Annotated in this window: 91 protein-coding genes and 12 pseudogenes (1 of these 103 running past the window's edge); 70 read left to right on the top strand and 33 right to left on the bottom strand. The window is 60.3% G+C overall.

The window, feature by feature from the left end; all coding sequences use genetic code 11:
* From CTP10_RS34985 to CTP10_RS41455, 7 genes and pseudogenes are all read left to right on the top strand, one after another.
* Window positions 1-248: the end of an LLM class flavin-dependent oxidoreductase gene (locus CTP10_RS34985; protein WP_116322758.1), read on the top strand. Its footprint begins 1,114 nt before the window's first position; the window shows 248 of its 1,362 coding nt (coding positions 1,115-1,362); its start codon lies beyond the left edge, outside the window; the stop codon is at window positions 246-248.
* 85 nt (window positions 249-333) lie between these two features.
* The gene (locus tag CTP10_RS34980) at window positions 334-1,671 is read left to right on the top strand and encodes an MFS transporter (RefSeq protein ID WP_116322793.1); all 1,338 of its coding nucleotides are present in this window, start codon (window positions 334-336) and stop codon (window positions 1,669-1,671) included.
* A 77-nt stretch (window positions 1,672-1,748) separates the two neighbouring features.
* Complete coding sequence (locus tag CTP10_RS34975; protein ID WP_116322759.1) at window positions 1,749-3,221, top strand: NAD-dependent succinate-semialdehyde dehydrogenase; 1,473 nt, start codon at window positions 1,749-1,751, stop codon at window positions 3,219-3,221.
* A gap of 195 nt (window positions 3,222-3,416) precedes the next feature.
* Window positions 3,417-4,022: pseudogene (gene ribB, locus CTP10_RS34970) on the top strand (3,4-dihydroxy-2-butanone-4-phosphate synthase); the annotation flags it as partial.
* A gap of 68 nt (window positions 4,023-4,090) precedes the next feature.
* The gene (locus CTP10_RS34965; protein ID WP_116322761.1) at window positions 4,091-5,302 is read left to right on the top strand and encodes an MFS transporter; all 1,212 of its coding nucleotides are present in this window, start codon (window positions 4,091-4,093) and stop codon (window positions 5,300-5,302) included.
* 294 nt (window positions 5,303-5,596) lie between these two features.
* Complete coding sequence (locus CTP10_RS34960; RefSeq protein ID WP_116322762.1) at window positions 5,597-6,211, top strand: plasmid pRiA4b ORF-3 family protein; 615 nt, start codon at window positions 5,597-5,599, stop codon at window positions 6,209-6,211.
* 389 nt (window positions 6,212-6,600) lie between these two features.
* Window positions 6,601-6,906: a hypothetical protein gene (locus tag CTP10_RS41455; RefSeq protein ID WP_442875268.1), complete on the top strand. Its 306-nt coding sequence runs from the start codon at window positions 6,601-6,603 to the stop codon at window positions 6,904-6,906.
* Here the strand turns inward: CTP10_RS41455 and CTP10_RS41450 are convergent.
* Window positions 6,882-7,064 (bottom strand): annotated as a pseudogene (locus CTP10_RS41450) (Tn3 family transposase); the annotation flags it as partial. The gene CTP10_RS41455 and the pseudogene CTP10_RS41450 sit on opposite strands and share 25 nt — an antisense overlap.
* On the opposite strand from CTP10_RS41450, the pseudogene CTP10_RS34945 reads away from it, so the two are divergent.
* The 3 genes and pseudogenes from CTP10_RS34945 to CTP10_RS41440 all read left to right on the top strand — a co-directional run.
* Window positions 7,064-7,282, top strand: a pseudogene (locus CTP10_RS34945) (ISKra4-like element ISBte1 family transposase); the annotation flags it as partial. The pseudogenes CTP10_RS41450 and CTP10_RS34945 overlap by 1 nt on opposite strands.
* A 269-nt stretch (window positions 7,283-7,551) precedes the next feature.
* Window positions 7,552-7,877 (top strand): annotated as a pseudogene (locus CTP10_RS41445) (Tn3 family transposase); the annotation flags it as partial.
* Between the two features lie 85 nt (window positions 7,878-7,962).
* On the top strand, window positions 7,963-8,145 hold the full coding sequence (locus tag CTP10_RS41440; RefSeq protein WP_442875249.1) for a hypothetical protein: 183 nt from the start codon (window positions 7,963-7,965) through the stop codon (window positions 8,143-8,145).
* A gap of 181 nt (window positions 8,146-8,326) precedes the next feature.
* Here CTP10_RS41440 and CTP10_RS34935 read toward each other — a convergent pair whose 3' ends face one another.
* On the bottom strand, window positions 8,327-9,352 hold the full coding sequence (locus tag CTP10_RS34935) for an AraC family transcriptional regulator ligand-binding domain-containing protein (protein ID WP_116322794.1): 1,026 nt from the start codon (window positions 9,350-9,352) through the stop codon (window positions 8,327-8,329).
* A 771-nt stretch (window positions 9,353-10,123) separates the two neighbouring features.
* Between CTP10_RS34935 and CTP10_RS34930 the strand changes: the two genes are divergently transcribed.
* The 14 genes and pseudogenes from CTP10_RS34930 (at window position 10,124) to CTP10_RS34865 (ending at window position 30,730) form a co-directional block, all read left to right on the top strand.
* Complete coding sequence (locus CTP10_RS34930; protein ID WP_116322763.1) at window positions 10,124-11,125, top strand: MDR family oxidoreductase; 1,002 nt, start codon at window positions 10,124-10,126, stop codon at window positions 11,123-11,125.
* A 43-nt stretch (window positions 11,126-11,168) separates the two neighbouring features.
* Window positions 11,169-11,999 (top strand): enoyl-CoA hydratase/isomerase family protein, encoded by an 831-nt coding sequence (locus CTP10_RS34925; RefSeq protein WP_116322764.1) that lies wholly within the window; start codon window positions 11,169-11,171, stop codon window positions 11,997-11,999.
* A 41-nt stretch (window positions 12,000-12,040) separates the two neighbouring features.
* Window positions 12,041-13,654, top strand: coding sequence for a long-chain-fatty-acid--CoA ligase (locus CTP10_RS34920; protein WP_116322765.1), 1,614 nt, complete (start codon window positions 12,041-12,043; stop codon window positions 13,652-13,654).
* A 76-nt stretch (window positions 13,655-13,730) separates the two neighbouring features.
* Window positions 13,731-14,282, top strand: a complete 552-nt coding sequence (locus CTP10_RS34915; protein WP_116322766.1) for an OsmC family protein — start codon at window positions 13,731-13,733, stop codon at window positions 14,280-14,282.
* A 502-nt stretch (window positions 14,283-14,784) separates the two neighbouring features.
* Window positions 14,785-16,080 carry a TIGR00366 family protein gene (locus CTP10_RS34910; RefSeq protein WP_233528362.1) on the top strand — a complete coding sequence of 432 codons (1,296 nt, stop codon included), beginning with the start codon at window positions 14,785-14,787 and terminating at the stop codon, window positions 16,078-16,080.
* 130 nt (window positions 16,081-16,210) lie between these two features.
* Window positions 16,211-17,713 carry a class I adenylate-forming enzyme family protein gene (locus CTP10_RS34905; protein ID WP_158577734.1) on the top strand — a complete coding sequence of 501 codons (1,503 nt, stop codon included), beginning with the start codon at window positions 16,211-16,213 and terminating at the stop codon, window positions 17,711-17,713.
* Between the two features lie 29 nt (window positions 17,714-17,742).
* Window positions 17,743-18,573 carry an enoyl-CoA hydratase/isomerase family protein gene (locus CTP10_RS34900; protein ID WP_116322769.1) on the top strand — a complete coding sequence of 277 codons (831 nt, stop codon included), beginning with the start codon at window positions 17,743-17,745 and terminating at the stop codon, window positions 18,571-18,573.
* Entirely contained in the window at window positions 18,570-19,763 is a 1,194-nt protein-coding gene (locus tag CTP10_RS34895; protein ID WP_116322770.1) for an MFS transporter, read from the top strand. Before CTP10_RS34900 ends, CTP10_RS34895 begins: the two co-directional genes overlap by 4 nt.
* Before the next feature lie 162 nt (window positions 19,764-19,925).
* Complete coding sequence (locus CTP10_RS34890) at window positions 19,926-20,639, top strand: TetR/AcrR family transcriptional regulator (RefSeq protein WP_233528363.1); 714 nt, start codon at window positions 19,926-19,928, stop codon at window positions 20,637-20,639.
* A 97-nt stretch (window positions 20,640-20,736) separates the two neighbouring features.
* Window positions 20,737-21,405: an adenylate kinase gene (gene adk, locus CTP10_RS34885; protein ID WP_116322772.1), complete on the top strand. Its 669-nt coding sequence runs from the start codon at window positions 20,737-20,739 to the stop codon at window positions 21,403-21,405.
* 326 nt (window positions 21,406-21,731) lie between these two features.
* A complete protein-coding gene (locus tag CTP10_RS34880; protein WP_116322773.1) occupies window positions 21,732-22,412 on the top strand; it encodes a DsbA family oxidoreductase in 681 nt (226 codons plus the stop codon).
* Window positions 22,413-22,943: 531 nt separating this feature from the next.
* Window positions 22,944-23,171, top strand: a pseudogene (locus tag CTP10_RS34875) (transposase); the annotation flags it as partial.
* A gap of 564 nt (window positions 23,172-23,735) precedes the next feature.
* A complete protein-coding gene (locus tag CTP10_RS34870) occupies window positions 23,736-26,861 on the top strand; it encodes a hypothetical protein (protein WP_147316289.1) in 3,126 nt (1,041 codons plus the stop codon).
* The gene (locus tag CTP10_RS34865; protein ID WP_116322776.1) at window positions 26,858-30,730 is read left to right on the top strand and encodes a helicase; all 3,873 of its coding nucleotides are present in this window, start codon (window positions 26,858-26,860) and stop codon (window positions 30,728-30,730) included. The genes CTP10_RS34870 and CTP10_RS34865 overlap by 4 nt, the downstream gene beginning before the upstream one ends.
* Window positions 30,731-30,961: 231 nt before the next feature.
* Here CTP10_RS34865 and CTP10_RS34860 read toward each other — a convergent pair whose 3' ends face one another.
* Both CTP10_RS34860 and CTP10_RS34855 read right to left on the bottom strand, forming a co-directional pair.
* On the bottom strand, window positions 30,962-31,528 hold the full coding sequence (locus CTP10_RS34860; protein ID WP_147316290.1) for a hypothetical protein: 567 nt from the start codon (window positions 31,526-31,528) through the stop codon (window positions 30,962-30,964).
* Between the two features lie 489 nt (window positions 31,529-32,017).
* The gene (locus tag CTP10_RS34855; protein WP_116322778.1) at window positions 32,018-33,079 is read right to left on the bottom strand and encodes a hypothetical protein; all 1,062 of its coding nucleotides are present in this window, start codon (window positions 33,077-33,079) and stop codon (window positions 32,018-32,020) included.
* Between the two features lie 472 nt (window positions 33,080-33,551).
* On the opposite strand from CTP10_RS34855, the gene CTP10_RS34850 reads away from it, so the two are divergent.
* The 13 genes and pseudogenes from CTP10_RS34850 to pycC all read left to right on the top strand — a co-directional run bounded on the left by CTP10_RS34850 (window position 33,552) and on the right by pycC (window position 48,499).
* Complete coding sequence (locus CTP10_RS34850; RefSeq protein WP_116322779.1) at window positions 33,552-35,807, top strand: McrB family protein; 2,256 nt, start codon at window positions 33,552-33,554, stop codon at window positions 35,805-35,807.
* A 222-nt stretch (window positions 35,808-36,029) separates the two neighbouring features.
* Window positions 36,030-37,367 (top strand): DUF2357 domain-containing protein, encoded by a 1,338-nt coding sequence (locus CTP10_RS41435; protein WP_116322780.1) that lies wholly within the window; start codon window positions 36,030-36,032, stop codon window positions 37,365-37,367.
* 256 nt (window positions 37,368-37,623) lie between these two features.
* Window positions 37,624-39,021 (top strand): annotated as a pseudogene (locus tag CTP10_RS34845) (ISKra4 family transposase).
* Window positions 39,022-39,080: 59 nt separating this feature from the next.
* Window positions 39,081-40,646, top strand: coding sequence for an H-NS histone family protein (locus CTP10_RS34840; RefSeq protein WP_233528364.1), 1,566 nt, complete (start codon window positions 39,081-39,083; stop codon window positions 40,644-40,646).
* A gap of 175 nt (window positions 40,647-40,821) precedes the next feature.
* On the top strand, window positions 40,822-41,082 hold the full coding sequence (locus tag CTP10_RS34835; protein ID WP_116322781.1) for an H-NS histone family protein: 261 nt from the start codon (window positions 40,822-40,824) through the stop codon (window positions 41,080-41,082).
* Between the two features lie 78 nt (window positions 41,083-41,160).
* Window positions 41,161-41,397 (top strand): annotated as a pseudogene (locus CTP10_RS34830) (tol-pal system protein YbgF); the annotation flags it as partial.
* Window positions 41,398-41,634, top strand: a pseudogene (locus tag CTP10_RS34825) (H-NS histone family protein); the annotation flags it as partial. It abuts the pseudogene before it with no gap.
* Window positions 41,635-41,992: 358 nt separating this feature from the next.
* Window positions 41,993-43,573 (top strand): adenylate/guanylate cyclase domain-containing protein, encoded by a 1,581-nt coding sequence (locus tag CTP10_RS34820; RefSeq protein ID WP_233528365.1) that lies wholly within the window; start codon window positions 41,993-41,995, stop codon window positions 43,571-43,573.
* 77 nt (window positions 43,574-43,650) lie between these two features.
* Entirely contained in the window at window positions 43,651-45,264 is a 1,614-nt protein-coding gene (locus tag CTP10_RS34815) for a ThiF family adenylyltransferase (RefSeq protein ID WP_158577735.1), read from the top strand.
* Window positions 45,261-45,770: a Mov34/MPN/PAD-1 family protein gene (locus CTP10_RS34810; RefSeq protein ID WP_116322784.1), complete on the top strand. Its 510-nt coding sequence runs from the start codon at window positions 45,261-45,263 to the stop codon at window positions 45,768-45,770. Before CTP10_RS34815 ends, CTP10_RS34810 begins: the two co-directional genes overlap by 4 nt.
* A 437-nt stretch (window positions 45,771-46,207) precedes the next feature.
* A complete protein-coding gene (locus tag CTP10_RS34805) occupies window positions 46,208-46,669 on the top strand; it encodes a hypothetical protein (RefSeq protein ID WP_147316292.1) in 462 nt (153 codons plus the stop codon).
* A gap of 160 nt (window positions 46,670-46,829) precedes the next feature.
* The gene (gene pycTIR, locus CTP10_RS34800) at window positions 46,830-47,741 is read left to right on the top strand and encodes a Pycsar phage resistance system effector protein PycTIR (RefSeq protein WP_116322785.1); all 912 of its coding nucleotides are present in this window, start codon (window positions 46,830-46,832) and stop codon (window positions 47,739-47,741) included.
* Between the two features lie 68 nt (window positions 47,742-47,809).
* Complete coding sequence (gene pycC / locus CTP10_RS34795) at window positions 47,810-48,499, top strand: Pycsar phage resistance system uridylate cyclase PycC (protein WP_116322786.1); 690 nt, start codon at window positions 47,810-47,812, stop codon at window positions 48,497-48,499.
* A gap of 247 nt (window positions 48,500-48,746) precedes the next feature.
* Here the strand turns inward: pycC and CTP10_RS34790 are convergent.
* Window positions 48,747-48,944: pseudogene (locus CTP10_RS34790) on the bottom strand (Tn3 family transposase); the annotation flags it as partial.
* Window positions 48,945-49,367: 423 nt separating this feature from the next.
* Between CTP10_RS34790 and CTP10_RS34785 the strand changes: the two are divergent.
* The 4 genes and pseudogenes from CTP10_RS34785 to CTP10_RS34770 all read left to right on the top strand — a co-directional run.
* Complete coding sequence (locus tag CTP10_RS34785; protein ID WP_116322787.1) at window positions 49,368-50,330, top strand: glyoxalase superfamily protein; 963 nt, start codon at window positions 49,368-49,370, stop codon at window positions 50,328-50,330.
* A 91-nt stretch (window positions 50,331-50,421) separates the two neighbouring features.
* Window positions 50,422-50,568, top strand: coding sequence for a hypothetical protein (locus tag CTP10_RS34780; protein WP_199414701.1), 147 nt, complete (start codon window positions 50,422-50,424; stop codon window positions 50,566-50,568).
* Window positions 50,569-50,623: 55 nt separating this feature from the next.
* Window positions 50,624-50,944, top strand: coding sequence for a hypothetical protein (locus tag CTP10_RS34775; RefSeq protein ID WP_147316293.1), 321 nt, complete (start codon window positions 50,624-50,626; stop codon window positions 50,942-50,944).
* Window positions 50,945-51,042: 98 nt separating this feature from the next.
* Window positions 51,043-51,229: pseudogene (locus CTP10_RS34770) on the top strand (IS21 family transposase); the annotation flags it as partial.
* Here the strand turns inward: CTP10_RS34770 and CTP10_RS34765 are convergent.
* The 3 genes from CTP10_RS34765 to CTP10_RS34755 all read right to left on the bottom strand — a co-directional run bounded on the left by CTP10_RS34765 (window position 51,227) and on the right by CTP10_RS34755 (window position 56,899).
* On the bottom strand, window positions 51,227-52,936 hold the full coding sequence (locus CTP10_RS34765; RefSeq protein ID WP_116322788.1) for an ATP-dependent nuclease: 1,710 nt from the start codon (window positions 52,934-52,936) through the stop codon (window positions 51,227-51,229). The pseudogene CTP10_RS34770 and the gene CTP10_RS34765 overlap by 3 nt on opposite strands.
* A gap of 626 nt (window positions 52,937-53,562) precedes the next feature.
* Window positions 53,563-53,907, bottom strand: a complete 345-nt coding sequence (gene tnpC / locus CTP10_RS34760) for a Tn3 family transposase post-transcriptional regulator TnpC (protein WP_116322789.1) — start codon at window positions 53,905-53,907, stop codon at window positions 53,563-53,565.
* Window positions 53,900-56,899: a Tn3 family transposase gene (locus CTP10_RS34755; RefSeq protein ID WP_116322790.1), complete on the bottom strand. Its 3,000-nt coding sequence runs from the start codon at window positions 56,897-56,899 to the stop codon at window positions 53,900-53,902. Before CTP10_RS34755 ends, tnpC begins: the two co-directional genes overlap by 8 nt.
* A gap of 122 nt (window positions 56,900-57,021) precedes the next feature.
* On the opposite strand from CTP10_RS34755, the gene CTP10_RS34750 reads away from it, so the two are divergent.
* From CTP10_RS34750 to CTP10_RS34720, 7 genes are all read left to right on the top strand, one after another.
* Entirely contained in the window at window positions 57,022-58,152 is a 1,131-nt protein-coding gene (locus CTP10_RS34750; RefSeq protein ID WP_116322791.1) for a DNA-binding protein, read from the top strand.
* Between the two features lie 217 nt (window positions 58,153-58,369).
* Window positions 58,370-59,404: an H-NS histone family protein gene (locus CTP10_RS34745; protein WP_271815954.1), complete on the top strand. Its 1,035-nt coding sequence runs from the start codon at window positions 58,370-58,372 to the stop codon at window positions 59,402-59,404.
* Between the two features lie 175 nt (window positions 59,405-59,579).
* The gene (locus CTP10_RS34740; RefSeq protein ID WP_116324074.1) at window positions 59,580-59,846 is read left to right on the top strand and encodes an H-NS histone family protein; all 267 of its coding nucleotides are present in this window, start codon (window positions 59,580-59,582) and stop codon (window positions 59,844-59,846) included.
* A gap of 76 nt (window positions 59,847-59,922) precedes the next feature.
* Window positions 59,923-60,681: a tol-pal system protein YbgF gene (gene ybgF / locus CTP10_RS34735; RefSeq protein WP_271815953.1), complete on the top strand. Its 759-nt coding sequence runs from the start codon at window positions 59,923-59,925 to the stop codon at window positions 60,679-60,681.
* 437 nt (window positions 60,682-61,118) lie between these two features.
* Window positions 61,119-61,946, top strand: coding sequence for a hypothetical protein (locus tag CTP10_RS34730; protein WP_116324028.1), 828 nt, complete (start codon window positions 61,119-61,121; stop codon window positions 61,944-61,946).
* Window positions 61,946-62,785, top strand: a complete 840-nt coding sequence (locus CTP10_RS34725; protein WP_116324030.1) for a hypothetical protein — start codon at window positions 61,946-61,948, stop codon at window positions 62,783-62,785. Before CTP10_RS34730 ends, CTP10_RS34725 begins: the two co-directional genes overlap by 1 nt.
* A gap of 104 nt (window positions 62,786-62,889) precedes the next feature.
* On the top strand, window positions 62,890-63,267 hold the full coding sequence (locus CTP10_RS34720) for a DUF3168 domain-containing protein (RefSeq protein WP_147316360.1): 378 nt from the start codon (window positions 62,890-62,892) through the stop codon (window positions 63,265-63,267).
* A 57-nt stretch (window positions 63,268-63,324) separates the two neighbouring features.
* Here CTP10_RS34720 and CTP10_RS34715 read toward each other — a convergent pair whose 3' ends face one another.
* The gene (locus CTP10_RS34715) at window positions 63,325-63,834 is read right to left on the bottom strand and encodes a hypothetical protein (protein ID WP_147316359.1); all 510 of its coding nucleotides are present in this window, start codon (window positions 63,832-63,834) and stop codon (window positions 63,325-63,327) included.
* Between CTP10_RS34715 and CTP10_RS34710 the strand changes: the two are divergent.
* The 4 genes and pseudogenes from CTP10_RS34710 to CTP10_RS34695 all read left to right on the top strand — a co-directional run.
* Window positions 63,779-64,063: pseudogene (locus tag CTP10_RS34710) on the top strand (transposase); the annotation flags it as partial. The gene CTP10_RS34715 and the pseudogene CTP10_RS34710 sit on opposite strands and share 56 nt — an antisense overlap.
* Before the next feature lie 128 nt (window positions 64,064-64,191).
* The gene (locus CTP10_RS34705; RefSeq protein WP_334223328.1) at window positions 64,192-64,545 is read left to right on the top strand and encodes an H-NS family nucleoid-associated regulatory protein; all 354 of its coding nucleotides are present in this window, start codon (window positions 64,192-64,194) and stop codon (window positions 64,543-64,545) included.
* Between the two features lie 255 nt (window positions 64,546-64,800).
* Complete coding sequence (locus CTP10_RS34700; protein WP_147316358.1) at window positions 64,801-66,045, top strand: FRG domain-containing protein; 1,245 nt, start codon at window positions 64,801-64,803, stop codon at window positions 66,043-66,045.
* 268 nt (window positions 66,046-66,313) lie between these two features.
* Window positions 66,314-67,887 (top strand): IS3 family transposase gene (locus tag CTP10_RS34695; protein WP_271815432.1). Its coding sequence is split into 2 segments (ribosomal slippage): window positions 66,314-66,743 and window positions 66,743-67,887, totalling 1,575 coding nucleotides; the frame shifts between segments, so codons are not numbered across the junction.
* A 105-nt stretch (window positions 67,888-67,992) separates the two neighbouring features.
* Here CTP10_RS34695 and CTP10_RS41430 read toward each other — a convergent pair.
* From CTP10_RS41430 to CTP10_RS34680, 3 genes are all read right to left on the bottom strand, one after another.
* Window positions 67,993-68,136, bottom strand: coding sequence for a hypothetical protein (locus CTP10_RS41430; protein WP_442875265.1), 144 nt, complete (start codon window positions 68,134-68,136; stop codon window positions 67,993-67,995).
* Between the two features lie 114 nt (window positions 68,137-68,250).
* Window positions 68,251-68,580: an SOS response-associated peptidase family protein gene (locus tag CTP10_RS34685; RefSeq protein WP_158577740.1), complete on the bottom strand. Its 330-nt coding sequence runs from the start codon at window positions 68,578-68,580 to the stop codon at window positions 68,251-68,253.
* A 68-nt stretch (window positions 68,581-68,648) separates the two neighbouring features.
* Window positions 68,649-68,834 carry a hypothetical protein gene (locus tag CTP10_RS34680; protein ID WP_158577739.1) on the bottom strand — a complete coding sequence of 62 codons (186 nt, stop codon included), beginning with the start codon at window positions 68,832-68,834 and terminating at the stop codon, window positions 68,649-68,651.
* 257 nt (window positions 68,835-69,091) lie between these two features.
* Here CTP10_RS34680 and CTP10_RS34675 point away from each other — a divergent pair, with 257 nt between their 5' ends.
* The gene (locus tag CTP10_RS34675) at window positions 69,092-69,319 is read left to right on the top strand and encodes a DUF2188 domain-containing protein (protein ID WP_116323005.1); all 228 of its coding nucleotides are present in this window, start codon (window positions 69,092-69,094) and stop codon (window positions 69,317-69,319) included.
* A 250-nt stretch (window positions 69,320-69,569) separates the two neighbouring features.
* On the opposite strand, the gene CTP10_RS34670 is transcribed toward CTP10_RS34675, so the two are convergent.
* Window positions 69,570-69,878 (bottom strand): hypothetical protein, encoded by a 309-nt coding sequence (locus tag CTP10_RS34670; RefSeq protein ID WP_147316302.1) that lies wholly within the window; start codon window positions 69,876-69,878, stop codon window positions 69,570-69,572.
* A 310-nt stretch (window positions 69,879-70,188) separates the two neighbouring features.
* Here CTP10_RS34670 and CTP10_RS34665 point away from each other — a divergent pair, with 310 nt between their 5' ends.
* From CTP10_RS34665 to CTP10_RS34635, 7 genes and pseudogenes are all read left to right on the top strand, one after another.
* Window positions 70,189-70,905, top strand: a complete 717-nt coding sequence (locus tag CTP10_RS34665) for a Crp/Fnr family transcriptional regulator (protein ID WP_116323003.1) — start codon at window positions 70,189-70,191, stop codon at window positions 70,903-70,905.
* Window positions 70,906-71,138: 233 nt separating this feature from the next.
* Window positions 71,139-71,828: pseudogene (locus tag CTP10_RS34660) on the top strand (DNA-binding protein); the annotation flags it as partial.
* A 48-nt stretch (window positions 71,829-71,876) separates the two neighbouring features.
* Entirely contained in the window at window positions 71,877-72,092 is a 216-nt protein-coding gene (locus CTP10_RS34655; RefSeq protein WP_199414711.1) for an H-NS family nucleoid-associated regulatory protein, read from the top strand.
* Window positions 72,093-72,367: 275 nt separating this feature from the next.
* Window positions 72,368-72,577 carry a HEAT repeat domain-containing protein gene (locus CTP10_RS34650; RefSeq protein ID WP_116323000.1) on the top strand — a complete coding sequence of 70 codons (210 nt, stop codon included), beginning with the start codon at window positions 72,368-72,370 and terminating at the stop codon, window positions 72,575-72,577.
* A gap of 379 nt (window positions 72,578-72,956) precedes the next feature.
* The gene (locus tag CTP10_RS34645; protein ID WP_116322999.1) at window positions 72,957-75,176 is read left to right on the top strand and encodes an AAA family ATPase; all 2,220 of its coding nucleotides are present in this window, start codon (window positions 72,957-72,959) and stop codon (window positions 75,174-75,176) included.
* Window positions 75,176-76,345, top strand: a complete 1,170-nt coding sequence (mcrC, locus tag CTP10_RS34640) for a 5-methylcytosine-specific restriction endonuclease system specificity protein McrC (RefSeq protein WP_116322998.1) — start codon at window positions 75,176-75,178, stop codon at window positions 76,343-76,345. Before CTP10_RS34645 ends, mcrC begins: the two co-directional genes overlap by 1 nt.
* Window positions 76,346-77,008: 663 nt before the next feature.
* The gene (locus CTP10_RS34635) at window positions 77,009-77,554 is read left to right on the top strand and encodes a hypothetical protein (protein ID WP_147316301.1); all 546 of its coding nucleotides are present in this window, start codon (window positions 77,009-77,011) and stop codon (window positions 77,552-77,554) included.
* 1,524 nt (window positions 77,555-79,078) lie between these two features.
* On the opposite strand, the gene CTP10_RS34630 is transcribed toward CTP10_RS34635, so the two are convergent.
* The 6 genes from CTP10_RS34630 to CTP10_RS34605 are packed head-to-tail and all read right to left on the bottom strand — an operon-like array spanning window position 79,079 to window position 86,269.
* Complete coding sequence (locus CTP10_RS34630) at window positions 79,079-80,734, bottom strand: acyl-CoA synthetase (RefSeq protein WP_116322995.1); 1,656 nt, start codon at window positions 80,732-80,734, stop codon at window positions 79,079-79,081.
* A gap of 28 nt (window positions 80,735-80,762) precedes the next feature.
* A complete protein-coding gene (locus CTP10_RS34625; protein ID WP_116322994.1) occupies window positions 80,763-81,905 on the bottom strand; it encodes an acyl-CoA dehydrogenase family protein in 1,143 nt (380 codons plus the stop codon).
* Between the two features lie 11 nt (window positions 81,906-81,916).
* Window positions 81,917-83,047: an iron-containing alcohol dehydrogenase gene (locus CTP10_RS34620; RefSeq protein ID WP_116322993.1), complete on the bottom strand. Its 1,131-nt coding sequence runs from the start codon at window positions 83,045-83,047 to the stop codon at window positions 81,917-81,919.
* 26 nt (window positions 83,048-83,073) lie between these two features.
* On the bottom strand, window positions 83,074-84,642 hold the full coding sequence (locus tag CTP10_RS34615) for an acyl CoA:acetate/3-ketoacid CoA transferase (RefSeq protein WP_116322992.1): 1,569 nt from the start codon (window positions 84,640-84,642) through the stop codon (window positions 83,074-83,076).
* A gap of 37 nt (window positions 84,643-84,679) precedes the next feature.
* Window positions 84,680-85,120: a MaoC family dehydratase gene (locus tag CTP10_RS34610; protein WP_022538176.1), complete on the bottom strand. Its 441-nt coding sequence runs from the start codon at window positions 85,118-85,120 to the stop codon at window positions 84,680-84,682.
* A gap of 27 nt (window positions 85,121-85,147) precedes the next feature.
* Window positions 85,148-86,269, bottom strand: coding sequence for a glycoside hydrolase family 88 protein (locus tag CTP10_RS34605; protein WP_116322991.1), 1,122 nt, complete (start codon window positions 86,267-86,269; stop codon window positions 85,148-85,150).
* A gap of 164 nt (window positions 86,270-86,433) precedes the next feature.
* On the opposite strand from CTP10_RS34605, the gene CTP10_RS34600 reads away from it, so the two are divergent.
* A complete protein-coding gene (locus CTP10_RS34600; protein ID WP_022538178.1) occupies window positions 86,434-87,312 on the top strand; it encodes a LysR family transcriptional regulator in 879 nt (292 codons plus the stop codon).
* 428 nt (window positions 87,313-87,740) lie between these two features.
* On the opposite strand, the gene CTP10_RS34595 is transcribed toward CTP10_RS34600, so the two are convergent.
* The 6 genes from CTP10_RS34595 to CTP10_RS34570 all read right to left on the bottom strand — a co-directional run bounded on the left by CTP10_RS34595 (window position 87,741) and on the right by CTP10_RS34570 (window position 93,234).
* Window positions 87,741-88,961 carry an ABC transporter substrate-binding protein gene (locus CTP10_RS34595; protein WP_116322990.1) on the bottom strand — a complete coding sequence of 407 codons (1,221 nt, stop codon included), beginning with the start codon at window positions 88,959-88,961 and terminating at the stop codon, window positions 87,741-87,743.
* 56 nt (window positions 88,962-89,017) lie between these two features.
* Window positions 89,018-90,046: a branched-chain amino acid ABC transporter permease gene (locus tag CTP10_RS34590; RefSeq protein WP_116322989.1), complete on the bottom strand. Its 1,029-nt coding sequence runs from the start codon at window positions 90,044-90,046 to the stop codon at window positions 89,018-89,020.
* 14 nt (window positions 90,047-90,060) lie between these two features.
* Window positions 90,061-90,948 carry a branched-chain amino acid ABC transporter permease gene (locus CTP10_RS34585; RefSeq protein ID WP_022538181.1) on the bottom strand — a complete coding sequence of 296 codons (888 nt, stop codon included), beginning with the start codon at window positions 90,946-90,948 and terminating at the stop codon, window positions 90,061-90,063.
* A gap of 21 nt (window positions 90,949-90,969) precedes the next feature.
* A complete protein-coding gene (locus CTP10_RS34580) occupies window positions 90,970-91,674 on the bottom strand; it encodes an ABC transporter ATP-binding protein (RefSeq protein WP_029043246.1) in 705 nt (234 codons plus the stop codon).
* Between the two features lie 2 nt (window positions 91,675-91,676).
* The gene (locus tag CTP10_RS34575) at window positions 91,677-92,456 is read right to left on the bottom strand and encodes an ABC transporter ATP-binding protein (RefSeq protein WP_442875248.1); all 780 of its coding nucleotides are present in this window, start codon (window positions 92,454-92,456) and stop codon (window positions 91,677-91,679) included.
* Window positions 92,457-92,991: 535 nt separating this feature from the next.
* Window positions 92,992-93,234, bottom strand: a complete 243-nt coding sequence (locus tag CTP10_RS34570) for a hypothetical protein (protein ID WP_233528385.1) — start codon at window positions 93,232-93,234, stop codon at window positions 92,992-92,994.
* An 876-nt stretch (window positions 93,235-94,110) separates the two neighbouring features.
* Between CTP10_RS34570 and CTP10_RS34565 the strand changes: the two genes are divergently transcribed.
* The 4 genes from CTP10_RS34565 (at window position 94,111) to CTP10_RS34550 (ending at window position 99,240) form a co-directional block, all read left to right on the top strand.
* Window positions 94,111-95,118 carry a LacI family DNA-binding transcriptional regulator gene (locus CTP10_RS34565; RefSeq protein WP_116322985.1) on the top strand — a complete coding sequence of 336 codons (1,008 nt, stop codon included), beginning with the start codon at window positions 94,111-94,113 and terminating at the stop codon, window positions 95,116-95,118.
* 108 nt (window positions 95,119-95,226) lie between these two features.
* A complete protein-coding gene (locus CTP10_RS34560) occupies window positions 95,227-96,561 on the top strand; it encodes an FAD-dependent oxidoreductase (protein ID WP_116322984.1) in 1,335 nt (444 codons plus the stop codon).
* Window positions 96,558-98,243, top strand: a complete 1,686-nt coding sequence (ilvD, locus tag CTP10_RS34555) for a dihydroxy-acid dehydratase (RefSeq protein WP_116322983.1) — start codon at window positions 96,558-96,560, stop codon at window positions 98,241-98,243. The genes CTP10_RS34560 and ilvD overlap by 4 nt, the downstream gene beginning before the upstream one ends.
* Before the next feature lie 22 nt (window positions 98,244-98,265).
* On the top strand, window positions 98,266-99,240 hold the full coding sequence (locus CTP10_RS34550) for a Bug family tripartite tricarboxylate transporter substrate binding protein (RefSeq protein ID WP_116322982.1): 975 nt from the start codon (window positions 98,266-98,268) through the stop codon (window positions 99,238-99,240).
* A gap of 385 nt (window positions 99,241-99,625) precedes the next feature.
* Here the strand turns inward: CTP10_RS34550 and CTP10_RS34545 are convergent, their stop codons facing one another.
* The 7 genes from CTP10_RS34545 to CTP10_RS34515 are packed head-to-tail and all read right to left on the bottom strand — an operon-like array spanning window position 99,626 to window position 107,331.
* Window positions 99,626-100,624 carry a tripartite tricarboxylate transporter substrate binding protein gene (locus CTP10_RS34545; protein ID WP_233528384.1) on the bottom strand — a complete coding sequence of 333 codons (999 nt, stop codon included), beginning with the start codon at window positions 100,622-100,624 and terminating at the stop codon, window positions 99,626-99,628.
* A 59-nt stretch (window positions 100,625-100,683) separates the two neighbouring features.
* Entirely contained in the window at window positions 100,684-101,832 is a 1,149-nt protein-coding gene (locus CTP10_RS34540; protein WP_116322981.1) for a mandelate racemase/muconate lactonizing enzyme family protein, read from the bottom strand.
* Window positions 101,829-102,842: a hydroxyacid dehydrogenase gene (locus CTP10_RS34535; protein WP_116322980.1), complete on the bottom strand. Its 1,014-nt coding sequence runs from the start codon at window positions 102,840-102,842 to the stop codon at window positions 101,829-101,831. The genes CTP10_RS34540 and CTP10_RS34535 overlap by 4 nt, the downstream gene beginning before the upstream one ends.
* Complete coding sequence (locus CTP10_RS34530; protein ID WP_116322979.1) at window positions 102,839-103,915, bottom strand: tartrate dehydrogenase; 1,077 nt, start codon at window positions 103,913-103,915, stop codon at window positions 102,839-102,841. Before CTP10_RS34530 ends, CTP10_RS34535 begins: the two co-directional genes overlap by 4 nt.
* 21 nt (window positions 103,916-103,936) lie before the next feature.
* The gene (locus CTP10_RS34525; RefSeq protein ID WP_233528383.1) at window positions 103,937-104,821 is read right to left on the bottom strand and encodes an NAD(P)-dependent oxidoreductase; all 885 of its coding nucleotides are present in this window, start codon (window positions 104,819-104,821) and stop codon (window positions 103,937-103,939) included.
* 29 nt (window positions 104,822-104,850) lie between these two features.
* On the bottom strand, window positions 104,851-106,311 hold the full coding sequence (locus tag CTP10_RS34520; protein ID WP_116322978.1) for an NAD-dependent succinate-semialdehyde dehydrogenase: 1,461 nt from the start codon (window positions 106,309-106,311) through the stop codon (window positions 104,851-104,853).
* A gap of 36 nt (window positions 106,312-106,347) precedes the next feature.
* The gene (locus CTP10_RS34515) at window positions 106,348-107,331 is read right to left on the bottom strand and encodes a 2-hydroxyacid dehydrogenase (protein ID WP_116322977.1); all 984 of its coding nucleotides are present in this window, start codon (window positions 107,329-107,331) and stop codon (window positions 106,348-106,350) included.
* Window positions 107,332-107,506: 175 nt separating this feature from the next.
* Between CTP10_RS34515 and CTP10_RS34510 the strand changes: the two genes are divergently transcribed.
* Entirely contained in the window at window positions 107,507-108,358 is an 852-nt protein-coding gene (locus tag CTP10_RS34510) for a FadR/GntR family transcriptional regulator (RefSeq protein ID WP_317923269.1), read from the top strand.
* Window positions 108,359-108,728: 370 nt separating this feature from the next.
* On the opposite strand, the gene CTP10_RS34505 is transcribed toward CTP10_RS34510, so the two are convergent.
* Window positions 108,729-110,432, bottom strand: coding sequence for a phage integrase family protein (locus tag CTP10_RS34505; RefSeq protein WP_116322975.1), 1,704 nt, complete (start codon window positions 110,430-110,432; stop codon window positions 108,729-108,731).
* Window positions 110,433-110,585: 153 nt separating this feature from the next.
* Between CTP10_RS34505 and CTP10_RS34500 the strand changes: the two genes are divergently transcribed.
* The 4 genes from CTP10_RS34500 to CTP10_RS34485 all read left to right on the top strand — a co-directional run bounded on the left by CTP10_RS34500 (window position 110,586) and on the right by CTP10_RS34485 (window position 115,263).
* Complete coding sequence (locus CTP10_RS34500) at window positions 110,586-113,549, top strand: Tn3 family transposase (protein WP_116322974.1); 2,964 nt, start codon at window positions 110,586-110,588, stop codon at window positions 113,547-113,549.
* Window positions 113,550-114,080: 531 nt separating this feature from the next.
* Window positions 114,081-114,368, top strand: coding sequence for a hypothetical protein (locus CTP10_RS34495; RefSeq protein WP_116322973.1), 288 nt, complete (start codon window positions 114,081-114,083; stop codon window positions 114,366-114,368).
* 100 nt (window positions 114,369-114,468) lie between these two features.
* Window positions 114,469-114,732 carry a hypothetical protein gene (locus CTP10_RS34490; protein WP_116322972.1) on the top strand — a complete coding sequence of 88 codons (264 nt, stop codon included), beginning with the start codon at window positions 114,469-114,471 and terminating at the stop codon, window positions 114,730-114,732.
* A 252-nt stretch (window positions 114,733-114,984) separates the two neighbouring features.
* Window positions 114,985-115,263, top strand: a complete 279-nt coding sequence (locus CTP10_RS34485) for a DUF1488 domain-containing protein (RefSeq protein ID WP_116322971.1) — start codon at window positions 114,985-114,987, stop codon at window positions 115,261-115,263.
* Window positions 115,264-115,343: the final 80 nt, after the last annotated feature.

The raw sequence follows: 115,343 nt of genomic DNA, 5'->3' as shown, positions 1-115,343 counted from the left end.
TGGGGTCCGTCAAGAAGGTAGCGGACGAACTCCAGCAGTGGATGGAGGAGACCGACATCGACGGATTCAACCTGGCCTACACAGTTGCTCCGGAAAGCATCAATGACTTCGTAGAGCTGGTCGTGCCGGAACTGCAGGCGCGGGGCGTCTACAAAACCGAATATACGCAGGGAACACTGCGAGAAAAGCTCTTCAAGGGCTCACCTCGTTTGGTCAGTCCACATCCCGGGGCTGAATACCAACGCTAAAAAATGGTCGTTGCGTAAGAGAAGGACGTGACGAGCGTCCTTCTCATGGATTTCGATTATTGCCGAACATTATAAAGAGATGATCATGGAGACAATCAATATTTCTACCGCCCCCGGTGCAGTGGATTTGTCAGCCCCTAGAGTCGATGACAGCAAACATACACTCGCGGATCGAAAGCGGTCCCTCAAGGCCGCCGCAGTTGGCAATATTCTCGAATGGTACGACTGGACTATCTACGGCACGTTCTCTGTCTATTTGGCAGCGAATTTCTTCAGTAAGTCGGATCCCACTTCTGCACTGCTGTCGACGCTTGCGATCTTCGCGGGTGGCTTCCTCGCGCGGCCCATCGGCGGCTTTGTTTTCGGCCGACTAGCGGATGGTAAAGGCAGGCGTCTTGCGCTGGTCACTACGATGGTGCTGCTTGCCGCGGCAAGCTTGGGCATTGCTTTGCTACCGAGTTATGCCGAGATTGGATCTTGGGCGTCGTTGGCCCTGTTTCTAATGCGCGTAATTCAGGGCTTTGCGCATGGCGGCGAATCCGGTGTGTCGTACGTGTATGTGGCCGAAATCGCGCCGAAAGAGAAGCGTGGTCTGTGGGCGAGTTCCGTCTACGTGAGCGTCATCCTCGGAGTGATGCTGGCGACCGGCGTCGCTGCCGCTCTCAGCGCCAATCTTTCGAGCGAGGAGATGAACTCCTGGGGGTGGAGAGTGGGATTTGGGATTGGCGCGGTCCTCGGCATCTATGCGTTGTTCATGCGGCGCAAGGCGGTTGAGACTGAGGCCTTCTCCGCGCTGCATAAGAAGCAAGCGAAAGGCGAGCAGAGCAAACCGCTGTCGAAAGGCGAAATCGCGAAGTTCACCATTCGCGTCATTGCGCTGAACGCGGCAATGAATGTTTGGTACTACATCTGGGTGGCCTTCGCTCCTGCGATGGCAATTGCAATCCATAAGATGGATGCAAAAGGTGCCTACGTGGCAAGTCTTTGCGCCCAGGCACTCACATTGCTTTTTCTGCCGATCTTCGGCGCGATGTCGGACCGCATTGGTCGTCGTCGGACGATGCTGATCTTCGCTTCGCTCATTGCTGTGATGGTGATCCCGATCCAGATGTTCCTGACCAATCAACCTTGGACGCTCTTCGTGGCGCAAGCCCTCGGGCTTGTCATATGGACTATCGGCGTCGCCCACTATCCGGCTTTGATGGCTGAGCTTGTTCCCGGGCGAGTGCGTGGAGTGGGTGTCGGCATTCTCACGTCGCTGGCAGTCGGTCTCTTTGGCGGCACAGCCCCCTATCTCAACACCTGGACACAGTCCATTGGGGCGAGCTGGCTGTTCCAAGCGTACATCATTGTGCTGGCGATCATTACGATCATTGCAGCGGTGTCCATGAAGGAAACGGCTGGTAGCGAGCTTAAGAGCTAATTTTTGCGTGGATGCACATGCCGCCCAGTCAAACGCAGCGACGGCATGTGCCACGTTTTCAAAGTCAGAGACAAGACATGAACAACTCGATTGCAAGCTTGCTGAAGTGCCCCGACCTCGTGCGTACGCAAGCATTTATCAATGGCGAGTGGACCGATGAAGCAGGCGGTGCCAAGATCAATATTGAGAATCCGGCCACCGGGGAGATAATCGCCACCGTTCCGAATCTTGGTGCCGACGCAGCAGAGCGCGCTGTAGAGGCTGCGCATGCGGCCTTGGCGAGATGGCGCTCCCTGCCCGCGAAAGAGCGAGCCCTTCGGCTCAAAGCATGGCACATGCTCGTGCTTCAGCACGAGGAAGATCTCGCCACGCTCCTTACCGCAGAGCAGGGCAAGCCGGCTGCCGAGGCTCTCAATGAAATTCGCTATGCGGCCTCGTTCATCGAGTGGTTTGCCGAGGAGGGCAAGCGAGTTTACGGAGACACTATTCCGAGTCACTCTCAGGACACCCGTTTCTTGGTTTTCCGGGAACCAGTTGGCGTGGTAGCGGCAATTACGCCATGGAACTTCCCTTCCGCGATGGTGACACGCAAGCTTGCTCCGGCGCTGGCCGCAGGCTGCACGGTCGTCTTGAAGCCTTCCGATGTCACGCCCTTATCCGCGTTGGCCTTGGTGTTCCTTGCGCAGGAGGCCGGGATCCCGAAGGGCGTCATCAACGTCGTCACGGGCGGCCCGGCAGCGATCGGCTCAGTGCTTACCGGCCATGCTCTGGTGAGAAAGCTCACGTTCACCGGATCGACAGCGGTTGGAAAAATGCTCACTGCCGCTTGTGCCGCGACCATGAAGAAGGTTTCGATGGAACTGGGCGGGAACGCACCCTTCATCGTTTTCGACGACGCCGACATTGACCTCGCTGTGACGGAAGCGATCGCAGCAAAGTTTCGCAATGCAGGGCAGACCTGCGTATGTGCTAACCGGATTTTCGTCCAGGACGCCATCTACGATGATTTTGTGGAGAAGCTCACGGTCAGAGTGAGTGCCCTTCGTCTTGGCAATGGGCTGCTCGGACCAGCGGACCAAGGCCCTCTCATCGACCAGCGGGCAATAGAAAAGGTGACGTCCCATGTCGCGGATGCGGTAGAACGCGGCGCTCGTGTAACCACGGGCGGAAGCCGTGCTCCAGGGCCGGGTAACTTTTTCTTGCCCACCGTTCTAGCTGATGTCCCGGCCGAGGCGCTGATCAACTCCGAAGAAACGTTTGGACCCGTCGCTCCCATCACGCGATTTGACACGGAGGAGGATGTGATCCGCGCCGCCAATGCCACTACGGCGGGCTTGGCTGCCTACGCCTTCACGCGAGACTTGAAGCGCTTTTGGCGGGTTTCTGGCCAACTCGAGTATGGCATGGTGGGGATCAACACCGGCCGGATTTCCACCGAGGTTGCGCCTTTCGGCGGCATCAAAGAGTCCGGGGTGGGTCGCGAAGGCTCGAAGTACGGCATCGACGACTACACCGAACTGAAATATGTCTGTATCGGCGGCCTCGATTGACTGTTAGGTCCTTGCTGTACGCCGCGCCTACGCCCTCGTCTATGTCTGTGAAGGTCGCGGCGGACGGAAATCCTCCCCGCTGGTGTGTGAGATCCGTCGGGAAGTCATACGATTCGCTTCGAGGCAGATTGCCGAGGTCTTCATTGTGCTTGTGAATCTCGGTCGCTTCCTCCGCGGGCGTGTATGGAGTTGATCATGAAGAATGCACCAATCGAAAAAATAGTATCCGAATTTCGGGCCGGCGCCTTAGTGGTGGTTACCGACGATGCGGATCGTGAGAATGAAGGCGACCTCATCGTAGCCGCTTCTCATTGCACCCCCGGCATTATGGCGTTCATCATTCGTCATACATCGGGGATTGTATGCGCGCCTCTTAGCGAGGAGAGGGCTGTAGAGTTGGATCTTCCGCTGATGGTGCAACACAACGAAGATCCACATCACACAGCGTTTACCGTTTCGGTCGACGCTACGGCCGGTGTCACCACCGGGATCTCCGCGACGGAGCGCTGCAATACTGTCAACGCGTTGGCCTCTAGCATGGAGCCGGCGGACTTTGTACGCCCTGGCCATATCTTTCCATTGATCGCCAAGTCGGGTGGTGTCTTGGAAAGGCGTGGCCACACTGAGGCGGCGGTGGACCTCTGCCGACTTGCCGGCCTACCGGAGGTAGCAGTGATTTCGGAGTTGGTGAACGACGACGGCAGCGTGATGAAAGGTGCTGAGATTGCGAACTTTGCAGGCCGGTTTGGTCTCCGTACCATGTCTATCGCTGACTTGGTTAGGTATCGAGCGGAGGCCGAGGGTGATGATTTCATCCTCGCGAGAGGAGCGGCACCGCAAGTGTATGCAGCTAGTTCGGATCTGCAGCAATGAAGCTGCTCAGTCCGAATCCTAAAGCGGTTATCGTCGTCGGCCAGCTGTTGGGCACGTCGCTCTGGTTCAGTCCAAACAGCGCTGTCGAAAGCCTTTCGTATGCTTGGAATCTAACTACGGCACAATTCGGGCAATTGACGAGTTGTACTCAATTCGGGTTCATCATCGGAACGTTAGTGCTTGCCGTCACCGGTTTGGCAGATCGCTTTTCAGCAAGCCGGATATTCGCTATCGCTAGCGTCCTGGGAGCACTCTTCAATGGAGTTTTCGCGCTGGGGGCGAGTGACCTTGGCGACGCGATGGTCGTTCGGTTCTTGGTCGGTCTCTGTCTCGCGGGGATTTACCCGCTTGGCATGAAAATGATCATCGGATGGACTCGGGGTAACGCCGGGTCGGCCTTGGGACAACTTGTGGCGATGCTGACACTGGGTTCGGCACTGCCGCACCTCGTGCGCGCCGCCGGGGGAGGCTTGCCTTGGCAACTGGTAGTGCTCACCTCCAGCGCATTGGCAGTGTTAGGCGGGCTTGCCGTTCTGGCGCTGGGAGACGGCCCGTTCCTCCCACCCCGACGCGTAGGGAGGCTCTCCTGGGGCGCCTCCATCGGAGCGTTCCGAAGCCGCTCCTTTCGCGCCGCAGCGTGCGGCTATTTCGGGCACATGTGGGAGCTTTACGCGTTTTGGACGCTAGTCCCCTTCTTTGTCGCGGATGCTTTGAAAGGCAGCGATGTAGAGCGAGGTGTTTCGGGCTATGTACCTGCCGTGGCATTCATGGTTATAGCTGTCGGTGCCTTCGGCTGCCTGCTCGCTGGCCGCTTGAGCAATAGGTTTGGGAGCCAGTCCGTCGCTGCCACCGCGCTGGCTGTCTCGGGGATCATGTGTATCGTCTACCCCCTCATCCGACCCTACGGAGCAGTGGTAAGCCTTATCGCACTGTTGGTCTGGGGAATCGCCGTTATTGCGGATTCCGCGCAGTTTTCAGCAGCCTCTGCCCAGGCCTGCCCGCCCGAGCTTGTTGGCGGTGCGCTTGCGATTCAGAACAGTTTCGGTTTTGCGATAACCATTGTCTCAATCATGTTGGTCACGTCGAGCTTTCCGTCGCAAGGCATCTATGTGGCGTGGTACCTGGCTCCAGGACCGCTAGTGGGATTGTTGTTCCTCCTCCCTTCTCTGCGTGCCGCCAAAGGCCAACCATCTTCCTCGACCGCTTGAGTCGAACTGCTTGACGCCTTGTTCGTCCTGATTGGGAATCCGCCTGCGAGTGGAGGTCTGTCCGAATGCTGAGTGTCTTACCGCCGAGTCGCGATTGTCTAGCCCGCCTTGGGCCGCAGTCGCGACAAAGATGTGCCCACCAAAGGTGGTTAGCCGAGTGGTCGTGAGTCAGAAATGGTCTAAGGCCCGCCCGGCCTTTGCAAGCCCCTTCGAATGCCGACGCCCGAGTAGGAGAGCGCTCCAAATCGGGGCAAACCACCGAACCGCTGCCGAGAGGCCAATGAGGCACCTACAATGCGCGCATGGCTTGCGATCCGGGGCCGGCGATCTCCGTCCTTCAACTTCGAAGCTCTGCGCGGCTTGAGCCCGCCGGTTTGGCGGCGCGGCCTCGTTCCCGAGCACTTGACGCTCGGACAATTGCACCATGTCATTCAGGGCGTCATGGGCTGGGCCGACGAACATCTGCACACGTTCAGCATTCGTGGCAAGCGTTACGGCGCAGCTCAGGAGGGCGTCTTGCAGTTCAGCACAGTGGCAAACGAACTGCCGCTGACCGCGTTTCATCTCCGCGAACACGAAGGCTTCGTCTATGTGTATGACTTCAACGCGTGGTGGCGCCACGAGATACGCATGGAGCGGCGTATGTTGCGGTACCAGCCTGGGCAGTTGCCCCGTTGCGTGGCGGGTTGCGGGCCATGCCCGCCCGAGGACATGGGCGGGATCGAGAAGTATCTGGAGGCCAGGGACGAACGCAGTGGGTATGAGTTCTTCGATTGGCTCGAGTCGCTGCGCGAGGAGCGAATCGTGTTGGAAGACCTACGCGATGAGGTCGACGGGTGGCTGACTTGGCTGGGTCGTCGCTTTGACCGTCAGATCGTCAATGATCGGTTGCGAGAACTCGAGGGGTAGACTGGTCGCCGCAGCTTCAAAGGGAGGAGGGCGGCCATGCGTATCAGCTTGCAACTTGTAGTGCAGGACGATGGAGGCGCGCCAGCCACCGTCACCGAGATTGCCCAGTTCGAGAGAGATGGCCTGGATGTGGGCTCACTGGGCCTGCATCTGGAGGAGGCGAAATCATTGCTGGGCCGGCTGCAGCGCACGATGGTCACGGCCAGGTTGCCGAGGCAGTTGCCCGGACCAGCGTTTGTCCCACGTGCGGGGTGCCGTTGGCTTGCAAAGGCCACCATCACTTGGTCTTCCGGAGCGCATTCGGGCGGCTGTCGATTGACAGTCCGAGGCTGTACCCCTGCCGGCAGTGCCTGGGCGACGCACCTAGCTTCAGTCCGGTCGCTAACTGCTTGCCTGAGCGGGTCAGTCCCGAACTCCAGTATCTCGAGGTGAAGTTTGCAGCGTTGATGTCGTATGGTCTGACCGTCAACGTTTTGCAAGAGGAATTGCCGCTCGATCATGTGCTGGGAGGCAGCTCAGAAGCCGCCGTCAATGCCAACCGCGCGGACCGGACTGGGCTCGGGGATCTCGGGCGAGCGAACGCTCGCCTCCACCTCCCCCTGCTGCCGCGCGTCGGTGGCCTGTTCCGCTTCCAGCCGGCGAGCCAGCGTGGTGACCTGGCGCCGGATTGGAAGTGGCGGAACACCGCGATGTAGTTGTCGGCCACATGCCGGTAGGCCACGGCACCCATGCGGCGGTAACGGAAATGCATGCCGATCAAAAGGTTTTGCTTGTAGACGTCGTACTGAGTGCCATCGGCGGCCACCTTCTTGCCTTTGCCCCACAGCTTCGGCAAATCAAGACGCAGATACACGACATGGCGAGCCCATTGCATCAGGTTTTGTCGAGTCAGCCGTCAACCAGGTGGTCAGCAAGCGGTTCGTCAAACGGCAGCAGATGGCTTGGCGGCCTCGGCACGCACACAACCTACTGCAAATCCGGACCGCGGTGCTCAATAACCAGCTTCGGTCTTACGTTGAACGCTGGTATCCCTCCATCACCGGAGAAGAAGACCACCGACTTGCCGCTTAGTCAGCCCCCGGTTTGGAGCGGTCTCCTATCTGCTTACCGTCTTTGCCATGGGTTGCAACCTGGCCCCAACCAGGCGGCGCGGCACTTGTCGAACGGCGTGACGCCACATCAACTGTCGTACGTGAATCAGCGGCACATGGGACTGGAGCAGCTGGACAGTGCTTGCCGTGACCTGACCTACTTGAACGGCATCCAGCTGATGCCGCGCATCCGCAGTTTGGAAGGATCTCCGCTTCTACAAGGCGGAGAAGGGCGGCCGCTACAAGCACATCGACCGTCTGTTCAGCGATGTCATTGATTGGCAGCTGATCCGCAACCACTGGAAAGATCTGATGCAGGTGGCAATTTCGATCCAGAGCGGCCGGGTCATGTCACCAATGCTGCTTCGCAAGCTGAGCCACGAGGGCCGTCACAACCGGCTGTTTGCGGCGGCGCGTGAGCTCGGTCGCGTGCTGCGCACAGTCTACCTGCTGCGCTGGATCTCGCAGAAGGAATGCGACAGGAAGTTACGGCGACGACCAACAAGATCGAGTCGTATCACGCCTTCACCAAGTGGCTCGACTTTGGCGGCGACGTCATTACCGAAAACGATCTGAACGAGCAGCAGAAGCGCGTGCGCTATATTGATCTGGTGGCCTCGGCCGTGATTCTGCAAGAACACTGTCGACATGATGCGGATCATGCAAGAACTCCACGCTGCCGGCAAACCGGTCTCCGCGGCCGATGTCGCCTTCATGAGCCCGTATGGGACGACCGGGGTCAAGCGGTTCGGAAACTACCACCTCGATCTGCGGATCGTCACGATGCTGCAAGGCTGGCTGCGTCAGATCGAACCGCTGGAGCAATTGGCACCATGCAATTAGCGCATAAAAAACGCGTTCTTTATTACTTTTTGGATTGCGTGTCATTTCCGGCTTTATCCCGGCTTGACCCCTATTGCAGGATGGGGGCGACGTCGCCGGACATGTGACGACGAGTTGTTGTTCCCCCCGCAGTGAGCTTTTGCTTTGGCATCGTCGCCGCCCTCCTTACATCACTCTTGCTCTAACGCAATTGCTGTTGGGCGCTTCTATAGGTGCCTGGCGTCATTCCGGTCCAGTGGCGAAAGGCTCGGTGGAACACGGCGGGCGTACTAAAGCCCAAAGCGTATGAAATCTCTGCCAACGAGACATCCCTGCGAGCCAAGTTCAGCATGGCTAAGTCCCTGCGCAACTCATCCTTGATGCCTTGGAAGGACAGATCCTCGTCTTGCAACCTGCGTATCAGTGTACGCTCTGACATGTGCAGTTGGTGCGCAACCTCGCTCAGGGTGCGACGCAAATCGGCGTACAGCAACTCACGCACTTTCAGTCGGAGCGCATGCTCGTGAAAGGAAGTGAAAATCCAATCGCGTGGGGCTCTTTCCAGGAAGGCGCGAACGTCAGCAGCACTCCGTCCTGGCCGAACTTTTCCCAACTCGGGGTGGAACGAGATTCGGGAGATGTCCCCCTCAAACTCAATCGGTGCGGGAAAGAGAATCGAGTAGTCGGCCGCAAAGGACGGGCGCGGAAATGCAAAGACTACTTTGTGCACGGGGACCTCATGACCAACGAGCCATGAGACTATGCCGTGTGTGAGTTTGAGCATCAAGGCATGTCCGAACCGATTCGCGACCGTATCTGGCGAGAGGGGAATCAACTCCATGCATATAGTGCTCTCACCTTGAGCAAGGTTTAGCTGATAGTCGTCCAGCAGCAGATTCCAGACCTGGGTGAACCGGTACAGCGCCACGCTAATCGTCGGGGCATCCAGCACCGCACGGACAATGTACTTCAACGCGCCTGCACGGATGGGACGGCTCCACAGTCCCATCATTTCGTCACCGGTTGCCGCGGCCACTTCCTTGTAGAGGTTGACCAGTTGGTCATGCGTTAGCCGTGAGGCTGGATGGTCAACGAACTCCTTGACGATGCCAGCCCGCTTCAGGCACTCGTCCAGAACGCGATTCGGGTACACAGCCCGCAGACTTGCAAGCAAGTCCTGGACAAGGTCCAGCGAGACTGTCGCCGTTTGCAAGTTTGCGGGGACCATATCCACCGCTTCTTCCTTAGATGGAAGACTCGCGATGTCGGTCGTAGCGATGGCCATACATGTCTCGAAGAAGCGGGTTGGGATGTTCGGGAGCGTCCGGTGACGCGCGAACGCGGGTCAGTGGCGCCTCTGGGAGCTTCGCCTGGTCGGATTTCGCACGCCGGCCCGTCCTATGATGCAACGTACACCTCCGCATTTCTGCCCCAAGAGTTTACCCTAGGCCCGCCAGCAGCAGGTTTCCATCGTGGCAGTTTTTGCATATCGGACGTCGCTATTAGCGATTGGGCAGCGATGGAGGTCAGCGTATAAAGTGACGGAAGTGGACGAAGGGTTGATGGCGGAAGTCACGCCTCCGGGGAAGCCTTGTCACGGAGAGGAGACTTGTTAATCCGTCGTTGTGTGGGACGGAGTGGTAAGTAGAGCTAGGTCAGGAAGCCCCAGCCCGCAAAACAGGTGTGGCGATATTTGCATCTCCTGGCAGCCCTGGTTCAACAGAAGAGGTCGCGTAAACCCGAAGCCTGCTTTGCCTTGACGGGATGGTGGTGGGCTCATATAGTTGACTGGCTGTCTAGAAAGATTCCTGCGCAAGACGAAAATTGGGGAGCACATAGACAGGCCTAGGACGCAATTGCTGGCCACCGCATTATGTTAATAGTTGACTGGCCATCTAGTGACGTTTGTGTGGTCTGGGTGCTCGGTGAAGCAACGTCGCATTTGAAATCCCGCCATGCGCGCCGCCTCTGGTGGCGTCAACAACCGAAGGAAATCCATATGTCAATCGAACAGTTCCGCGCCCTGGTTCTTCGGGAAGAAGAGAAGAAAACCAAAGCTGCCATTGAGACACTAGGTCTGGAGGCGCTGCCCGACGAAGACACCCTCGTGCAGATTGACTATTCGACGCTCAATTTCAAGGACGCGCTCGCCGTCACGGGGCGCGGAAAAATCGTCAAATCGTGGCCGCTGGTGCCGGGTATCGACTTCGCCGGGACCGTGGTTGAGTCGTCCAATCCGCACTTCAAAGCTGGGACGAAAGTTGTTCTGACCGGCTGGAGCGTGGGTGAGAAGTATTGGGGGGGCTATTCGCAGTTCCAGCGAGTCAAGAGCGACTGGCTCGTGCCTCTGCCTGAGGGACTTAGCACCCGCCAGGCCATGATGGTCGGTACCGCGGGCTTCACGGGCATGCTGTGCGTTAATGCTCTGGAGCGCGCCGGCGTGAGTCCGAAGAGTGGTCCCGTGTTGGTCACGGGTGCAGCGGGCGGTGTGGGTAGTGTTGCCGTCGCCATCCTGAAGAAGCTCGGTTACACCGTGACTGCGTTGACGGGTGACCCGGCAAAACACGATTACGTTGCGACCCTGGGCGCGGCGGATTTCGCAGATGGCGCGCAATGGGCGGAGTCTCCGCGTCCCTTGGAAGGCCAGCGCTGGGCGGCGGCTATCGACACGGTGGGCTCCAAGGTTCTGGCGCGAGTCCTCGCAGAAATGAACTACGGCGGTGTAGTCGCAGCATGCGGCCTGGCTGGTGGTGCGGACCTGCCTACCACCGTCATGCCCTTCATCCTGCGCAATGTAAATCTGATTGGCGTGGACTCGGTAATGTTGCCCACGCCAGAGCGCATCATGACCTGGAAGAGGGTTGTGTACGACCTCCCGATGCAGATGCTGGAAGGCATCACCGCGACCACTGTTTCGCTTGACGAGGTGAAGAGCGCCTCTGAGCGGATGCTCGATGGGAAGTTGAAAGGCCGAGTCCTGGTCGACGTGAATGCCAAGTAACCACGCATAAGCGAACTCGTACCAAATCAAAAAGGAGACTGAAATGAGTGAAGCCGTTGTTAAGGTAGAACTGCGAGGCCCTGCCGCGTGGGTGACGATTAATCGTCCGAGCAAGCTGAATGCGCTGTCGTCGGAAGTGGTCAAGACGATGACGAACACCATTCGTGAACTCGAGGCTAACGACGAAGTTCGCGTCATCGTTATCACTGGCGAAGGAAAGAACTTCTCGGTGGGGTATGACATTGCCGAGGAAGTGGAAGCCGGTATTGCACGCCCCGAAGATTGGCACGGTGCGCTGACCAGGAACGTTGGCCTTTCGATGGCAGTGTGGTCCGTGACGAAGCCGACCATCGCCGCTGTGGATGGATGGTGCCTGGCTGGCGCATGTGAGCTCGCGATGGCCTGCGACATGATTATCGCGACGGACCGGTCGAACTTCGGTGAGCCGGAAATTCGCTTCGGGTCCGGCCCGGTCACGCTGCTCATGCCTTTCCTGATTGGCCAAAAGAAGACGAACGAACTGCTTCTGACTGGCGATGTCGTCACGGCCGCGGAAGCTGAGCGCCTTGGTCTGGTCAATCGAGTGACCAAGCCTGAGGACCTGCAGGCGACGGTGACTCGTCTTGCTGAGCGCATCAGCATCACTCCTCCCATCACCCTGAAGCTGACGAAGATTGCACTGACGCGGGCCTATGAAGCCATGGGGCTGCGGAATGCTGTCAACGTGAACCTCGACCTGGCGGCAACCTTGAATGCGGCGTATTCGCCGGAGAAGGCGGAGTTCGGCGAGCGCGTGAAGAACGATGGGCTGCGCAGTGCGCTCAACTGGCGCGATTCCCGCTACGGGAAGCTCGAAGCTGATTCGAAAGAGTAAGAGGACGCGCTTAAGCTTCCTTCGTGGAACGGAGAATCAATATGCAATCCACGATGCAGGCGCAACAGCTCGGCGTCCCCCTGCTGTTGCGCCACATCCAGCGCGTCACCGGCCGCTCCCGGGTGTACACCCCGGAAAAGGTCGAAGGCGTACCGTTTGCAGTTATCGCTGAGAGAGCCGGCCGTCTCGCCAGTGCTTTGGGCGCGCTCGGCTGCTCAGCAGATGCTGTGGTGGGCACACTGTGTGCGGCAACGCAAGAACACCTGGAGGCGTATCTGGGAGTCCCGGGGTCTGGGAGGGTACTCCATACGATTAACGTCCGGCTGCATGATGACCAAGTCGAGTACGTGATTAATCACGGCGGAGATGAGGTTATCGTTTGCGACGCTGCGCACAGTGTGCGCCTTCTTCGAATCCTTCCGAAGTGTTTGGCTGTCAAGGTAGTCATTCTTGTGGGTTCCATCCCCGAGGGACTTCCCAAGGTCCCTGGTGTCACCGTACGCAACTACGAGGATTTGCTCGCAAAGGCGACTCCTCAGGTTGAATGGGCCGACGTGAAGGAGGATAAGGCGGCAATCGTCTGCTACACCGGTGGCACCACTGGCATGCCGAAGGGTGTCGCATACAGTCATCGCTCGCTTTGGCTGCAGGCAATGTCTTTGTGTACGGCCAATTCGCTGGCCCTCGGAGCGACGACACGCATCCTTCCAGCTGTTCCCCTCTACCACGTTAATGGTTGGGGTATTCCCTTCGCAGCACTGATGGCCGGCTCGGAGATGGTGCTTCCGGGTCAGTCCCTGCATGCCAAAGACCTGCTCGGACTTATCGAACGGCACGCGCCGACCTTGGCGGCAGGCGTACCCACCATCTGGGCGGACGTGCTGGAGCTGGTTCGTTCGCGGGGCGGGCGGAACTTGGGGGCTATCAAAGCCATCAGCTGCGGGGGCGCCCAAGTGCCGACCACGCTGGCGTCCGCTTATGCGGAGATGGGCATCGACATGCACCAGGCTTGGGGAATGACCGAGACGTCATCGATGTCTGCAATCTGCAAGGCGCCACCGTGGGCAACGTCCGACGCGGAGCGGGCTCGCTATCGTGCAACGCAAGGCCGTGTTGTCTGCGGCCTGGAGGTCCGCGTTGCTGAGCTTGGCGGTGGTCCTCTTCCCAATGACGGCCAGACGGTAGGCGAAATCCAGATTCGTGGTCCCTGGGTCACCGCAAGCTACCTGGGTAGCGATGACCGCGAGAACTTCGACGGCGACTGGCTGCGTACGGGCGACCTTGGAACCTTGGATGCGGATGGCTACGTGTGCCTTTCCGACCGCGCGAAGGATGCCATCAAGTCCGGCGGGGAATGGATTCCGTCCCTTGCCCTTGAGGAGGCCATCAGGTCGCACCCTTCCATCGATGACGTGGCAGTTGTTGCGGTGGAAGACCCCCGATGGCAAGAGCGTCCGGCAGCGGTAATTGTTCTCAAGTCCGGCGTCACGGCGAACTCTGAAGAACTGTCCAGCTGGCTGCAAACAGTGGTTGCTCGTTGGTGGGTGCCAAGCCAGTGGGTAGTCACGGAAGTACTTCCCCGCACTTCGGTGGGAAAAATCGACAAGAAGCGCATCCGTCAGATGCTGAGTCAAGGCGAATTTGCAAGTTGCTAGCGGGGTGCTGAGTGCGTAGCTCCCGAGCTACGCACGAACGAGCGCCTTCTTTTTCAAATCTTCACGGAGAATACCCATGAGCAATCAACCCTATCTGGACCCCAAAGCCCTTTCCGAAACGGTAGCCGCTGTACGCGAGAACCCGAAGCTCGGGAAAGTTACCTTCTCGCTGGAAAGCACGTCCAACGGTGCCCTGCGCATGCAATCGCAAACCGGCGCATTGCGTCAGGCTGGCGAGGCCGACAAGAGCCGTCAAGGCAAATTCAGTCTTCAGACGGACGAGCCGGTTTCTCTGCTGGGCACCGACCAGGCTGTCAGCCCGGCGGAGTATGTGCTACAGGGACTCGCTGGTTGCTACGGCGTTACGCTGGCCGCTTGCGCTGCAACCCGCGGAATCCAAATCAAGCGAATCGACCTTGACCTCGAGTTCGACATCGACCTGGTCGGCTTCCTTGGCATTGACAAGTCTGTGCGCCCCGGCGCTCAGGAAATCAAGGTGAAGGTGCGCCTCGATTGCCCCGAAGCATCGCAAGCACAGCAGCAGGAACTCATCGCGGCGCTGGAGGCAGCATCGCCAATCCGCGACACGCTCGCGAACCCGGTGAAGGTTACGACGCTGCTCGCATAACTCGAACCGAGAAGCCGGCGGGCCAGGTATCGCCATTCCCCTGGCCCGCAAAGCTTCTCTTCAACTCCCGAGTCTGAGCGAATCACAGTTCGCGGTGCGAGCTAAGTAAAAAAGAATAATTCAGGAGACAAACATGTACGTGAAAGCAGGGGATTACCCGGCAGCGCAGAGGCGCAACGAGTTGGTCGATGCATTGGCTGCCTCCCGCTGATGTAAGCCTTTCCTTACGGGCATAGGGATTGTCAGATAGCCCGATTACTAGAGTGAAAAATGCCTTTTGGCGGCATTCTTTTTCACAAAAACTAGATGACCAGTCAACTTGTAAATTCGGCGCGCCTGCCAAATCGCAGGCACCGATGTCTACTGCGCTAACCGGAGACAAGCGATGGCCTTTTCCGATTCGAACTCACCCGCCGGGATACCCACAGATTCTGAGGCGATTGTTGGAGGTAGCTTCATTCGGCGTCTAAGCCGACTATGCGTGCGCCTGGTAGAGCAGGTCATGCCCGACCCGTATGTCATTGCTGTGCTGCTCACTGCGGTGACTTGCGTGTTGGCTTATGCAATCGCTCCTAAGGGCACCGTCCCCGAAATCCTCACCGGCTGGTACGACGGTGTCTTCAAGATTGCCAGCTTCGCCTTTCTTGTCGCTCTGACTTTGGTTACCGGGCATGCGTTGTCCACTTCAAAACCGGTGGCAAAATTGCTGTCTGCAACCGCAGATAGGGCTACTACTCCTGCGGGCGCGATGGTCCTGACGTTCTTCGTCTCCTTGATTAGCACCCTGTTGAACTGGGCGTTTGGGCTGGTGGTCACGGCGCTGTTCGCCCGAGAGGTTGCCAAGCGAGTTCGAGTTGATTTCGCCTGGCTGGTGGCGGCGGCATACGCAGGGTGGTCGTTCTACGTGTGTGGCATTTCGAGTTCCATTGCGCTGCTGAGCGCAAGTAATGGTTCTCCGATGAATATCATCGAGAAGCTCACCGGCAAGGTGCTTCCGATGAAGGATTTTCTGTTCTCGCCGCTTAACTACATCCCCCTTCTGGTGCTTGCGGTTCTCATCCCGCTCGTCTTCTGGCTGATGATGCCCAGCGCGAAGGAAGCCGTGCCGGCAGACCCGGAGAAGCTGAAGAGGGAAGACACCATCGCCGCGGACCCCCCGGCACCGAAGTCCATCGCTGGCTGGTTGAACCACAGCCGGCTGGTCAACCTCCTGCTTGTGGGCGTTGGTGCATGGTATATCGGCATGAAGGCAGCGAGCGGTTCCTTCAAGCTCGACCTCAACATGCTTGTACTGATTTTCCTGCTGCTGGGACTGCTGATGCACGGGTCGTCACATGCATACCTTAAGGCTGTCAACAATGCCGCTCGGGTTGCCGGCCCGATTCTGCTGCAGTTCCCCCTGTATGGTGGGATTATGGGAATCATGACCGCTACCGGTCTGGCGGACTGGATGTCGGAAATCTTTGTCCAGTACTCCTCGACTAATACGCTGTCGTTCTGGACGTTCATGTCCTCCCTCATCGTCAGCGTATTCGTGCCAAGTGCTGGCGGACACTGGGTTGTGCAAGCTCCCTTTGCCGTCCCGGCAGCGACCAGCCTGGGCGTGCCGCCGGCGGCTGTAGCCATCGCGGTTGCACTGGGCGAGGGTGCTGCGGACATGATTCAGCCAATGTGGGCAATCCCGCTGCTTGCCATTGCTGGCGTCGGTCTCGGGCGCGTCATGGGATACACGCTCATCATCTTCTTTGTCATGTGTGCTGTAATGGGCGGTGTGCTACTCGCGCTTCCGCACGGCTAATCCGCACTCGGACTACTTGTATCTCTCTGGCGTGGGCCTCGGGTTGCATAGGCGACGGAAACCTTGCTACGGGTTGTTCCTGCGACGCGACCTGAGGTCCCAACAGAAACTCATCGAATCGGTGAATATAGTGGACAGAAATCTCGCAACCAGTCTCGAGAAAGCCGCACTCGCATACGGTGACCGTATTGCGCTGTGTGGTGAGGGATACAATCTCACCTATGCGCAGTTTCTGGCGCGCTCTCGCGAGGTAGCTACACAACTACGCGAAGTCGGAATCGAGGCACACGACCCAGTAATGGTGAAGTGCTCAAACCATCCACTGGATTTCGTTGCATTCTTCGGAGTTTGGATGGCCGGAGGGGTTGTCGCACCGGTTCATCGCACCACACCTGAAGCGGTAACGGCAGCCATGCAAGGTAAGGCGAAGTGCCGCTTTGCGTTGGACCTCCTTTCCGACAGCGATAGCCTCGTCAACTTGTGGCGAGACGGCGAGGCACCCCATGCAGACGAAAGCCGGGGAGAGACGCTTCGGGATGGGGCGCTGATTATCTTCACGTCGGGCTCGACTGGGCTGCCAAAGGCTGCCGTGCTTTCGCACACTGCTTTCTCTGGGAAGCTCGACCAAAACCAGCGGCAGTTCTCTCTGTCACCCGAGACAGTGACCATGCTGGTGCTGAACAATACTTTCAGTTTTGGCATCTGGGTGGCGCTGCTGACTCTGTTGGCTGGCGGCCGGTTGGCAACACAGGCGCGATTCTCGCCGGCTGAGTTCCTCGACGCGCTGGCGCGCGAGCGAGTCTCCTTTCTAGGTGTCGTGCCAACCATGGTGCGAGCAACGTTTAGCGCCCTAACGGATGAGCAGCTTGCACACGCGAAAGCCCGCCTACAGGATGTAGGACGTTTGAACGCCATGGTCATTGGCGGCGAGCCGCTCGGGAAAGACCTTTCGGTAGCGCTGCGTGCCTTTATTCAGCCCGCATCTCTCTATGATGTCTACGGCCTGACGGAAACATCAACAAGCGACTTTGTTCTCGAGCCCAGGGACTATCAGTCGCACGAGGGAACCATTGGCAAGCCGTTCCCGGGTATTTCGTTCCGCGTCGTTAGCAGCGAAGGGGAGGGCGCCGAAGGTGCTCCGGGCGAACTACAGCTAATGAGCCCCTACCTGATGAACGGCTATCTCGGCGACGAGGAACTCACGGCCGCAGCTTTCGAGGACGGTTGGTTCCGTACCGGTGACCTGGCAATTCGTCACGACGACGGATTCATATCCATCGTTGGCCGCTTGAAGGACGTTATCGTCCGCGGCGGAAACAAAGTAACGCCGGTCGAGGTGGAGCGCGCGCTGACCAGTTGCACCGGCATCGCAGCTGCCCTGGTAACGGGCACCACTGACCCAGTGATGGGCCAGCGAATCCAGGCACTGTTGATACCCAAAGCAGGCGTCAACCTTGATGCAAGGGTGATGCGAAGCGAGCTCACATGTCTGCTTGAGAAGTTCAAGCATCCCGACATTTGCTACGTCGGTACGGAATTGCCAACGGGACGTACTGGCAAGGTCGACCGTGGCCAACTCTCTAAATGGCTGGCAACTCAGCCCGTCCAGCAACTTCCCTTCTGGAACGCCTGAAAGGGTCCTTCTACTACGCCACGAACATCATGAACTCTACCGGTCAGTTCGAATCAATCCAGGTTGAAGTAAGCGATAGCGGTGTCGCTCACTTGATGCTCAATCGACCACAACGGCTCAACGCACTGTCCAAAAGCATGCTGCTTGAAATCTGCGACGCGATGACGCAGTTTGAGGGTGACCAGCGCGTGCGAGTGATTGTCCTTAGCGGAGCCGGCAACGGATTCTCCTCTGGCTTCGACTTGAAGGACCAAATGGAGCGACGGCCGAAGGGGCCTCAGGTCTGGAGGGAAATCCTGGACCTGGATTTTACCGCGACGATGAAGTTCTGGCGTAGTACAAAACCAACCATCGCGGCGGTGCATGGTCCGTGCGTGGCCGGCGCCTTTGAGATGGCGCTGGCTTGCGACATGACCATCGCCGCGGAGGACTCGTTCTTTGGTGAGCCTGAGTTGCGGTTCGGCGCCGGCATCGTCACGATGCTGCTGCCGTGGATGACGTCGCCAAAGCATGCCAAGCGAATCATTCTCAGCGGCCAGGACCGGGTCAGCGCAAAGCTGGCGATGGAAATGGGCTTGGTCAGCGAGGTTACGCCCCCTGGTGAGCATCTCGATTGCGCTTTGCGAATCGCGCGAAACATCGCACGGATGGACCCTGATCTGGTCCAGCAGACCAAGAAGGCTATTCAACGGACATATGACATCCAGGGGTTGGAGGCTGCTCTGGCAACAGCTCTGGACATAGACCACGCGATTGAATCTCACGGCTCACCGGACAAGGTGCAGTTCATGGACATCGCCCGTAGCGGTGGACTGAAGGCTGCCTTGGAGTGGCGCGCTCAGCGCTTCGAAGAAGAATGACACGCCTTTCTCAGTATCCGATTGCGGCAATTGTCATTGCCCAGCTCCTGGGGACGTCCCTCTGGTTCAGCCCCAACAGCGCCGCGGATGATTTGGTACGCGCTTGGTCGTTGTCAACATCGCAGTTGGGGCAACTGACGAGCGCGGTGCAGATTGGCTTCATCGTCGGGACGCTTCTCCTGTCGACGTCGGGCCTTGCGGACCGCTTCCAGGCGAGCCGAATCTTCGCCGTTTCTTGTCTGCTGGGCGCTGCCTTCAATGCGTTGTTCGCGCTGACGCCTCTCTCATTCCATCAAGCTCTTCTTTCCAGATGCGCTGTAGGCGTCTGCCTTGCCGGCATCTATCCCCTTGGGATGAAGATGGTCATCTCTTGGTCGAAGGCAAATGCTGGCCATACGCTTGGCTTGTTGGTGGCGATGCTCACCATGGGAACGGCGCTGCCGCACGGTGTCCGCGCGTTGGGCGGGGGATGGTCTTGGCAAGCGGTTGTTTTGACGTCGTCAGCGCTCGCCGTTTTGGGTGGGGCAATCATCGCATTGCTCGGTGATGGGCCGTATCTGACCCGCAGTCAGGGCGTGCGCAAGTCATCCTGGGGGCAGGCAATCACGGTCTTTCGTGACCCGACGTTCCGGTCTTCCGCCATCGGCTATTTTGGTCACATGTGGGAGCTCTACGCGTTCTGGACCGCTGTGCCCTTCCTTGTGGCAGAAGTCATGACGGAGGCCTCACGGGAGATGTCCGCCCTTGTCGCGTTTTCCATCATCGCCTCCGGCGCATTCGGTTGTATTGCGGCAGGGAGAATGAGCCAGCGGGTCGGCAGTGCCCGTGTTGCAGTCGTGGCATTAGCGACGTCTGGCGGAATGTGCCTGATTTATCCCATCGTGGCTGCTCATGCAAGTGCGTCATTGTGCATTGCGGTCCTGCTGGTATGGGGGGTGGCTGTCATCGCTGATTCTGCGCAGTTCTCAGCCATCTCAGGTCGGGCTTGCCCGCCGCACCTGGTGGGAAGCGCATTTGCCATTCAGAACAGCATTGGCTTCCTCATCACCGTGCTGCCCATCAACTTAGTGACAGCAAACATCGGCAGTCTCGGGGCCAACGTAGCTTGGCTGCTGCTGCCGGGGCCGATAGTGGGGTTGGTGTTTTTTCGAGGGTTGCTCTCGCTGCAAGTGACCAAACAATTGGGGTAGGTCCCAACATGGGAGAAGCCGCTCGGCAGTAGGCAGGCGTGATCGCGCGGAACCGGCAGTCCGGGTACTAGTTGACCAGTCAGCCAACTTTCACTATCATGATTTCGTTAAGTTGCCATGCCTGCGTCCTGTGCGCGCAGTGCAGTGAGATAGGGGAATCCTTTGACTGAGAAATCGAAAGGAATGGAGAAACCGGTACGCGCAAGGCGCGACGCGAACAAGCGCGAGGATTTGGTGCGCATCGGGGTCGCGGTATTCACCGAGAAGGGTTTTCACAATACCCCAATCGATGAGCTTGTCGCTGCGGCTGGTGTGCCGAAGGGTTCGTTTGCCTACTACTTCGGTAGCAAGGATGCCTACACGCTGACCGTCATCGAGCGTTACGCGGAATACTTCAACAAGAAGCTCGACCGAATTCTTTCCGATGTGACGGTCGAACCGATAGAAAGAATCGAAGCCTTTATGGATGAGGCGACGGCCGGTATGGAGCGCTTCGAATTTCGGCGAGGTTGCCTCGTAGGCAACCTTGGCCAGGAGCTAGCGGCGCTCGATGAAGCCTTTCGACAAGCCTTACTGGCAACCGTCCGCGGCTGGCAACGTCGCATCCAGGTTTGCTTGGAGGAGGCGCAGCATGCCGGTCAACTCTCCGAGAAAGCAGACGTCGAAGGCCTGTCTCGACTGTTCTGGTATGCGTGGGAGGGGGCGGTGCTCGGCGCCAAGCTCGAAAAATCTCGGGCCCCTTTAGATGCTGTGAGCCAGGCCTTCATCGGACAGTTGCGGGCGCTCCGCCCAAATTCGATTGATCAATCCTTGAGCATCTCGCCTGCCAACAAACGTGCACCTCGCAAGCGCGCCGGAGTACCTCGAGCTGCCTGAGAGGGTTCCCTTGTTCCATTCCTGGGCCGTGAGTCCGCGAGCGTAAGGCCTGAGTGGAAGCACCACGCAATACCAGCATCACGACTTGAGGACGCAAATGCGTTTGATTCTCTTGGGCGCTCCAGGCGCCGGAAAAGGCACGCAAGCAAAGTTCATCTGCGAGAAGTTTGCTATTCCGCAAATCTCAACTGGCGACATGCTGCGTGCAGCAGTGAAGGCGGGAACTCCTTTGGGCATAGAGGCCAAGAAGACCATGGAAATGGGTGGCCTGGTGTCCGACGACCTCATCATCGGCCTGGTGAAGAACCGGCTGATGGAGGACGACTGCAAGAATGGGTATTTGTTTGATGGTTTCCCGCGGACTATCCCGCAGGCCACAGCCATGAAAGATGCAGCCGTTCCGATTGACTATGTATTGGAGATCGATGTCCCCTTTGAAGCCATCATCGAGCGTATGAGTGGACGGCGAGTTCATGCCGCCTCCGGCCGAACGTACCATGTCAAGTTCAATCCACCCAAGAGCGAAAATGTGGATGACGAAACCGGAGAACCGCTCATTCAACGAGACGATGACAAGGAGGAAATCGTCAGGAAGCGCCTTGAGGTCTATGCCCAGCAAACACGGCCGCTGGTCGACTATTACTTCGGATTGACGGCGAACAAAGAGGCGTCTGGAAGCGCGTTGAAGCCGATATACCGGAAAGTATTCGGGCTGGGGAATGTGAACGAGATAACTTCGCGGATGCTTGAAGCACTGAATTCCTAAGTAAGAACAGCGCAATGAACAAGCACTCTCTTGAGAACCTCTACCCTGAGGCGACATGAAAGCCGTTTGCACAGCGGCCTCGCAGAGATGACTTCGCGATTGGTCGGCCTGCTTAAGTCGGTGGCGTTCTACATGCATGCGTAGGACGGCTCGCCAAGCCAGGTTTTGACCCCCCAGTAGCAAATTCCAATTGGCAAGGAAGATGTCGCCGAGCAGGGCTCTGAAATGGCTTACGCCCCATCAGTATATGACTAGTCATCTACTGATGGGGATGCGGGATAGGGTTTATGCGCGGGACTCCGAAGGCCTTATCGAGGAGCAGTGGTATGAAAAGAGTCAACGTAGAGGTCTGGTCTGATTTCGTGTGTCCCTGGTGCTGGATTGCAAAGCGACGCTTGGAGAAGGCAGTGAACTCGCTCAGCGGCGAAATTGAAGTCACAGTCACGCACAAGGCATACCGACTGGCGCGAGGCATGGCCCCGGAAGATTTAAAATTGGCGCTCTTCAACAAGTTTGGCAGCCATATTGCAGCGACGCGGATGATGGAGGCGGTCGCAGCGAATGGCGTCATGGAAGGCTTGACGTACAACTTCGGCACCATGCGCTTCGGCGACACGACCGATGCCCATGTTCTTGTGAAGTCAGTGGAAAACGGAGAGGTAAAGAGTCGCCTTGTTGAACGGCTCTTCGCGGCGAGTACGACCGAGGGCCTTGACATCTTTGACAGGGACGTACTGCTCGGCATCGCGAAAAGTGTTGGGATTTCCGATAGGAAAATTGCCTTCGATGACAACAGTAAGCTGTCAGAAATCGCACATGAAGAGAGGGCCATAAATTCCATCGGTAGTGGTGTGCCGCTATTTATTTTCAATGGCAAGTCTTACTTGTCAGGGGCACGGGAAGCGGAAGCCTTCCAGAAGGCATTGCTTCAAACGGCTGTGCACGCAGCTAAACTCGACGAAGGTTCTGATGCGCAGATTTGTGGTATGGATGGATGCCGCATCTAAGGATTTTTCTTACAAACTTGCCAAGGGCGCGGTGGGTCTATAAAGCTTGGAGAAGGTTCTGTGAAGCGCCCGGCCGCAAACCTGTCGGCGTTCGCGGGCATTTGCGATTCGGCCTACAGAATAGGGATTTGCACGCACCATACTCGCTGCGAGTCAGGCGCCAAAATAGCTCGGGAGAACATTTTGGGGTGAAATCCGGGCACCGACTTCGTTTCGTCATTGTTTCTGCTATGTCGGCCTGCGGCGCTGGCCAGCGCCGTCTGTACCAGTCCGCTTGTCGCGTCATGCTACACATCGAAATCGCGTCCCCCGCGTCCCGCCCCGCCGTGGGATCCGGTGGGATCGCAACTGACATGCCCGCTATCGCCCAAGAAGTGGTGGATCCAGACGTCCCCGAACTACTCAAAGCTCTCGTTACGCGCGCGTTCCTCAGATTCCTCGGTCTTCACCGCTTGTTTCACAGCAGTCTGCAGCCGTGCGCGGGCCTGATCGAGGCAGACCTGGGCTTCCGCATCCGCATGATCATATAAGGTGTCGTGTGCGGGCCTGTGTCCGCGGAATGACGAGAGCGCCGGCAAGCGGCGCAACACGCGGGTGCGCAAGAGTGGCACCTGGCTCAAGATCGCTTTGGTGACGGCTGCCTGGGCTGCGGTACGCGTCAAAGCCAGCTATTTGAACGCGCAATTTCTGCGCATCAAGGCACCGCGCGGCGCCAAAAAAGCCATCCTCGCTGTGGCTGCTTCCATGCTCACCGCCGCATAGAGCGAGGATGCCATCTCCAAGGATCTTGGCGACATAGCCTTCATAATGATGCACGGCCTCCATCATCAGCAGTATCACCGGGTCGATAAGGCGGCGCGCCTCCTCGGGGTCCAGATCCTGGATCAACGCCGTCGAGCCCGCCATATCTGGAGAGCGCGCCAAAAGGGGTAATCGTTCGAAATGTGCAAAATGTAACGGTGACTCCCCGGGAAGGCTTCCAGCAAGGTTTTCCGGTTCGCTATCACCTTGAGAAATTTCTTCTTCTGCAAGCTCTTGAATCACAAGCGTTTTTGGAGCCGAAACGTATCAATCCGCTCGCGAAGGACGATTACCCCAGATAACGCTTTGTAACGTCCGGCGCTCCTTTTTTTGAAGCGACTATTAATCAGAGTCTGACCTGGCTTGTCGGGAGCGATTTACTGGAAAACGGTTAAGGAAGCCCATTATCGCTGGCTCCGGGCAAAGTTTTGCTACACTGCAACCATTAAACGCCGATTCCACCCCCGAGCATGGTCAGCTTGGACGGTGAAGTGGTTATCCCTGCCAGAAAAGGAGTTGACCATGACAGCTAGCCCCTCCCGGGGAGGCTCGAGCGTATCCGCTCGTTCCACCACCCCATCTCTGCAACTTGCCAAGCTTGTTGAACTGCTCGGGGCGGCATTGCCACCTGACCCTTCCGCAGCAGACCCGTTACCCTTCGTCACTCGGGCGGGGAATAAGTTTGTCGTCAATTTGCGCGTCCCGCTGATGCGCATGATTCTGTCGGAACAATTCCGGCCAACGTTTACGCCTGGCTCTGACAGTGGTTTCATGCGAGATATGCCCATACCACCGAGGGGCATGACAGCCCGTATCGGCGGTCGACTGCTCCACGGCTCGGAGGAAGCTACCTCAAAAGCTGTCGAGAAGTTGCACTCCCGGGTTAGTGCTTTGCTCGACGCAAGTTTGACGGGAGCGGACCTAGATGGCTTGGCTTTCCCCTCCATGGACGTCGCGCTGAAAGCGCTTGCAGATTCTATCGGAGAGTCCAAGCCGCAACCGTCGAATACTGCTTCCATGGTTCCGGTGGTATTCGCTTCGAACGACCGTCGTGCTGACGAACGAAGTCGTGACATCGGGAGGGTTCTGACCGCCATTGAAACGGTGGATGGACGAGACGGCCTCGAATTGATGCTCCAGGGCATTGCCAACAAGCTCACCAAGGACGGGCTCGAGGACGAAGTTGAAGAAACCTTGGCTGCGATACGCACCCAGCGAAATCGACCAGGCAGCCAGATTCGCGAGTTTCTTGATTTTCTTGATGACGAAGCGCTGTCCCGTGTTCGTCTTCAGGTAACGATGCGCCTAATGGACGCGCTGGCTTCGCAGTCGTCAAGCAAGGGTTTCAAGGCATATGCGGCGCGCGTGAAGGACTGTTACGAGCGCTTCGCTGGTGTGCGAGGTGAAGCCTTGATGCTCGATGCGGCCACTGTCTATGGTCAGGCGAATACATCCGACCTATCCGAGCATCTGCGAAAGGCTCTGTTCTATTCCTGTCTTCCCGTCTGGGCTCAATGGTCTGTTCAGCTCTTTGAAACCCGCACTGAACCTACCCAAGGCTTTGCCACAGTTCGGGAGGTATCGTATCGCTTCCGTGTTAACGGCGACAATCCGATGTCGGGAAAGTCCGCGTTTAGCACTCGTCTGGAAAGGCTGCAAGACCGCCTTCTGACACAACCGGGCCCGGACCAGCGAGTACGGCGAGATATCGCCGAGCTCCTCTTTTTGCACCTGGCCATTCCTGACTCGCTTAACGACCCGAAGCCGGTGGATGTCGTTGCTGAGGCCACGCAGCTTGCCCTATCACTGAAGCTTGACCCTCTTGCGACCTTGAAGCGGGTGCATGCCTCGCTCCGCGACCGCATCAAGGTGGTCGACGGACTGGCCGACGAACTTATTGAAGTATTGAAGAGCAAGTCGAACAAGGTGGTGACGCTGGCGAGCAACACCGCCGACAAGTTCTCGGTGTCGATTCACCGCGATATCGTCAACTGGGAAGCCATTGAATCCATCAGTCCCACCACGGACATCCTGAGGAAGGCTGAGAATGGGGACAACTCGATAGCGTGGTTTAACCACCTTACGATTTCCAAAGAAACCATCGTTCCAGGCAGCCTGGCCTCCTACACGGTCAAAACCGAACTCAACGAGCGGTCTCTGGCCGCGGCAGGCTCACCCCTTTCCGTCGCCATGGAGCGAAATCTCAGTTCACCGGTCTTGCCAGTTCGCTTAGTTCCCTACCACTGGCTCAAGTCGGAGAAGCGTTGGGAGCCCGATGCCTCGAATCTGCAGCCATTCGATACGGGCGTGGGTATCGAATTGCAGTACGACCTTTCCCTGCTCCAGGTCAAGAAGGTGTCTGATGAAACAGTCCGGGCCAGTTCCGAGCAAATGCGCTCAGCTTCCGTGGCAGCCTTCACGATTCTCGCCTATGTCACCTTATGGGAGTTGCAGCGACGGCTTCGCGAGCACAAGCCTGACCTGGGCATTGCCTTGATTCGCCTCCAGCATACGGGGCGCAAAAAAGACCGCGAAGCTGATGCGGATGATGCCAATACGGCCGTCTATGCCGCCAGTCAAGCCATTGAGAAGGCCCTTGCTCGGGAAGGTTTCATCAAGCTGCAGGGTGTGACAACGGAAGCCGACGGAGCTGGAGACACCTTGCGCTGGAAGCGCCGCGGCGCATTGCAGGCTCTCCTGGGAGGGCAGTCCTTCAACTTTGGCCTGGAGGGTGCTCTCGACAAGGTAGCGCTGGTGACTTACGTGACCCGCCCGTGTGACTCACATCCGTACCACGCTGATGCGGATGGCTACCTGTTCCTGAGTCGGACATATGTCGCAGAGCGGGAAGCAACCGGAGCCACATTGAAGGTCTTGCGCATGCGTTCACGTCTCGTCGAAAACCGCAAGGAGTTCAAGAATCCGCAGCCGGTACTGGAGGAAATCGCCCGCTTGCATGGAGAGGGTTTCAAGCATGTGATTCTTTTGTCGCATCATTTCGGAAATCGGCATATCGGCCGTGCTGCAGAACGTCATGCACCTCACGGCACCTTGGAATTCATGGAAGCAGCGGCGCAGCGCTTCCCTGACGTACATCTTTACACACTGCGGCGTGACGTATTCCCGGCCACGAGGTTGCGCAAGCGTACAGGCACGGAGAGCGCATTCGAGGTGGTTAACTTCAAGGACCACCAGGACATGTATGACGCTGTTTCCAGCGACGTCCTCCGCAGCATTATGCCGATATACACCTTTGCGACGTTGGCCGTGGTCGGAGATGAGGGCGACCGGCCGCAATCTGGATTCTGCACCTATTTCTTTGATGGCGAGCAACGCATCACGGATGTGGAGATGCGGGAAACGGTGCGTCAGAACATCCTTGGCGTCGGAGTCGAGGCAGCTGAAATCCGGAAATCCCTGATTAGCGTTCTCCGGGCCATCCACTTCATGGAAGGCGAAAAGCTACCGCCGAAATCGACCCCGGTTCTCCTTCCCGTGCTTGACCCTTACGGTTGGGTCAACCCAACCAAGCGTTCCACAGCTGGCGAAATCGAGGCGATGACACGGCGACGCGGGGGTACTGTCCAGCTCTCCCTACCTGCCGTGCTAGCTCATGTCACCAAAGTCCTGCACAAGGAGGCCGAGTGAGCGAGTTGAGCTTTCATCAGCAAGCGGTACTTTGGGGGCAGGCCTATGAAGTACTCGTCAAGCGCGGCGTTCTGGCCTGCCTGATTGAGCAAGGTCTGATTGCACAAGACCGGCCCGGCTTGGAGCGTTGGCGCGATACCCGGCTCTTGGAGGTCTCCCGCGCGCTCACGGATGAACTCCAAGTCCTGGATGAGTCTGCCCGCGACGTCATTAAAGCAGGCGTGCGACATCTTGCCCTGACCGCCTATGGAGTTGGTTACACGGCGACTCGAGCATACTTGCAGTCGGTCCGCTCCCAATTCAAAAACCCATCGGCACTTCAAGTCAAGGCGCTTTGGTGCCCGCTGATGCTGCCCGGCGAGTCGACTCTTGAGCAATCTGCGCGGGCCGAGAATCGCGAGGCGTTCTACAAGGAGCTGTCGTTGCCCGGCGTTATCGACCCGGACTGGTCCCGTAAAGGGCAGCCCGCTAACGCCGACTTCATGCTATGGCTCTCCGCAGGCATCAAAGACGACTACCTCCTCGTTCAGGAATACTCCTACGACATGCCGCCGTCGTTGGGTGACTTTCGCGAGCAAGGCGCTCACCTTGATGAGCTCACTCGTCACCGCCGCATCGTGGACTCCCGTAGCGTCTTTGCGCGGGTGGCGGCCGAGGTTGAGGGGGAGACCTTTGAGCTGTCCGAAGACGTCAAGAACTATCTTGGGGCACTGACTTCCGAGAACAAGCCGTTTTACAAACTCTGCCAGGCGAGTTCCTACGCAGAATCCACGGTTTTGCTCCTGCAGCGGTTGGGGATGCTTAACCGACCTTGCATGGCGCGGGCTCTCGCCATCACACCGAACGGCCTCGAAAGCCTCGTTGCACGATTTGAGCCCGACGGCGAACCGGAGCCTCGGCGCGAGATCATGGCACAAATGGGAGTCGCCTATCGCAACACTGTGAAGATTCCAGATGGTGGCGAGGCTGAGCTTGAGAATCAGATTAACGGCCTCTTTAAGGGGATGGTCAACAAGTTGCCGGAAAGGCTTCGTCTCGGCATGAAAGACCTTCGCCGCACACCGCAGGCTGGTGAGGACTACCTGTTTGAGTTCGACGAAACAGTCCCGCAATTTGCCAATCCTACCGATAAATTTTCCCTTGACGACGCCATCGCGCTCGTGCCCGATGAGCCTCGGCTTGACGCCTACTTCGGTCAATCGGCAAAGGAGGCTGTCGGCGCGTCGATGAGGGATTTTGCCAAAGGCGAATCGACGCTCTCGCTGCGAGACATGCATGCTGCTGCGATTGTTGCAGGCATGCAATGCGCGAAGTCTGGGACGCTCAATGTCCTTGCCCTTGAAGGTAATCCGGGTATTGGTAAGACAACAGCGCTACGGACACACCTTGGTAAGAAGCAGGAAGGGTACTTATTCCTGTATGTCAGTCCTCGTGTGGTCATCAACCGCGACGTAACCGAAAGTCTGGCCAGGAACGAGGACAAGTCGCCTACAGGGATTCTGACCATCACTACCAATGCCCCGCTCATCGCAGCTGCGGAGAGTTGGCATAAGGCTCAGGTCGAGAAAGGTCTGGATACCACTCGCCATATCGATGGCGCCGTGGTGGCGGACGGCGTCCCAAATCTCACAAAGCCTCAGGGTTCGATGCTCGTGCTCGACCCACGTCAGGAAGAAGAGATAGACGCTGAGCATGCGGGAAACAAGCTGCGCAAAGATACCCTCTCCGAGCATGAGGACCTTGTCAAAGAACGGCCACTGACAGGCGTTCTGAAGGGTATGTCCACGACGGCGCGTGAGTTGTTGGCCTTGAACCCTGTCGTCAATCGCATGGTGCTGACGGCGGCGCTACAGGGGTTTCGCGAGCGCGACAATGCCAAGACAACCATCGACGCACTTTCGAGCCTCTTCGTCAACAAGGCATCCACCGGCGCCGGCCGCGAAGAGCGGCGCGTATTTGCGCGTAGGATGCAAACCATCGTGGTCATGGTGGACGAGCTGGCCGGGGACGGTGCGGGTGCGGGATTCGTCCACACTATCGCCAATTGGCTGGGCAACGAGTTCATCGATTGCTTCGAAGATGAACCAAGTCCCTTCACCGTGACGCTCGTGGTGTCCGATGCATCGTTGGGCAACGAAGTTGTCCTGGAGCGCTATCTCAATGCCGGTGACAGGACGCCGGACAAAGTCCTGGTGTCAAAGTCGAGCGGGGAAACGCCGTTCCGACTTGCAGCTACCTCAGTCAAAATTGGCTGTCCGAAGCGCAAGAGAGAGACGTTGCACGTCATGACGAATAGCTACCCGGCAAGCGAGCTGCACCTGCACTACCGGGTGAAGCTCACTGCCGTGAAGCTGGAGGAAAGCACAAAGCATCTCGGTGAATTGCAGACGCCGCGGGAGGCAATCAGGAAGGCGGCGGATGAGGCGGCGATTGCAGGGGCATGCCAGCAAATTCTCAAAGCCCTGGATTCCAATGCCCGACAAGTCATCTACTTCGCCCAGGACAAGCAGTTTCTTCGCAAGGTCAAGACCGCACTCGCGGAGGAGGACGCAGGACTGACCCAGGAGAACGTCCAGGTGCTCGATTCTTCGGTTCCCGGCTGGAAGCGAAAGGAACTGGTAGCACCAGGGACACGGGATAAGGTTCGGGTCTTCCTGATGACCTCGTCAGGCGCTCGAGGGGTGTCGTTCCCCTTGACGGACTGGATTATTGCAAGCGTACCGCGCTTTAACATCGAGTCAGCACTGATGGAGATAGCGCAACTCATTTACCGCGGACGCGGCATGTATGTAGATGAGCATGGTGAACGACGCTCCGGCGACCGAGTACCCCGGCATCTCGTCATGCTTGTCGACGACTTTATCGTTTCCGAAGACGAAATAGACAAGCGGCAATGGCTCCGCCAGTCACTCGACCTCATGACGCTGCTGGTCATGCTCCGCTCGACCATCTTCACCCGCATCACTGGAGACTCTGGCCTAAGGCAGCCCTTGGCGCTTGTGCCTGTCGGTGCGGTGGGCACAGATGAGCTTATTAGCCTGATGTCCCAATATGTCGCCGAGTTCGTCAAGGAAGCCGAAGTCTTCAAGCTCCAAAGTCGGAATCAAGAGCTGGTTAGCCTAGCCTTGCGAGCAAAGGCGAATGTTGAAGAGATTTTTTCCCGAGCGAAGCTGCACGGCGTGGCCAAGAAGGACGCGGACGGCCGTTCAATGGTTAAAGCCCGCTTCGTCGAGACGCTGCTGGATTTGGTGGCCAGCCCAATTGGGCCCTTGCTCGCTTGCGCGCCGACCGGCACGAGTGTGCCCGACCACATTCATTTCTCTGGCCCGGTGACGGTCGAGACTTGGCGAGACTTCGAGAAACAAGAGGTTTTCGCGTTTGAGGGCCACGAAACGCAGCTCAGAAGGGCCAGCCGCGCGCTCATCGGCCAGCTCCATGAGATTTACCGTACGCGAGAATTTCCTTCTGCAATGCGTGTGCCGGCCACTAACCTGCTGCGTCTCTTGCAGCGCGACCAGCATGATGCTGCCAATGAGTTCCGGACACTAAAAGAGCTAAAATCACCAAACACTTGGGTGGCGGTGCCCGCCGGCTACTACAGTTTCCTGCACCCGGAAACAGCTGACGACGATAACCCATTCCGCTTGGATGACCAGGCTCTGTGGCAGGAGGCCCTTGGCCGAACTCTGAATGCAGGCGCGGCCATCATGCCACCACTACCGTGTTACGACTCCTTTCCCTGGGCCGCCTCAGTAGGTGAAGTCAGCCCACTGAAGCTCGACACGGTATTTGATGACCGATACTTTATGGCGTCCAACGAACTGAACCTCCTGAATACGCTGCTCTTAGCCAAAACCTCCGTGATGTAGCTGTTGCGGAGTCGGACGCTGCTAGTAGCAAGAGCCCCGGCTACGGACAGGTAGTCAGCGCCGGCAGTTAGTAAGGCTGAACCAGCGTCCGTCGTAGAAAAGGAAGTGCCGCGTGAGCCGGTACGCGCCGCGGCGACTTACCGTAGTGCGGCCGGGGACCGAGCATACTACTAATCGTTTGATTCATTCGGCCCCAACACCTCGTTGGGGCCGATGATTTAACGCGGTCAGTCAAAAGAAGGCGTCAAGTGCCTTGCTCAAGTCAGAGGTGTCTGGTGCTTGGTTTACCGGTACGGGAGCGCGGGTTGATTTCAGTTGGCGCAGCTCATTAATCAACTTTCTATTGTCGCGTTCGGCACGCTCAGCCCGCTTCCGGACGCCATCGGTTAGCGTACGCATCTTCTCGAAATCGGAGGTGAGCCGCCTGAGCTTCTTCTCCTGGTTCTTTTCTGCCTCAGCTATCATTTCTGCTTGCCTCTTGATGAGGCGGTTGAATGACTCCGTCAAATTGGTCGTTAGGATTTGAAGGACAAGCTGCGACTCAGTGACCGCATCACTTGCGTGAGCGGTGGCAAACGCTATGAATGCGGCTTCCCAGGCTTGCGTATCGGCGACCCAAGCCAGTACCCGAGCCCACTGGTCATCCGTCAGGTCAAGCTCTATGCCCGAGTCTGCCAGGCTGGCCAGTAATGCATCTTTCTTGCCTGTCAGGTTGGTCTTGGCTATGGCAAATTCGGCCTGAAGGTCAACCTCTTCATCCCCCAACAGACGGCCAAACGCAACGGTAAAGACGTCCATGTTGCCGCCCGGAATCTTGACTACCCGACCCTGATTCACAAGCGCGGGGATGGTTTCGCCCGTTGAGGCGTGTGCCAGAATTATGCAGTCCCCATATTGCGAAGCGTGAGTGGGAGCAATCCAGAGGGAGACCGATGTTCCCGGCGCAGTGTTCTGCAACGCCTCCATAGCCTCGACCAAGGAGGAAAGGCCTCCGGCGCAAAAGGTGGGGTGTGTGTACCTGGAGCGGAAGAACTCCCAAGGACCCTCTGGCTCTGTCTCGAAGTACGCCAGGATACGCGTGACTGGCGAAGCCGTTCTCATCAGTACGGTAAGCTCTTGTCCGAGTCGCTCACCGAATTGCGCAAGGAACCTATCGACAACGGGCGTGTCGGACGGTCGGTCGCTGAATTGTGAGAGCAACTCAATCAACCCCACAGGGTTCTCTCTTACAGCCCGACTCATTGCTTCGACCAACCGAAGCTGCTTCTTTTTAGAACTTGCCATGGGCTAACTCAAGCTGTTATCCAAGTGAAAAGGTAACTGTCCGACGATGCAACGCTTCGAAGGTTCGTCCCAAAAGAAGTAGATGCGTAAGCAGTACCGCTCATCACGACCACCGCCCTTGATGAGGTGAAATTCAAGGAAGCGACGTCTACCTGCCCATGTCACATAGTAGCTGTCGCCCTGTTCGCCGGCTATGGAGGGGGCGACGGAGCCTGAAAGCTGCACGCCAGCCTCGTTCATTGCGGCGTCAAACTCCGCACGGGACAGTTCGCCAAGGCGAAGCAGCCTGTATGGGCCGGCGAGAAGCTCCAATGCCCGCATGATGGTCTCGGGACTCTGATACTGAGACTTTTTAGCGCCATTGAGCGCTCGCGGCAGGATGACAATCCGGTCGACGTTGTCGGCAGCCCAGCTCGGAAGGTCGTCCAGGGTGAGCGTTTCCTGGTTCTCAGGTACAGGGATGCTGGTGCTGGCGTTGTTCGCAAACAGCGCGTCCAGGGTTGGAGTTTGTGTCCCGATTGACTTCAGCTTTGCCTTGACCGCCTTAAGCTCGTCGGCCTGCTCAACAACGGTCCAATGCAGGTACTCATTGTCTGCACGCAGCAGCTGTATTAGAGCATCCTGGTCGGCGCTTGTCGTATTGACTTGGCCACGGCTGGCGAGCACGGCCGATAGCTCAGTGAACCCCGGGGCCGATGCTGCCGTGTCTGCTTCCCCTCCAATAACTGTCCGCCACCGTTGTAAGAACGGGTTGACGGTGCAGGTCGACGCCGCGGCGTGCGGTAGCGAATAGAGCTTGACTCCGCTCTTGTGCCCCTTCGTAGCGGGCTCAACGTAGAATGTCTCTACAATTTCGGCGGAAGCTCCTGAACTGAACCACTTGAAGGCTGCGAAGCGCTGCTGCCGGGACAGTGCATAGCTAACAGGGCCTTTGTTCGACGCGACGTCGCCGATGCCGTCTCCTAGGCTATCCGGGGCGGCAATCCCACATTCGGCGCAGACCGCCTCGAGATAGGCGTCAAAGCTCGCCATGACCTGGGAGCGTACCTCTTTGATGTGATGCATGAACGCGAAGGGAGTTGGATAGCGTCAATGTTCCGGTAGCGCCTTCTGGATTGCAAGTGGCGCTTGCGTGCAGCAGGTCCGCTAAAATACGCGCTATATATTGACATTCCGTTTTTTGGAATACGTGACAGGATTGTCACATGGACAAGCAATGCTTCTCGACGGTTTCCTTTGTGAAGATGGAGAGGCTGAGATACTGGTCAACGTGGTACGGCCCCGTCGGCTTGTGCACATGACGCGGGCTCATCGACCCTTCGTCGTCTTAACAGCTCTCATGGGAGCGTGGCCGGGTGAAGGAGAGGGCGCGAGAAATTCAGTTGCACTTGTCAACCACGAGGACATTTGCTGTGCAAGAGAGGCCCGTCGTCATATTCCTGTCGAGACTGTCTTGAGAACGCAGCAGAGGTACGTCGACCATTGATATCATCCTATAACCTTCCACGGCCTCACAAGAACAGGAACAGGAGAAAACTTGAACGGGAAACTGGAGAGCGATGCTGCGCTGAAAGCTCAGCTGAATGCCGCCCTAGGCGGGGCCGCAGTGTCCAAAGGCGCTCAGGATTGGTACTCGAGGTTGGCCGCTTTCGTGGCCGAGGTTAAAGCTGGAATTCCCAGTAAGCTCGACGATGCCAATTTTTTGAAGAAGCTATGGGACGACAATCCTGTAGCCGCTACAGGAATGGGCTCCGTCAAGACGGCTCCGGCTCTAGCTGACGCCGCCTTCCGAGATTGGTTTGCGACCGAAGTAACGAAACCGGTGCCAGCGGACCCCGTGGCGGCAGAGATTCAACTTACGGCGCTGTACGACGAACTCCGGGCCCGCCTCAAGGTTCTCTGCGGACGCACTCCGCGCTTGAAACTCAATCGCGTCCTGTGCGCTATATACCCAGAGCACTTCACTACAGTCGCAGACCCTGGCAAGCTACTATTTCTCCACAAGGAGATGGGTGGGGCGGCTAACGACCATCCCGTTAGAGCGCACAAGGCGATTCGCACCCGTATCGATACAGTGCTCGGGCCGGTCAACGATACCGACCCCGTCGACATCGTGCGGAGGATTTGCCTGCCGTGGATGGTCTATGAGCGCATCGCGGACGATGGCATCGGTGATACGCCGATTGACCCGACGGAGCATGCAGCGTCGCTGACACCAGTACCTGCGACATTGCGGCGCAAGGGACTAACGTCCCTGAAGGGCGGCTTCCAGACACTGCTGGGATACCTTCCTGAACTCAGCGAGGGCGTTTCCAAAGAAGAATTCTCGGACATCATCAGGCAGAGCAACCCCGAACTCGCCCCGAGCAGCCTCATCACCTGCATCAACGTCGTTTCTCGAGAGTTTGACCTGTGTAAGCGCGACGGGGACACCTACCGGCTAAGCGCTCGTGGTATCAACTTGCTTGAGACGCAAGACCCAGACGAACTGGCTGACCACCTGCTAACCAAGATTCTTGGTGTCGACCATGTAGTGAAGGTATTGGACTCTGCGCCGCAGAGCAAGGCTAGCCTCGTCGCAATGCTTCAGAAAGTACACCCTGGCTGGACGTCTGATTTTGCCCCGACTTCACTTCTCGGATGGCTGACCAGTCTCGGGGTCATTGAGGTCGGCGATAAAAAACAGTTAAAGCTCACCGAACGCGGCAAGCGTTGGGCAGAACTTGTCACCTGGGAGCCAGAGTGCTTACCCGCGCCGACGGAGCCGGTGGTCGAGGTTAAGGTAGAGGTTTCCGACGCCACGCAACTGCCGGCGCTTCCCGAGTTATGGCAACGCCTTTCTGCATTGGTTGCTGGAAAGCTCGTACTGGAGAAGTCGCTGGTCGCTCAACTCCACGCTGGACTCTGGTTTCACCCGGTTCGGCACTTCGCCGTTCTCACTGGTATTTCAGGGTCCGGCAAGACTCAGTTGGCGCTGAACTACGCTCTGGCGCTGGGCAATGTCGACACGTACGACCATGACCGAGTCCGAGTCATCCCTGTCCAGCCGGGTTGGTATGACCCAAGTCCTTTGCTCGGCTACGTCAATCCCATACAGGACACATCCTACAGAAGCGCCCCGTTCCTTGACCTGCTGCTACGCGCCGCCGCAGACCCCGAGCATCCCTATGTAGCGATTCTTGATGAGATGAACCTCTCCCATCCGGAGCAGTATTTGGCACCAGTGCTATCCGCGATGGAAACTTACGGATGGCTCGACCTTCATCAACTCAGTGAAGAGACCACGCCTATCCCGAGGCGCGTGCGTTACCCAGCCAATCTCGCCATCATCGGCACCCTGAACATGGATGAGACCACTCATGGTCTGTCCGACAAGGTGCTTGACCGCGCCTACACACTCGAATTTTGGAATATCAACGTGCAGGATTTTCCGGGATGGGCCACCGCTCCGCTTCCCCCGGCGCTAAAGGAGAAGACTCAAGCTCTTCTCAGTGCCCTCGGCGAGGCCCTTGCGCCAGTACGACTGCACTTTGGCTGGCGAACAATTAGCGACGTGCTGAGCTATCTAGCATTCCAGTCTGCATTCGCACCATCCGAGACGGCTGCGCTCGACGACGTTGTGTACGCCAAGGTTCTACCGAAACTACGCGGTGAGACCTCTGCCAAGTTTCAAAAGGCACTTCAGGAAACTCATAAAGTTCTGGAGGACAACGGACTCGCCAGGTGTTGCAGCAAGGTTGAAAGTCTGCAAGAAGACCTCGTCGCAACGGGCTCGGCCCGTTTCTGGCGTTAGTCTCGAGAGGGGCTAGCGGTGCTACGCATTCGAAGAGCCGACATACAAGACAGTGGCATCTGGGCTGAAGTTCAAGCGCATAAGGTCCTAACGGGACTTACTGAAGATACGGACTATGTGCTTAGTGTCGGACGTCCCGATGCTCGAGTGTATGTTGACGATGTCGAACTACGCCGCGATGGCTCATCACTGTTCCTTTGGCGGCCTAGCTTTTACGCAGGGATGGTGGTGGTCGATGTTTTGCTGCCTAGCGAAGTTGGCTCTCAATTTTTTCTGGACGTCAGCCCAAGCCCTTCCAAGACCGGTCAGTCAGAGTTCAATGCAATGGTCTCGGATATCAGGGCTTTCGACCAGATTCTGTTGAGCGGAACGTCCTCGGCAACAATGGCGTTTGGACGGGAAGGACGTACGGGCAAGTATGAGAACGACATCTTGCTCGCTCGCTTGAGAGAGTATGGGCCGTCGTTTCTTGATTCGGTCGAAACGATTGGGCGCTTCCCCCATAGGTTTCTATCCGCAGACACCAAAGTACTACCTCTCTCGCGGGTACGGCGACTGCATCATACATCGCTGCAGGATAGGCGGCTGGCTGCTATTGCCACTGGACGCATATTGGGCGCGGAGTCGATGGACTCGTTCCAAGTCAATAGTCGGACCTCTGCACCAACGTTCGACACTCCCGCAAACCGGGCAATGCTTGCGCTCTTGCGACGTTTCCGAGCCGCCGTCTCATTCATACGGGAAAGAGTCTTGGATTCGAAGCTTGGAAGTCCGCTGGAAGAGCAGCGTCTCCGTGCTGAGCGACGACTACGTGACTTGGATAGCTTGGCGCAGCGCACACAGCAGCTGATGTTCACGCCACTATTTCGTGAGGTCACGTCCAGCGAGACATCGGCAGCCGGCCTTACACAAATAGCGGCGCAACCTGCGTACAGTCGGGCCTACCGCCTTGGTTGCTGGGCGCTACTAACGGGGGTTGAAGGAGGCCACGACAGCGACCAGCTGCATATTCCCCCATCATGGGGAATTTATGAGACATGGTGTTACCTTTGTGTTGCGCAGTGCGTAACGGAGGTCACCGGCGTGACACCTATCGAGGCAGCACCCAAGGCGGTTTCAGCTGAACGCGCTCTGCGTTTTGAGCTGGGGGACAAACGGTGGCTCGAAGTCCTTTTTCAAGCCACGTTCCCAGCCCTCAAGACATCGGCGACGCGAATTGGGTGGAGCTTATCCAGAGAACGTAGGCCGGACATCGTGCTCATTGACAAGGGAGAGACGGGCCCACGAGCGCTCGTCCTTGACGCAAAGTGGAGAAGCGGGAGAGAAAACGTACTCGATGCCATGGAGTCCGGCCACATCTATCATGATGCCCTGAGAGTCGATGGGGCGTCGCCTGCACCGTGCCTGTTACTCCTCCCTGGGCAAAGCTCGGTTCCTGAGTTAGAACAGGATGCGTATGCTTACGGGTACGGTGTGGGTGCAATTAGTTCCGTGCGAGTTGAAGGAACTGGAAAAGCGCGAATCAGGGAAATACTTAAGGCTTGGCTGACTAGTAATTGAGCGCCGGGGTCCGCCAGAGGACATTGGCGGGATCGAGAGGTAACTGGAGGCCAGGGAGGAACACAGTGAGTACGAGTTCCTTGACTGGCTCGAGTCTCTGCGCGAGGATCCAATTGCACTGGAAGACTTACGCGATGAGGTCGACGGGTGGCTGACTTGGCTGGATCGTCGCTTTGACCGTCAGACCGTCAATGATCGGTTGCGAGAGTTCGAGAGGTAGACTGGTCGCCGCAGTTTCCAATGGAGGAGGGCGGCCATGCGTATCAGCTTGCAATTCGTCGTGCAGGACGATGGAGACGTGCCAGCCATCGTCACCGAAATAGCCCAGTTCGAGAGAGACGGTCTTGATGTGGGCTCGCTGGGCCTGCATCTGGAGGAGGCGAAATCATTGCTGGGCCGGCTGCAGCGCACGATGGTCACGGCATAGGTTGCCGAGGCAGTTGCCCAGGCCAGCGTTTGTCCCAAGTGCGGGTCGCAGCTGACTTGCAAGGGCCACCATCATTTGGTTTTCCGTAGCGCGTTCGGGCGTCTGTCGATTGACAGTCCGAGGCTGTACCCCTGCCGGCGGTGCCAGGGCGACGCACCTAGCTTCAGCCCGGTCGCCCGCTTTCTGCCTGAGCGGGTCAGTCCAGAACTGCGGTATCTCGAGGTAAAGTTTGCGGCGTTGATGTCGTATGGTCTGACCGTCAATGTCCTGCAAGAGGTATTGCCGCTCGATCATGTGCTGGCAGCCAGCTCAATCCGGCGCCAGGTCACCACGCTCGGTCGCCGGCTGGAAGCAGAACAGGCCACCGACGCCCGGCAGTATGCGGAGGTGACCGCGAGCGTCAGTTCGTCCGAGATCCCGTAGCCCAGTCCGATCCGCGCGGTCGGCATTGACGGCGGCTACCTTCGGCTGGCCGGTCACCGGCGCCGCCAGGATGGCTGGTTTGAAGTGATCGTCGGGAAGTCCCTGCGGGATCAGGATGGCGGGCATAGTTTTGCCTACGTGCACAAGCTGGAGCGCCGACCGGCCGATCGTATGTGGAACTTCCTGCTACGAGAAGGTGTGCAACCCAGTCAGCCGGTCACCTTCCTGTCGGACGGCGGGGATACGGTACGTTTTGCGCAGCTCGGCTTTGGTGACCGCGGTGAGTACGTCCTCGATTGGTTCCACATCGCCATGCGGATACAGAACCTCGAACAGATGATCAAGGGCCGGCCGGCACACTGCGACGGCCCGACCAACGCGGCATTGATCAAGGATCTGCATGGCGCCAAGTGGCACCTGTAGCACGGCTGCCCCTATCCGGCGTTGCGCCGACTGGAAAGCCTGGGCTGGGATCTGGAGGCTGAGGCCAGCCCCGAAGAGGTCAAACTCCTCGGCAAGCTCGAGGAGTTCATTGTCTACCTCGACAACAATCGGCACTTCATCGTGAACTACGGTGACCGCTATCGGCATGGTGAGCCCATTGCATCAGGTTTTGTCGAGTCGGCCGTCAACCAGGTGGTCAGCAAGCGATTCGTCAAACGGCAGCAGATGGCTTGGCGGCCTCGGCACGCGCACAACCTACTGCAAATCCGGACCGCGGTGCTCAATAACCAGCTCCAGTCTTACGTTGAACGCTGGTATCCCTCCATCGCCGGAGAAGAAGACCACCGCCTTGCCGCTTAGTCAGCCCCCGGTTTGGCGCGGTCTCCAATAAGGAAGCGTCTGCACCTGCAGTGTCTTCAATGAAGGAGAACGAATTGACCCCGAAGCAAGTGGTTGAACCCGTTGTCGCGAGCCATGCGACGGACGGACCTGGTCAGATGGAGCTTCCCATCGCTGAGGCGATGCGCGACGCGGATCCCGTCTTGGGTGAAGCCAGTGATGCAGGCGTCGGTCGTGGCAGCGCTGACACGCAGGCCCGACGCATGGACTTCTGGTCGACAAGCCGGGATAGCAGCCCGACGGCGACCGTGTCATATCGGCGCCGGCGGCCTTACACAGCCCCGGACGCTTCAACGGAAGACGTGGCCTCGGAAGCATCGAGGGAAGCCGCCGCCTCGGAAGCGTTGAGGGAATCGGACGCGCCGGAAGCGCCCATTGCAGCCATGCCCTCGGAAGCGACCCCGGAAGCTGTGGCCGAAGCTCCGGTTGAAGTCCTGGCCACGGACGAACCGATGGAAGCTGCCGCCCAGGACGAACTGGCCGAAACGGCCGCCCCGGTCGCACCACTTTACGCCCCAGCTCCGGAAGCTGCGCCTGAAGCGATGCAGGCCCCGAAGCGCGGACGGAAGCCGAAAGCGCTCACCGAAACTGCCGCCCCGGAAGCTGCGCCGGAAGCGACGCGGGCCCCGAAGCGCGGTCGGCAGCCGAAGGCGCTCACCGAAACTGCCGCCCCGGAAGCTGCGCCGGAAGAGACGCGGGCCCCGAAGCGCGGTCGGCAGCCGAAAGCGCTCACCGAAACTGCCGCCCCGGAAGCTGCGCCGGAAGAGACGCGGGCTCCGAAGCGCGGTCGGAAGCCGAAAGCGCTCACCGAAACTACCGCTCCGGAAGCTGCGCCGGAAGAGACGCGGGCGCCGCAGCGCGGTCGGAAGCCGAAAGCGCTCACCGAAACTGCCGCTCCGGAAGCTGCGCCGGAAGAGACGCGGGCCCCGAAGCGCGGTCGGAAGCCGAAAGCGCTCACCGAAACTGCCGCTGCGGAAGCTGAGCCGGAAGAGACGCGGGCCCCGAAGCGCGGTCGGAAGCCGAAAGCGCTCACCGAAACTGCCGCTGCGGAAGCTGCGCCGGAAGCGACGCGGGCCCCGAAGCGCGGTCGGAAGCCGAAAATCCTAGCTGAAGTTGCCGCTCCGGAAGTCACGACTCAAGAGACCCCAACCCGGAAGCGCGGGCCGAAGCAGATAACACTGCCTGGAGTGGAGGCTGCCCCGGAAGCGCCGACTCAGAAGACGCGAACCCGGAAGCCGCGACAGGAGCAAAAAGCGCCTACTGCAACCCAAAGCCCGTCCCAATCCTCACTGCTCGCTCAACTGGCATCTGTCAATGCGCAACTTGAGCAGTTGCGAGCCACGGAAGTGCCAAAGGACGTGGAGGAAATTCAGCAGTGGATGCAGGAGTACGACCTCAGCATAGAGGACATTGCGGGTAAGCCCAGTGTTGAGCCCGCTGCCCGCGCTGTTCCGACCAAGACGAAGGCCGCGCCGCGCCCGAGGTACCGCAATCCCAAGACGGGCCAGACCTGGTCAGGGCGCGGTCGGGCCCCCGCGTGGATTGGCAAGAAGCCCGAGCGTTTCCTCATCGATCTCTTGTACTGAACGACAGGTTGGCGGGCGCGGCCGGTCCGCCCCCCTTCTGTCTAGCAAACTCGGCGGGCCGGAAGTTCGGCGGCCACTGCGCAGGAAGCCCAAGGGGAAGAGCCGGGCAACGAGCCGGGGGCGGCGGCGCTGCCTGGCAATCAGGACGAAGGCAACGACAGCAGTGACGGCAGCGATGACAGCAAAAACTGAGCGGGCGGACGCGATCCGCTGGATCCAGACGCAGATGGACGACTACGGGCTCACCCTCGAAGAGCTCGACGCGGCGGGGTGCTTCGCGCCGCCGCCGCCGCCTCCACCGCCAGCACCACCGGCGCCGGTGGTCTGCTACCGCAATGCGGAAGGGCTGACCTGGGACGGGCAGGGCGAGATGCCGTCGTGGCTCAAGCGGGCCGTCAATGCGGGGCAGAGCGTCGAGTTTTTCCGGGTGGGATAGACCCACCGATGCATTCGGCCCGCTGTCCAACGGCGATGTGACCAGGGGCTAACCGACACAACCCACGACGACCCATTTATGAAAGTACGCGTTTTTACCCTGTTGTGGCTAGCCGCCATGGCGAGCGGCGGCATGCTGCCCCCCACGCCGGCACACGCCGGAGTGTTCGACGATGAGCAGGCGCGCAGAACGGTCATCACCCTGCGCGACCAGTTCAACAGCTTCCAGGCGACGGCTACCCAGCGCATTGAGCAGAACAGCCGCACCACGCTCGACCTGCAGAACCAGCTCGAAGGCCTACGCCTGACGACAGCAATGACAGCAAAAACTGAGCGGGCGGCGGCGATCCGCTGGATCCAGGCGGAGATGGCTGACTACGGGCTGACCATGGAGGAGCTGGCAGCGGCCGGGTGCTTCGATCCGCCGCCACCCGCCCCCGTGCCACCGCCAGTGGTCTGCTACCGCAACGCCGCGGGGCAGAGTTGGGACGGGCAGGGCGACATGCCCGACTGGCTGCGGCGGGCGGTCAATGCGGGGCAGTCTGTGGAGTTTTTGCCGGGTCGGGTAGTCCAAGAAGGGGGGTCTGACTCTGAAACTGATCTGAATCAAGTAGTTGGAAAGCTACTGGCGGAATGAATCCTTCTTGGCTGAAAAACCTTAGCCAAACTCAGGGCGGCTAGCGCCAGATTTCGCAAAGTACGATGACGTCCAGAAGAGCGAGGGGGGCCGCCGACGAGTTGCGAGCGGAACTGGCGGCGGAGCGCAGCGAGGTCCAAGACAACCGCCCCCCTCAATGGAGGGGCAACCGACAGACATATCTTGAACTTCCGATTACCGCACCCAAGTAGATGGTTCAGGTGCGGCGCGCGAAAGGAGGAATTGGGCCGATTGGTGACCGCGAGACAAGAGCATGGACCGCCAGCGGGCGGCAAGGGAACCTATGGCCAAACGGACTTGGAATGAAGACACGGCGAAGTCGCGCATCGCGTCACGCCTGAAGGAAGTCACCAACGTCGTCATCAAGGACTACGTCCGGGACACGGACCTTACCGGCATCGGGACCGGCGTCGCCTACCGGGTGGACGGTGTCCATTTGTACATCGACATCATCAACATCAAAGAGTTGCTGGAAACGACCACCGCCGACGGTGAACGCGCACACAAGCGAGCATTGCGGTTCCTCAACAACCACTACCGCGCGGTCCGCAACATCCTGCTGAGCGTCGACGCTATCCAGGTCGACTTCCACAACCAGCGTCTGCACGCCGTCTTCGCGAAGCCCTACGACGACGAGGCGGCTCGCATTCACAAGGCGGTGGCGACCGCTCAACTCGTCCGCGACGTCCTGGTTAAGATCGGCGAGAACGAAGAGGACCCGCTGCCCGCAGCCAAGACCCGCGTCGGAATCGACACCGGCAAGGCTCTCGCCGTCAACAACGGCCGCCGCTCCAGCCGGGAGCCGTTGTTCCTCGGCAATCCTGCCAACCAGGCCGCGAAGCGGGCCGGCTTTGACACGGAGGTGGAGGGCATTTTCATCACCAACAACGCCCGCAGCGCGGTCGGCTGGGACAAAGTGCTGAACGACTCCAACACCGCGTTGACCGACGAGCAGGTCTCCAAGTCCCAAGAGAAGGCGGCTCTCGACCTGACGGTGGACAAGGTCGTCAAGGATTGGGAAACGGACCTCCAGAACAACCCCATCGGCAAATTCGAGTTCACGCGTCACACGCCCCCGTACCGCGACCTCGACCTGGAAACACTGACCCCGCGCAACTCGCGTCGGCAGGAGGGCACCTCGATCTATGCCGACATCGACAACTTCACCCGGTACGTCGCTGAGCGCATCGAAGATGACGAAGACGCCATCGACGTGGTCAAGACGCTCCACGTCCTGCGCAGCGAGCTGGACGGTGTTCTGTACGAGGATTTCGCCGGCAAGAAGGTTCGCTTCATCGGCGACTGCATTCACGGCATTCTGATCGAGGGCACCGCCGCGACCACGGACGACGCAGAAACTGCGAAGAACGCCATGCTGTGTGCTGCGGCCATGCGTAGCAGCTTTGCGGTCGCCTTGCGGGAGCTGAAAGCTGAAGGCATCGACGTCGGCGACCTTGGCCTCGCTATTGGTCTGGAGCACGGGTTCATCGCGGTGACGAGGCTAGGCATGAAGAGCGAGATGATCCGCTGCTGTATCAGCCGTTCGGTGCTCGCATCCGAGGCAGAGCAGCAGAACTGCAACGGCCGACAGACCTCCATCGGTCCGAAGTTGGACCAGCATGCGCCACAGCAGCTTCGAAACCTGTTTGGCAGCAGCCGCAAGCGCTCCGACTTCGACTACGCCGCTGCCGAGGATGCGCTGAACCCCAAGGACGACAGCAAGAAGTCAACCAACAACTCCGGCTCGTTGCTCAAGCCTGCAACGGCCGCAGCATCCGGCTTCGCGTTCGGTGCTGCGGCTGAGCCCTCGCGTACATTGGCCGGCTTCTCATGATGCCGTGGTTTGAGCGGCGTCCGCGCCGTCTGGCTCACGAGCGGCAGGCCCTTGAATCCCTCCTGCAGGAGGGATGGGTGCATGCCGTCCAGTGGTTGGTCGATAAGCAGGCGGGCACGGCGCAAGTGAACATCGACTTCGAAGGCGGCAAGCAGCTTCGGCAAGCCCGCCTCGAGTACCCCTTCATTTACCCGTTTGCGCCGCCGCGGCTGGTCCCGCGCGAGCCGGGTCAGCGATGGTCGACGCACCAGTGGGGCATGTCGGAGCTGTGCCTGCAAATCCGCGCCGACAACTGGATCAAGTCCCTGGACGGCGCGGCAGTGCTGCGCAGCGCGCGACACCTCCTTGACACCGAAAGCACTGTCGACGCTAAGGGTTGTCCGAAGGAAGTGCCTTCTGAGCATCATTTCACCGAGGGACAGCTCCTCCGCTGGGAGTACGCGCGGCTGGTTCTCAGTGATGAGCTCTTGGCAGAAGTGCTGCGCCGAGAGCCTGACGTTTGGGTTCTGGACCTGCGCATGAGCTTCTTCGAGGACTCGTGTGTCAGTTTGGCTGTTGGAATCTCTGGATCGCCCCAGTATGACCGGTGGACCGACCCGACAATCCCCAGCTCGGTGGGCCAACGCCTGAACGGCGTCGGCCGAATCGCCATCGTCGAGCCCGGCGACATTCGCCATCAGGCACTGACCTCGCCAGACATGACCTGCGCTGAGCGATGGGCGGCGTTCTCGTCCATCCCGTTCGACGACTACGGCTTCGTGGTGGGCTTGCTGGAAGGGCGCGTAATCGCGAAGTTCCTCGGCAAGGACAACCACACCCAAGACATCATCAAGATTCTCATGGACAAGCAGCAGCGTGCTCCGACGCGCAACGCTATCCTGGCAACCAAGCGTGTTGCCATCCTCGGTTGCGGGTCGATGGGCAGCAAAGTGGCCACCTCGCTCGCCCGCTCGGGCGTCCGCAGCTTCTTCTTGGTCGACGCGGATGTCCTCAAGGTCGGCAACCTGGTGCGGAACGACTTGGACTGGGGGGAAGTCGGCGCACACAAGGTCGACGGTCTGACGGCGCACCTAAAGCGCATCAGTGAACAGGTCAAGGTCGACAGGTGGGTTAACCAGCTCGGAGGGCAGACCAGCGTGGACGCATTGAATGCATGCCTGGCCAGCCTGAAGACCTGTGACCTGATCGTCGAGACCACAGGAAGCGGTCAGGGCTTCGTTTACGCCAGTTCGGTGTCGGAAAGCGAAGGCGTCCCAATGGTATGGGGGCGTGTATTTGGCGGTGGGTTTGGCGGCTACATCGCCAGGAGCCGGCCCGGCATCGAGGCCTCTCCGCTGGACATCCGCAATGCCATCTATCACTGGTTCCAGACGCCCGGATTCCCCGAGCCGCCTGCCGACGTCGGCCTCAACTACGCGGCTGACCCCGACGACCAGGCTCCCATGATTGCGGACGATGCAGATGTGTCTGTAATATCCTCGCACCTTACCGGCTTGGCCGCCGACGCGCTGCGGGGCCAGCAAATCTCCGACTACCCGCACTCGGTGTACGTCATCGGTCTGCGGAAGGAGTGGCTCTTCGAGCAGCCCTTTGACACCCGCCCGGTCGACGTTTCCGGGGTCAAGACCACGAACATCGCAGAGGACAACGAGGCGGACGGAGGCACCCGAACCGACGAGGCCAGCGCGTGATCGACGTCGTCCTCAGCGCTCGCTGTTTGCATAAGCTTAAGCGGGAGTTGCAGACCGCCGGCGAGAACGAGATAGGCGGCGTCTTGGCCGCGGAACAGATTGATGACGGGCGGTTTCTCGTGGTGGACTTGTCGGTGCAACGAAACGGCACGCACACGCACTTCAAGCGCGACCCAGTCCAGCACCGGGAGTTTATCCGGCGGTTCCATGAGCGGACGGGCCACATGCCGGAACGCTTCAACTATCTGGGCGAGTGGCACTCACATCCAACATACCCGGCAACTCCCAGTGATGTGGACTTCCGCCAGATGCAGACCTTAGTCGAAGACGAGGAGCAGAAGTCAACCTTCCTAGTTCTGGTGATTGTCAAGCTAGGCCGGGACGGGGAGCTTCGGGGGTCAGCGCACGGATTCCGGCCGGGGGTCCAACCTGTGCGCGGGCGCTTGCAAGGCATTGAGGCAGCGTCCGTCCGTGAGGAGTGCGGGCGCCTGCGATTTTTATTCTAAGTGACGTAGTTGCGAGAACATGACGCTGGTTGACCGTTTCCAAAACAAGACCATCCTAACTGAGTTCCTGCTGGCGTAAGCCACAGTGCCGGGCGACCATGAAGTGGCGACGGCACTAACCGACTCGGGCCAAGAGTGGAGTTCGCTGCCCGGTGAAAGCTCATTCATGAGAACGCCACCGATCGCGACATGTACTTCCTGCTCTTTGGGAAGGTGAGTCTGTCGGTTATGGGTAGGCTCCTATATGAAGAATGTGACCGTGGCTGAGATGTCCCCAGCGATGACTGTTTCAAGGTTGCGAGCAGTCTATGCAACCCACGGGAGATCACCGCGCGTTGCGCCCCGCAACCGTTTATAAAGTCGGCATCACCTTATTCCGCCACAATCAAAATTCTGTCTCTGGCAGAATAGTCAACCGAATCTCTCTCAGATACGCCATGGACAACACCAAGAACTCAGACGCCTGCCCGACCTTGTCGCTTAATCGACTGGCACACCATCTGGTCGATGGAAAGATCGCGCGCGAGGATGCGGTGATCCTCTGGGACCGCCCGCTCGACGATGTGGCCGCTCCTGTACGGAATGTGGCCGTTGGTTTTTTTCCGAAGAACGATCTTTCCGGGCTTCCACACAATGATCCTGATCGGCTCGCATGGAAGACGTGGAACCGCCAATGGACTCATTGCCATGGCTTACCGCTTGTACATGGTGAGGCGGGGACAGGAGGTGCGACGCCAGAAGGGATAGTCGCATTTTGGATTGTTGCCGGCTTAAATGGCCAAGAGCTCAAGGATGCTCTCCGGCATATCCAGGAGCGTGTCGCGGAGTTTAGTTTACGCCGCGTTGACGATTTCGTGGAACAACTGAGGCAAGAGCGCGAAGGCGAAGTCAACGAGTAACGCGTTCGCGAAGCGCCCGCGCGCGGCGCGCATCCTAAGCCGCGCATCGCGCGCGCACAAGCGTACGACTGTTGGGCCCGACGGGTGAGAAGATTGGTGATTGTCCAATATAATCATCGCTGGTTCTTATTTCCAAAAAGCGGCAAAAAGGCGAACAAGAATGATCGAGAGATTTTCGGGGGAAGCGGGCAAACGCCTGCGCATTGAAGCGTTCATGGGCCAAAAGCTGGTCGGCGGTGACAAGGATTTGGCAGCCGAGCTAGCCGACATGGCCGAACTACTTTCAGTCCCAATTGGCGACGTCATCATTCAGCAGGGCGCCACCGACAACGACCTGTACTTCGTTATTACCGGCGCGTTCGATATCGTTGTCAACGCCACGCCGATCCGCCGGCGCTTCCCTGGCGATTCGGTCGGGGAGATGGCAGCCGTTGAGCCGTTTCAGAAAAGGTCTGCGACGGTTAAGGCGGCTGAAGATTCCCTAGTTGCGAAAATCACGGAACTGCAGCTGAGCGAGCTCGGTGGCCGCTATCCGGACATCTGGCGCCGAATGGCGAAAGAACTCTCGAAACGCCTGATGGAGCGCAACCAGTTTGTGAATGTCAAGCGCGACAAGATCCGCGTCTTTGTGATTTCGAGCGCTGAAGCGGTTGGCGTCGCACACCTGTTGCAATCGATGTTCGCCCACGACAAGTTCCTGACCGTGCCTTGGAATCAGGGCGTGTTCAAGGTCGCGAACTATACACTCGACGATATCGAACGTGAGTTAGATCAGTGCGATTTTGCGGTTGCGATCGCACATGGCGACGATGTCACCAATACCCGCGGTACTGAATGGCCTGCCCCGCGCGATAACGTAGTCTTTGAGCTAGGTCTATTTATGGGACGCCTCGGCCGTAAGCGAGCAATTCTAATGGAGCCGCGCGGTGAGGGGGTCAAGCTGCCGAGCGACATGGCCGGCGTAACGACGATCCCCTACGTCTACGATGAGAAGAGCGATGCCGAAGCGAAGTTTGGCCCAGCTGCGAATGCGCTCCGCAAACACATCATGAGCCTCGGGGCGATCTCTTAAATGACCCTGAAGGTCGATTTCGAATCAAAGCGAGGCCAATGCTAGGTGCAAACAACTAGGATATATCCATGGCTTTAGCCGATGATCTGAAGAAATGGGTTATCGAAACGTTCACCACTGAATGGGAAGTTCAAGAAACTACTGGCGTTCCGGATCCTGTCGATTTACGTCTTAATTCCAACCACGCAAAAGACCTTAACGCGGCAACGGTCCTTTATGCGGACCTAGACGGGTCTACCGACATGGTTAATATCATGAAATGGGAGTTCAGCGCACAGATTTACAAGACATTTTTGAAGTGTGCTTCTGACATTATTAGAAATGAAGGAGGGGTGATTACTGCCTATGACGGAGACCGCGTCATGGCCGTCTTCACCGGTGACTCGAAGAATACGTCCGCAGCACGATGCGCACTTAAAATTAATTCCGCCGTCTTGGACATCATCCAGCCGGCAATTGCGAAGAAGTGGAAAACCGATTTTGTCTTAAAGCACGTAGTAGGCATAGACACAAGTCAGCTGAGAACCGCGAGAATCGGCGTGCGTGGAGACAATGACCTCGTTTGGATTGGGCGGGCCGCGAACTACGCCGCGAAACTCACAAATCTTGCCGGCAAACCAAGTCGCATTACCGTGGATGTATACAACATGTTGGCTGACGAGTCGAAATATTCGAATGGCGTAGAAATGTGGGTTCCAGAGTATTGGACGGACATGGGAATCATGACGTACACATCGACGTGGAAATGGGCCGTCTAAGGTACCCCTTTGATTTCGATGCAACCCCGATAGCTCGAAAGCATTCATGCGGGTTTCCGGGCGGCGCTCACAAGAAATTCCCGTAAAATCAATAATTTGCTGACTGGGCTATTCCCCGTATCCGCTGATGTACCAATCGCGACACGGGATGGCGGCGGGGGAGGGGATGGTAAGCCTCCAAGAAGCTTAATGCCTGCCGACGGACGGACCGACGCCAAGCTCTAGCCAGCCGCGGATTTATGCCGCTGCCGGAATGGATCGCCCGCTGGAGAATGTGCTCCGCTTCAGCGCGGTTCAGCCCGTGCTGCATCTCCTGGCGAAATGCGGTATTCGTGAAATAGTCGATCAGGAAGATCGTACGAAACAACCGTCCGAGATGCATGCGGGCCTCATAGGCGGGCTGTCCGCGCGCCCATGCTCGACAGACCGCAATAGCAGAGCCGGCATGGACTGTTGGGTAAGGCCGTTCCAGCACAGGCGCCCAACGGGATAGCGAACGTAAAGTTCCCATTAATCGCGATGCGTTCCGCGTGGCAGTGAGCAGCGTCGAAGGCTTGCCAGGCAGCACGCTCACAAAACTTTGATTCCAAGCCATTGCTGCGTCTCGATAGCGAAAGAAGTTGTCCCCCAGGCGGCTTGCCTTCACCCGAAAGCGGGACGGCAGCCTAACTTGCTAGCCGCCGGCTATCCATGGTATACATCTGGCAGGCTCCGGCGCCTGCCAGCTCGCATCGCGAAAGCGATAAGGTAAAGTCCGGCAACCTCCTGGTTGATGTTCTGAACATGTTGAATCCCTTTTTCGGGACTCGGCAGGCAACGTGAGCAGCTTATAGCCTCCTTAGGTGACGAGTCTCGATAGAGGGCACAGATGTCTTCCGAGAGCGCATTTCCCGCTGACTTTAACGTCGGCGCATTCTTTTCGGCCGTCCCGGCCAACCTGAAGCGTACTGCCACGAATGGCGAGTCGCACCTCAAGATTCTCGGCGCCCAAGCCAAAAGCCTGCAGACCTATCTCGGCAAAGCCTTTAGTTTGCAACTGACTTATGCGCAGGCACTGGAAGCCGCGGCGAGGTCGTACGGGTTTTCCGATTACAACCAGGCACGGGCCGCTTTGCTGCAGGTCTCTGCAAATGCCGCGAGAGGTGCGCGGGTGCTGGAGCTCGTTACGGCACCGAAGGCTGGCGCCGAAGACGACAGCGGTGATTGGGCCGACCAATCCGACGTATGTCGTGATGGTGGATTTGTCATGAGCCGCAGGGACCTGCTCGAGCATCTGCTGAGGACGATACCGAGCGCCGTCATCACTGGCGTGAACTTGGCCCCAGAGCCCGAGCCGGACGGGTGGTACATCGGCCGCTCGTCTAACTTCTCGAAAAGGGCGTTCAACGGGATGAGACACTTCGCACTCGGGATAGACCCCTTCGACAAGAAGCGGCATGATTGGGTACCGCGTCTCATCGAACGGGCACAGAGGCTGGCCGATGCAGGCCTGAGGTCCTACCTGCTGCTGGACAAGGAGTACATCGCGGACGAGCAGCTGTATGACTTGCTGTCGGTCCGGCGAGATTTTATCCCCATCATCGTCGGCTACAACTTCGCCTGCTCCGGGGAAGAAGGCGTGCCATTCAGCCTCTTGAGCCGAACTGCGTACGACATCTTTCTAACCGAAACCGAGTCAACATCGGTTCTTCTTGAATTGCGTGACTGCGCATCGTTGGCACTGGGCGTCACCCAAGAGGCGGCGTTGCATCTGCTGACCAACATCCCGCGCGACAAGTACTTGCGCATCCCACCACCCGTGATGGCGTCCACCCAAGCCACCCAGCTATGATCAAGCGGGCCGCAGCCCGCTTTATGTCGCTCATCCGACAGGCTGCGGCTCAGTTCGAAGCCGGGTGGGGCACCCCGCCCATGCAGTGGTGATGGCTCGCGCAGGGATCTCGCTGGGGGCATGGCGTCGTAAGGTCGACGTGCAAGTCACGCGGTTTGCGGAGTTGCCGGAGTTCGCGGCATTGCGCCCGGACGCGAACTATCCGGAACCGTTCGCCGGCGAATTTTCGGTGGGCTGAGGGAAACCTGCGCAGTTGATGGAACGCGCAAACGCCGGGGAAGGAAAGACGACGTGTGGCTTTCCCAGTCCCTCAAGATTTCAGCGTGGCAAGCCGACAGAATGGTTTCGACTACAACTGGCATCCAGGATGCATCACGATGTACACGCAGATTATTCCGGCAAGCGAATGGTTCTTTGTTTACAACAGTGTCCGGGAGACAGATTCCCCAACGGTCTGGCAATTGGAGGCCTGGGGGCTGAAAGAGAACGGCCAGGTTGACGGACTGATTGGTGCCTTTGGCGGGGAGGCAGACAACGGCGCAAGTACTGACCCGGTACCGGCGGGACATTATGAAGTGTCCGAGCGGCTTTCTTCCGGCGCCTTTGCATGTTGATTTGCACCGAATCCTGACCCACCCAAGGCTGGTTTTTGCATCGAATGTTGACCCACGTATAGAACACTGTCCCGCTCGGGAACGAGCGGGAGTTCGGAGTGGCCGACGTGGCCATACTGAGCATCATTCGACGCTGGCATCTTCGCGACCAGATCCCGCTGCGCGAGATCGCCAGACGCCCGGGCATCTCCAGGAATACGGTCAGGCGCTACCTGCACCCGTCTATCCGGCCGGCAGAGCCCGAGCAAGCTCGACGGCCATGCCGCCAAGCTTTCCGCGTGGCTAGGGCTGCGCGGCATGGCCCGGCGGTTGGACAGCAGGGCCCAGCGGTTGCATGGCAGCGGCGGGCGGCGCGAGAAACCTGGCTAATGGCTCAGTGGCGAGATGCTGAGAGACAGAAACAATCCGATCAGGAATTCCATTAGCCTGTAAGGCGGCGCGAAGACCCTTCATTAGAATCTTCCCGTGCACAAGGGGAGAGGTGGGATAAGTCATCGTCCCATAGCAGTGAACTGCGATGGCTCCTGAATCCGGCTTTTCTCCTTTCTTGATTTGATTTTGCACGCACGTATTCACATATTTTCTGACCAAATCATCACGCCGTGCAGCGAAAGCTTCTTCTAGAATGCGAGTTGCAATCTCCGGTACTACCCCGCACGTTTCCGCAACGTGTTGTGCACGCGAGAAATAGGATTCCAGGTCATTTCCCTCTGGAATGAAAACTTGCACGTTAAGCGGAGCAAATTTGGCGGCATAAGCGGCAATCGCCTGTTCGTCTAAGAAGTCGCGATCGCGGTGGATCACGTAACTAGCATTTGGATGAGTTCTCCTCAAGTGTGCAATTAGTGCAAAAGCTGTCCCCACGTTGGTACATCCCAAATACGAGACAATATCGCACTCCTCCAAATCGAACCCGTTAGATTCGAGCAATATCTCGATCAGCTGATGATCCTCATCTTCCGTCAGAAATATATAGCGAGGATTCCCAAGACGCTCGCCAACATTGAGAGCGCCGATTTCAAGTAGCGCCTTTACCTCATAGTCTTGAATATTGGGTTGGACTGATCCGTTCTTAAGCCATACAAGCCGGGATTCTTCCCACAATGCCTCCACGAGATGGCGGCTGTGCGTGGACACAACAATGTTTAAACCACCTCTCGCCGCACTGATTAACTCATCAGCCAATTGTTTTTGATTATTGGGGTGAAGGTGGCTATCAGGCTCATCCAATAGGAGAATTTTTGGCTCGAAAAGATTGATGTAGGAGAAAATTTGGATAGCCTGCAGAACTCCTGTTCCGCAGGAATCTATGGGGTAAACAACCCCATCTCGCTCGACTACGCAGCGTATTGTTTCATCGTTATCAGGACTGAACGTAACATCCAGATTGTAGTCGGGAAAAATACGAGTGATCTGCTGCCGGAAGCGTTGCCACTTTGCCCCATCGGATTTAAGCTGCAGAAGAATATTTCTGAATACACTATTCGAGTCGCCCCTTGCTGCCGCCTTTCTAACGACAAGATTCGTTTCATATTCCTCTTCGGACGGAATGCCGGCGAGTCCTGTGACGAGGGCGCTGTAGGGTCGGGTTATCGATTGCAACTGTTCGCCCAATAATTGCCCGACCAATTCAAACCGAACATTTTTATTTCTACCCTTTCGGACAGAAACCTTGGTTTCATGCTCTTCATTCAAATATGTGATACTAATCGCCTCGTTCTCTGGCTCCCTCAGTCTACCATTTGGTCCAAGTGACAGGACATCCTTGATTGGTGAATAGACGAGGTCTGTTTGGCCAATGGAGGTCGCTAGACGATCATCAGCCCAGGCACCGCCTTGCATGGACGATGTTTGGGCCACTGAGGTGCCAAATTGAATCGCTTGGAGAACGGAGCTTTTTCCGGCGTTGTTCCCGCCAACGAGGAGGGTCAAACCGTCAATATCAAGATTAATGGACTGTAGATTCTTAAAACGTTCAATTACGACTTTCATGATCTTAACGACCCGTAAAAATGAGGATCTTAGTAGTCAGCGGATAGCGGGTCATCGTACTTTCCATGCATCTTCTGGGGGTGTATGCACAGGAAAGGGCTTATCGGTCAAAAGCTTATAAATATTCCGACCGCGCGTGATTCGTTCCGCCGAGAAGCATGCTACAGGCGTGTCTGCGGTCTGCGACCGCCTGCGCTCGGCTACAGACCAGCCTCCCACGTTCATTCTGTAGCCAGAGAGTGCCGGCGCAAGTCATCGATCCCTATAGATCGGCGCACTCCACGAACACCACTTTGGGCAAATTGTCCCGCGGCAGTCCTTCCACACCGGCGGTCATCGTGCAGGTGTCCCATTGCACAGTGCCGCGCCCCCAACTACCATCGCCTAGCTCTACCATGATTGCACCTGACCTTGCCCACAGAACCACTCGACGGAGAACGGCACGCCGCATAGGGCGCCGGACGCTTGCGGCCGCGATGGTCGAAGGTGTTTCAAAAATCTGAACCGCCAAGTCGGCCTGCGACCAAGATACGCCCAATCCACTATCATAAGCCTTCCAGTTATGATGAATTTTTCTAACTGCAAATTCTGGATATAAGGCGAGCGCTCGAGGCGCGGCAAGCCTGTCACGCGTCGCTGGAAGGTCGGAGAAGTTCTAGTGGGCGCAGCGCGTGCACAGCGCGTTGGAGCACCCGTATCAAGTCTTCTAGTTCCTCCACAATGGTCTCGGCCTGCTCGACCAAGGCTGGATTCGTTGCTCCCGAGACGAGACCGGCACCATTGAGAACCGAATGGGCCATGCCATGTAACTGGAGTAAGTCGTCGCGAATACCTGCTGGCTCACTGACTCGGGTTCGTATCGTATCGACGAGGTCCACAATGCGCAGGATCTCGCGGGTGTCGAAACTGTCCTGCAGGCGATGCAAGGCATCGGTGTCAACCGGGCCATAAGGGGTCTGGGTGTTAGGCATGGCGTGGCTTCCGAATGGAGAATGCGGGGGCAGCGAAAAGACTGTCGTGGATCCAGGCCTCCGGAGTCCGCTCAAGGTTTAGCTTGTAGTCGCCAAAGCGCTTGATGTTGCTGGTGAGATATGGGCTGAGGAAGCCGATGTCGTCTACGTCGACCTTGATACCGTCCTTCTCCATGGCACGAAGCGCCTGCATCATGTCGGCGGTGTTCTGAAGGATCACTGCGGAGGCGATCAGATCGTTGTAGCGCAATCGCTTTTGCTGCTCGTCGGGATCGTTCACTGGCAGCACATCGCCGCCGAACGAAAACCACTTGGCAAAGCCATTGTAGGACTCGATCTTGTTGGTCGTCGCCGTGATTTCCTGGCGCAGTTCGCGGCTACCGATCCACTCCAGCAGAAACACGGTGCGAACAACCTTACCCAGTTCCTGGGCGGCCAGCAGGAGGCGATTCTTGCGACTATCCGATCCCAAGCGACGCAGCAGTAGGGGAGAGGATATGGTTCCGGCCTGGATCGACAACGCGACCTGCATCAGATCCTGCCAGTGAAGGGCGATCAGATCCCAATCCACCGCGCCCGAAAAAAGGCGGTCAATGTGACGATACTTGGAGGTGGGATCGGCTCGGTAAAGTTTCAGATCCTGCCAGTTACGAATCCGCGGCATCAGGTTGATGCCAAGCAGGTAGGTAAAGGCAAAAACGGCAGCTGACTGGCCCTGGGTGTCGGCATGCACCGTATCTGCCTCCACGCTCAAGCCTGCCTTGAGCAAGCCCTCGATGACGTAGACAGCCTCCCACACGCCGGGCGGGATGAAGTGTCGGAATACGGCGATGTAGTTGTCTGCAACATGCCGGTAGGCGACCGCGCCCTTCTTGCGGTAGCGGAAGTGATAGCCCGTGAGCAGGTTATTGTCGTAGAAGTCGTATTGCGTGCCGTCAGCCGCCACGGTCTTACCGTCCCCCCAATGCTTGGGCAGGTCGAGCTGGAGATACAACTCGATCAGTTCGCGCTGCGCGGTTTCAAGCCGTTCGAGACTCATATGCCGCCGATTTACGAACGACATCATGTGCGGCGTCACCCGTTCGCCCATGTGGCGAGCTGCTTGCGTGGGTCCGAGATTGCAGCCCATGGCGAAGATCGTCAGCAAGTAGCGCTCGGCGGCGTGGCGGATCTTGGGATCGCTGCCTGAAAGTGGGCCGAAGTGGCGCGTGAAGTGGGTCCAATGCTCGATGTTGGCCAGCACGTCCAGCAGGTTGCGGTTCGGCATGTGGCGGATCAGCGTCTGCTGAAGCTCAAGCGCGCTGGCGGGGATTTCCTTGGCGACGGTCCGGCGGAGTACCGGCTCGCCGTTGCGGCCAATGGTGACGTGCTGACGCTTATCCGGAAAACCATCGTCCAGGTTCTGTGCCGTCGCGGCCAACCACTGACGTAGGTGTGCAACGAAATCCTGCGCGTTGGTCGGCATCTCCAGCTTGGCACAGTAGTCAGGGATACGGCGCTCGCATTCACGCCAGGGCAACAGATGCAGCCGGTAGTCGGCAAACGCGTCTGAGCCGTCGACGCAGAGGTCGCCAGAGCGCAGTTCGGCGACCATATGCGAAAGCACGCAGAGCTCCAGATAGCGCCGATTAATGCCGGGCCCAAGATTGTCAGAGCGATGTACGAGCTTGCGCCAGCGCTCCGAGGCGAAGCTCAGATCGACGTCGGCGGCAAACCATTCGCGGTGCAGGGCCGCATTCTTCAACACGACTGCCAGTGCGGCCAGCAGGGTGCACGACTGGCTGGTTGACTGCCACTTCAGCACCTCGGCCAGGCGCAACATTACCGAGCGGTGCGGGCGAAAATGCCGCCACAAAAGGGGCAAGTAGTTGTTCCCGCTGAAGGCGCGGACCTCGGCGCAGCTCTCGCGTAAAGACTCCAAATCGCCTGAGGGGGCAAGAAGGCGCCTTACCTCTACGCCGATCTGAGCATCGTCCTCGCCCTCGGCGACGATCTCGACCACGCCGTCGAGCAGCGCGACGAGCTTCTCCATTTGCGCGCGCCGGCGGGACTGGATTTGCTCCAACTCTTCCCGTGCCCGCTTGTGGATGGCGCTCATGCGCCGGATAAACATTTCGACGAGATCGTCCCGCACCCGTACCCGCATTTGATTGAGGAGCGCCACCATCAGCGCATAGCGCTTCTCCGGCAAGATCTCCTTGAGATTGGCCGCGTCCAGGCTCATGGCCTGGCTCGCCAAGGACCGCAGCTTGGAAGCCGGCACGCCTGCCACGGTCTTGGAAAAGTCTCCAATGGTGTCCAGCCAGGTCAGATGCTCGATCAGCAGAGTCAGGTGCTTGCGCGAGGGACGCAGCGCGTGGCGCTTGATGTTGTGATAGGCAGTCTGACGGCTTGCTAGGTCTCGGGTCAGCAACCGGTCAAGCCGGTGCTGCTCGTCCTCGGACAGGCGTCGTCTGATCCGGCGAAACAGGGCGGTTTGCGTGCGAGCGTGGACCTGCTCGACGATGGCATCTAACGTGGAGAAGGATGGCAGTTCGATCTGACGCAGGACCAGGGCATCGATCGTCGCGTTGATGATGTCAACCGGCTGGTCCATCGTTTCGGCGGCGTCGCGCGCAGCACGGATAGTGACCTCGTTGGCATCGGTGCCGAGGTAGGCCTGGATGCCAAGGAACTCTCGCACGGCCGTGTAGTGCCGGAACAAGGTCGGCGACACCTTTCGGTCGTAGCCAAACTTCGTACCTGGGTTCAGGCCGGCGCTGATGCGCACCAGTTCCGGCACGCTGGCAGGAATCGTATCAAGGCTCGGGAAGTGGTGTAGCTGCTGAAAGACCTTCAGGAGCACCAGCAGACCAAGTCGCGATTCTTGCCCGCGTGTGGACCGCGTCGCCCAGTCCAGTTCTTCCGCGCTTGGTGTGTAGCAGGCCCGCAGTTCCTTGAGGGAAAAGACCTTTGGGAAACGCGGGTAGGCGGTACGCTCGACGGTGGCCATACAGGATCTCGACAATCGCTGAAAGGCCGGCCAGCCTAGCTGGGGCAGGTGACAGTTCCGTGCTTATTTCTGCAAGTTATTAGCGCCGCCATCTATATAACCATAAGGCTTATGATAGCGGTTTGGGCGTATCTTTGTTAGGGGCCTTCCCCGAGACCCGCGCGCTCTACCGCGAGGTCTGCGGCCTGCTGTTCTTCCGTTACGGCGTCACGCCCACCGCCAACAAGCTCTACAGCCTGGTGCGCAAGGGCAGCATGGGCACGCCCGCCGAGGTGTTGCAGGCGTTCTGGCAGGAGCTGCGCGGCCGTACGCGCGTCACCATCGACCATCCCGACTTGCCGGAGGCGTTGAAGGACATTGCGGCCGGGGCGGTCCAGACCATCTGGCAGTCGGCCAACGAGGCCGCGTCCGCCGAACTGGCCACGTTGCGCGCGGAGGCGCGCGCCGCCGCCAGCGCTGCTGAGGCCGAGCGCGATGCCGCGCACGCCGAGACCGCGCTGGCGCGCGAGGACGCTGCGGCGCTCGTCGCGCAACTGGACACCGCGCGCCAAACCATCGGGGAGGGTCAGGCGACGCTGGCCGCGGAGCGGCAGGGGCACGCGGCGACCCAGGCCCGGCTGGATGCGGGGCGGGCGGAACTGGAGGCCGCGGGCCGGCAACTGGCGGAACTGCGTACCCAATTCTCGGCGGAGCTGGAGCGAGCGCGCGAGGCGGTGACGCTGGCGCAGGAACGCGCCGAAGCCAGCGAGCGGCGCAGCTTGCGCGAACTCGACCAGGAGCGCACCGCGCGTCAGAAGAGCGAGCGCACGGCCGACGACCTGCGCGCCGAACTGGCGGCGACACGCAGCGAGGCGCGCGATGCCGCGGTGGCGCAGGCGGAGGGCCGCGCGAAGCTGGAAGCGCAGGCCGTGGCGCTGGCCGAGCGGCTCGCGGCCACCGAGCAGGCGCAGCGCAAGGCGGCGGGCGACCTGGACACCGTGCAGGCGGAACTCGCCGCGGCGCAGCGCCGGGCCGAGCGAGCCGAAGCGGAAGCGGCGCTGGCGCGCCAGCTGCTGGCAGAATTGCGGATGGGGCCGCCCGAGCGGCGGGGGGAGAGTGGTGGTGGGCGGCGGCGCAAGGCCGGCAGTCCGCCGGCGACCGCGCCGGAAGACCACGGGAAAGAGCCGGGCAACGGGCAGGAGGCGGCGGCGCTGCCTGGCAATCAGGACGATGGCAACGACAGCAGTGACGGCAGCGATGACAGCAAAAACTGAGCGGGCGGACGCGATCCGCTCATCCAGTCTCTCTATTACGCCGGGACCGAAGACGTCGAATACGACGAGTCGGCAGAAAGGTCCCGACGTTGTACGGCGTTGATTGGGCGCGAGAAGTCGTAAGGAAGGCTTGGCGCAGGCGAGAGCGAACGACACGCAAGAGACAAGGTCTCATCGTCCATGGGATAAGGAAGCGTCTGCACCTGCAGTGACTTCGATGAAGGAGAACGAATTGGCCCCGAAGCAAGTGGTTGAACCCGTTGTCGCGAGCAATGCGACGGACGGACGTCAGATGGAGCTTCCCATCGCTGAGGCGATGCGCGACGCGGATCCCGTCAGTGGTGAAGCCAGTGGTGCAGGCGTCGGTCGTGTCAGCGTTGACACTCAGACCCGACGCTTGGACTTCTGGTCCACAAGCCGGGATAGCGGCCCGACGGCGACGGTGTCATATCGGCGCCGGCGGCCTTACACAGCCCCGGACGCTTCAACGGAAGACGTGGCACCGGAAGCATCGATAGAAGCCACCGCTGCAGCGGAAGCGTTGACTGAATCTGACGCGCCGGAAGCGCCCATTGAAGCCATGCCCTCGGAAGCGACCACTGAAGCCGTGGCCGAAGCTGCGGTTGAAGTCCTGGCCACGGACGAACCGATGGAAGCTGCCGCCCAGGGCGAACTGACCGAAACGGCCGCCCCGGTAGTACCGCGTTACGCCCCAGCTGCGGAAGCTACGCCAGGAGAGACGCGGGCCCCGAAGCGCGGTCGGAAGCCGAAAATCCTAGCTGAAGTTGCCGCTCCGGAAGTCACGGAGACCCCAACCCGGAAGCGCGGGCCGAAGCAGAGAGCACTGCCTGGAGTGGAGGCTGCCCCGGAAGCGCCGACTCAGAAGACGCGAACCCGGAAGCCGCGACAGGAGCAAAAGGCGCCTACCGCAACCCAACGCCCGTCCCAATCCTCACTGCTCGCTCAACTGGCATCTGTCAATGCGCAACTTGAGCAGTTGCGAGCCGCGGAAGTGCCAAAGGTCGTGGAGGAGATTCGGCAGTGGATGCAGGAGTACGACCTCAGCATTGAGGACATTGCGGGCCAGCCCAGTGTTGAGCCCGCTGCCCGCGCTGTCCCGACCAAGACGAAGGCCGCGCCGCTCCCGAGGTACCGCAACCCCAAGACGGGCCAGACCTGGTCAGGGCGCGGTCGGGCTCCCGCGTGGATTGGCAAGAAGCCCGAGCGCTTCCTCATCGATCTCTTGTACTGAACGACAGGTTGGCGGGCGCGGCCGGTCCGCCCCCCTTCTGACTAGCAAACTCGGCAGGCCGGAAGTTCGGCGACCACTGCGCAGGAAGACCAAGGGGAAGAGCTGTGCAACGAGCCGGGGGCGGCGGCGCTGCCTGGCAACCAGGACGAAGGCAACGACAGCAGTGACGGCAGCGATGACAGCAAAAACTGAGCGGGCGGACGCGATCCGCTGGATCCAGGCGCAGATGGACGACTACGGGCTCACCTTGGAAGAGCTCGACGCGGCGGGGTGCTTCGCGCCTCCGCCCCCACCCGAGCCACCCCCACCGCCGCCTCCGCCTCCGGTGGTCTGCTACCGCAACGCGGAAGGGCTGACCTGGGACGGGCAGGGCGAGATGCCGTCGTGGCTCAAGCGGGCCGTCAATGCGGGGCAGAGCGTCGAGTTTTTCCGGGCGGGATAGGCCCGCCGATGCATTTGGCCCTCAGACCAACGGCGATCTGACGAGCGCTCACCGACACAACCAACGACGCCCATCCATGAAAGTACGCGTTTTTACCCTGGTGTGGCTCGCCGCCATGGCGAGCGGCGGTATGCTGCCACCCACGCAGGCACACGCCGGCGTATTCGACGATGAGCAGGCGCGCAAAACGGTCATCAACCTGCGCGAACAGTTCAACAGCTTCCAGGCGACGGCTACCCAGCGCATTGAGCAGAACAGCCGCACCACACTCGACCTGCAGAACCAGCTCGAAGGCCTACGCCAGGAAGTCGCGCGACTACGCGGCCAGAACGAAGTGCTGCAGAACACGGTGGCGACGCTGCAGAAGCAGCAGAAGGACTATTACGCCGACCTGGATGCGCGCCTGAAGAAGTTCGAGCCGCAGCACGCTTCGGGCGAAGACCGCCAGGGCACGTCGCCGCCGGGCGAGAAGCCCGAATACGACGCCGCGCTCAAGCATTTCCAGGCGGGCGACTTCAAGAGCGCCGGGAATTCGCTCTCGTCGTTTATCAAGAAATATCCGCAGAGCCCGTACCTGCCGCTGGCGCAGTACTGGCTCGGCAACTCGCTCTACGCGCAGCGCGACTACAAGGGGTCCACCTGGGTGCTGCAGAAAATGATCCATGCCAACCCGACGCATCCCAAGGTGCCGGACGCCATGATCGCGGTGGCCAATAATCAGCTCGAGTCCGGCCAGAAGGCGGCTGCGCGCAAAACGCTGGAACAGGTGGTGGCCACGTATCCAGGTACCGAAGGCGCGCGTGCGGCGAACAACCGGTTGAAGACGCTGAAGTAAGTGCGGGTCAGTTCGCGCTGGCCGTTGAGGCCGGCGCCCGGAAGGTGGTGCCCTGGTAGTGGCGGTCGCCCTTGGTCTGCAGGAAATAGCACTTCTTATCAATATGGCGGCAATTTCCGGAAAACCTGTACGCCGGGACTTCCGCCCCGGCGACCGGCTTAGATGGGGTTATCGTACTTGGCCCGCGACCTGATACGCCCAATCCGCTATCATACGCACTCCAGTTATGATGAATCTGTCTAACTGCAAGTTTTAGATATAAGGCGAGCGCTCGAGGGGTCCTGGTGCTTTCGGTGCTGCTTGACACGTTCAGCAATCCTTTCTTGCGCCAGCGTTGGCAAGCGACGACAATATGCCATCAAACCCAATGAGTGCCTAATGCACAACATCTGATCGGTCGCTGCCTGTCGGACCGATGCGTTCTGATAGGAGTGGCTTTGATTAGCGTTCTGCACGCCGATGCGTATTGCGGATTCTCGGCCTGGATCAACGACCACGATGCTGTCCACGCGACTGGTGCTCAGCCTGTCTTCGTGGGGCGAGTTCTGTGGCCTGGGGCAAGTGAGCCGGAAGATACGGTGATCAAGCTTTACCCCGCTGACTCGTGCGGGGTGGCAAACGAAGCCATTGGCTTCACGGCGAATGCAATACGGGGCGTTTCCCAACCGGCTAGGGGAGGCGTCATCTTGCTGCCTCAGGGGATGCTGCCAACCTTTGGTGCCGACCTCACGGCATACGTCGACAAGGGCGCTGGCTTGGCTGTATGTTGGGCCGCGACGTTTGTGCAGAACGCCAAGCCGTTTCGCTTCTTGCGTCGCCTAGCCAGTTTCAATCAGAGTCAGCTAGCAGCCTTCTTCAAGAGCAAGTTCGCGCACGTCCTCACTGGCGTCGACCATGTCACAGGTAATAGCGATCGCAGTGATGCCAACTTCCTATACCTGGACGATATGAAGTACATGGCGATCGACCAAGGCTCAGTGGGAGGAGGCCCCTGCTGGCACACCTCGTGGCCAGATGAGATGGCGCTGAATCAACTTAATTTGATGGCGCGGAGGGAATTGACACCTTCGCAACTCTCATCATGGTACACGTCTGTGCTACAAGAGGGCATGGCGACACAGGACGTTTGGCCGGCGGTGTCGGAGCGGGTGCGAGGCGACTTGGCAGGACTCCTGGGCCCGGCGCAAATTGACACAATCGTTGAATACATGAGCGCGCGAGCCAGCAACGGTACGCTTGCGCACGCATGCGGGCGCCTACTCTAATGGACCTCTCTCTTCTTATTTCGCGAGCGGCGGCGGTGCGCGAACCAGTCTTCACTGGAGAGTGGGCGACCCTGTTTTTTCGTCCAGACCTCGGTAGCCAGCAAGACTTCGTCATAGGTGTTGCGGCGGCGATTAAGGGCGACGAGCGTCCATTGCTTAGATGGCTCCCGGCATTCAACAAGCTTTCCAGCCTATACGGTGATGCTCTCAGCGGAATGGACATTCGTGACTTGGTGTCGGGTGCTGAGGCTGCCATTGGCGCGAGCTTCAGGGAAGGACTCGCGAGGGTTTCAACGGGTACGCCGCATATCAGGGTGGTGGCTTGCGGCTACCTCGCTACGGATCACGTCGAGAAGGAACTGACAAGCCTGCTTAAACGCCATGCCGGCGCTCTGTGGGTTGATACCGCGCCGCGTGAGTCGCCAATGGATGATGACTGGGCGTACATGGAGATGCGAAAGGCCTTAGAGTCCTTGCCGCGCAAGATATTTGTGCCTAATCGTGAGTTGACTGTCGGCTCAAGGAAATTGCATGTCGGACTCGACAATGGGACGAGCTTCGGAAATATCCTTTCGGCTCGATATTCCAGCATGCAGACTGTTGAGCGTCACATTTACAAGTCGATCAAAGATGTTCTAGTCGCCCACAATCTTACTCAGCGACACGTTGCGCCCCCCGCGCTATTTGTTGTTCTACCTGATCCGGAAACCCCGGTCGATGGTGCGATTGCGAAGAAGACGGGCCAGTTGCTCGAGGAAGTGCAGGATATGGGGGTCGCTTCATATTCCGATACGCGACCCGAAGCTCTGGCAGGCCAGCTCAAGAGTTGGCTCGCATAACCGTTCCCAATGACCAATAGCCCGCCTCGGCGGGCTTTTTGTTGTCGGTCTCGAACGTAGTACCGGCCGAGACCATCGCGGACAAATTTCCGATGGAGGCGAAAATGAGCTCAATTTACTGGAGAGCAATCACGGTGGCATGTGCTGTCGCTATGGCGGCGCCAGCCTGCCACGCAGACTGGAACACATTGCGCTTTGCGTTGGACGAAGCCCGATCGCGATTGGATCGAATCGCCAAGAGCAGTGATTTTGAGGAGGCCAAAGACAACGCCCGTCGTGCCAAAAATGCCCTTGAGGACGCGGCGATGGCCGCTAGTGATATCAATTGTCCCAGCGCCTATTCGGAGCTCGATAATGCCGCCACACGTGCCAGGCGCGCACGGGATGCTCCGGATGTCGACGAGTTCTCCGACAACTATCGGCGTGCAGTCCGTGGATTCAACGATGCCATTGGCTATCTTAGGCAATGCTCAAAAGCCTGACGCTGATGCTATGACGTGCAGCCCTTTGCTTTTTCAGTTCGCTGGGCCGTCGCCAAATCAGGCCGCGAGACCAAGCGGCAAGGCTGTAGCGTCTGAGATCTCCACGTCCGTACCAACCCGAGCGTGGATTCTTTCCCTGGCCTGGGCAATGTGAGGGAAGCCACGACGCAATTCCTGCCAAATCCGGGCTACCGGAGCCCGAAGGGCTTGACGGCTAGCGGCGCGCAGCGAGTGCACCCAGACCGCCGTGGCCGCATAGGCGGTGGTTTTCCCCTGCTTCTGCAGGTTGATGGCAAGCGCCGTCAGTTGGGTTTCGGCGCCAGGCTTCTTGACCATCAGCGTGAACAGGTCGAGTACCATCATTCCTGCAGCTTCTAGCCCGTGGCGTACATGCGTTGCAAAGACAACGAGCTCGGCAATCTCTTCGTCTGTCATCCGTGCCAGCCCGCTGAGGAACGAGTCGAGTTGCGCGGCATGCGCGCGGTGTGTCCGGCGGTCGAAATAGTGAAAAATTGACGGCTTGCCGGCCCATAAGAAGGAAAGCGTGCGCGAATACGTCGAATCCACTGGCGGCAGATTGACGTTGCACTTCCTGCCAGGCTACGCACCGGACCTCAGTCCGGACGAGCTGGTGTGGAGTCACATCAAGCGCACCGGCGTGGCGCGCAACCCGCTGCGCGCCGGCGAGAAGTTGGAGATTCGCGTCGAGCAACAACTGCGCGGCCTGCAGAGAAAGCGGAGCCTGGTTCGATCATTCTTCGATGTCCCATCTGTCGCATATATTTGGGACTGCTGAGTAAGTAGCGGATCCGACACAGTCGGATATGTCATGACGAAAGCGGCATGGGCTCGCCTGCTGAGCGAGGAAGGTCATCGGTTTGGCACCATCACTAATAACTATCAGCCGCCGAGCGAGGAAAAGGAGTGAGTGCGGACGCCAAAACCACGATCCAACCATTCTCACAAGGAATGCGATCAGCAATTGAACGCGCTGACGCCATCCGCTGGATCCGTATCAGGATGGTGCGACATGGCCTCTCTTTGGAGGATCTGCGTGCGGCGGGTTGCTTTCGCAACGAAGGACCCATCGTGGTCTGCTACCGCAACGCTGCCGGCGAGACTTGGGATGGCGTTGGCGAGATGCCAAGCTGGCTGCGCCGCGCAGTAACGGCAGGTCAGTCGGCGGCGTTTTTTCGCGTTGACCAGCTTACCGATAAAGCCGTCCGGGCGGGACGGCCTCCGGTGATCCACGTCGATAAGCGCACGCCGTTTTGGTAGGCCTAGCCGAGTCGCTTGCCAACGATGCCTTGCCGCTGCATGGACAAGACAACCTGTTCGGGGTCGCGGTGAAGCAGTGAGATCGCGCGTAGCAATACTGCTTGAAGCAGACCGACGCCGAATCTCCCTTTGCTGGACACCATGCTTGACAGAGAAGCGTGGATGGCAAACAGTGGCTTGTCAGGCTGACTTGCCAGGCCACGTTAAGAAACCGGATATGCTTGGCGATTACCTTATAAAGCGACTGAGGATCAAGTGGCAGAACTACAGTATTTCGGCACTATTGAAATCGACGGAAGTACCTCTCAAGCCATGCTTTGCATGGATTCCGACGCCAGCGATACCGGGTTGTTGACTTGGTTTTCAGCTAATACCCGCTTTTTGGGCGCCCGCGTAACAATTCAGAGGGCTTTGCAGAACTGGACCCTGACTGTGAAGATGCCCAACGTCTTTGAGCATCGAGATGGCCAGTTGCGGACGGCAAATCTGACGGAAGAAGACCGACTGCTAGCAGGACGGCTTAGTGCAACTTTGGTGCCCCAGCCCAACGGGTTCTTCGAGGGCTACTGGATCGACCCCGACGAGAACATCCATCACAAGATCACTCTCTATCCGGCGGCTCGAGCACGCGTGAAAGCACAGGTATGTGAGTCGTGGGAGGAGTTCAAGAGCTGGGCCTCGCGGATTCATGATGCACATGCTGTCGCCTACCGCGGCCAAGCCGATAACAAGTGGTCGCTCCAGACGTCATTGTATCGAGCGGGAAGATCCAATCTTTTGCGCTACAGATCGGATACGTTAAATGAGTTCCATAACCATCTGGAAGCACTGACGGGCCTCCACGTCGATCGGCACAATCCAAGCGAATTCGGGCGCATGATCGCGATTGCACAACACCAGGGACTTCCTACTCCGTTACTGGATTGGACGCAGTCACCTTATATCGCCGCGTGGTTCGCACTATCGGATTCGCTTAATCTCCCGCCGCCCTTGCCACCCAATGCGCCCGGCTACGTCCGCGTCTATGCATTGACCACGGCGTTTCGGGATGCATTCGCCTGGGATCCAGCGCCTCCGCTTGACGCGTTGCATCCCTTTGCTGCATTTGTGAATTTTTCAGCACGCGACAACCCCCGCCTTTATGCGCAGCAAGGCCGGTTTGTGATGACGAATATCGGTGACCTTGAGAGCTACCTTTTGCAAATGCAGTCGGTGCCGAACGGATTTGTGCAAGGAAAGACTTTGTTGGTGGCCGCGGACATTCCGAGATCAGTGGCCCCCCAGGCGCTGAAGGATTTGGCGCTGATGGGCGTAACGGCGGCGACCATGTTTCCGGGGCTAGAGGGCGCTTGTCGCATGCTGAAACAGCAAATGTTGATCCAAGAGCGCCTTGCTCCGCCAGTACTACCGACCATCCCTGGTGCGGGCATCCCCAGCTTGTCCACGCATGGCTATACCCCGGGCTCATACCATCACAGCGGACATTCTTCGCTTGCGTAAGCAATGCCCAGCGTGACTTACGATCCTGGTACAGGATATCGGCACTAGGGGGCTGGAAGTCGAGTGCAAAACGATCTCTCATGACAAGGGCAGGGCGCTCGCGCGCGATGCGATTCATCACCGGATGCTGATCGGCATTCATCGTCAGCATCGTGAACGAGAGCCTACCGTCAGGTAAATCGCGCCACAGTCCCGCGAGGCCGCCCCCCGCGGCAGAATAGATGTCGCCCCTATAGAATTTGAACCCTGGGGGCGATGAGAGAGAGAAGTGGCTCGTTACGGGAAGGATTTCAAGGACCGGGCGGTAGCGCGGTTGTTACCGCCGGAGAGTGCGGCGGTGGAAGTGGTTGCAAGGGAACTGGGTGTGGCAGTGGCCACGCTGGAGCGCTGGCGTGCGGACGCTATGTCCATGCCCGCTCGCGAGCGGGCATGGACAGCGGCGGCCAGGTTTGAGGCGGTGCTGGCGACGGCTGCGATGGACGAGGCCAGCAAGAACGCCTGGTGCCGTGAGAACGGTGTGTATCCGCAGGAGTTGGAGCAGTGGCGTGCTGCCGCCACGCAGGCGCTGGCGGAGCCCGAGGATGCGCGCGCCACCCCTCGCGAGACGAAGGCCGATCGGCGCCGCATCAAGGAACTCGAACGCGAGCTGCGCCGCAAGGAGAAGGCGCTGGCTGAAGCCGCCGCCCTGCTGATACTCTCAAAAAAGCTAGAGGGCATCTTCCCGAAGGACAAGGACGAGGACGCATGATCGGCCTGGAAGATCGCCACACGATGGTCCGCCATATCGAAACCGCGCATGCAGGCGGCGCTCGCCTGCGCCTGGCGTGCGAGGTAGCTGGCATAACCGTGCGCACTCTGCAACGCTGGAAGGCCCACGATGGCCTGGTGGTCGGCGACCGCCGCCCCGGGGCCGAACGGCCCACGCCCGCGCATGCGCTGAGCATTGAGGAGCGCGAACGCATTCTGGCCGTTGCCAACGAGCCGCGCTTCGCCGACATGCCGCCGGCGCGCATCGTACCGATGCTGGCCGACGAGGGTGTCTACCTGGCCAGCGAATCGAGCTTCGGTCGGGTGCTGCGCGCCCATGGGCAGACCCGGCATCGAGGACGCGCTAAGGCGCCGCGCCAGCGCCGTCCGCCCACCACGCACGTGGCCACGGGGCCGCGCCAACTGTGGTGCTGGGACATGACGTATTTGCCGGCCGAGGTCGCCGGGCGCTGGTTTTATCTGTACCTCATCCTGGACGTGTACAGCCGCAAAATCGTGGGCTTCGAGGTCCACGACCGCGACGACGCCGACCACGCGGCGCATCTGGTCAAACGCACAGCGCTGGCCGAGGGCATTCACGCCATGGCGGCCAAGCCGGTGCTGCACGGTGACAACGGCGCCACGCTCAAGGCCACCACGGTGTTGGCGATGTTGCACTGGCTGGGCGTCAAGCCCTCGTACTCGCGTCCGCGGGTGAGCGACGATAACGCCTTCGTGGAAAGCCTGTTCCGCACGGCCAAGTACCGGCCGGAGTTCCCGTCTACAGGCTTTGCCGATCTGGTCACGGCACGTACGTGGGCGGCCCACTTCGTCCACTGGTACAACCATGAGCACCGGCACAGCGGCATCCGCTACGTGAGCCCGGCACAGCGCCATGCCGGAGAGGACAACAAGATTCTGGCCGCGCGCCACGCGCTCTATGTTCAGGCTCGTGACTGCAACCCGCGTCGCTGGTCACGACACACGCGCGACTGGTCGCCAATCGACACGGTCACGCTCAATCCGGAGCGCGAGATTGCCGTGCCCACCGGTGGTATCAAGCCAGGAGCCGAAAACCAGCGTTTGGCTGCATGAATGAGGCGACATCTACCTTGACGCGCGCCGGCCGAAGGCCGGCTCATCCTGTAGCGTGATCCGATAGCGCACCGATCGAGATTCATTGTCGGCATAGAACGGCTCCTAGAAGCAGCTCGCCGATACCAGGCACACATAGCAGTGCTTCCAGGCCTTGGCGAACGAGTACTTCGTCGCCACAGTCTCCGAACGCGCGTTGGTCGTGTCGACTTTCTTGCCGCTCGGTGGTATCCGGCCTTTAGGCACCATGCCGAAGCTGGCCAGCACGCAGTCGCGCCACGCGCTCGCGGGCACGCACGATCAGGGCTGCATCGTGCCTGCTGATGCCTGGTTTGAATGGTCGGGCGAAGGCGGCCGCAAGACTCAGCACTTCATCACGGCCAAGGCGATCACGCGACAACCGTTGCGCCACATGTCGGCGTAATAGCGCTTGGTCGGCAGGCCGAGCGGATCCGCGTTGGGTACCGTGGGCGGTTTGGGGTTGTCGTGGGCCCACACCGGACGGTACCCCCACCGGATCTGATCGGCACGCGGGCCGCGATCGGCACCGAGCCGGTGAAAGGTCCAGACCTGGGTCGAGGGCGCGATGTTATAGCGCGCCCGCCCCAAGGCATGCTCGGCCACCGGCGCATCCAGCCCCATCAGGCCGGCCAGCAGCGCGATATCGCTGTAGCGCGCAAAGCGTCCGCACATCCCAATCAGTCCTTTCGTCCGCGGTTTTTCACATAGGTGCTGCTGCGCAACTCGCGCGGGCCAAAAAATTACTCGACCCAGGCCTGGCGCTCCGCAATACAAGGCTCGCCCTGCAACTCCCCGCGCAGAATGTCCAGGACCAGCTGCGTTGCTGTCGCCTGCGGGCCGGACAGCAATTCCTGCAGCTTGTTGGCCCGCTGTACCAACCGGCGCAGCCGGTGCACCCCCACAGCAGGGCCCGGACCTCCGGACATGGGTTTGCGGTCGTAGAGGGCGCGCAGCTGCGCGGCCGATTGGCGCGGGAGCACATAGCGTCAGGGCCAATGGCGAAGGGCGGGGACGCGGAAATACCTGTATATCCATACAGTATCGTACAAGATCCGGCGGCCCACTGAAAAGTCCATCCGCACCACACCTCAGCCGCTGTCTGCACGCCGGTGTCGGACGCCAACTGACAGACAGGGCGCGGGGGCGGCGTAAAACAGGGAGAAAGGCTACACAGGAGACAGCCATGGCAGCCCAAAACGTCCATGTGGTTCCCGCCCGGAACGGCGGATGGACCGTTACCGAAGAAGGAGCAGGCGGCGCCGGCGCGGATTATCCGACCCAGGAGGCAGCCATCGAGGCCGGCACCGCCAAGGCCAAGCAAGTGCGCGTCGAGCTGCTGGTGCATGGCATGGATGGTCAGATCCGTCTACGCAATTCCTTTGGCCACGACCCGCGCGACGTGAAGGGATGACGCCGGTGCGCCGGCCACCGGCGCCCGGGCCTGGATGAATTGGCACCGATGCTGCTCGAGGACCGCAAGCGCGTCCGCGAGACGATGGATGGCTCTACGAAATCAAGCTCAAGTAGGCATCTCGCCACCCGTTGCCTTTCAGAGGCTTGCCTGACAAGGCCGTCCCATGAGGCTGTTGCCTTTAGTCATCGCCGGCTGTTGCTTTTGAACGGTGCGTTGATACAGCATGCGACGGGTGTAGCGCGATGTCTCAAATCGACCCCGTTTCAGCCAGTCGATCAGTGGCCCCGTCCTGGCGCGGACGTGTGGAACTGTTCTTTGCCATCAGCTCTGCATTCCCGCGGATCATCAGTGCGTTGTCGTCCAGCAATTCGGATGCATCGCTGAGCTCCACTTTGAGGACATCGGGAAACAAGACCGAGATGAGCTCGTCGACGGCCTGGTGAGAATCGAAGGGGCCAAAGCGGTAGACCGATGCGCCATCTACCTCTGCAAAGCACCAACCGCCATCCGAAGCCGGGAAGAGAATCACGCTGTGACCTGTGTGCTGGCTATACATGTAGCCCTCCATATTCCCTGCGCGCCCGGCGCCGTCGGTGTTCGGTGCTCACCTTCCACGCCCGTTCGCAGGACAGAATCGACGCAGTCACAATAGGCGAAGGGCTAAGTCTTGTCCGTACGCTACCGTGCAGGTTCTGCCAATACTGCGTATCCGAAGAATCCGATCAGCCACTTCATGCCGCACGAATGACGTCTGCTCCGCCTCCCCGTTTGTGCAGACGGTATATATTGGAATGCGATGCTCAGCCGTCATGGATCTGCTTCGCGTTTTGCCATCGGAACGCAAGATTGTATGAAGGAAGCGGGATATGCTGCCCTTGGAAGTTCCGCGAGGGAATCATCTCTTGTCCGTTCTGCCAGAAGCAGAATGGTCTCGCCTAGCGGCCCAACTTGTGCCCGTTGACCTTCCGCTGGGGCGCGCCATCTACGAGTCCGGCGGCCGCCTGGACTATGCTTTTTTCCCCACCACGTCGATCGTGTCGTTGCTCTATGTCATGGAGAACGGCTCGTCGGCCGAGATCGCCATCGTAGGAAATGAAGGCATCGTCGGAATCGCCATCTTCATGGGTGGAGAAACCATGCCGAGCCGCGCGATTGTGCAGAGTGCAGGAGCGGGCTTCATGCTCGACCGTGCGGCAATAAAAGCGGAATTCAACCGTGGCGGGCCATTGCAACGGCTGCTCCTTCGCTATACGCAGGCACTGATTACGCAGATGGCGCAGACCGCCGTCTGTAACCGGCATCATTCCATTGACCAGCAGCTTTGCCGCTGGCTCTTGCTGAGCCTGGACCGCTTGCCGACCAAAAAACTTCGCATGACGCAAGAGCTGATTGCTAACATGCTGGGCGTGCGAAGGGCGGGCGTGACTGAGGCAGCGCTGAAATTGCAGGAAGCAGGCCTGATTCGTTATCACGGATGCATCGACGTACTGGACCGACCTGGCTTGGAGGCTCGCGTGTGCGAGTGCTACTCGGTTGTAAAGCAGGAGTTCGATCGCCTTCTCCCAGATTTGCAGGCGATCTGAGGCAACCGAGAACGCTCTCCCAATTGCAACACCCCTTCCAGGCGCTACCAGCCATCGTAGATGGCCGAATCCAGTGCCTCACTTTCGGAATCTCGCGTTGCGTGAACGGCGTTGAAAGGCAACACTGCAAAAGGTGCCTATTTAAGTACGACGGCTACCGGATGCTCGCGGCCACCGGCACGCCGCGGCTGAAGTCGAGAAATGGAGCGGACGCGACGCGGTGGTTTCCGGGCGTGCTGGCGGAGTTGGCGTCCGAGCGCCAGGCGCACGCGGCGAGCCAGGGGCGGCTGGAAGCGGGGCGGGCGGAACAGGACGCCGCCGCGCGGCAACTGGCGGAACTGCGCACCCAATTCTCGACCGAGCTCGGACGCGCCAGCGAGCAGCTGACCCTCGCCCAGCAACGGGCCGAAGCCAGCGAGCGGCGCAGCCTGCGCGAACTGGATGCGGAGCGTACCGCGCGCCAGCAGAGCAAGCGCACGGCCGAAGCGTTGCGCGGCGAACTGGTGGGAGCTCGCGGCGAGGCCCGCGACGCGACCGTGTCGCAGGCCGAAGTCCGGGCCCGGCTCGAAGCCTAGGCCGCCGCACTCGCCGATCGGTTCGCCAGTGCCGAGCAGGCGCAGCGCAAAGTGGCGCACGACCTGGACGCAGTGCCGGCGGAGTTGGGGCGGCGCGGCGCCGGGCCGATCGGGCCGAGGGCCGAAGCGGCGCTGGCGCGCCAGCTGCTGGCAGAATTGCGAACGGGGCCGCCGGAGCGGGATGGTCGTAGGCGGCGGCGCAAGGCCGGTGGCCCGGCGCCGAGCGAACGGGAGGCGCCAGGCGAAAAACTAGACGCACAGCAGGAAGATAAGTAGGGCACGCCGACGGCCGCCTCCCACCCGGATGACGGCAGCGACAGCAGTGACGACAGCAACGACAGCACCGATGACAGAAACAATGAGCGGGCGGCGGCGATCCGCTGGATCCAGGCGGAGATGGCCGACTACCGGCTGACCATGGAGGAGCTGGAAGCGGCGGGGTCCTTCGATCCGCCGCCACCGCCACCGACGCCACCCGTACCCGCGCCACCGCCGGTGGCCTGCTACCGCAACGCCTCGGGACAGCGCTGGGACGGGACCGGCGAGATGCCGGACTGGCTGCGGCGGGCGGTCAATGCGGGGAAGAGTGTGGAGTTTTACTGGGTGGGATAAACGAAGCTCGCTTGCTGCAAGCAATGGATTCTCTTATCAATCTTAGTCTTGCAGAAGATATGGCGGATTTCTGCGGAATCCCAGGCGACCCTCGTTAACGCGGAACAGCCGGTGGAGTTTTTTCGGGTCGGATGCGCAGACGGTTCTTCCCACTTCAATAGCGCATCTGTCTAGGGCCGTAAACAAAACGCAAAACGCCCCCCTCGTTGGCGGGCTAGACCGTCGGCATCAGAGATGCGATATTGCGGTAACAAAATCGCCTAAAAGGATTGGCAATGGCCACGAATCAAGAAGCACTCGATGCCCTGATTGATGCCCTTTACAACGGAAGCCATGCGGTGGTTCGAGCTGGTGCAGCCGAAGGCTTAGGCATCATGGGAGGAGAAACGGCACGTGCGGTACTGATCAAGGCGATTCAGGACGGTTCGCATGCTGAAGTACGTGCAGCCGCTGCCAAGGCTCTTGGGTTGGCCACGCATCGATAAGGCAGTATCTAGCTCGCATGTGGCTGCTTTCCCCTCCGCCGCCGGTCTGCGGGTGGGTCAATGCAGGGCAGAGCGTGGAATTTTAGCGGGCGAGTGGTGTGGCAGATTTTTTAGCGAATCAAACTGCGGCGTCGAATCGCCCGACGATGAGCACCGGCCGACGCAAGGCGACACGGCGTTTAAAATCCGCCGATGATGGTCCGCCAAAGGTTCCATCACTGGATCTGGCATCGGGTCGAAGCGGCTGGCAGATTTCTGCGGCGGCCACACCCGTATCGGCCACCGATTGTGCCTTACCACGCGGTGCCCGATAATTTGCCTACATTTCGAGTCAGGCCGTGAGGCTGTCGAGCGTCTCATAAAATCAGGAACGGGTCATATGTCTAGGGATAAGACAGGGGGAGCGTCGGCGTTCTGGTTCGTCGGCGCAAGTTTTAGCGGGTCGATGGATCAGACGGATCGCTTTCTGAAAGAAGGTATCTGGGAAGTCCATACCCCAACCAGCCGGGAATCCGCCCATGTCAATGCCATGCGTGTCGGAGAACGCATCGCCATCAAGTCAACTTACGTCCGAAAGCGCAACCTGCCGTTCGACGCCGGTGACGAGCCTGTCGCCGTCATGGGCATCAAGGCCATTGGGACGGTGATCAGCAATGAAGGGAACGGCCATCAGGTCGGTGTGCAGTGGACCGCCGTCAATCCGGTGCGAGAATGGTTCTTCTACACCTACCGCCCGACGATCTGGCGTATGCGTGCTGACAACTGGAAGGCGGACGCGCTGATCCGTTTTACCTTCGACAACGAACCGCAGGACTTCGAACGTTTCTTGCAGTCGGCGTCCTTGCGTGACCGCTATGGCGCTGGCGACGACGGGCACCAATCCTTCCGCTGGACGGGCTTCTTCCAGGCCATCGCTAACGCACTGCTTGCCTATCGGTCGGATCGCAGTGCGCTTGTGGATGGCCTGCAAAACATCGCAAACCGAGTCGATGTGCTGGACTACTTGAAGAAGGATCGACTGCCGGGCGGTCAACGGGGATTCGTGCGCGATATCTGTCCGTTCACGGTTATGGGCAGCTTCAATCGGGGCATTACGGATGTCAACCGCAAGCAACTCGCGGGCGAGCTGGCCCGATTTCTTGGCGTATCCGAGCCGGTGCCTATATCGTTCGAAGGGGTGCCGCTACTGAACAACCTCAAGTCCTGGTATTTTCCGTTCGAGGACGAACGCCCAGCAGAGCAGATCGATCAGCTTTGGGACGTGTTCGCTGCGGCCATCAACTATGCTGATTCCGACGACGACACCGGGCGCTCGCGTTTCGCTGACGCGTTCGACGCGGTCAACGGCAAACGAGGCGTGGGCTGGAACCTCACGATGGGTCTTTTCTGGATCCGTCCGTGGGCGTTTCCTCCGCTGGACGGCAATTCGCGCCGCTTCATCCGAGAAAAGCTCCTTGCCGAGATTAACACTAATGGCCCGCATCGCCGCTGTAGCGCCGGCGACTATCTCACGTTGATCGATACGCTGGAGCTGCGGTTCCAGGAACCGGACTACGCCGTCCATTCGTTCCCCGATCTGTCGCAACAGGCCTGGGTTTATCAACCGGCAGGTGCCGGGCCGGAAGGCGTAGAAGACGACGGCGATGGTGAGGGTGACGAAGGGGGCGACGTAGTCTCGGAAGCTCTCATTCCGGACCGGCCGATCGTGCCGTATGCGATCGACGACATTTTCAGGGAAGGCTGCTTTGTCGAGCGGGCCAAGGTCGAGCGGTTGCTCCAGCGCCTTGAGCAGAAAAAGAACCTCGTCTTGCAGGGGCCGCCCGGCACCGGCAAGACCTGGCTCGCCAGACGTCTCGCGTTCGCGCTGATTGGCGAGAAGACCGACAGCAGGGTGCGGCGCGTGCAGTTCCACCCTAATCTCTCCTACGAAGATTTCGTGCGCGGCTGGCGCCCCACCGGCGACGGCAAGCTTGCGCTGGTGGACGGCGTGTTCATGGAGGCGGCCCATGCCGCGCTGCGCGCACCGGATCAGAAGTTCGTCGTCGTTATCGAGGAGATCAATCGCGGTAACCCGGCGCAGATCTTCGGCGAACTGCTGACTCTGCTCGAAGCTGGCAAGCGGACGCCAAATGAGGCCATCGAACTGTGCTATCCGGACGCGGATGGAAAGCGCCGCCCGGTGCATATCCCTGACAATCTTTACGTCATCGGCACGATGAACCTAGCCGACCGGTCGCTCGCACTGGTCGACATGGCATTGCGTCGCCGCTTCGCGTTCGCGGAACTGGAGCCCCGGCTTGGCCAGGTTTGGCGGAAGTGGGTCACTACGCAAGCGAAGATGGATGGATCGCTTGCCGATGCGATCGAGTTGCGTTTCGACACGCTCAATCGCACCATCACACAGGATCCTAGACTCGGCGAGAATTTTCGCCTCGGACACAGCTATGTGACGCCAACCGAAGTGCTGGAGGCCGACTCCACACGCCAATGGTTCATCGACGTGGTCGAAACGGAGATTCAGCCGTTGCTGGACGAATATTGGTTCGACGCGCCTGACGAAGCCCGCAAGGCAGGCGACCAACTGTTACACAACTGGTGATGGCAACCGTTCCGGAGACGGTTGACAACGCCCTAGACGCGGTCAGCAGCGGCATGTTGGGGCGTATCCCCGTGCGCAACCTCTGGTTGCTGATGCTGTACGCGTCCGATCTGTATCGCGCGCATGGGAAAAGGTTTGTCGATATAGAAGAAAATCCCGATGACTTGGCGGATATGGTCGCCGAATTGCTGATCCACACGGTGGAACAACGGCAACGCCGCCAGCTCAGTGCCGGTTATCGGTCCTGCGCGGCGATATTGAACCGTGTGCGCGGCCGCATCGACGTGCTGACCACCGAGCGACACCAATTGCTTGCGCGCGGCAGTGTAGCGTGCCGTTTCGAGGCGTTGACAATCGACACGCCGCGCAACCGTTACGTCCGCGGTGCACTGGAGCATATCGCACGCAACGTCAAATCGGGACGCGCCCGCCGGTGTATCGCCCTGGCGAATCAACTGAAGATGGCTGGCGTGTCAGCGGCGGTCCCCACGCGTATGCAGATGAGTGCCGAGCGTTTCAGTCGGAACGATCATGATGATCGCCTGATGGTGGATGCCGCGAAGCTGGCCTTCGACCTCGCGCTACCGACGGAAGCCACCGGATCACGGGCAATGCCGATCCCTGATCGCGAGGCCACCTGGGTGCGCAAGCTCTTCGAGAAAGCCGTCGGCGGTTTCTATTGGATCAATCTTGCGGAAGATGGCTGGCGCGTAAGAACCGGTACCTTCCATCAATGGCGACTAGCCGGCAGGACCGAAGGTATCGACGATATCCTGCCGACAATGCAGACTGACATCATGCTCGATCACGCCCCGACTCGGCGCCGCATCGTCATTGACACCAAATTCACGTCAATCGTCACAAAGAGCCGGTTTCGCGAGGAAGTGCTCAAGAGCGGTTACGTCTACCAGATGTACGCGTATATCTTTTCGCAGAAGGGCGGGGGTGATCCCCATGCCGACGGCGCGGCCGGCCTGCTGTTGCATCCGGCAGTCCATGCTCTTGTCGATGAGCTCGCGATCATTCAGGATCATGCCGTTCGCTTCGGCACGGTCGATCTGGCCGCGCATCCACGAGAGATCAAGGCGCAACTCTTGCGCTTCGCCGACCCGGAGGGGTATGTCATTGCCAAGCCACAGCGGCCAAGGGCTGAGCCACGGGGCGCGTGATATACGTGGCCCGGACTAGTTCCGCATTGCCACCCTTCGCCCCGGCCCGGCGATCGCCATCGTGTGACCCTGGGACGCGCCCCGAGAAAAGGTGGGCTCTAAAGAACGGATCAAGAGCTGTTTGCCATGGCAATCTATGTCGATAAGGCAGTTTGTTATCGCTACTGCAGCGGGTTGTGTGGCGAAACTTGGGTCGCTGAACCAACGAAAGAGTTTCTTACGTTCCTACTGGAGTTACGTCTTCTCAGCGCTAGGCCGGTCGCGGGAGTGTCCAGTGAAGACCCGGCAGCCGCCGGCGCTGCAGCGACGCTCGGTACCTGCGCTGGCGGATTAGTACGATGGCCGACCGGACGAAGACGCGGCACAAATTTCCTTTGGTAAAAGCGACGCTGCGTCGATCACACTGTGCTGCCGCTCTGATAGTTGCAATTCCAGAACATTCGCCGAGATTGTTCCGTTTGCCGAACAAGCTGTAGTGCGCCCACGCTTCTGGGGTAAGGTGCCACCCCGTCGTGGGGAAAGATAATGCCGCCAGTTAGATAAAGTATTAATGGCAAATTCTGTGCTAATTGATACTATTTCGCCCCTGCGGCACCCGTCCAGGAACGGCACGGAGTGACGCAGAAAAAAAGGATCGTTGGGACGGGATTGGGGGACTTTACTATGGACTATCTGAAGCTTGTATCGTCGCGGGCGCAGGAGTGCGTCCGGAACGCGCCGGTGATAGTGCTTGGGAGTGGAGCATCGGCCGCGCACGGCATTCCCGGCATGAACCCGTTAGGCGAAACGCTTGTTGCGTCGGCTCCCCCGGGAACTGCGGAGCACCGGGACCTCGCCAGTTGGGACGATTTCTGCGAGAAGCTGAAGGAAACGGATCTTGAGTCCGCGCTCACGCAAGTTCATCTCACGGAAACGATGACGAGGCATGTCGTCACAACGACATGGGAGTATCTCAATCCATTCGACGTGAACGTGTTCGATCAGGTGGTCGCCAACCGGCGGGTGCTCCCACTGTCCCGTCTGTTTTCGCATCTATTTGACAGCACGCATTCAACCATTCACGTCGTGACACCAAACTACGACCGAATCGCGGAATATGCCGCAGAGGCGGCCGGCTGCTCAGGTAGCGCAAGTGGGACCAAGGGCATTTCGCGATTTCGAAAATCCCATTTCTCCTGCGCTCGAGCAAGGTCGAGTTCCGTGATCTGAGTCGCCTTACCGAACACGTCATCAAACCAGGTTGCGATCCTTTTGTAGTCAGCGCTAGTCTTTCCAATAAAATATCCCGCTTCGATCGTCCCACTTGCGTCGGCACCCTCTGCACCCAGCCCGTTGGTCGACATGTTTGCCGACGACACCACGGCGCCCGCAGCGCTGATCACCACCTTCGCATGAAGCCCAGAAAGCTTAAGGACGACGCAATGAGGGCGCTTCATGAGTGAACGAATCACTGCGGGATTGCAAGCCCCCGACTCCAAGTCGCAAATGATCTGGCAACGACCTCGCAGTTGATAGTCAGCACCGGCGCCCCAAAAGGCGACAGCCAATCGAACCTGTTCAGAGACACCCTCATCAATCAGAGTTTGAATTTTTTCTGCTATGGCTCTGCCAGAATCTAGGAACATCGTTGCTACCCCATGAGTGCCTTTAGGCGGAGTGCAATCATACAACCGTCACCCAACGAGGGCGGCGTTGCGAGTGTGTGGCAGCTCACCAGCTGTAATGGCGGCTAGATTCCCCTCGAATGACCGTTGACGGAGCGAAGCACTCGCGTGAGTGTCCAGATGTCGGCCGCGACGAATGACTCTTTTTGGCTGCCGCCGCTGCGCTCCCTCCAAACTCGCAAGCGTGGACAGGATCCACGTGGCGCCGGCGTTGCTAAGGCGCGGCAATAAGGTTCGATAATGCGCAGTTATCTGCGCAGGATGGTGCAAAGGTAAGCGGCGGCCGCTGCGCGCGAAAGACGTAAAATGGGGAGGCTGGACTTCGCAGGTGACAGCGGCGAATGAAAGCCCATCAATAGTTTCACCATCTCGAAATTACACCTGTTGTCTCTAGCCGACGCATCTGCGCCGTTCGAGTCTTCCTCAACACGATGACGGCTATCCGAGTCCAACGGTCATTCGCCCTAATGCTGCTCCGGCAGACGGTCGACATTTCAGTCATTCGGCAATCAGCGCGCCAACGGCAGAAAAGGATCGGAGCAGCTATCACAGGTTGCCATGCCTACGGCCGCTTACCACCGCGGATTCAGCCGCCCACCATCCGACATGTCCGGCGCCATCACCGGGCCAGTGGCTCCATATTTCCGCCCTGCGCCCCTCCGTAGGGTCGCCCAATACATGACCCGAAGTTCCGAAGACAGCCCAGCCTCTTCGATTCCGCATCCAGGTGGGAAGCCGCTCAAGTCAATGCCAAGTTCCACCGCCGCAGCTAGACAGATCACCATGCGCCTCGGGCACGCTGAACGCATCTCCGCGCGATAGAGGAGGAGCAGGGCGGCCTGGTATCCGATACCGTGACGCCTGGAAAGGTGCCGTGCCTGCCGTGCGGTAGCAGCGCGCCAGTCACGCATCTCGCGCAAGATGTCGCCAAGGCGGTCGATCAACCGGTCTTCGCCGCCAATGCGATGCCGGACACGAGTCTTCTGCTCCGCCACGACGGGGCGCTCGCGGATATCCCGAAGGTGGAGAGCAGGCTCGGCGAGCCACCGAAAAACATTCACGGGGGAACTCACGCCGGTTCGTGGCCGGGCCGGGGAGCGCCGGAGCTTGCTCGTTGCCTGAGGAGGAACTTCTGGATCTTGCCGGTCGACGTCTTGGGAAGGTGGCCGATGACCACCTTCTTCGGCGCCTTGAAGTGCGCCAAGTGGGCGCGGCAATGTTCGATCAGCTCGCGCTCGCCGACCCTAGCGCCATCGACAACTTCGACAAAGGCGCATGGCGTCTCCCCCCAACGCTCGTCCGGCTGAGCGACCACGGCTGCCACGCGCACTGCGGGGTGCCGGTAGAGCACCTCCTCCACCTCCAGCGAGTTGATATTCTCCCCGCCGGAAATGATGACGTCCTTGGAACGGTCCCGGATCTGTACATAGCCATCCGGGCAGACGACTGCGAGGTCACCCGAGTGGAACCAGCCGCCGGCAAAAGCTTCCGCCGTGGCCTCGGGGTTCTTCAGGTAGCCCTTCATCGTCATGTTGCCGCGGAACATGACTTCGCCGATGGTCTTCCCGTCCCACGGCACCGGCACAAGGGTTTCGGGATGCAGCACGGCCATGCCTTCCTGTGCGGTGTAGCGGACGCCTTGCCGTCCTTTTCGTTCCGCCAGCGCACCGATGCCGAGTTCCTCCCATTCGGGCTGCTCCACGCAAACCGCCGCGGGACCGTAGACCTCGGTCAGCCCGTAGATCTGTGTGATCCTGATCCCCATGCGCATCAGGCCTTCGATCACCGGGATCGGCGGGGGGGCGCCGCCGATGAGTCCGTGGACCGCATGGTCGATGCCCGCCTTCCACGCTTCGGGTGCGTGGGCAAGCATCGCATGCACGATCGGCGCCCCGCAGTAATGCGTGACCTGGTGCTCGCGAATCGCATCGAGCACGGCGGCAGCCTCCACCCGCCGCAGGCAGACGCTGGTACCGGCGTTGGCAGCCAGCGTCCAGGCGAAGCACCAGCCATTGCAGTGGAACAGCGGTAGCGTCCACAGGAAGACGGCGTGCCGGGGCATGCCCCAGTCGAGCATGTTCGACAGCGCAGCCAGATAGGCGCCGCGATGGTGGTAGATCACGCCCTTTGGGTTGCCCGTGGTGCCGGAGGTGTAGTTGAGGGCGATGGCCTGCCATTCGTCGGCGGGCTCGCCGCCCTCCCAATGCGGATCGCCCCCGGCCAGGAAGCCCTCGTATTCGATCTCCGCCAGCCTGCGGCCCCCTTCGACGGCAGGATCGACGATATCGATCATCAGCGGCTTGTAGTCGAGCAGCGCCAGTGCGGCTTCAACTACGTCCGCGTACTCCGTGTCGGTGACCAGCACCTTCGCATCCGCGTGCCTGAGCATGAAGGCGATGGTGGCCGCGTCCAGGCGCACGTTAAGCGTGTTCAGCATGGCGCCGCTCATGGGCACGCCGAAATGCATCTCCAGCATCTCCGGCGTGTTGGCGGCCATCACGGCCACCGTATCGCCAGTCCTGACGCCGGCGGCCACAAGCGCCGACGCGAGGCGGCGGCTGCGGTCCAGCATTGCCCGCCAACTCGTGCGGCGCTCGCCGTAGGCGATGGCTGTACGCTCAGGGTAGACCTCAGCCGTCCTGCGCAGGAAGGAGATCGGCGTCAGGGGCACGAAGTTGACCGGGCTGCGCTCCAGCCCATCCGCGTTGTGTTCGACCTGTTCCATGGATTGCCTCACTGGCTGCAGCCGTGCGTCAGCGCATTACGTCGCGGGAGATGATCATCCGCTGAATCTCGGAGGTCCCCTCAACGATCTCGAGCACCTTGGCATCCCCGAACGCGCGGGATACCGCGTACTCCGTCATGATCCCGTTGCCGCCGTGGATCTGCACGGCCTGGTGGGCCGCCTCCATGGCCTTCTCGGTTGCGAAGAGCTTTGCCATCGAGGCCTGCCGATCGTAGGGCCGGCTCTCGTCCTTGGCCACCGCGGCGTCGTACAGCATCAGGCGGGCAGCGTGCGCGTGGGTCGCCATGTCGGCCAGCTTGAACTGCAGCGACTGGAACTGGTTGAGCGTCTTGCCGAACGCTGTGCGCTCGCTCATGTAGCGGACGGAGCGTTCCAGCGAGCCCTGCAGGATGCCCAGGCCCAGCGTTCCGATCAGGATGCGGCCGGTGCTCACCTGTGACAGGGTCTGCCTGAGGCCGACCCCGACCTCGCCGAGCAGGTGGTCGGCAGGAATGGCGCAGTCCTCGAAGAACAGCTCGAATGTGGTCGATCCGCGCCAGCCGATCTTGTGCAGCTTCTTGCCATGGCTGAAGCCGGGCGTACCGTTCGGCACGATGAAGTTCGAAATCTCCTTGCGCCCGTCGGGCCGGACTCCCGTCACCGCCGCGATGACGATCGGGCCGGTGATCTCGGAACCCGAGTTGCTGATGAAGGTCTTGGCGCCATTGATAACCCAGCAGCCATCCTTCAGCACTGCGCGGGTCTGGATATTGGCGGCGTCGGAGCCGGCGTTCGGCTCTGTCAGGCCAATGCAGCCGACCTGCGTGCCCGCCAGGATCGGCCGCAGGAAGCGCGCCTTCTGGTCATCGGTGCCGTAGTTGTTGAGCAGGCTGGCCGCCGTCGAATTGGCCATGATGGCCACCGCCACGGCACAATCGACGCGGGCGATCTCTTCCAGCGCAATGGCGAAGCCAAGCCAGTCGCCGCCGCTGCCTCCCCAGGCTTCGGGGTATGGCAGCCCGATATACCCCAGTTCGCCGGCCCGGCGCCAGACCTCGTAGGGAAAACTCTCCTCTTCCCACAACCGGTGGGCGACTGGTGCGATCTCTTCCTCGGCGAAGCGGCGCACCGCCTCCCGGATCATCTCGTGATGTTCTGCGATGTATGACATCGTCTTTCTCCTCAATACGATTCCTGCAGCATCGCCAAGTAGTCGTCGACCGTGGCAGTGCGGGGATTGGTGGCGTGGCAGTGGTCCTTCGTGGCGGCGACCGCGATGTCCTTCAACACGTCACGCGGCACGCCCATGGCGCCGAGACCAGCCGGCAAGCCGAGACGGGCGTTGAGTGCGCTGATGGCCTGAGCCGGGTCCCCGCCGGCGGGCAGGCCCATGGCCTGCACCAGTGCGGCCTGCTTGGCTTGGGTCGCCGGCTTGTTAAAGCGCAGCACGGCCGGCAGCAGCACGGCGTTCAGCGTGCCGTGGTGCAACGAGACGCCTGGCACCGCGCCCAGCGGGTGCGACAGAGCATGCACCGCGCCCAGCCCCTTCTGGAAGGCCAGCGCGCCTTCCATGGCGGCCATCATCATGTTCCAGCGCGCGTCGCGGTCGCAGCCGTCGGCGGTAGCCTTGCTGATATTGGCTATGCCGCGGCGCAGGCCGTCCAGGGCGATCGCTTCGGCGGGCGGGTTGATGGCAGGCGCGAGGAAGGTCTCGATGCAGTGGGCGATAGCGTCCATGCCGGTCGCGGCGGTCAGGGCCGGCGGCAGGCCCAGCGTCAGTTCGGGGTCGCAGATGGCGAGCTTCGGCAGCAGGAACGGACTAAGCAGGCCGAGCTTGCGGCCGGACTCCATGACAATGACCGCGCCCCGACCCACTTCGCTGCCGGTACCCGCAGTTGTCGGGATGGCCACAAGCGGGGCGACTCGGCTGGTGATCCGGCTCGCGCCACCCTCCACGGCCGCGTAGGTCTGCAGCGGTGCCGGGTGAGTCGCCAGCAGCGCAGTGGCCTTGCCCAGGTCGATGGGCGACCCGCCGCCCACGGCCACGATGCCGTCGCAGCCGTTGCCGAGATAAAGGCCGGTCGCCGCGGACACGGCGGCTTCCGTCGGGTTGGGTGGGGTGTCCTCGAAGACGGTGGGAGTGCAATCCGGGCCCAAGGCGTCGAGCACCTTGTCGGCGATACCGGCGGCGCGGATGCCGCGGTCGGTAACGATCAGCGGTCGCTGGATGCCCAGGCGCTGCAGCTCGGCCCCCAGCATCCGGATGGCGCCGAAGTCGATGTGGACGGTAGTCAGGTAGTTGATGACAGCCATGTTTTCCTCATAGATATGTCGATGCGTCAGGCGCGGAACAGCGTCGGGTCCATGCACGGAAGCGGCTCCGCCACGCGCACCGGCGGGAAGGCCATCAGGTCCAGCACCTGCGACCTAACGTCGATGCCGGGCGCAACCTCCTCCAGCACCAGTCCGTCTGGCGCCACCGAGAAGACTGCGCGCTCGGTGATGACCTTGGCCTCCTGGCCGCGCTCGGCCACGTTGCGCCCGAGCGGATAGGTGATCTCGTCCACGCGCTCGACGAACTTGCGCACGCTCCCCTCACGCCCGACCGAGAGGAAGCCGTCGGTAGCGTCGGCGGCGAGGCCGCCCGTGGTGAAGGTGCCGGTGAACAGCAGCTTGCGCGCGTTGTAGGCGATGTCGATGAAGCCGCCCGGCCCCGGATTGGCCGCGCCAAAGCGGCTGACGTTGATGTTTCCGGCTCGGTCGAACTGGGCAAAAGCCAGCGCCGCCATCGGGCAGTTGCCGCCGTCGATGAAGTCGAACTGCGAGGGGCCGTCGATCAAGGCCTCCGGATACTTGTTGGCGGAGAATTGCCAGCCGCTCATCACGACGCCGCCGAAGGGGCCGTGCTCGGTGGTAAAGCTGTAGCGATGCAAGCCGCCGTCGGCGAACAGGCCGTCTTCCATCATCACCGTGGGCACGTCGGACGAAGCGCCGAAACCAAAGATGCTGACCTCGCCGGGCCTGACCTCCCGGGCTGCCCGCCGGGCGATCACCTTGTCGGCGCCGGGCGGCAGGCGGTCCGAGGGGCGGCCATCGAAAAGCTGGCCGCCGAGATAGGCATCGTCGTACCGGACGTCGGTGGTCATCATGGCGTCGGGTTCCACGACGACGCGATCCACCAGCGCGCCGGGAATCCGCACCGCGTGCGCCGGCCGGGCGTGGCGCGGCACCAGCTTGCGCACCTGTGCGATCACGGTGCCGCCTGAGGCCTTCACCGCCAGCGCCATGGCCAGCGCGCACGACGTGATTGGCTCCTCCTCGAAGCTCAGGTTGCCGTGCTCGTCGGCGCTGGTGGCGCGCAGGAACGCCACGTCGAGCGGCCAGCTCGGATAGAACAGGTATTCCTTGCCGTCCAGCTCCTGCATCCGCACCAGGTCGTCGGTGGCGCGCGCTGTGTACTTGCCACCCTGCTGGCGCGGATCGATGTAGGAGCCGAGGCCGATGCGGGTCAGGTAGCCTGGGCTGCGCCGGGCGACTTCGCGCAGCCAGTGCATGGTGGCGCCGATCGGCCAGCAGTAGGCTTCCACCCGGTTCTCGCGGATCAGGCGCATGAACTCCGGGCGCTTGCCGGTGGCCGGATTCACGGCATTGGTAAAGTTGCCCGACACGATCCGCTTCATCAGCCCTTCGACGGCCACGTGATCCATGCCGCGGATGCCCATGCCGTCGCCGACACTGACCGGGAAGAAGAACGTCAGGTCACGGGGCGATCCTGTCTCGTGGAAGCGTTGCGCCAGCGCCTGGAACAACGCGTCCGGCGTCAACCAGCCGATCACGCCGACGCCGCCCACGCTCTGGCCGGGCCGGATGTCCAAAACGGCCTGCGCCGCAGTGCAGATCTTGCTCATGCGATCTCTCACCTTTCTCGCCGCTCGCCGCCCGGGCTCAGGCCTGGAAATGGATGATGTGGGTGCCGACGCAGACCGTCTCGCCCCGCTGGTTGAGTAGCGTCGCCTCGGCCCACAGACGCTTCTTCTCGTCGTCGGCGCGGGCGATACGGTAGTTCACGGTGAGGGTGTCGCCGATGCGCACGGGCTTGGTGAAGCGGACGTTGTCGTAGCCGTAGGAGACCGCCGGGCGCTGGATCATGTCGAGATACTTGGTCACGGCGCCGGCGATGAAACCGACCATCATGGCGCCCTGCGCGATGCGGCCGCCGAAGCCCATGCGCTTGCAGTACTCGTCGTCCATGTGGTTGGGGTGGTTGTCACCGCTGATGCCGGCGAAGGCATAGATGTCGTACTCGCCGAGGGTGCGGGTGTAGCTGGTGTGCGTGCCAATAAGGGTGGATACGTTGCCTTCGTGCGGGATCTTGATGTCGGACATTTGGGTTCTCCGGAAGTGGGTTGGGGTTCAGACCTGGGTGGCGTCGATCCTGCTCGCGAGGATGAGCAGGGATTCGAGGAGAAAGTAGTCGCCCCAAACCAGTTCGTTGTCTATGGCGACGTTATTGCGCTTGTTGAAGCAGCCGCCGGTAAGGATGCCAGGCTGCCGTACATCGCCTGGGCCGACCGGGGTCAGGAAGCGGGTCACGAGTTGCTCGATGCTGTCGACGGCGGCCTGGCGGTAGACCGCCGCGCGCTCCGGGGCAAGCGCGGCCAGTTTGAGCAGGCTGGCGGCGGCGATGGCGGTGGCCGAGGTGTCGCGGTTAGTGTGCGGGATGGCGGGATCGTCGAAATCCCAGAAGGCCACGTGGTCGGCGGGCACGTGCGCGACCCACCAATCCGCCACGCGGATCGCGTCGGATTTGAACGCCTGCTCGCCGCACGACAGCGCCTGCGCGAGCCCGAGCATGCCCCACGCCTGGGCGCGGGCCCAGGTGCTGCTGTCATGTATGCCCTTGTGCGTGTAGCGCTTCACGAGCGACCCATCGGCGGCGTTGAATGTGGCGGACTGGCAAACCGAGCCATCCTCCCGCACGCACAGGGCAATGTGCTGGCGCAGGTGCTGGCGGCCGATCTCTCCCGTGCCGAGGGCGGCGTGGTGCCGCAACAGCAGCGCCACGGTGCCCGGAATCGCATCGATGTTGGCCTCGCTCGTCCCCACGCGGGAGGCCTCCTCGGCCTCGGTGCCGAGCGGGATAAGGCGGGCTGCTTCGCTGTACATTTCCGCGAGGCCACGCGTGCCGTCGAGGGCGAGCCCCGCGGCCTGGGGATCGGCCAGCAGCGAGCCGCCGAGTTGCGCGCCGTACCAGAAGAGGAATCCTTTAAACACCGACTTCGACACCACCCGCGGCGCCAGCCGTGCGGACCACATGCGGGCGCTGTCGCGGTACTTCTGCTCGCCAGTGCGCAAGGCAGCCAGCCACAGCATCCCGACCCAGAAGCCGCCAGTCCAGTCGCCGGCCGGGGAGCGTGTCCAGGTGCCGTCGGCCGGATTGCCATAGTGCGGAAAGCCCGCCTCGTCCTGCGCGATCGTTGCATCGATGCGTTGCAGAATGCGATCTAGCGCATCTTCGATCAGTCTGGAATCCATATGTTTGTCTCCATGCGTACATTGGCTTGTCCGGGCTCGGTGCCAGCCTTGCGGACCGACAGGGGTGGAGCGCGGCGGGCGGGGTATGCATGGAATCGTAGGGATTGCGCAAACTAGTGTCCAATATATAATTGATAGCTCTTTTATACCCCGGAGATATAACGATGGACCTTCGCCACCTCCGGTACTTCATCGCCGTCGCCGAGGAACTCAACTTCACGCGGGCGGCAGAGCGCCTGCACATCGCCCAGCCGCCGCTGAGCCTGCAGATCCGCCAACTCGAGGAGGAGATGGATGTGACACTGCTGAACCGCTCGCGTCGGCACGTGGAGCTGACCGAGGCGGGGCGGATTTTCCTGGAGCAGGCGCGGCAGATCCTGCGCGCTACCGAGAGTGCGGTCATCCAGACGCAGCGCGCGCATCGCGGTGAGACTGGCCGGCTGACGATCGGCTTCTTCGAGCACACGTCCTATACGCTACTGCCGCCCATCCTGCGCGCCTATCGGGAGCGTTTTCCCTCCGTGGAAATCCTGCTGCGCTGGTTTCCGGTCGTAGAGCAGGCAGAAGCGCTGCGGCGGGGTGACGCGGATATCTCCTTCATGCGGCCCGTGCCCGACCTCGAGGACGTGACGTGGGAAACCATCCTCGAAGAGCCGTTCGTGCTGGCCGTGCCGGCAAGGCACCCATTCGCGAACGCGGAGTCGATCTCGCTGAAGGATTGCGCGCAGGAGCCCTTCATCATGTACATGCCCGAGGCGGCGCCGGACTTCCACGCCATGAACATGCGCATGTGCGCGTCGGCGGGTTTCGTGCCGAAGGTCGTGTCTGAAGTGGGGCAGGTCTACACGCTGGTCGGGTTGGTCAGCTCCGGTGCGGGCATTGGCTTCGTACCGGCATCGGTCCGGCAGATGAAGTTCGACCACGTCGTCTACAAGCCGATCAAAGGCCGGCAACCAACAGTCGAGATCATGCTCGGCTATAGCCAGCGTACCCCAACGCCGCTGATGACGGCTTTCATCGAGACGGCGAAAAGCGTGCTGTGAAGGTTCCCCGGGCCTCGCTGTAACGTTGGCGAGGGCCGGAGAATGGCGCGGACGTTCAGTCGCGCCCGGCAATAGGCAGCAGCGGTCGAGCGCCAGCGAGTTGCCGTCGGCCAGAGCGGCCCGCAACAGGCGTGAGAGCAAGCTCTGATAACAGGGCGGTCTCGTCCATGGCGCTCGGTGAGGGTGCCGCCCAGCCCTTCGATGCCGAGATCAATGGCCTCCAGGAAGATGGCGCTCGCCTCGGGCATCGCTCGCGATACCTCGCAAATCCGCTAGCTAACAGCGAGGCGGCAGGCCAGGTCGGTGTCGTCGGGCGGCGCCGACCCAACGCGGGTTCGATGTCCGCGGCAAGCCGCCGGAGAAAAGGCGTTGAACGCGCGGGTGGTGCCGCTGCCCCTCCTGCCCGATCAGCATGCGTCAGGTGATCTTCATGACGTCTTCTTCCCAACCAGCGGGCAGCCACCTTCGTCCATCGGCCGGAACGCCTCGTTGGCGGGAATGGAGGCGATGAGCTTGTAGAAGTCGCCCGCATACTTCGATTCCGACGGCTTCTTCACCTCGAACAGATAGAGCGGGTGGATCTTCCGGCCGTCTTCGCGAATGCTGCCCTTGCCGAACAGCTTGTCGTCGGTGGGCATCGCCTTCATCTTCGCTACCACGGCGCCGCCGTCGCCATCCGACTTCATCGCCGTCACTGCCTTCAGGTAGTGGATCACAGCCGAGTACGTGCCCGCCTGCGCCATGGTCGGGAACTTACCGTTGTTGGCAGCGGCGAATTCCTTGCCAAACTTACGGTTCTCGTCGGTCATATCCCAATACCAGGTCTCGCTCAGCAACAGGCCCTGCGCAGCCTTGAGACCGAGCGCCTGGACGTCGCTGCTGAAGACGAGCAGGCCTGCCAGCTTCTGACCGCCGGCGGTCACGCCGAACTCGGCGGCCTGCTTGACCGCGCCGATGGTGTCGCCCCCGGCGTTGGCCAGGCCCACCACCTGTGCCTTCGAGGCTTGAGCCTGCAGCAGGTAGGAGGAGAAATCGTTGCCCGGGAAAGGATGCCGGACCTTGCCGAGGACCCTTCCACCGTTCTTGATGACAACGGCCTCGGTGTCGCGTTCGAGCGAGTGACCGAAGGCGTAGTCGGCAGTCACGAAGAACCAACTCTTGCCACCCGCCTTGACAACCGCCTTACCCGTCCCATTCGCCAGTGCCCACGTGTCGTAGGCCCAGTGGATCGCATTGGGCGTGCAGGCCTTGCCGGTGAGGTCAGAGGTGCCGCCGCCGGTAACAATCATCACCTTGTTCTTCTCCTTGACCACCTGGTTGACCGCCAGGATGACTGAAGAGGTCGGCACGTCGACAATAGCGTCCACTTTGTCCACGTCGAACCAGCGGCGGGCGATGCTCGCCCCGACGTCCGGCTTATTCTGGTGATCGGCGGCCACGATCTCCACCTTCAGACCATGCTTTTCAGGTGCAAAGTCCTGGACCGCCTTCTTCGCGGCCCAGACGGAACCGGGACCGGCCAGCCCAGCATAAACGCCGGTCTGATCGTTGAGCACACCGATCCGGACCACGCCGTCCGTAATCTCGGCCTGCGCCGTCGAGGCCGCCAGCAGCGCGGCGAGCGCAAGTAGCTTGATGCGATTGTTCATCCTGTGTCTCCTCTACTGTGGGGATATAAATGGGGTGTTCCGTTCAGCGGTCGATTTCATGCCTTTCCTTCCACGCGCCGGGCATGCACGCCTGCTCCAGCGGGCGCTTCCTCATAACTTGGTGCCGGCACGGCAGCGTGGCGCGGTGCGGGCCGGCCGCGGCGGTTGCCCACGATGCTCTGGCACAACGCATTCAATTCGCCGACGATGCCGCGGCGGAACGTCAGCACGCACACGACGAAGATGCTCCCCATGATCACGGTGATCATGGAACCGACCTTGTCCGCCAAGGCGTTCTGGATGGCAACCACGATGCCCGCGCCCACCACCGGGCCGAAGGCAGTGCCAAGGCCGCCCAACAGCGTCATCAGCACGACTTCGCCGGAGGTGTGCCAGTGCGCGTCGGTCAGCGTGGCAAACTGAAAGACCAGGGTCTTGGTGGCCCCGGCAAGGCCAGCCAGGCCCGCCGAGAGGACGAAGGCCAGCAGCTTGTAGCGCGCGACGTCGTAGCCCAGCGAGGTGGTGCGCGCCTCGTTCTCACGGATCGCCTTCAGGATCTGGCCGAAAGGCGAATGGATGATGCGGTGGATCAGCCAGAAGGTGAACAGGAAGATCGCCAGCACGAAGTAGTACATGCGCAGGTCCGACGCTAGGTCGAACAGGCCGAACAGCCTGCCTCGCGGAATGGCCTGCATGCCATCCTCGCCGCCGGTGAACGGCGTCTGCAGGAACAAGAAGTAGAACATCTGTGCCAAGGCAAGCGTGATCATCGCGAAGTAGATGCCTTGCCGGCGAATAGCGAGCGCCCCGACGACAAAGCCCGCGGCAGCCGAGACGGCTGTGCCGAGCAGCAGGCCGAGTTCCGGGGTGAGCCCCCAGGTCTTCATGCCATAGCCCGATATATAGGCCGCCGTGCCGAGGAATGCCGCATGGCCGAACGAGAGCAGGCCGGTATAGCCGAGCAGCAGGTTGAAGGCGCAGGCGAACAAGGCGAAGCACAGCACCTTCATCAGCATCACCGGATAGAGCACGGCCGGGGCCGCCAGCGCGCCCAGCAGCAGGACACCGTAGCCAAGATTTCTCATTTTCATACGCGACCTCACTTTTCCTTGCCAAACAGGCCTGCCGGCCGAACCATGAGCACGATGACCATGATCACGAAAACCACCGTGGCCGACGCCTCTGGATAAAACACCTTGGTCAGTCCTTCCACCACGCCCAGCCCCAGCCCGGCGACGATCGCGCCAAAGATGGAACCCATGCCGCCGATCACCACCACCGCGAACACGACGATGATCAGGTTCGACCCCATCAGCGGACTTAGTTGCCCCGTCGGTGCTGCCAGCACGCCGGCCAGCCCGGCCAGGCCCACGCCGAAGGCATAGGTCATCATCACCATCACCGGCACGTTGATGCCGAAAGCTTGGGTAATGCTTGGGTTCTCGGTGGCGGCGCGCAGGTAGGCGCCGAGGCGGGTCTTCTCGATCGTGAACCAGGTCAGCAGGCACACTGTGAGCGAGGCGCCGATGACCCACGCGCGGTATTTCGGCAGGATCATGAAGCCGAGGTTGAAGGCGCCCGCCACCTCGTCGGGAATCGAATACGGCTGCCCCGAGACGCCGAATTGGAAGCGGAACAGGCCTTCGATAATGAGCGCCAGCCCGAAGGTGAGCAGCAGCCCGTACAGGTGGTCGAGCTTGTACAGCCACCGCAGCAGGCCGCGCTCGATGGCGATACCCGCCAGCCCTACCAGCACCGGCGCCGCCAGCAGCGACCACCAGTAGCTGATGCCGAGATACTCCAGGCCCGCCCAGGCGACAAATGCGCCCACCATGAACATCGCGCCGTGGGCAAAATTTATGATGTTGAGCATGCCGAAGATCACGGCAAGCCCGAGGCTGAGAATCGCGTAGAACGAGCCGTTTACCAGCCCGAGCACGAGTTGCCCCAACAGCCCCTGTAGCGGGACTCCCAGAATCGTTGTCATGTTGTCTCCTCCGCAGCGGTCTCAGACACCCAGGAGTTCCTGGAGCAGGTGCTGCTTCTCGTGAATCTCGTGCTGATGGATCTCCGCGGCGATTTGGCCGTGCTCCACCACGTACATGCGGTCGGCCAGCGGCGCGGCGAACCGGAAGTTCTGCTCCACCAGCACGATCGTGTAGCCCTTCGCCTTGAGGTCGCGGATGACTTGGGCGAGCTTCTGCACAATCACCGGCGCCAGTCCCTCGGAGATTTCGTCCAGCAGCAGCAACCGCGCTCCAGTGCGCAGGATGCGCGCCATCGCCAGCATCTGTTGCTCGCCGCCCGATAGCCGCGTGCCCTGGCTATGCCGCCGCTCGTGGAGGTTGGGGAACATCGCGTAGATCTCGTCGAGGCTCATCCCGCCGCCACCCACCTGCGGCGGGAGCAGGAGGTTCTCCTCGCACGAGAGGCTGGAATAAATCGCCCGCTCCTCCGGACAGAAGCCGACGCCGAGACGCGCGATGCGATGGGCCGGCATGCCGATTGCCTCGCGGCCGTCGATCATGACCGAGCCGGCGCGACGCCCCGTTAGGCCCATGATGGCGCGCAGGGTAGTGGTACGGCCTGCCCCGTTGCGGCCGAGCAGGGTCACGCACTCTCCCTCGTTCACCAGCAAGTCGATGCCGTGGAGGATGTGCGATTCGCCGTAGAAGGCATGGAGGTCGGTGACCCGCAGGTATTCCGTCGCCATGATCAATGCCCTCCCGGCGCAGCGAGCGCGGCATCAGCGCTGCCCATATAGGCCTCGATGACCTGCGGGTTGGCGGAGACTTCCGCGTATGTGCCCTCGGCCAGCACGCTGCCGCGCGCCAGCACCGTGATGGCGTCGCAGATGCCGGACACCACTTTCATGTTGTGCTCCACCATCAGGATGCTGCGATTGGCCGAGACCTTCTTGATGAGCTGCATGACGCGGTCAACGTCTTCGTGGCCCATGCCCTGCGTAGGCTCGTCGAGCAGCATCAGCTCGGGATCGAGGGCCAGCGTGGTGGCGATTTCCAGCGCGCGCTTGCGACCGTAGGGCATCTCGGCGGTCGTCATGTCGGCGAAGTCCTCCAGTCCGACGTCGGCGAGCAATGCCATGGCCCTGTCATCGAGCGATGCGAGGACTTTCGGCGAGCGCCAAAACTGGAAGGAAATCCCCAGCCTGCGCTGCAGCGGGATACGTACGTTCTCGAGCACGGTCAGGTGCGGAAACACCGCCGAGATCTGGAAGGAGCGCACCACACCCCTGCGTGCGATCTGCGCCGGCTTTTCGCCGGTGATCTCGTAACCGTTGAACCGTATGGTGCCGCGCGTGGGATCGAGGAACTTAGTAAGGAGGTTGAAGCAGGTGGTCTTGCCTGCACCGTTCGGACCAATCAGCGCGTGGATGTGCCCATGCCTGATCTTGAGACTGACGTCGTTTACGGCGACGAATCCCTTGAATTCCTTCCGCAGTCCGACGGTTTCAAGAATGAGATTGCTTGCCATGATAATTTCCGCGCCCGTTGTTGGGGGTCTGCTGGAGAATATGGCCGTAACTAGATCACGTCCAATATATTATTGGTACGTCATTGACACTTTTTGTGTATATGTGTCGGAGGCGGCGAAGCTCGCGCTCCTCGCGGATTGTCGCGGACGTCAGGACACCAAGGCGTGTCGTAGCGCCACAGAGGCGACAGAAGCGATTGCGAACAAGGGTCTGTTGCTTGAGCGAAGCGGACGCACAAACGTCCACGCGTCGGTGAAGGCGAATGACCCTTTATGGCCGGCTACTGCCGTTGCGCTTCCGTCATCCCTGGCGAATAACGGTTAGCCGCAGCGCGGGGAGCCAGGAGGAGCGTGAGGGCCGATTGCCGGGGGCGATAGGGCACGATAACGTTGTGCTTATCGCGTGGTCACCACGCGAAGGTGATGAAGGCGGAGTTGGTTATCCGCGAAAGCCTCGTCAGAAAGCAAGGAAAAGGAGCCAGATCTGAAACTGCTGAAAGCGCAATGCGTCGGGGTAGTGGTGGCGCGCCGGCACTCAGTCGGCCGTCGATGCGCCAGCGCTCGATACGGCAGCAAAGTCGAACTGGGCGGCGGCATACATGGCGTTACACGCCCAGACCTCTTCCCCGTTTTTATAGAAGATGACCCATTTGCCGTCGCTGACACAGCGGGCGCCAGGGAAGACTTCGTCATGGCCGTTTGGCCCCTCCAGCAGAAAGGTGGCGTGGGGTGTGGCCCAGTATTGGCCGCGCGGTAAGGGCGTGGTCGTCTTTGGCATGCTCATCCGGCCCAGTGCCGTGTTACTGAAGGCCTCTGCCTCGCTACGGCGAAACGGAGGCGGTGTCAATCGTGCAATGGCGTAGCCTAGACTCGTGGCAGCTTCGTGTAGTCTCGCTACCATCACCGCTGCTATCCCGTAGGATTTCCATGGCACGATACCTTCCGGTTTTGGCCCGGGCAATCGGCGTCGGCGCCCTCATCGTGATCGCCGCCATCGTCTCCCGGCAAGTATATCTGCACAGCGCCGCGGAGGCTGCCGACGCCGGCGCAGACGAGGAGCCTGCGACCATGATGCTGATACGCTGCGAGGCGGTGCACGAACGTCTGCAAAGTTGGCACAGCTCAGCTTCAGAGGCTGACGAGCGGCCACGCGCTCGATGTCGGGAGTCGTGATTTCGGAGATCTTCTGATCACCCGATCAGCCATTCAGGAGCACAGGCAAAAGAATGCCCGCTGCTCGGGCGGGCATGAATCCCTTTCGGAGAAAGAGAGGGTATAAACCCTTGCGAAGACTCTAGCAGCGCGCTCCGCAGAGGGCAGGAGATCTAGGCTGGGGATGCCTGGCGACCGACAGGTTGAAGCAGTGCCCACATACTTTCACTATCATGAAATTATCAGGTTGTGACGAGAGGGGCTGGCCCCTTACGCCGATTGCTTGGCATAGGCGGCTCCTCAACAAGCTATGCCCCGCACACGAAGTACTCAACGGCTCATCTCGGGCTGCGAGCAGAAGAACCTGAAACAAGCTCAACACAGCTTCACGAGACGTCCGATACCGCTCGAGTATTAGGTCGCTCAAGCTGCATTGCCAGCGCTGCTGCCCTCAACTTAAAATCCGGGGCATTAACACTAACGTGCGCAATTCGACCTCACCATGAGCAAGAGGCTTACCAGCATCGACATTGCCAACCTGGCAGGGGTTTCGCAAACCACCGTTTCCCGTGTACTCCAGGATTTGCCATCGGTGAAGCCGGAGACCAAGGCGCGCGTCTTGAAGGTCATACAAGACCACGAATATTCGCCGAGCGCAGCAGCACGACAGATGAAAACGCGGCGCAGCGGGACGGTTGCGGTCGTCATCGCGAGCCTGTCTAACCCGTTGTACCCACTGCTGCTCCAACTGCTAGTTGAGCGACTCGCTAGCCGGGGCTTCCGCACAACGGTCTGGGAGCTTGAAGGAAAGATGGACGAGGCAACGGTGCGTGCACTTGCCGAAAGCGCAACCGATGGCGTCATCTTTGCCGCTGCACTGGATGAATCCAGGGAGATGCTGAGCCGGGTCGCGGCCGAGAAGCCGATCATCCTGATTAATCGCTCTGTCGGAACCGACTTGTTCGACACGATCGTGAGCGACAACTATGCCGGCGGCCGGCGGGTCGCAGATTATTTCGTGTCCGCGGGCAGAAAGTGCATTGGATTGATCTCCGCCGCGTCAAGCAAGAGTTCCAAGGCAAGCACGATTCGCGAACGCGAACGAGGCTTTATGGAAGGCCTTGGCGAGTTGACCCAGGGCAACTCGTTTGTGCGGGCTGATGCCGCCGATTTTGGCTACGAGTTCGGCTTCCGGGCGATGCAGACACTAGTCACAGAACGCCCAGATGTTGATGCAGTGTTCTGCACAAATGACATCGTTGCGATCGGTGTCCTGGATGCTGCTCGACGCAGTGGCAAGCAAGTCCCCAGCGACATTTGGATCGTCGGCTATGACGATATTCCCATGGCGCGGTGGGAATGCATTAGCTTGAGCACAGTCCAGCAACCCCTGCCCGCCATGGTCGAGCAGGTAGTAGATCGGCTCCAGCGTCGTATGACTTCGCCGGATTTGGCGCCGCACACGTTTGTGCTTCCTAACGACCTCGTATTGCGACGCACAACATCGTGAGCTTGGAAGTTTCTCGATTCCGCATATAATGACTACGTAACCAAATGAACAGGTGAAGCGTGAGCCGCGTCAGTAGGGCCCGGCATCACGCATTTTTTCGGAGACAAAATGACTACGTATTCATTGGGTGTGGTGTCCGAGCCAGCTCGGTCTACATCCGTGTTTCGCACCGCAGACGTCTGCGTCGTCGGAGGCGGAGCTGCGGGGGTGGCCGCCGCGATTTCGGCGGCGCGGACGGGTGCCAAGGTACTGCTTCTGGAGCGCGAGGGCTTTCTAGGCGGCACCCTGACGTCGGTGAGCCTGGGCAGTATCTGTGGCCTCTACGCGGTCACCGACACAGACGTGCAGCAGATTGTGGGTGGCTTCTGCAACGAGGTCATCGATCGACTGCGGTCACTTGACGGTCTCGGTGAGCCGACCCGCTGGCTGCAGACGGCATCGTTGCCTTACGACTTGTTCGCCATGAAGGTCGCTCTCGATCAGCTCGTCCAGGAAGCGAAGGTCGAGGTGTTGTTTCATGCGATGGTGGTTGGTGTCGCCATGAAGGGGCGCGAACTGGACGCCGTTCTGATCGAGACCAAGGAAGGGCGTCTCGCCCTCCGCGCAAAGTCGTTCGTAGACTGCTCTGGCGATGCCGACCTGGTGAACTTCGCAGGCGCGCCTTGCGAAATTTCGGAAGGCGATCTTCAGTTCCCTACCACCATGGTGCGGTTCGGCGGTGTAGACACCGACTCGCTGGCCCGCTTGAGCCGTCCGGCTCTTCGCGAAAGGCTTGAGCAGGCCGTCGCCGACGGTTACGAACTTCCGCGCACCGCGGGCGGTGTTTTTGCCGAACGCCCCGGGCTTGCGCATCTGAACATCACGAAAGTGGCGGTGGACGGAAAATCGCCGAATCCGTTCGACCTCAGTGTCATGTCACGGGCAGAGATTGCGGGGCGGGAACAAGTTTGCACATACTTGAAGGCATTCCGAAAGTACGTGCCGGGATTCGAGTCTGCTTTCGTCATGGATACGGGCGCTGTGATCGGCATCCGAGAAAGTCGGCGCACCGTAGGCAGCTACGTCCTTACGGACAAGGATGTTCTCGATGGAGCGCGCTTCGACGATGCCATCGCGTGCTGTGCCTGGCCAATGGAGGACCACGCTGCGGGTAGGGCCACCAAATGGATTTGGTTGCCGCCCGGCACGTACTTCCAGATTCCCCTGCGTTCGCTTCTGCTGGAAGGTTTCGACAACCTGATGGTGGCTGGCCGGTGTGCATCGGCCACTCATGGCGCGCAGGCCTCGATCAGAGTGACCGCGCAATGCTTCGCCATGGGCGAAGCGGCTGGGCATACCGCTGCAACGGCCGTGGCACGCGGTATCAGCGTTCACCATGTGCCGGCCTCCGATATCCAGCAGGTGCTGGAAAACAATGGTGCCTTCCTTGGAGCCTTGCAATGAATTCCCCGAAATACCGTAGCAATTTCGCCCCGGGTACGACCCGTTGGGCACTGCGCAAGGCCCAATGGCAAGCCCTGGGACTGAGCGACGCCGATCTGGACAAGCCGAAGATTGCGGTGGTCAACACCTCATCGGAGCTGTCGAGCTGCTTCAGTCACCTCGATGGCGTATCCGCCCACGTGAAGGCGGCAATCCGCGCAGCAGGGGGCGTACCTTTCGAGGTTCGAACTGCGGCACCAAGCGACTTCATCACTAGCGCGGGCAAGCAGGGCCGCTATATCCTCCCGTCGCGCGACCTGATCGTGAACGACATCGAAGTGCAGGTTGAGGGCGCACAACTCGACGGTATGGTTTGCCTGGCTTCATGCGATAAAACAACGCCCGGACAAATGATGGCCGCTGCACGGCTAAACATTCCGACACTCGTGGTGATCTGCGGCTATCAGGCCAGCGGCCAGTACAAGGGCGAGCATGTGGACATCGAAGATGTCTTCGAGAAAGTCGGCATGCACGTGACTGGGCAACTCTCTTTTGAAGACCTGGACGGCATGTGTAAGCGTGCCGTGCGCAGCCCCGGTGTGTGCGCGGGTCTTGGGACTGCGAATTCCATGCACATCGTTTGCGAGGCATTGGGCCTGACGCTGCCAGGCGCCAGTCCCGTACTGGCCAACTCGCCTGCGATGGTCGACCAGGCCCGAGCAGCCGGCGCACGCATTGTCGAGATGGTCAATGAAGGTCTGACGCCACGGAGCCTTCTGACGCCGGCGGCCTTCCGAAACGCTGTGCGCGTCGCGTTGGCGCTGTCGACGTCGATCAACGTACTTCGGCATTTGCAGGGTGTTGCGGAAGAGGCTGGAACGGATGTGGATCTCTACGATCTGTTTGACCGGCTCGGACGAGAAGTGCCGCTGCTAGCGACCGTCAAGCCCAACGGGCCCCACCGCACGGAAGAGCTTGAGGCGGCAGGTGGCACCCTTGCGACGATTAAACGTCTAACGTCCATGATCGAGCAGGAGTGTTTGACCGTCTCGGGTAAGACTTGGAGGGCAATTCTCGACGAGTACGAAGCGCCATCGCCATCTATCCTGCGCACGTTGGAGAACCCAATCTCCACGAAGCCATCGCTGGTCATCCTGAAAGGATCGCTTGCACCCGAAGGTAGCATTCTCAAGCTCGGCAATGCCGGTGAGAAGGCGGAAAGCTTCCGTGGCAAAGCGATGGTGTTTCACTCTCAGGAAGAAGCTATCGCAGCGTTGGCGGATGGACGTATCACGGAGGGGACCGTAGCGTGCCTGCGTGGTATGGGGCCGATTGGCGGCCCGGGCGTGGCGTTGGCGTCGTCATTTGTTGCAGCCGTCGAAGGTGCGGGCTTCAACGGCAAGGTTGCCGTCGTGACGGATGGCCAGCTATCTGGATTGAACCGCGGTGTCGCCGTCGGTCAGGTTTGCCCCGAAGCCGCCGCGGGCGGCCCCTTGGCTCTCGTCAAGGATGGCGACGCGATCGAAATCGACATTCCCGGTCGGCAGATTAATCTGCTTGTCGACCAGAACGAGATGGCTTCGCGTCGGGTCGACGCAGCACCGATCCAGGGCGCTACGGAGCAAGGCTGGCTGAACATCTATAGCAAGACGGTGAAGCCGCTGGCGAGAGGAGCGGTACTGATTCCCATCCATCCTCGATAAACTAGAACTGAAGGAGACACTCATGAAAGCACTAATCAAAACTGCGTGGCGTGCGGTCATCGCTGCTTCAGCCCTGGCGTCAGGCATCGCCATGGCAGCCTACCCGGATAAGCCTGTGCGCATTGTCGTGCCATACCCGCCGGGGGGCGCTTCCGATACAACGGCACGTCTACTGAGCGAAAAGCTGAAGGAAGTCACCGGTGGGACATTCGTAGTCGAGAACCGGCCCGGCGCAAACGGGAATATTGCGGCTGAGATGGTGGCCAAGTCGCCGGCAGATGGCTATACGCTTCTGATGGCGAACGTCGGCCCGAATGCCATCAGCCAGTCGATCTACCCGCACCTCGGCTACGACGTCAACAAGAGCTTCGCCCCCATTGGGCAAACCACCACGGTGCCGATCGTCCTGGTGGCCGGGCCCAAGGTCAAAGCGACAGACATTAAGGGACTGGTAGCAGAAGTCAAGGTCAACCCAGGAAAGTACACATTTGCCTCGGCCGGCAATGGCTCCTCCAACCACCTGGTTGGCGAGATGTTCAAGTCTGGGCTGAAGCTGGATATGATGCACGTGCCCTATAAGGGTGATGGCCCAGCAATGACCGATGTGATGGCTGGGCAAGTATCGATGATGTTCACTACGGCAGTTGCTGCACGTCCGTACGTGACGGGCGGCAAGCTCAAGCTCGTGGCCGTGGCGAGCAAGAAGCGAGTGCCGGCATTTCCCAATGCACCAACAATCGATGAATCGGTGATCAAGGGATTCGATGCCTCTTCTTGGGGCGGTCTTGTCGCACCTGCCGGAACATCGCCAGAAATCATCAAACAACTGAGCGCAGCACTGATGAAGGTACTTGCTATGCCAGAGGTAAAGGGCAAGTTGGCGACGCTCGGTGCAGAAGTGGTGGCAACAAAGCCTGAGGAGTTTGCAGGATATATCAAGAGCGAAGCCGACAAGTGGGGCGCTGTCGCGAAGTCGGCAAACGTTGTCGCTGAATAAGCCAGCTCGGATGTGATCGGCCCTTGAGACATCCTCTGGTCTCAAGGGCCGATCGCGTTTGTCCCGTCGCACTGTACGGGACTTCGGCAAGCAGTGCGGAAAGAGGAAGCGGCAAGCAAAAGGCCCTGCAAAAATTACCTGCAGGGCTTTTTTTGGTTCGCGACTGATTCCTGGCCGGTCAAGGGATCTTTGACGCAGCTTCGGGCAAGCTTGCGCAGATTGATTTGGTCCGACAGCTTGCACGGCGCCACAACGGTTCGCTGCCAATGTCCGCTGACAGATCGGGGATAAACAAAAAGCCCGCCGGACGTACGGCGGGATATTGAAGAATGCTCCCGGATCAGAGCGTGTCCGCTACCGTGCGGACACTTTCTCGACGCAGCAGTTACTCCAATCGGACGTTCGCATCGCGGACCACGCTTCCCCATTTCTGGATCTCGGCTTCCACGAGTGTGGCGAATTTGGTCGGGGAGCTACCCACAACCTCCACGCCTTGTTCTCGGAATCGCTTCACGATTTCAGGATCCGCCAACGCCTTCGCGATTTCCTGGTTGAGTTTCTGAACGACCTCCTTTGGCGTGCCAGCGGGTGCCTGAATGCCGAACCAGACGTTGACCTCGTAGCCGGGCACCCCTGATTCAGCGATGGTCGGCACATTTGGCAACAGCGTGGATCGCTGCTGACCAGTGACGGCAACAGGCTTGAACTTGCCGGCCCGGATCTGGTTCATCACATTGGGCAAGTTGTCAAACAGCACGTCGATTTCACCGCCGAGTAGAGCAACAACTGCCGGTCCACTGCCCTTATACGGGACGTGCGTCAGCTTTGTACCAGTCATCTTCTCGAAGAGTTCCATCGACAGATGATTGGAGGAGCCGGATCCAGTGGACCCGTAGTTCAGCTTGCCGGGATTCTTCTTGGCAAAATCGACGATGTCCTTGATGGTCGAAAATCCAAGGTCGTTGCGCGCCACCAGCACGTTTTGGGTGCTAGCCGCCCAGATGACTGGCGAAAAATCCTTCGTCGCGTTGTAGGGAAGCTTCGTGCCGTACAACGCGGGAAGTGCGGCGAACGGCAGGGGCGTAATCAGCAACGTGTAGCCATCGGGCGCGGCTTTCGCAACCATCGAATTGCCGATCAATGTGTTGCCACCTGGTCGATTGTCAACGACCACCGGCTGCTTCCAGAGCTTGGTCAGCTTCTCGCCCACGGTGCGCGCCAGAGTGTCGTTGAAGCCGCCGGGGGTATATGGCACGACGATGCGAATGGGCTTGTCCGGGTATGCATCGCTCGCAGCGCCAATGGCGCTACCGAAGGCGGTCGTGCCGGCGGCGCCCGCCAGAGATGACAGAATCCATTTGCACGCGGTTCTTCTGCTAGGCATGTTTGTCTCCTTCACCATCTTTTGCATGTGGTGGATCGGTGTCTGCAGAGCGTAGTTGCTCAGAACTTGACGACGTAACCGGGGCCGTCGATCAACGGGTACTGCTTGAAGATTTCCTCGTCGACTTCGACACCCAGGCCCGGTGCTTCCGGCGGGACCACGCAACCATCACGGCCGATTTCGAAAGTCTTGCCGAACATGTCCCGGAATGGATTGAAATGCGAAACGCAGGCTTCGAAGTAGCCGGCGTTCTCGGTTGCAGCGAGGAAATGCAGCGTCGCGGCATGATTGAGGCCCGTAGCGGAGCTGTGGGCGTGGATGGGGATGCGGAAGGCCGAGGCCATAGCGGCGATGCGCATGCCTTCTGTAATGCCGCCCGTCTTGGACAGGTCGGGTTGCCAGACCTGGACTGCCCCGGCTTCCAGCAGTTGCGCAAACTCGAATCGCATGAAGTGATTCTCGCCAGCCGCGATCGGGACGACGGGGGAAATCCGGGCAGCCTCGCGATACGAAGCGAAATCGTTGCAGGCGAATGGCTCTTCGAGCCAGCCCGCTTGAATTTCCGCCAGCACAGGCATAACACGGCGCACGTCAGCGATCGTGTAGGCCGTATTCGCATCGGTCAGGATGTCGATGTCATCGCCGACCACGCGGCGCACATGGCGTACCCGCTCGATATCCGCCTTGACCGAGTCGCCGATTCGCAATTTGACGGCCTTGTAGCCCTGTTCGATATAGGACTGGGCCTCTTCGGCCAGCGACGCCGCAGGCTGGTATCCCAGCGCGATGCCGCCGGCATAGGCCGGAATGCGTCGACGCGAGCCGCCCAGCAGCTTGTAGAGCGGCATGTTCGCCGCCTTGCCGCGGATATCCCAGAGTGCCATGTCGATGCCCGAATGCGCCAGCGCGGCGCCGGCGCCAAGACCGTGGCTGGAGAACTGCATGCGGTGCACGCGCTGCCAGGTGCCGACCACGTCCGTGGCGTCCATGCCAACCAGCAGCGGCGACAGGGTGTTGTGAATAAGGCTGGTGATGGCGCCAGGACTGCGCCCGGGATGCGACTCGCCATAGCCCACGATGCCCTCGGACGTTTCAACGCGGATGATGATCGCGTCACGCTTGAGCGTACTACCCACGCCCATGGTGACCGTTTTTCCTTCGGGCAGACGATAGGACAGGGGGATTGCGGTAATGCGGGTGATCTTCATTTGATTGTCTCCTGGTTGACGGTGTTGAATTCGGGGTTGACGATGTTGCGTGGTCGTTCGCCTCGCAGCAGGGCGAGCATTGTGTCGGCGGCGGCCAGGCCCATGGCCATGGAGGCGTCTTGGGTCAGGCCAGCGATATGCGGTGTCAAAAGGACGTTCTGCAGAGTTCGAAGCCGGCTGTCGTCCGGGAGCGGATGTTGTTCAAATACATCGAGTACGGCCCCGCCTATGGTGCCGCTGCTCAAAGCGTCGATCAGATCCGCCTGCTGGATGATTGGCCCCCGTGCCACATTGACGAGCACGGTAGTCGGACGCGCATGCGCCAAAAGCGTCTTGTTCACCATGCCTCTTGTTGCTGCGGTAAGAGGGCACGCGAGTACGATGTAATCGCTGTGGGCGAACAAATCGGAGAGTTCTGCCGGGGCGACGTGCGGCGGGAGCTTGGATGGTGTCGACGTATGCGCAAGCAGCTTCATGCCGAAGCCCGCGCCTGCGATCTCCGCGACCCGGCGCCCGATGGCACCGAAGCCAATGATTCCCAGTGTGGAGCCGCGAAGTTCCCTGGATTGCTCTCCCGCGATCATGCGGCGGTTCCAGTCGCCGTCACGCACGGCATCGTCGAAGGCTGCCAGCCTTCTAGTCATTGCGAGCATGGCAGATACCGCAAATTCGGCAACGGCGTTCGAGTTCGTGTCCGGCGTATTGGCCACTGGGATGCCGTGAGCCGTTGCGCGGTCTACCGGAATGAAGTCCACGCCAACACCATGACGAACGACGGCGCGAAGACGATGCTCGCGCTCGAACAGATCGCCAGGGAGCTGTCGCCGTACGATCAGACCGTCAACCTGCGCAATGCGATCTCGAAGGGCTTGATCACTAGCCGCGCCAATCAGTCCTGGAGGCAGTAACTCGACGTCAGCGTCAGCCGCCAGTCGAGCATGCGCCTCCGGGACGATGGCATCAGTCAGCAGCACAAGCGGGCGACTCTCTACCCTGGAGGCTTGTGTCATGCGAGCACCGCCCTGGCGATTTCAGCGCCCATTTCCTGTGTACTGGCCCTTCCACCCAGGTCTGGCGTATGTACGCGATCGGGATGCGTAAGGACAGTTTCGATGGCCTTCATGATCGCGGCCGCTGCCTCAGGCTGTCCGAGGTGTTCCAGCATCATGGCCCCAGACCAGATCTGACCGATGGGATTCGCAATGCCTTGTCCCGCGATGTCTGGGGCGGAGCCATGCACCGGTTCAAACATCGACGGATATTTCCGCTCCGGGTTGATGTTTGCGCTCGGCGCCACTGCAATCGTTCCCGTAATACCTGGGCCGAGATCGGAAAGGATGTCGCCGAACAGATTCGATCCAACCACGACGTCGAAGCGCTCCGGGGACATCGCGAACCGCGCTGCCAGGATATCGATGTGGTATTGGTCGGTGCGGATGTCGGGATAGTCGGCACCCACTGCGGCAAACCGCTCGTCCCAGAAGGGCATGGAATGGAAGATGCCATTGGACTTGGTGGCCGATGTCACGTGGTTCCGTCCGAGCTTCTTAGCGAGATCAAACGCATAGCGCATGATTCGATCGGTTCCGCGACGAGTGAAGATGGCCTCCTGCGTGACGAACTCATGTTCCGTGCCGGCGAACATGCGTCCGCCAACTTGCGAGTATTCGCCTTCGGTGTTCTCGCGCACGATCCAGAAGTCGATGTCGCCGGGCTCCTTGTTGGCGAGCGGGCAGGGAACACCGGGCAGAAGCCTGACCGGTCGCAGGTTCACGTACTGGTCGAATTCGCGGCGGATCGGGATGAGGAGGTTCCACAGTGATACGTGGTCCGGCACGCCGGGGAAGCCGACTGCGCCGAGAAAGATGGCGTCAGAGTCGCGTAGTCGCTCGATTCCATCGGACGGCATCATGCTTCCATGGGCGTGGTAGCGGGCGCAGCTCCAGTCATAGGTCGTGAAGGCGAGCGTGAAACCGAACTTAGCGCTGGCGGCTTCCAAGACCCGGATGCCTTCAGGGACCACTTCGTTGCCAATGCCATCGCCTGGAATGACGGCAATCTTGTATTGCTGGTTTTTGATCATGGTGGCGGTTTCCGGGGATGGTCAGCGAACGGATGCCGGCTCGGCCAGCAGCGCGACAAGCTCCGGCACGGTGCCATCGGAGCGTTGGTCATAGGCGCCGGCGTAGGTTTCGCGGATCGCTGAGGCAGTTGCATGACTGGCGCCCACTTCGCTCGCCATCGTGTCGTAGTAGGTCATGTCCTTCAGCGCGTTGGAGATGGTGAAGCGGAACCCGGAGCTGTCGCCCCGCTCAATGAAGGGACGCAGGCGTTCCAAGATGACACCGGCACCGCCGCCCTTGGCCAGCACATCCACAAGGACCTCGGGACTGACATCAGCGCGTGCTGCACAGGCGGCAGCCTCTGCCAGGACTGCGGAGAAACCCAGAGACACGAAGTTGTGCAACAACTTGAGCCGGTGTCCGGAGCCGACAGGCCCGGCGAAAGTGATGTTTTCGGCGAAGCTCTGCAGCAGTGGCAGGCATTCTTGGTAGAGCGACTCGTCGCCGCCGACGATCAGGTTCAGTCGCCCCTCGGCGGCTTCTTTGGGCGTACGCGTCATTGGCGCGTCGATGAACCTGCCACCGGCCTTTTGCACGGCGGCGGCGATGCGCTCGGTCGAAGAGGGGATCGCCGTCGAGCAATCGATGACCACGGTACCGGGCCGCAGGGCGCTGAGGAGGCCTTGGGCGCTGAAAAGCACATCCTCGACCTCGGGGGATCCGGTAACGCAGAGAATGACGATGTCGACTTGGCCGGCGAGTTCCGAGATAGCCGGTACGGTTTTCGCCCCCGCATTCAGCAGTGCGTCGAGTGGCTGATTACCTGGATGTTCGAGGACCACCAAGGGATAACCATGCTTTGCCACATTCGTCGCGATGCCATGGCCCATCATGCCAATGCCAATCATGCCCACTGATTTCTTCATGATTCTGTCTCCTGTTGTTGTCTCATGGCTCAGCGCAATGCCAGGCCGCCAGCGCAGATGTACTTGACCTCGATGTAGTCCTCGATGCCGTATTTGGATCCCTCCCGGCCGACACCCGACTCCTTCACACCGCCGAACGGTGCGACCTCGGTGGAGATCAGGCCCTCGTTCAGGCCCACGATGCCGCATTCGAGCGCCTCTGCCACGCGCCAGGAGCGGGCGTAGTTGGTGGTATAGAAATAGGCAGCCAGGCCGAAGGGCGTGTCATTTGCCATTGCGACGGCTTCTTCCTCAGTCTTGAAGCGGATGAGGGGGGCCACCGGGCCGAAAGTCTCCTCATTCATGAGCTTCGCCTTCGGCGACACGTCCGTGAGGATCGTCGGCTTGAAGAAGCGGCCGCCTAGGGCGTGGGCCTTGCCGCCGGTGAATACTTGCGCACCCAGAGAGACGGCGTCGTCGATGTGTTCGCGAACCTTCTCGATCGCCGCGTCGTCAATCAGCGGTCCCAGATCCACGCCCGGTGCCATGCCATCGCCGACGACTTGAGCTTCCACTGCGATCCTGAGCTTCTCTGCGAACGCGTCGTAGACGCCGTCCTGGACGAAGATGCGGTTCGCGCAGACGCAGGTCTGACCGGCATTACGAAATTTCGAGGCCATGACGCCGGCGACGGCAGCGTCGAGGTCAGCGTCGTCGAAGATGAGGAATGGCGCGTTGCCGCCTAGTTCCATAGAAACTTTCTTCACCGTACCGGCGCATTGCTCGAGGAGAGTCTTGCCGACCTCGGTGGAGCCCGTGAACGACAGCTTGCGCACGACGGAGCTCGATGTGAGCTCACCCCCCACAACGGAGGCGGAACCGGTGACCACATTCAATACCCCATCCGGGATTCCTGCTTCCTTGGCCAGAGCGGCGAGCGCCAGCGCAGAGAAGGGCGTGGCAGAAGCAGGCTTGATCACGATCGTGCAGCCTGCAGCCAAAGCGGCGCCAGCCTTGCGCGTGATCATCGCATTCGGGAAATTCCACGGGGTGATGGCGGCGACGACGCCGATGGGCTGCTTGATGACGATGATGCGCCGGTCCGATGACGGCGCAGGAATCACATCACCATAGATTCGACGTGCTTCTTCCGAGAACCATTCAATAAAGCCAGACCCGTAGGCAATCTCACCCCGGGACTCTTTCAGCGGTTTGCCTTGCTCAAGCGTGAGGATCGTTGCCAGGTCCTCCTGGTTGGCCATGCAGAGATCGAACCATCGACGCAGCAGGCGGCTGCGTTCGCGCGAACTGGTTGCGCGCCATGCCGGAAGGGCTCGGTCCGCGGCGGCGATGGCTGCCTGGACGTCGGCGGCCGTCATGCGGGGCACAGTACCGAGCTGTTGCCCTGTTGCAGGATTTGTGACGGGCACCACTTCGCCATCAGCAGCGTCTACCCATTGGCCATTCACGTGGCACTGTTGGCGGAAGAGAGAAGGATTCTGGATCTGCATGAATAGGAACTCCGGTCGCTTTGACTTGAAGGGGGATCAGGAAAGCAGGTTGGCGGGTCGTTCGCCGCGGCGCAGTGCCGCGATCCCGTCGATTAGAAGCCATCCCATGGCGTTGCGCGTTTCCTCTGTCGCGCTGCCGATATGCGGACTGAGAAAGACGTTGTCGAGAGCGCGATAGCGCGGATCGACGTTCGGCTCGTTGGCGAAAACATCAAGGCCAGCAGAAAAGACGTGGCCGTCGTTCAGCGCTTCGATCAGCGCATCGTCATCGACGATGTCGCCGCGGGAAATATTGGCGACGACAGCGCCAGGGGGCAGTGCTCGGATGTGCGCTTGATCGAGCGTTCCCTTGAGCTGTGGTGAACCCGGTGCCGCGACCAGCAGCATCTCGCTGTGTCGGCAGAGGCTTTCGAGGGTCGCGTGGTAGATGGCGCCCTCGGCGTCCTCTGGCCCGAGTTGGGAGCGGTTGTGGTAGTGGATTTGCATGCCGAATGCGCGGGCACGCGTCGCGATGGCTCGGCCGATGCGCCCCATGCCGAATATGCCGAGCCGCTTGCCGACCAGGCCTTTGCCCAGCAGTTGAGCGGGCGCCCAACCAGGCCATTGGCCGCTGCGGACCATGCGATCTGCTTCATAACCGCGCCGTGCGGCATTGAGCAGGAGCATTAGCGCGACTTCGGCACAAGCATCGCTCAGGACGTCAGGCGTATGCAGAACCTCGATGCCGAGTTCGCGAGCCGTGGCCAAGTCGATGTGGTCGTAGCCTACCGAGAGAGTGGCCACCGTCTTGAGGGTGGGCGACAGTGCGCGCAACACATTGCCGTCAATGCGCTCTGTCGCGGTCACCAGCAGAACGCTCACGCCCTTGGCGCGCTCGATGATTGTGGCGGAATCCGTCAGTTCGTCGCTTTCGTTCAGTTTTACGACGAAGCGCTCTTTCAGCGCGGCTTCGATCTCCGCAGGCATGCGTCTGCATACGTAAGCATTTTCAAGCGACTGATTGTGATCCTGGGCCGTCATTGATGCAGTCTCCTCGTTGGTTTGCGACACCGTCGCACGAAGTCGTTGTGTTCTTGTGATTTGTATTACAAATTCATATGATGAGTATGTCAAGCAAATTTGTTTGCGGTGCTATGATGTGGATTAGTGAGCAGCGCTGACGCGCGGCGAAGCAACGACAAGTGGAGCATTACCTTTGCAAAGCACAACTGAAAATCTGACGGAAGCAGAGCGGCAGCCGGCGGGGAAAGGCGGTTTTGAGCCCACATTGGCCGAGCGCGTCACCGAGCATCTCGCTGGGCAGATCCGACGCGGTCTGTACCCCGTCAATGCTCGTCTGCCGACGGAAAAGTTCATGACCGAGCAGTACGGCGTGAGCCGCACCGTGATTCGTGAAGCCATATCCCGCCTTAAGTCAGAGGGCCTCGTGGAAAGCCGGCAGGGGAGCGGTACGGTTGTGCTCAATCCCGCGACCGCAGAGGTATTCCGCCTTGGGCGTGGCGGTTCCGACCCGGCCTTGGGCGTCGTGCGAATCCTGGAACTGCGTCGTGGGATTGAGGCGGAAATGGCCGCATTGGCTGCGGAGCGCCGTAGCGATAGGCAAATGGACGACATCCGGAACGCATTGCGCGAGATTGACTCTGCAGTGCGGGCGGGCGGCGACGGCGTCGAAGAAGACCTGGCATTCCATCTTGCGGTGTCCCGTGCCACTGGCAATCCCCACTACACCGAGCTACTCGGCATGTTGACGCGGGCGTTGAGAGACGCCATTCGTCTCACGCGCGGCAATGAAGCCAGGCATAGTGATCTGGCTGCGCATGTCCGCACCGAGCATGCGGAGATCTGCGCTGCGATCGAAACCCAGGATCCGCCACGCGCCCGCCAGGCCGCCTTCCAGCACATGCGCAATACGGAAGAGCGGATTCTCACCGCCGAACGGGACTTCTGGACTGGCGATAGCCGAACTGCCGCGCAGAGACTGGCCGGAGCCAACCTTTCGACAGTGATACGGCGTGCTGCGGAAGGGGGTAGGACCGAAGCCGAATAGAAGCGGCTTTCGCTCACGAACCGGATCATTCCACTTGGGGGTAGCCGACAGGCCTCGGGCAATACTTTTCGGCTGATCGCCCATAATTTCCCCGCTAACAATCACCGGACCCTCGCTGGCTGGTGCGTCGCACAACAATCAACGCTTTCCGTCGGCCTTCGCTGGCGATAAAATGAATACGTAGCCATTTATGTAATGCATCGATGTAGATTGGTCAATGCATTGAGTCAATCATGTTGTGCTGCTGCTCATGCGAGATGGTCCGCGGGATGACCCCGAGGCACGCTCGTGAGAGATGGTGTTTCTGGGGTCGCTTCAGAAAACGGAAAATATTGCACGCTAAGCCACGGGAGGCCTGGCCGAGCGCCGGTTATCGAGCGGCGAAGGCCTGATTCATCTGGCGTGCCCGCTTGACCTCGTCGCTTTGCAGGTAGATTGAGGTGGTCGCCACCGAAGCGTGACGAAGGTTGTCGCGCACGCTGGTCAATTCCGCGCCGCGGGCCAGAGCGTGTGTGGCATGGGTATGGCGCATCCAGTGCGGGCTAGCTCGGCGCAGCTTCTCGGCCACTGTTGGGTTGTCTGGTGCAATCACATCGGCGGCCTGACCAAAGAAGCGCCGCATCACGTGCCAGAGGCGGGTCCCGGTAATGCTGGCCGCGCTATCCTGCTCCAGGCTGGCGAGGAGCGGCGTCTTGGGATCCCAACGGGCCGGCGTCACCGGCAGCCCCCGTTGCACCAGGTACTGGTCGAGCGCCGAGCGTGCCAGTGGCGGTAGCGCCACTTTCCCTGGCCGACTCCCCTTGCCGATCAGGTGCAGCCAGTGGTCGTGGTGTTCATCCACATGGATGTCCCCCAGGGCCGCGCCGACCAGTTCGCTGGCGCGCAAGCCGGTGGCATAAGCGAAATCCAGGATAAAGCGCAGGCGCTGGGCTGCGGAGGCATCCCAGCCGTAGGACCATTCCAGGCCGTCGGCAATGGTACGCACCAGCAGCCATTCGCCCTCGGTAAATCCTCTGGAGGTATCGAGGGCGGCGACGCGAGTGCGGCCACGTACCTTGATCCCGGCAAACGGATTGGCCAATACGTAGCGTTGCTCGATCAGCCAGCGGAACAAGGCGCCCAGCACCGATAACGCGTACGCTGTGGAGCGGGCCGAAAGCGCTCGTGCAAACGGCCGCCAATCGGGGGCGCTGCGTGCTCGCGGTGGCCCGACCCACCGCTCGCGCGGGGTCGGCCGCCGCAGGAAAGCGCGATAGGCGATGGCGTCTTCCGTCGTCAGCGACGACAGCGCCCGACCGCGTTCGACAATCGCCCACAGGATCAGCCGCTCGGCTTCCTTCCGGTAGGCGCGTTGCGTGGTGGGGGCCTCATGTAAGGCGAGCCAGGCCTGCACCGCCTCGTAGTCGTTGGACGCGTCGAGCGTGCAGGCCTGCCGCGGCGCCCGGAAACTGCCCCGCGAGCCGTCCACCTCGTGCGGCAGATGCAGCCGCTCCCACGGCACCACCGCACTCGGCGACGTGGTGACGATCAGCGCGCGCGCCCGCTCGGTCAGTTGCGGGTGCGCGCGAAAGAAGTCCTCGATGTGCCGTGCGCTGGCCTGCCCCAGGTCTGGGATCGCGCTCCACCAGCGGCGTCGGCGCGGCACCCGCACGGTCAGGTCCGCCAGCGTCTGGATGCCGTGGGCGCGCAGGGCGCGAACGGCCCGGGGTGCCAGCCAAAGCCCAATGTCGTCCGTGACCTGAGGCTGCGGGGCTGGAAGGGAACGCAGGACCTCGATCGCATGGCCCACAGCACTGGCGCACTGCGGCCGTTCGCTGACGGGACGCCGAAACAGTTCGGCCAGGTCGGCACGCTGGCGATGCTGCGCGAACGCGATCAGCTGTCGGCGGATTCGGCCAAGGATGCCGCGCGCCGACTGGCCCGGCGCCTTGGCATGGGGCAGATAGCGCTCCACCGCGGCGCGGGACGAAAGGCCCGCGTACCACGCGCGCAGCGCGGCAAGCGCAGCCTCATCGGGGAAGTCGGGGGATTCGGCGACGCTGGGGATGGGGGGCGGGGTCTGGCGCGTTTTCATGCCTGCCAGTTTAGGCCGTAAACCGATCCATTACGATAAGAAGGATTATCTGAATAGATCGTATAGACTGCTGATTTTTTGGCCGAAACCCGCCCTCGGAAACCGGTGTCGTGCCCCGGCACCGCGGATTCCGACGCATTGTGAACCACTGGCATGCCACGCCGCACTGTCCTTTCCACCTCCGAGCGGGAGAGCCTGCTCGCGTTTCCTGACAGCGAAGACGAACTCATCCGTCATTACACGTTCAACGAGTCGGATCATGCGCTGATCCGGCAATGCCGTGGCGCCGCCAACCGACTGGGGTTCGCCGTCCAGCTCTGTTACATGCGCCATCCCGGCATCCTGTTGGCCGCCGGCGAGGAACCGCCGCAGGCATTGTTGCAGTGGGTTGCGCAGCAACTGCGTCTTGCGCCGACGCATTGGACGGACTACGGGCGGCGCGATCAGACCCGAAGGGAGCACCAGGCGGAGCTGCGGACCGTGCTTCGCATGCGCCCGTTCACCATGGCCGACTACCGCGCCGCCGTCCAGTCGCTGTCGGAGCTGGCGCAGCAAACCGACAAGGGCATCATCCTCGCCACGGCGTTGATCGATTTCCTGCGCCAGCAGTCGCTGCTGCTGCCGGGCATGAACGTGATCGAGCGCATTTGCGCGGAGGCCGTCACGCGCGCGACCCGCCGCATCTACCAGATACTGACCGAGCCGCTCACGGAACACCACCGGCGACAGCTCGATCATCTCCTGCAGCGCCGACCGGATGGGCGCCTGACCTGGCTCGCCTGGCTGCGGCTGCCGCCGGGCAAGGCCAGCTCCCGCCAGATGTTGCAGCATATCGATCGCCTGAAGAGGTTGCGGGCCGTCGGCTTGCCGGAGGGGATCGACCGACTGGTTCACCAGAACCGGCTGCTCAAGATCGCCCGCGAGGGCGGTCAGATGACGCCCCATGATCTCGCCAAGTTCGAGCCGCAGCGCCGGCACGCGACGCTGACCGCGATCGTGGTCGAGGCCTGCGCCACGGTGACCGACGAAATCGTCGATCTACACGACCGTATCTTGGGGCGTCTGTTCAATCTGGCGAAGAAGAAGCACCGCGAGGAATTTCATCTGTCCGGCAAGTCGATCAATGACAAGATCCGGCAGTACTCGAGAATCGGGCGGGCCATCCTGGAGGCGAAGGAGCGCGGCGGCGATCCCTTCGAGGCGATTGAAGCGGTGATGCCCTGGCAGGTCTTCACCAAGAGCGTCACCGAAGCCGAGCAGCTCGCCCAACCTGAGGCGTTTGACTTCCTGCATCTGGTTGGCGACCATTTCTCGACGCTGCGACGTTACGTGCCCGAATTCCTTGAGATCCTGAAGCTGCGCGCCGCGCCGGCCGCCAAGGATCTGCTGGCCGCCATTGACACCATCCGAAAGATGAATGTCAACGATGCGCGCAAAGTCCCGGCCGATGCGCCCACGTCTTTCATCAAGAAGCGCTGGGAGCCGCTGGTACGCGCCAAGAACGGCATCGACCGTCGCTACTATGAGTTGTGCGCGCTGGTGGAACTCCGAAACCGCTTGCGTTCCGGCGACATCTGGGTGCAGGGCTCGCGGCAATTCAAGGATTTCGAGACGTACCTGTTGCCCGCCGAGAAGTTCGTCGCGCTCCGACAGAGTCGCCTGCTGCCGCTGCCGATCGCCACTGATTGCGACTGCTACTTGGATGAGCGACGCCGATTGCTGGAACTGAAACTGGCCACCGTCAATCGGCTAGCCACCGCGAACAAGCTGCCGGACGCGATCATCACCCAGTCCGGCCTGAAGATCTCGCCGCTCGACGCCGCCGTTCCAATGGAGGCGCAGACCTTGATCGACCAGGCCGCGCTGATGCTACCGCGCGTCAAGATCACGGAACTGCTGCTGGAAGTCGACGGTTGGACCGGATTCACCCGCCATTTCACGCACCTGAAGACGGGCGAGCCGGCCGCCGACAAGACGCTGTTGCTCACGACTGTGCTTGCCGACGCCATCAATCTCGGTCTGACCAAAATGGCGGAATCCTGCCCGGGCACTACCTACGCCAAGCTGTCCTGGCTGCAGGCGTGGCATATTCGGGACGAAACCTATACTCAGGGCCTGGCCGATCTCGTCAATGCACAGTCGGCCCATGGGTTCGCTGCGCATTGGGGGGACGGCACCACGTCGTCGTCAGACGGTCAGCGCTTCAAGGCCGGCGGCCGAGCCGAGAGCACTGGGCACGTCAATCCGAAGTACGGCTCTGAACCCGGCCGGATGATCTACACGCATATCTCGGATCAGTACGCGCCGTATCACTCCAAGCTGGTCAACGTCGGCATCCGTGATTCGACCTACGTGCTCGACGGCCTGCTGTACCATGAGTCCGATCTGCGGATCCAGGAGCACTACACGGATACCAACGGCTTCACCGATCACGTCTTCGCCCTGATGCATCTGCTCGGGTTCCGGTTCGCGCCCCGGATCCGCGATCTCGCAGACACGAAGCTGTACATCCCCGGCAGCCCAGACGACTATCCGGCGTTGGCTCCGATGATCGGTAGCGCCTACAAGGAGAAGCTGATCCGGTCACACTGGGATGAAATCCTGCGCCTGGCCACGTCGATCCGCCAGGGCACGGTGACCGCCTCATTGATGTTGCGAAAGCTCGGCAGCTACCCACGACAAAATGGCCTCGCAGTGGCGCTTCGCGAGCTAGGCCGCATCGAGCGGACATTGTTCACGCTGGACTGGTTACAGGACCTGCAATTGCGCCGTCGCACCCATGCGGGCCTCAACAAGGGCGAGGCCCGCAACGCGCTGGCGCGATCCGTCTTCTTCTACCGTCTTGGCGAAATTCGCGACCGCAGCTTCGAGCAGCAACGCTACCGCGCCAGTGGGCTGAACCTGGTCACGGCGGCAATCGTGCTGTGGAACACCGTCTATCTCGAACGTGCTGTGCAGGCACTGATGGGCCGTGGCATGCCAATCGATCCAGCCTTGTTTTCTTACCTGTCCCCGCTGGGATGGGAACACATTAACCTGACCGGCGATTACGTGTGGCGCCAAAGCAACAAGCTACAGGCAGGGAAGTTCCGGCCGTTACGGCTGCCGGAGCGCTGAGTCGCTATAAGTGCTCCGATCGCATCAATGGCCACGCACTATGCCAGTCGCTACGGTGGTGGTACCCCATGCGCCGAACAACGCTGGCGCCATGGATAGATTGGAGCGCTTTGCAGCAGGGACGGCGCTTACCGGCCTACCTGCTCGACGTCACCAACTACGACGGCGCCTGCGTGCACAACCCTGGGCACAGCAAGCCGTGATCGTCGCATTCAGTGGCGGGCGCGGCGACAAAATGCCAAGCGCAGTCATGGAGGCAGGCTTCGATCATTTCTGCCCCAAGCCCTACCGTCCGGAGTACCTTGAATTATGGGGCGCGCCACGTAGTGGCTCGGGTTGACGGAGCGTGGTTCTTGGTATGCCGGGCGCGTCAAGCCGGCCGAAAGGCTAGGGTGTGCGCTGGCGTCGCCAGCCAAGTGCGCTAAGCTATTAGGGGCGAAGCCGGGCGGGGCCTCGGATCGGTAGGCTTTGTGTTCAGACCGCACGCTCGCGGAGGCAGGACGAACACAATGGCACCAAAGAGGAGGGAGCATGAACACGCTGACCTACACACTGGTCACCTACCGTCCCGATGGCGCCAATCAGAGCGCACACGACATTGTCGTCAGCCGAGACTGGCAAGAGGTGGTGCGCCGCACCGCGATCCTGCTCGACCAGAACGCCACGCGCGAGAGTGAACAGCCATGGAAATTCTACCTGCTGGTGGATGGTCAGTTCGCCGGCGCCTACACGCAAGAACGGCTGGTGAAGGCGGCGACCACCTATCCCGGCCGGGGCGAAGAGGACAAGCCCTTGGCGCCGCCCTCGGGAACCATTTAAATCGGATCAGAGGCACGTCGCTTCAGGCTGCGGCGCCTGCATTCCGTACGGGGGGCGGAATTCGGCAAGACGCCGCCTCCACCGCATAGGAGACATCGCCATGCACACGACCAAGAGCGATTCGCGATTGGCGAGCGCGAGTGAGATCCGCGAGATTGTGGGTCGCGTTGACGATGAAGTGATCGCACGGATCCTGGACATCGAGCCGACCGTTGAGGATGTGCGGCGGGCCTGCGAATGGTTGCGTGCCGACGAGCCTCAATTGCGCAACCCTGAGTTCAGCTCGGGACGCAAGGCGGAAGAGGTGTTCGAAATTCTGGACGACGAGTTGCCGGATTTCGATTCGTCGGGCCGCCCAGGGTAGCCGGCGATCCGGGCATGGCGCGCCCGACGCTCGCTCCACGGTCCAAGCTCATGGGGCCGTTAACGCAAACGATAGTCCGAGTGTGGTGCCTGACGCCGGCCGCATAGCCGGCAACGCGGATGAACCGGATAGCCGCGCCGCGAATCGCGTGCTTCGCGACTTTTTCTTCCATCGGAATCTGCCTACACTGGCAACAAATCGGCGTGGCGACGGTGTTCGCTGGCAACCTCGGTTTCTCTCCTGGCTATCGCAATGCAACAGATTGACTTTCCTCGCACCGAACCGCGCTTCCGTGCCGCCGACTTGAGCCTCGAATGCGCCGCTCGCGTGGACGGAACGCCCGCATGCTATGCCATTACCGCGGAGGCGCTTGAGGATCACTTTGGGGCGCGCTCGCATCGGCCAGAGGATCTGGTACAGGCCCTAAAGGGACACCGCGATGATATTGAAAGCGTCGCACGCACCCTATTCGACTTGACTGGATCACGCAACATCGTGCTGCACAGTGGGCATTTCCGTTTCGCCCTGTAACGGCCGTGCATTGTGCGTTGGGGGTCGGATTGGTTGGGCGCGCCTGAACCGGCACACCAACTTGCCAAGGCAGGACCGAT

This window comes from Cupriavidus sp. P-10, from assembly GCF_003402535.2.
GTDB lineage: Bacteria > Pseudomonadota > Gammaproteobacteria > Burkholderiales > Burkholderiaceae > Cupriavidus.
The sequence above is the reverse complement of the archived record's forward strand: the minus strand, read 5'-3'. Positions and strand labels throughout refer to the sequence as shown.

Coding starts and splice junctions, on each gene's coding strand:
- CTP10_RS34980 (WP_116322793.1), top strand. CDS start 334: ATGGAGACAATCAATATTTCTACCGCCCCCGGTGCAGTGGATTTGTCA.
- CTP10_RS34975 (WP_116322759.1), top strand. CDS start 1,749: ATGAACAACTCGATTGCAAGCTTGCTGAAGTGCCCCGACCTCGTGCGT.
- CTP10_RS34965 (WP_116322761.1), top strand. CDS start 4,091: ATGAAGCTGCTCAGTCCGAATCCTAAAGCGGTTATCGTCGTCGGCCAG.
- CTP10_RS34960 (WP_116322762.1), top strand. CDS start 5,597: ATGCGCGCATGGCTTGCGATCCGGGGCCGGCGATCTCCGTCCTTCAAC.
- CTP10_RS41440 (WP_442875249.1), top strand. CDS start 7,963: ATGCAAGAACTCCACGCTGCCGGCAAACCGGTCTCCGCGGCCGATGTC.
- CTP10_RS34935 (WP_116322794.1), bottom strand. CDS start 9,352: ATGGTCCCCGCAAACTTGCAAACGGCGACAGTCTCGCTGGACCTTGTC.
- CTP10_RS34930 (WP_116322763.1), top strand. CDS start 10,124: ATGTCAATCGAACAGTTCCGCGCCCTGGTTCTTCGGGAAGAAGAGAAG.
- CTP10_RS34925 (WP_116322764.1), top strand. CDS start 11,169: ATGAGTGAAGCCGTTGTTAAGGTAGAACTGCGAGGCCCTGCCGCGTGG.
- CTP10_RS34920 (WP_116322765.1), top strand. CDS start 12,041: ATGCAATCCACGATGCAGGCGCAACAGCTCGGCGTCCCCCTGCTGTTG.
- CTP10_RS34915 (WP_116322766.1), top strand. CDS start 13,731: ATGAGCAATCAACCCTATCTGGACCCCAAAGCCCTTTCCGAAACGGTA.
- CTP10_RS34910 (WP_233528362.1), top strand. CDS start 14,785: ATGCCCGACCCGTATGTCATTGCTGTGCTGCTCACTGCGGTGACTTGC.
- CTP10_RS34900 (WP_116322769.1), top strand. CDS start 17,743: ATGAACTCTACCGGTCAGTTCGAATCAATCCAGGTTGAAGTAAGCGAT.
- CTP10_RS34895 (WP_116322770.1), top strand. CDS start 18,570: ATGACACGCCTTTCTCAGTATCCGATTGCGGCAATTGTCATTGCCCAG.
- adk (WP_116322772.1), top strand. CDS start 20,737: ATGCGTTTGATTCTCTTGGGCGCTCCAGGCGCCGGAAAAGGCACGCAA.
- CTP10_RS34880 (WP_116322773.1), top strand. CDS start 21,732: ATGAAAAGAGTCAACGTAGAGGTCTGGTCTGATTTCGTGTGTCCCTGG.
- CTP10_RS34870 (WP_147316289.1), top strand. CDS start 23,736: ATGACAGCTAGCCCCTCCCGGGGAGGCTCGAGCGTATCCGCTCGTTCC.
- CTP10_RS34860 (WP_147316290.1), bottom strand. CDS start 31,528: ATGGACGTCTTTACCGTTGCGTTTGGCCGTCTGTTGGGGGATGAAGAG.
- CTP10_RS34855 (WP_116322778.1), bottom strand. CDS start 33,079: ATGCATCACATCAAAGAGGTACGCTCCCAGGTCATGGCGAGCTTTGAC.
- CTP10_RS41435 (WP_116322780.1), top strand. CDS start 36,030: ATGGTGGTGGTCGATGTTTTGCTGCCTAGCGAAGTTGGCTCTCAATTT.
- CTP10_RS34840 (WP_233528364.1), top strand. CDS start 39,081: ATGAAGGAGAACGAATTGACCCCGAAGCAAGTGGTTGAACCCGTTGTC.
- CTP10_RS34835 (WP_116322781.1), top strand. CDS start 40,822: ATGACAGCAAAAACTGAGCGGGCGGACGCGATCCGCTGGATCCAGACG.
- CTP10_RS34820 (WP_233528365.1), top strand. CDS start 41,993: ATGGACCGCCAGCGGGCGGCAAGGGAACCTATGGCCAAACGGACTTGG.
- CTP10_RS34805 (WP_147316292.1), top strand. CDS start 46,208: ATGGACAACACCAAGAACTCAGACGCCTGCCCGACCTTGTCGCTTAAT.
- pycTIR (WP_116322785.1), top strand. CDS start 46,830: ATGATCGAGAGATTTTCGGGGGAAGCGGGCAAACGCCTGCGCATTGAA.
- pycC (WP_116322786.1), top strand. CDS start 47,810: ATGGCTTTAGCCGATGATCTGAAGAAATGGGTTATCGAAACGTTCACC.
- CTP10_RS34785 (WP_116322787.1), top strand. CDS start 49,368: ATGTCTTCCGAGAGCGCATTTCCCGCTGACTTTAACGTCGGCGCATTC.
- CTP10_RS34780 (WP_199414701.1), top strand. CDS start 50,422: ATGGCTCGCGCAGGGATCTCGCTGGGGGCATGGCGTCGTAAGGTCGAC.
- CTP10_RS34765 (WP_116322788.1), bottom strand. CDS start 52,936: ATGAAAGTCGTAATTGAACGTTTTAAGAATCTACAGTCCATTAATCTT.
- tnpC (WP_116322789.1), bottom strand. CDS start 53,907: ATGCCTAACACCCAGACCCCTTATGGCCCGGTTGACACCGATGCCTTG.
- CTP10_RS34755 (WP_116322790.1), bottom strand. CDS start 56,899: ATGGCCACCGTCGAGCGTACCGCCTACCCGCGTTTCCCAAAGGTCTTT.
- CTP10_RS34745 (WP_271815954.1), top strand. CDS start 58,370: ATGAAGGAGAACGAATTGGCCCCGAAGCAAGTGGTTGAACCCGTTGTC.
- CTP10_RS34740 (WP_116324074.1), top strand. CDS start 59,580: ATGACAGCAAAAACTGAGCGGGCGGACGCGATCCGCTGGATCCAGGCG.
- ybgF (WP_271815953.1), top strand. CDS start 59,923: ATGAAAGTACGCGTTTTTACCCTGGTGTGGCTCGCCGCCATGGCGAGC.
- CTP10_RS34725 (WP_116324030.1), top strand. CDS start 61,946: ATGGACCTCTCTCTTCTTATTTCGCGAGCGGCGGCGGTGCGCGAACCA.
- CTP10_RS34720 (WP_147316360.1), top strand. CDS start 62,890: ATGAGCTCAATTTACTGGAGAGCAATCACGGTGGCATGTGCTGTCGCT.
- CTP10_RS41430 (WP_442875265.1), bottom strand. CDS start 68,136: ATGGTGCCTAAAGGCCGGATACCACCGAGCGGCAAGAAAGTCGACACG.
- CTP10_RS34685 (WP_158577740.1), bottom strand. CDS start 68,580: ATGTGCGGACGCTTTGCGCGCTACAGCGATATCGCGCTGCTGGCCGGC.
- CTP10_RS34680 (WP_158577739.1), bottom strand. CDS start 68,834: ATGTCCGGAGGTCCGGGCCCTGCTGTGGGGGTGCACCGGCTGCGCCGG.
- CTP10_RS34675 (WP_116323005.1), top strand. CDS start 69,092: ATGGCAGCCCAAAACGTCCATGTGGTTCCCGCCCGGAACGGCGGATGG.
- CTP10_RS34670 (WP_147316302.1), bottom strand. CDS start 69,878: ATGTATAGCCAGCACACAGGTCACAGCGTGATTCTCTTCCCGGCTTCG.
- CTP10_RS34665 (WP_116323003.1), top strand. CDS start 70,189: ATGCTGCCCTTGGAAGTTCCGCGAGGGAATCATCTCTTGTCCGTTCTG.
- CTP10_RS34655 (WP_199414711.1), top strand. CDS start 71,877: ATGGCCGACTACCGGCTGACCATGGAGGAGCTGGAAGCGGCGGGGTCC.
- CTP10_RS34650 (WP_116323000.1), top strand. CDS start 72,368: ATGGCCACGAATCAAGAAGCACTCGATGCCCTGATTGATGCCCTTTAC.
- CTP10_RS34645 (WP_116322999.1), top strand. CDS start 72,957: ATGTCTAGGGATAAGACAGGGGGAGCGTCGGCGTTCTGGTTCGTCGGC.
- mcrC (WP_116322998.1), top strand. CDS start 75,176: ATGGCAACCGTTCCGGAGACGGTTGACAACGCCCTAGACGCGGTCAGC.
- CTP10_RS34635 (WP_147316301.1), top strand. CDS start 77,009: ATGGACTATCTGAAGCTTGTATCGTCGCGGGCGCAGGAGTGCGTCCGG.
- CTP10_RS34630 (WP_116322995.1), bottom strand. CDS start 80,734: ATGGAACAGGTCGAACACAACGCGGATGGGCTGGAGCGCAGCCCGGTC.
- CTP10_RS34625 (WP_116322994.1), bottom strand. CDS start 81,905: ATGTCATACATCGCAGAACATCACGAGATGATCCGGGAGGCGGTGCGC.
- CTP10_RS34620 (WP_116322993.1), bottom strand. CDS start 83,047: ATGGCTGTCATCAACTACCTGACTACCGTCCACATCGACTTCGGCGCC.
- CTP10_RS34615 (WP_116322992.1), bottom strand. CDS start 84,642: ATGAGCAAGATCTGCACTGCGGCGCAGGCCGTTTTGGACATCCGGCCC.
- CTP10_RS34610 (WP_022538176.1), bottom strand. CDS start 85,120: ATGTCCGACATCAAGATCCCGCACGAAGGCAACGTATCCACCCTTATT.
- CTP10_RS34605 (WP_116322991.1), bottom strand. CDS start 86,269: ATGGATTCCAGACTGATCGAAGATGCGCTAGATCGCATTCTGCAACGC.
- CTP10_RS34600 (WP_022538178.1), top strand. CDS start 86,434: ATGGACCTTCGCCACCTCCGGTACTTCATCGCCGTCGCCGAGGAACTC.
- CTP10_RS34595 (WP_116322990.1), bottom strand. CDS start 88,961: ATGAACAATCGCATCAAGCTACTTGCGCTCGCCGCGCTGCTGGCGGCC.
- CTP10_RS34590 (WP_116322989.1), bottom strand. CDS start 90,046: ATGAGAAATCTTGGCTACGGTGTCCTGCTGCTGGGCGCGCTGGCGGCC.
- CTP10_RS34585 (WP_022538181.1), bottom strand. CDS start 90,948: ATGACAACGATTCTGGGAGTCCCGCTACAGGGGCTGTTGGGGCAACTC.
- CTP10_RS34580 (WP_029043246.1), bottom strand. CDS start 91,674: ATGGCGACGGAATACCTGCGGGTCACCGACCTCCATGCCTTCTACGGC.
- CTP10_RS34575 (WP_442875248.1), bottom strand. CDS start 92,456: ATGGCAAGCAATCTCATTCTTGAAACCGTCGGACTGCGGAAGGAATTC.
- CTP10_RS34570 (WP_233528385.1), bottom strand. CDS start 93,234: ATGCCAAAGACGACCACGCCCTTACCGCGCGGCCAATACTGGGCCACA.
- CTP10_RS34565 (WP_116322985.1), top strand. CDS start 94,111: ATGAGCAAGAGGCTTACCAGCATCGACATTGCCAACCTGGCAGGGGTT.
- CTP10_RS34560 (WP_116322984.1), top strand. CDS start 95,227: ATGACTACGTATTCATTGGGTGTGGTGTCCGAGCCAGCTCGGTCTACA.
- ilvD (WP_116322983.1), top strand. CDS start 96,558: ATGAATTCCCCGAAATACCGTAGCAATTTCGCCCCGGGTACGACCCGT.
- CTP10_RS34550 (WP_116322982.1), top strand. CDS start 98,266: ATGAAAGCACTAATCAAAACTGCGTGGCGTGCGGTCATCGCTGCTTCA.
- CTP10_RS34545 (WP_233528384.1), bottom strand. CDS start 100,624: ATGCCTAGCAGAAGAACCGCGTGCAAATGGATTCTGTCATCTCTGGCG.
- CTP10_RS34540 (WP_116322981.1), bottom strand. CDS start 101,832: ATGAAGATCACCCGCATTACCGCAATCCCCCTGTCCTATCGTCTGCCC.
- CTP10_RS34535 (WP_116322980.1), bottom strand. CDS start 102,842: ATGACACAAGCCTCCAGGGTAGAGAGTCGCCCGCTTGTGCTGCTGACT.
- CTP10_RS34530 (WP_116322979.1), bottom strand. CDS start 103,915: ATGATCAAAAACCAGCAATACAAGATTGCCGTCATTCCAGGCGATGGC.
- CTP10_RS34525 (WP_233528383.1), bottom strand. CDS start 104,821: ATGAAGAAATCAGTGGGCATGATTGGCATTGGCATGATGGGCCATGGC.
- CTP10_RS34520 (WP_116322978.1), bottom strand. CDS start 106,311: ATGCAGATCCAGAATCCTTCTCTCTTCCGCCAACAGTGCCACGTGAAT.
- CTP10_RS34515 (WP_116322977.1), bottom strand. CDS start 107,331: ATGACGGCCCAGGATCACAATCAGTCGCTTGAAAATGCTTACGTATGC.
- CTP10_RS34505 (WP_116322975.1), bottom strand. CDS start 110,432: ATGAAAACGCGCCAGACCCCGCCCCCCATCCCCAGCGTCGCCGAATCC.
- CTP10_RS34500 (WP_116322974.1), top strand. CDS start 110,586: ATGCCACGCCGCACTGTCCTTTCCACCTCCGAGCGGGAGAGCCTGCTC.
- CTP10_RS34495 (WP_116322973.1), top strand. CDS start 114,081: ATGAACACGCTGACCTACACACTGGTCACCTACCGTCCCGATGGCGCC.
- CTP10_RS34490 (WP_116322972.1), top strand. CDS start 114,469: ATGCACACGACCAAGAGCGATTCGCGATTGGCGAGCGCGAGTGAGATC.
- CTP10_RS34485 (WP_116322971.1), top strand. CDS start 114,985: ATGCAACAGATTGACTTTCCTCGCACCGAACCGCGCTTCCGTGCCGCC.